The following is a 115,343-nucleotide window of genomic DNA, read 5'->3' on the forward strand; positions in this document are numbered from 1 at the left end:
GACTAACCCTCTTTCCTTTCGAGATGTTTTGTCCTTTAATATGGCCTCATCTGCAAGCTCGAAGTAAGCCTTTATCAGTTCTCGGATGAAGGCCTTCATGATCCGAGAGATTTCGTCTTCAATTTCCGCTAATGTCCTGACCTCGGAATCACCGAAGAATTCAAGCAACTCCTTGATGAAGTTTATTGCTATTTGTAGTAAAATATCCTTGTTCAAGTTGGGACCCTCCTTTATGAGTTTTTGTGTGCTACAAAGATTCTACCAAAAGGAGGGGTCCCTTTCTTTTTACCTCTGAAAATCTCCTACAAATATTTTACGCGATCGGTCGGATCTTTAATCTTGAATTTTTCGTTTCCACCCTGATACGTCGATGTTATTTTTGCGACTATATATCGGAAGCGTCAGGGTATTTTAAGAGCGTAAGTTCTGGAAATGATTCGATTATCGTATAGTTAGGATAAATGCGCATGAATAAGGTGACTTGCCGTGAGGTTTGCGTTATATTAAATTATGTTACGATAACAACAAGGCAGTGGATGATATGAAAGATACGATTATGGTCCATGAGGAAGAAAGGGCATGGCTTGAAGCACTAGCTCAAAGCTGGGGCGTGAAACTGGTTTTTAGAGAATATCTTGGCGCCGATATGTTCGCTCGGGTAACCATAACTTCCGATGGCGAAGCCTGGGTGGAGATGCTTCAAAGCTTCGATCCTGAAGATTACTACAGCCGTTGGGGAAACCGCGACATTGCGCCGGGCGAGCTTTTCAGGTTCCTCCTCCTTCATGAGATAGCTCATTTGAAGCTAGGACATGACAGAGAAAGTATCCCTAAGGACATACGAACCAAGGAAGATTGGCAAAGGACCATTCATGAGCGTGAGGCAAGAGCCGACCAGTGGGCAAAAAGGCGCCTCAGAGATCCCTGGCCTAAATAAATATTTTATAGGTTAAGCACCTTTACTTCGTCCTTTGGAATAACAAGATCTACCGATGTATCGTAATTTAAACTGCAGTCCAGGCTGTTATTTAAGACGTCTACGTCTAGAATGCAATCTTTAGATCTAACCCGAAAGCGCAGTATATTCCCTTTAAGAAAAACGCCGACGACTTTACCCTTAATTCGCCAGGAGCCATTATGGCCTTTTCCGTTTTCGCCATTCAAGGAAAGCTTGATCACCTCCGGCCTTATAGCTAAGCTCTTGCCGGAGAAAAGGGGTTCTCCCACGAGCCGTTCAAATTCCTCCCCTTTAAGGACGTTGAAGTTTCCTATGAACCTCGCCACGAACTCGCTTGCGGGCTGGCTGTATATTTCCAAAGGTTTGCCGGATTGCGCTACCCTGCCTTCGTTTATCACGAATATCCTGTCTGAAATCGTCAAAGCCTCTTCCTGGTCATGGGTGACGAAGATCATGGTCATACCGGACTTTTTCTGTATATTTTTAAGCTCCATCTGAAGCATCTTTCTTATCTTGGCGTCCAGTGCGTTGAAGGGCTCGTCAAGAAGCAGCACGTCAGGCTCCACGATCATTGACCTAGCGAGGGCTACCCTCTGTTGCTGGCCGCCGGAAAGCTCTCTTGGATAAGATTTTTCTTTGCCGGACAACCCCACGAGGTTGACCATATCCCTAACTCTTGCTGCAATATAGTTGCCTTTAAGGCCCTGCATTTTTAGCCCAAATGCTACATTTTCGTAGACGGTCATGTTCGGAAAAAGAGCGTAGGACTGAAATACCATTCCCACTCCTCTCTTTCTCGGTGCAAGGTTGGTGATATCCCTGTCGTTTAAAAGTATGCGACCGCCATCGACCTCATTTAACCCGGCGATGCAGCGAAGCAACGTGCTCTTTCCGCAGCCCGAAGGCCCCAGCAGTGTTACCAGCTCTCCTCTTTCGACGGCGAGGCTTATTTCATTCAATACCACCGTACCATCGAACTTCTTTGTAACTTTATCTATAATGAGGTAACTCATATTTCTTCCCCCTTAAGTTATCAAAATTGCCGTTTTTAAAGTTTTGGCCCAGCTTTAACGCGATCCATGAAAGGCAGAAGACGAAAAGGTAGTAACTTATCACGACGGCACTGGACAAATGGCCGCTTTCTCTCATTCGCCTCATTAGGTATATCTGAACGGTTTCGTAGTATCCGCCTACCAAGAGGTTTGTCAAAACGAACTCGCCGAAAAGCACGGAGAAAGAAAGCAGGGCTGATACCATAACCCCGGGAAGTATGTTCGGCAGTACAACTTTAAAGAAGGCTTTAGGCTTGGAAGCACCCAAAAGCTCGGCCGCGCTGACGAGTTGAGGAAGGTCTACCGTCCTCATGCTGTTTCGCGTTCCTTGATATGTATAGGGAAGTATGACGACGAAGTAGGCTCCTATCAATAACCAAACTGTCCCGGAAATTGCCAAAGGTCCGGAGGAATAGACCTTGATCAGCCCTATGGCACCAATCACTCCAGGTATGGCGTAGGGAAGCATGGCGAAAGCCTGAAGAAACCGCTCTAACTTTGGAATATACAGAGAGACGATGAAAAGCGATACCACCATCACGGCAATGTTTAAACCTACCGCGACGGAGCAGGCAAAAAGCGTTCGCCCCAAAGCCGCTACGAAACGTACATCCTGGAAAAGCTTCACATACCAAGAGAGAGTCAACCCCTTGGGCAGGACAGTATCGTACCAGTCGGTGGCAATCGAATATAGGAAGGTTGCTATCAAAGGCATGAACAAATAAAGAAACATCAAAGTTATGACGAAGCGATGAAGTGCCCTCTTTTCCTTCACTTTAAATCCCTCCTGATCCGCCTCATCATGTATTCGTTTGTAAGCATGGCCGCGATGAGGCTTAAGGCGAGAAGCATGGCCAGCGCGCTTGCAAGATGAGGGCGTGCGTACACATCTCCCGATATCAGCGCGCCAATCCTGACGGAAAGGAGGTTGTAATTGCTTCCGACCAAGGCGTAGGCCGTGGCATAGGCTCCCATGGCGTTGGCAAAGAGAATGCTAAAAGTCCCGACGAGCCCCGGCATAATGACGGGAAGGCCAACCTGAAGCCAGAACTGCATATCTGAAGCCCCAAGCAGATGTGCAGCCTCCCGCCACTGCTCTTTTATCTCAAAGTAGATCGGATAAAGCAAAAGTATGGCCAAGGGCAGCTGAAAATAAACGTAAACCAGGACCAAGCCACTCCAGCTGTAAAGATTGAATTCTGAAAATATATCCAACCCCCATCTTTGGAATAGGATCGTAAAAAGACCACTGTTGCCGAGCATGATTATGTAGGCAAAGGCAAGGGGGACGCCTGCGAAATTTGCCGTGAGGTTTACGTAAGTTAATACCGCCTCCTGGGATTTCGGCTTAAGACGCGTTATGAAATAAGCGACGAAGGCTGCCATGACTATTGCAATGCAACTTGAAAGAAGCGATATGAGCAGGCTGTTTTTGATGGCGACCAGATAGTATGGATTTTTTAAAGCGGTGATATATTGTCCCAAGGTCCAAACATTACTGTCGTCCGTCCTAAAGCTGTCAAGGAGCATCCCCATAATTGGCAGCAGCTCGAATCCGAAGATCATTACTGCCAATGGAAAAAGCGCGCCTGCAAGCCAGAGGTTTTTGCTGATATGCGCCCACTTTGCCCTCACGATAATCCCCCCGAGGATGCCGGCGATGTAATAGAGTTCATTGCCTCAGACGGATTTATCTCAAGCAGCCTACAGATTAAGGGCGCTATCCCAAGCTGCGAAGGAGGTTCGTAGCATACCGACGTGAATCGGTCTCCAACGAGAAACAGAGGCACGTCCCGCTCCTCGCTGCTTTCTCCTCCGTGGTTTCCGAAGTCGTCCATCCCGTGATCGGCCGTCACGATCACCTGATAGCAGTCGTCCAGCCACAGGGGGATGTACTTACTTAAAAGCCCATCCATTTCTGACGTCTTTTTGGCATACTCTCTTGATGAACCTCCGTAGAGATGACCGAAGTAATCGACCCCCATGGGATGTATCAGCAAAAAGTCGGGCTTATGCTTTCTTCGAAGTATTTCACCATCGACAAAGAGGTGAGAATCGGGATAGTCGTCCTCGAAGTAGAACCTCCCGAATTGAATTGGCATATCCTCCTTCTCCTGTTCGCGGTGAAGCGGCAGATCGAAGGGATAGCAGTTGTAAAGCTCGCTGATCCAGTAATAAGCAGCTGCTGCGTTGATGAACCCTTTTTCCCTGGTCAGATGAAATAGGCTTTTTTGACTCGACCTTCCTTTAAATTCGTTAGAGGTCACGCCGCTTATATAGGGAGGAATCCCCGTAAGCAGCGTCTCGTATAAGGGTTTGGAAAGGCTTGGCAGTTCAGCCTTTAGGGCAAATCTGGCTGCCAAGCCTTCCCCGGTCAAACGGACCATATAGCGCATTTCCTTAAAGGCCACATCGCACCTGAGTCCGTCTATTATTACGAGAATTACCTTATTCATGGCAACTATCTAAGATACACCAACACTTGTTCCTGCCAGATTTGAGGCAGCATTTTTGCAGTGTTTTCCCAGGCCTTGAAGTCTTTAATCGGCCTTGCATTTGCGTATTGTTCCATAGGAATCATCTTTTTTGCCACTTCCTCGGGAAGTTTTACGCTGCTTCTTATCGGACGTGCATAACCCTTTGCAAGGTTGATCTGCCCGGCATCGCTTAAGATGTATTCCCTGGTGAGCATGGCTGCATGAGGATGGGGGGCGTATTTGTTGATTATAGTGGCGTAACCGCTCACTACGCTTCCTTCTTTGGGGATGCTGACCTCAAACCGATCGGGGTCTATTTGGTCCCGATAACCCAAGGCGTTGAAATCCCACAGAAATCCCACGGGTATCTCTCCCTTTTCGAAATTGGCCGGCAATACATCGGTCAGCAATAACCGTCCCTGTTTGGCAAGCGCCGCAAAAAAGTCTATTGCAGGCTTAATATTGCTCTCGTCTCCGCCAAGAGCAATCGCTGTGGCAAGCACCGCCATCTGAGCCTGGGCAGCCTTAGTCACATCCCCGATGGCGACTTTGTAATCTCCATTTTTAATGTCCTCGAAAGACCTGGGCAGATTTTTAACCTGGGACTTGTCCGTTATAACGGCCATAGTGCCGAGATATCCTACTATCCAGTGCCCTTCTTTGTCTTTGGCCCAATCTGGTATTTCATCCCAGTAGGACGTCTTAAAGGGCTGTGTAACTTTCCGTTCGACTGCAACCGGCCCAAAGGCCATGCCCACGTCTCCTATGTCAGCTGTAGGGTTATTCTTTTCCGCCTCGAACTTGGCTATTTCCTCAGCGCTCGACATATCGGTGTCAATATGCTTCAGGCCGTATTTGACCTCCAGATCGCGCCACGTATCCTTCCAGTTAGCCCAAGCATCGGGCATGCCAACGCTTACGATCATGCCCTCCTGCCTTGCGCGCTCCTCTATTTCCTTCAGGCTAAGTTGCTGAGCATTTGAAGGTGTGGCAGGCATAACAAGAATGGCAAATATCATACAAACAATCATACTTAGTAAAATCCTTCTTGCCCTAACTGCTTTTTTCACCGAACCTACCTCCCCTGAAACCAAATTTGTGTTTCCGAAATAAGTATAAGATGCGCATGTTACGGCACTGTTTGTATTTGGTAACAAGGATGTAACTGTTTATCTTCGCAACGGCTGGTCTATGAATGCAAAGAATACTTTTAACATAAAGTATGGAATGCAACTTGAAGCGATTGTTGAAAGCATGTAATACTCCTCTATGATCGCCATATGCTATAATATTTATATATTCCTATGACAATACAATATATTAAAAAAAAGGGGGGATATCATATGAAATTCGGGATGAAGGCAGCCTATTTGCTTTTTGCAGCCTTTGTTGTTGTGCTGTTTGCAAATCCTGCCATCGCTGCCATGGGGGAAATACAAAGCTTTACCTTTAAGGGCACCGAAACGGACCTTCTTGGGATGAAAGAGACCCTTAAACCGGACGGCAAACCAGATGCTCATTTCGTCGTTTCCCTCAGAGGTGTTGGAGCTATCACGGGCGTAGAACTTAAGGCTCTGGGAACGGATAGGGCATGGGACACGATTCCCGGCAACGAAAAATGGGGAATGATCGTACGAGACGGCAACGGAGAGGATGTAACTACTGCCTCAGGATCATTTTCGACCAAACCTTTTTTCGCCTTTCTTACCCTTCATCTTTACGTTGCCGATGATGGCACTGCCTTTTCGGAAAAACGTGAATACGAAGTGTCTGTGTCGTTCATGGACGGCAGTGCTGTGACTGCTAAGACAACCGTTCCGGGAATGCCCGATATCTTTAAGCCTGAAGAGGTTGAAAAGGTCGAATTGCCCGAGTCCGAAGAACTATCGGCGGTCTTGTTGGGGATTGGAGACAAAGACGTCGTGGGTAAATCGGAGAAGATCAATCGAGACGGCGTAAGGGACGCTCACTTTAAGACCCGATTCAACACCGTATCCGTAGTTGAAGAGATTTCGATACGAAACGTGGACGGCACATCTTCGGCGTGGGATACCGTCCCCGGCAACGGAACATGGGCCATAGCGGTCTATACCGACGGCAAGTTGCGAAACAGGGAGGATGGAAGCGTAAAATTTGCCGTAGAGGGCGATACGACGTTAGACCTTTGGGTCGCTGACAACGGCTCCATTGCAGCAGGCGCTACGCGATATGAAGTGATCGTTAAGTTCAATGACGGCACGGTCTTGCGCAAGGTAGCCGAACGTCAGGAGGTTGCAAAAACGGCCGTCGACAAAGGCATCCTCTCTGCAGTTTTGATTGAGCCTACAAGAGGAGATCTCACCTCCAGAAGCGAGGCTTTGAGGGGAGACGGAAAACCCGACTGGAAGATCGCCCTTGAAATGATAGCCGAGGGAAGGATCATCAACTTCATAGTTCGTGGAAATGACGGAGCCTCGGAGTGGGATACGATATCAGGAAATGGAAAATGGCTGGTAGCGGTGACGGACTCTTTGGGAAACGTCTTAAACGAAAGCAACGGCTCAATTTCTTTGAATGTTTCCGGAAAAAAGGAATTTGATCTATGGCTAACGGATAATGGAACTATTACGGAAGGCGACGTTAAATACAAAGTCCTAGTGGTCATGAGCGACGGAAGCATCTTGGAAAAGGATGTAGTGCGCGCCAAAGAAGGCAAAGAGGTTTCAAAGGCCGGGATGCCTTCGGACAGAGCTCAAGTTTCTGACAAAATTCGCGCTACTTATCGCGGCAAGGGGCCTATGAACTACCTAAAGAAGGCAGAGGTTTCCTCTCTTCTTGCCTCGGCGGACGCGAATCCCGACGCTCACGTGCTACTCAAGCTCATTAATATTAAAGGAACCATAGAAAGCATTACCGTTAAGGCAAAAGATGGCAAAAGCGGAACATGGGACACCATTCCGGGAAACGGCGTATGGAATATAGTAGTCACCCGAGCGGCGTCAGGGGGAATACTGTCTAACACGGACGGGTCTTTCAATATGGAGGTCGAAGGAGACACGCAACTGCACCTCTGGCTGGCTGACAACGGTAATTTCGGCGTCGCACCGGAAAAGTTTGAGGTTTATGTAGCCTTTGAAGACGGGCGCTTGCTGAAGAATACGATAAGAAAATGATCTTACCAACTGCTGCAATCTGAACATTTATAGTGCGACGTTATAAATCATTGAAGTAAGATGGCCTGGCAACTAATTATTGCATAAGCTGTCAGGCCATTTTTGTCGTAGGGGCCAATGATCCACCCATGTCATAATTTAGAACACAGCACAAGTAGAATGCAATCTTTCGATCTAACCCGATAGCACAGTATATTCCCTTTGAGAAAGGCGCCGACGACCTTGTATGAACCACCATTTGTTGTTGGCTGCCGGAAAGTTTTTTCTGGGAATTATTTACATACATCGTCTCATGGCTGAATCTTTATGTCCTGTGTTATAATATTTAAATCAGAATCTATTACAAAACCTGTATTATAATTGCATATCTTAAAAACCAAAGCTGTTGCCTTGGTGTAAGTCAAGAATTGCAAGCAGATCGTATAGGTTTGCTGATTTCTGTTTTCGGCAAATTTATGTTGAGAAATCTTTGCTTTGGCCGTCGAGTTTGTAAAGTCGTTCGTCGGAAGGAACAATTAATATTTCATTAAAAGTTCACATATATATCGCTATTATTTCATATACATCTCTTTTAACGAATATATAGATTATCAAAAACAACACAAGCCATATTATATAGATTATATTAAGTTTTATATATTTTTTTCATTTACATATGGTAGACATACAAGGAGGTGTTTGTTGCATTTACAGAAGGCTTTTGTATGCATTTAATGGTGTGCTGCAACTAGAATATGAAAGAAAAAAACGTGAAGAAAGGGGTTTTAGGATGAGTTTATCGAAAAAAACATTGTATTTGATATTGGGGTTAGTTTTTGTTTTTACTGTCGCAGCAGCAGGAGCCGAGAAATGTTTTGCTCGAAACGGCAACGGAAAAATAACCTTTGCCGATTTCAGTTGGGAGAGCGTTCAAGTACACAATAGGATAGCCGGTTATCTGATTAGACATGGTTGGGGTCGTGAAGTCGAATACATGCTTGTCGAGGAAGTGCCAGGCTTTATGGGACTGGAGAGGGGCGATATTCAGATAGCAATGGAGGCCTGGGTTGACAACGCAGCTTCCTACTGGGAAGAGGCCAAAAAACGCGGGATGATCATAAGCCTTGGAAAGAACTACCCAGACGCGCCTCAAGGGTGGTATGTTCCAACTTACATCATCGAAGGAGATGAAGAGAGGGGCATCAAGCCCATGGCTTCGGATCTCAAATCCGTCTCAGATCTGCCCAAGTATTGGGAGCTTTTCAAAGATCCCGAGCTCAAAACAAAGGGACGCTTCAACAACGGCCCTTCGGGTTGGATAATAAGCGTCATAAATGAAAAACGCCTCAAAGCCTACGGACTGGATAAAACCTATCGAAACTTCTATACCGGCTCTGCAGCAGCCCTGGCTTCGGCTATTGCCGGAGCTTATGAACGAGGAAACCCTGTTCTGGCTTACTACTGGGAGCCTACCCCCCTTCTTGGAATGTACGACATGACGAGGCTCGAAGAACCGCCCTACGATGAAAAAGTATGGAACGATACAGGAGCATGCGAAATGCCCAAGTGCAGGGTGTTGAAAGTTGCCAATCGCGATTTTCTCGAAGAAAATCCCGAGATAGAGGAGATGCTCAAACGCTACAGAACTTCTCTGGAACTTACCAACGAAGTGCTGGCATATATGAAGAAAAACGCAGTCACTCCCAAAGATGCTGCCGAATGGTTTTTAAAAACCCATCCGAAACTGTGGAGATCCTGGATAGCAAATCCAAAGGTCCAAGAAAAAATCGCCAGATCTCTCGAGCAAATTTAAGGGAGGATCGAGGGAATTGATAACTAAATGTGAATCGGTCGTGATAGCACATTCACGGGAAATACCCATTTTATCCTTTTCTCCCCTGGAAAGGACTTGCAGTCGGCTCCTCGAATGGGCGCGCCCTCTGCTTTCTGCAGATCTTTACCGCGAAAGCATGCGGGCTGTCGAGGGTTTTTTGTCGTCCAGCGGAGAGGGACATCTCCTTCAGGGCGAACTTGACAGAATTTATCCTGAGCAAAGGGACGTTTTAAAGTGGATGCCCTACTGGGAAAATTGGTACCTCTCCAACAGACATCCCCTTCCCGCTAACTGCAATCCCTTCTATGTGCTGGAAATCGAAGGAGAAAAGCTTAAAATCGATAATGTTGAGCTTTCAGCGATGGCGGTGGAGGCTGCCCTTAAATTTCACCTGAAAATAAAAAAGGGAGACCTAAAACCCGACCGTTGGAATGGCCGCCTTCTTTCAATGGAACAATACGACTTAATCTTCGGCGTTACACGCATCCCCGGAAAGGATATGGATCGAAATCTGAAAAGCGATACCGACTATATAGCCGTCCTTTGTAACGGCCATATTTTCCTTCAAAAAGTCTTGGAGGGCGAAAATATCGTGCCGAGCGAAGGTCTTGCTCGCAATTTTCGAATCATTATGGAGCAATCCAGGCGACCTGCAAGAGTGCCTCTATCGGAGCTTACCTCCTTACCTCGATCGAAGTGGGCCGAAATCCGCGATAAACTTATACAATGCAAAGAGGTCGCAAGAGCTATCGAAGCAATAGAAAAAAGCCTTTTTGTGCTCTGCCTAGATGAACCGAGGGAAATGACGCTAGAAGAGCTATCTTTAAGCGTTCTTCTGGGGCCCCCTGAAAGCAGGTGGTTTGACAAGTCGTTGCAGGTGGTAGCCTTGGGCAAGGGCCGAATAGGCATAAACTTCGAGCACTCCCAGAGGGACGGCACGCCCATGGGTCGTTTCGTCAAATTCTTAAATGAAGAGATTGCGACCTTAAGGCTCAAAACAGGGGCCGCTCCTTCCCCGATAGAAGTGGACATACCGGAAAGGGATTATGTCAAAGATATATCGTTGAAAGCTCAAAAAGAAGCAGAAAAAGCATTTTCTAAGTTGAAATTGAGCGTAATTAACTTCAAAGATTTCGGGAAGGAAGAAATTAAAAGGCTTAAGTTGAGTCCCGACGGCTTTGTCCAAACTGCTCTTTTTCTTTCGCAAAAAAGAGCCTGGGGGCATGTAAAAACTACTTTTGAATCGGTTATGCTCAGGCAATTCTGGAAAGGACGAACGGAGGGAATGAGGCCATTTAATTCCTGGACTGGGGCTTTCCTTAGGCTTATCGACGATCCTTCTGCAAGCGACAGAGCGCGCAATGCAGCCATGCTAAAAGCCATAAAAGCTCACAGCTTTCGTGCCAGGCTGTGCATGGACGGCAAAGGCCTGGAGGGTCATCTGGGACTTCTTGAGGCTATCGCCGAGGGAAAGGTGGGTAAGAGAGCGTTAGTCGAAAAGCCAAAAATATACGAATGCCCTGCCTGGAAGGTGCTGCAGGATATCGGGATAACATCATCCACTACCTCGGGCGAAGGGTTGGTTTCTGCAGGCTACGGCCCGGCCCAGGAAGACGGCATTGCCGTAAGGTACATCAAAAGGCCTGACTGTTTAGTCTTTTGCGTTACGAGCCTCGATGATTTTGATGATTCTAGAAGGCGCTTCATCGAAAAACTTCCGAAGGCATTGAAGGATATGCGCCGCTGTGCTGGCCTGTCGACGGAACGTAAGTTTCTTTGACAAGCACGTAAAAATTTTGGTAATATAAAACTTACTATAGTGCTTGCTTCTGTAATTTTAGCCTTTCGATTTCCCAAAGTTCATAAAATTTTCGTAGTGCCCATTTCGCGATGCCCATTACGAGATCGCCGACCGATTTGCTTATATTTTCTTGCAAACCCGATGCATTAATCCGAGGCGCTAAATAGTAAATAAAATAATACAAAGGGAGGAATGCGTAAATGAGAAAACTTTTCGCACTTTTTTGCGCTGTTTCAATTGCGGTTTTTTGTATTGCAGGGTCAGCGCCGGCAAAGGATAAAACGGTTACCTTTGTAGATTTCAGCTGGAGCAGCGTACAGATGCACAACAGAATAGCTGGTTTTGTCCTGGAACACGGATACGGCTATAAGCCTAACTACATTTTCGCCGAATCCGTGCCAGGACTGACAGGACTGGCACGTGGGGATATCGACGTAGCCATGGAGATGTGGGTCGATAACGTCTTAGATTGGTACAATAAAGCTGTAGGAAAGGATAAAAAAGTCATCGACCTTGGTCCTGTTTTTCCTGACTCGCCTCAGGGTTGGTACGTGCCCACCTTCGTCATCGAAGGCGACGAAGAGAGGGGCATCGAACCTATGGCTCCGGATTTGAGGTCGGTCTACGACCTTCCCAAATACTGGGAACTTTTCAAAGACCCGGAAAAACCGAATAAGGGACGCTTCTACAACGCAATCCCGGGGTGGGTGGTTCATGATATTAACTTAAAGAAATTGGAAGCTTACGGGCTTACCGAAACCTTCGAGCCCTTTGGTCCGGGTTCGCAAACTTCCCTGGCTACGGCAATAGTAACGGCGTACAACAAAGGTCAACCTGTTCTCGCCTACTACTGGGAACCCGAATGGATTATGGGAATGTTAAATATGACTCGTCTTGAGGAACCGCCCTACGATCCAAAAAAGTGGAACGATGAGGCGGGCTATGCCTGCGAATTTCCGGCCGCCCGTGTCCACATCGGCATCAACGCCGATTTTCTCAAGAATAACACGGAGATACTGAGCTTTTTGGCAAATTACGAGACCACTCTGGAGCAAAACAACGCAGCCTTGGCGTACATGCAGCAGAATAATGCCAACGTCGAAACAACCGCAGTATGGTTTCTCAAGGAATACAAAGACCTATGGACGAAATGGATACCCGACGACGAAGTTAAAGAAAAAGTATTAAAGGCTCTGGAAAAAATAAAGATATAAAAAAGCTGCCCCCGATGGGACTTTGTCTATCGGGGGCGTTTTAACGTCAGATATTTAAATCTACAAGGCTTACCAATAATTTTACCGCGCCTTCTACGTCGCTTAGGCTCACCGTCTCACTCGGAGAGTGGACGTATCTGGTGGGTATTGAAAGCGTTGCGGAAGGGATACCTTCCTTCGTCCTTTGAAGTGCGGCAGCGTTAGTGCCGCCAAAGGTCAAAACTTCCTTTTGGTAAGGTACGCCTGCCTTTTGTGCTGCCTGCTCCAGCAGTTCGACGACCTTCCTGTGGCTTATGGACATCTTGTCCTTGATCTTTATGGCAGGGCCTTTTCCCAACGCCATGGCGTGCCTTTTAAGACCTTTGGGATGATCGGCCGAATCGGTGACATCAACGGCTATGCAAATTTGAGGTGAAAAACTGTATGCCGATACAAAGGCTCCGACGAGCCCAATTTCCTCCTGAACGGAAAAAGAGCCTATGACCGTGTGTCTGTGGTGTTTTAAATTCTTGAAGACCTCGACTAAAACGGCACAGCCCACCCTGTCGTCCATGGATTTCGATGTTAGGTAATTGCCGTTTTTGTAAAAATAGGAATCGTAGACGCCAAACGTACCGATTGAGACCAATTTTTCGGCTTCACTGCGGTCGCCGGCGCCGATGTCCACGAAGAGGTTGTCAAAGGTGAGGTTAGATAAATTTTTCTTTTGTTCCTCGGGCGTCTCGCCTTCGTAGTAAACCACTCCCGTGGCTTTGGGGAACTTTATTCTTTGGCCTACATAGTAATAGGGAGAAACTCCGCCAACGGGCTCCACCCTGAGGAATCCCTTGTCGTCTATATTCGTTACCACAAGCCCGATTTCGTCTATATGGGCGTCTAAAAGCACCTCTTTGTTGTCTCTTCCCCTTTTCCAGACGAGCAAATTGCCCAGGGAATCGAACTTGTGTCCGTCTATGTGGCCTTCAAGGTGTTTAAGGACGACTTTTTGGACCTCCTCTTCCCTACCGCTTGGGCCGTAACTTTCTGTCAGTTCTTTGATTAAATCTATCATCTTGCAAAACCCTCTCCTTCTTCTAAGATTTTGCTGACCAGTTTGACCGTGTTTTCAAAATCTCCCAGGTCGATCATGGACAAAGGGCTATGAATATATCGAGCAGGAACGGAGATTACCCCAGCCGGTACTCCTCCACCGGTTTTTGCCAAGCGCGCAGCGTCCGTTCCGCCCGCGGTCCTCCTTTTATATTGATGCTTGATGTCGTATTTTTGGGCGACCTGCAGTATGGATTTGTAGATCTTTTTATTTACCACGTAGCCTCTGTGCATGAAGGTAACGGCGGGGCCGTCTCCCAGGTGAGTTGCCCACTGATGTTCCGGAAGGCCGGGATCGTCTCCTGCCGTGGTTCCCTCGATCACCAAGGCTATATTGGGTTGAAGCTGTTCAAATAATACCGCGCTTCCCCGAAGGCCCGTCTCTTCCTGGACCAGGAAGGCAAGGTACAGGTCGTCCTCGTAACGTTGTTCCTGTTCTATTACCTCCATCAAGACGGCGCAACCTGCCCTGTCGTCGAAGGCCTTGCCCGTAGCCCTGGAATGTTCTTGCCTGAAATCCGTCGCAAATGAGATGTAGTCTCCTAATTCTATTTTACGTGAGGCTTCTTCCTTTGACCTTGCACCTATATGTATGCGAAGGTTTTCGAATTTGGGTGATGCCAGCAGCTCGTCTTTCTTTTGAAGGTGTATGGCCTTGTAACCGATAACTCCGGGCAGCTCTCCTTTGATCCTGACGTGTTTTCCAACGACGACCCGGGGATCGACGCCCCCTACGGGGGCAAAGGACAGCGTTCCGTCATCCTCAATGTTTGTCACCATGAAGCCGACCTCGTCCATGTGGGCAGCCAGGACGAACTTTCTGTTTGACCTGGTCCCCTTCTTGAAGGCGATCAAGTTGCCCATGACGTCGACTTTTAAGCTGTCCACCTTGTCTTTAATCTTTTCTTCTATAAACTTTCTGATGCGTCCTTCATCTCCAGAGACGCCGTCAAGTTCGGATAATTCCTTTAAGTACAACGCCTTCACCCCTTTCATTAAAGGTTTACGGTGCTTGCCAATGCCAGCAGGCGTGCCGTTTCTTCCACGTCGCTGGGGTCGACCAATTCTACGGGCGTGTGCATGTACATGAGCGGTATGGAGACCAGCGCCGTCTTTATGCCCGACCTCGTAAGCTGTACCTCGTCCGTGTCGGTATGAGATCTCCCGGGCGTGGGCTCGATCTGCGTCCTTACGCCGTGACGTTTTGCCACATCACATAAGGCCTTGTAAAACTCCCTGTTTATGACGGGCCCGACTGCCAATACGGGACCTTCCGAGATCTTAATCGGGGGCATCTGCGGGATACGCTCGTTGCCGTGGGTGACGTCTATCACTATGGCCTCGTCCAACCCAAGCTCGTACGCGACGGAGACCGCCCCCGGACCTGCGATCTCCTCCTGGCTTGAAAAGATGAAATAAACGTCAGCCCTGTTTTTTATCGTCTCAAGCTCGCGTGCAGCCAAGATTAGGGCAGCACAGCTTGCTCTGTTGTCCAATGCCTTACCGGAAAGTTTATCGCCTAAAGAGGCACACCTTCCTTCGATGACGCAAATGTCTCCTACGCTTACGGCTTCGCCTAAGGGGCCGCAGGATACATCGACGTAAATGTCGTTGTAATCGGGGACCTTATCTTTTTGATCATCTTTTTGGAGGTGAGGAGGAAGAAAGCCCACAACTCCTGTGACGACACCTTGCTTGGTGAATATCTTTATCCTTTGAGAGATGACTACCTTCGGATCTATGCCACCGATTGGTTCGACCCTCAAAAAACCTCTTTCTTCAAGCTTTGCGACGACGAACCCTATCTCATCAGCATGGGCAAATATCCCAAGTTTTTTGCCGTTTTGTCCCTTTTTAGCGGCTATAAGAGCGTTCATCCTGTGCTTTCTTACGGAATCGACGTAGGGTTTGATGTTTTCTTCGATGACCTTCAGGACTTCGTCCTCATAGCCCGAGGGACTGTCAGCGCTTGAAAGACATTTAAGCAAAGAAACCGTATCCAATGACATCACTCCTTTGGTCGTAGCTATACATAAAGCAGCTTGGGTTTAGGTTCAGGAATCTCCCTGCCAAGTTGCTTTGCAGTTTCTATCCATTCCTTGATCACAACAAAAGCTTTTACAGCCTCATCATATGTTTCGTCATCGGCCATGCAACCCGGCAATTCCGGCACTTATACTATAAAACAATTATCTTCTTTATTCCAATATTTACAGGAGGGTTAGCACTTCCAGAAAAAGGCAAGCCACAGGCAGGGCAGGGCGGTGCTTGTCGAAAGTACGCGGTGTTTGACGTGAGCAGGGATTAAAACCCATTCTCCCCTATTGAGCACTTTTGTGCTGCCGTTTTCCCACTGGATAACTCCCTGTCCTTCGAGGACGCACACCCATTCATTCTCTTTTTGGTCGTACCAAAACCCCTCGGGAGATGCCTGGCCTGTCGAAATGATGCGCTCTATGCGCACCCATTCGTCGCCATAAAGAATCTCAGTGACCTCTTCGCTAAGCGACGCTGATGATGGATCATAAAGATTCGCATTCTTTTTCATTAAAGGTACGCTCTCCATTTCTAAGATCGGGCGCAAATTTCTGTGCTTAGGCCTAATTTAACTTATGTAAATTCCCGCCTCTTTGTTACTATATTGTACATCATCGTTAGCTTGTCCACTTGCGGGGCTGGACTTAGGCCTTTTGAAGTATTCAGGATGTTGCTTTGCGAGATAGCTCTGATCAAACAGGACTCTAGTGAGATGTTTTTCCATTAAAGCCACAGACTTCTTTTTATCCCTGACTTTTATCGCTTCCAGGATCGCACTATGTTCGTCAACGGTCTTTCTCATGTCCATCTCAGCGAGGTTGAGGATACGGACTCTGTCAAAGTGAGTCATCATGCCCCTCAATGTATTGTAAACGCGCTCTTTATTGCAGGCCTTAAACAAGTATTTATGGAAGTCGTTATCATGCTCCAGCAATTGTTTATAATCTCCCCGACTGACGCAATATTCCTGTAATTCCAAATTGTGTTGAAGGAAGATGAAATCCCTCTCCGTTAACTTTTCGCAGGCGAGGTCCACGATCGCCTTCTCGAGAACACACCTCATAAAACGTGCCTCCTCGACCATCTCCATATCGATCAAGGATATGTACGTTCCCTTTTGGGGGTACACTTCCACGATCGATGCCTTGGCCAGCTCAAGGAAAGCTTCTCGCACAGGCGTCCTGCTTACGCCAAGCAATTCTGCAATTTCGTTTTCGCTTATTGCCTGCCCGGGCTTCAAGTTTAAGTTAACAATATTGTATTTTAAAACCCTGGTAACGTATTCTCTTGCAGTTTCTCTTTTATTCTTCGGCAATATTTCCAGCAATTTTTATACACCTACTTTTTCGCCAAGTTGTGATAACGTTTTCTATATAACAAGAAATAATCAACTATGATCCATAAATTAATCTTGGAAGTATTAGGACAATATCTGGCACTAAGGCAAATAATATAATTAATACCACAATTGCTACTAAAAATGGGATTGACTGTATCACGTATTTTTCAACCGAGACATCCAACAAAGAGCAAACAGTATAAACTACAGCTCCTACAGGGGGAGTCATCCCTCCAAGAGTAACAATTGTCATCATAATTATTCCAAAATGGACAGGATCGATTCCAATAGATCTGATGATGGGTAAAAATATAGGAGTTAAAAGCAAAGTATTAACTGTAGCCTCCATGAGCATCCCGGCAACAAATAAAAAGGCCATTATTATAAACAGCAACAAGGTCGGATTTGTCGTAACGGAAGTTATTAAAACAGCGACCTTTTGAGGGACTTGGTCAGTTATAATAGCGTACCCGAATATACCTGAACATGCAATGATCAAAAGTATAACTCCAATGTCCACTACGCTTTGACTTAAAGCAAGTTTAACCTTTTCCCATGAAAGTTCTTTATAAATAAACATACCAATAATTGCAGCGTATACAACAGCAAATGCTCCACCTTCCGTAGGTGTAAACAATCCAAACCTAATGCCACCTATAAGTAACAATGGAAAAATCAATGCCCAGATACTTTCTAAAAAGCTATCACGGAGTTCACTGAAAGTAAAGCGCCTTGGGCGCACCGGTGCATATCCTCTTTTTTTAGAAGTAATATAAGCAGTAACCATCAGCACAATAGCCATTAAGATTCCAGGAATTATGCCTGCGATGAATAATCTGCCTATTGAGACCTGTCCCACATATCCATATAATATAAACCCTATGCTAGGAGGAATTGTTGCAGTGATAAGAGAACTCATTGCAGTAACCGCAGCAGTATAAGCTCTATCGAATCCTTGTTTTATCATTGCTGGGCCTAATATTCGAGATTCCATCGCTGCATCTGCTACAGCAGAACCGGATAATCCACCCATTAAAGCGCTTAATACTATATTTACATGGGCAAGACCGCCAATAAGATGTCCAGTTAATATGGTAGAAAATTTTATGAGGCGATCTGTTATGCCTGTAGCGTTCATTAAATTACCTGCGAGGACAAAGAAGGGGACGGCAAGTAAAGGATAATTCTGAAGACTGCCTATCATACGTTGTGCTGCAATAGAAAAGGGTATATATGGATCAACGACGAAAAATAATGAAGCTGAGATTCCAATAGTAAATGCTAAAGGCATACCTATAAATAATAGTATTAGAAAAACTATTGATACAGTTAACATGCCCATGAAAACAACCCCTTTTTGCTTTTATTAGTGGTTTTCACTCAGTGCATTAACATCCATGGGGCAATCTGCATCCTTATTGATGTCATGAAAGGTTTCTGGAAGTGGTGATTTCATCAATTCAATTATCTTTTTTATTGTGGTTTGCAACATCAAGATGCACCCAATTGGAGCGCTTGCAGTAGCATATGCATAACTAACACGTAAAGAATCGAATGTCCTTTCGACATTTTGAAATGTCAATGATAATCCATACCAAGCTATTGCAATAAGAAAAACTGCAATTAACATCTGAATAAAAATAAGAACGATCCTTTTCAAACGGTTAGGGAGCATATTAACAATTAAATCAATACCTATATGGCGGTTGTGTCTCAAAGCAATATCTCCACCTAAAAATACAAGCCAAGTAAAAAGCAGTTTTGCAATATCGCTAGCCCAAACAAGGGGGAAGCCTGCATATCGCATTACAGCATCTGAAAATACGAATAAAACTATTAAAACCAAAATGATTTGTGCGATAATATATTCTACATATTCTAACTTGTGAGCTTTATTGTTAGTCATTTCTACTTCCCCCTTTAAAATACTTATATTGTTTTACTCTTGTAATACATATGCACGATACATATATTTAGATAAAGAGTGAAAGCTATTGATTAAGAAAGTCATTTATAATTTTTCTTTCCTCAGTATAACCAAGTTCTTCGTAAAGAGGAGCTGTGGCTTCACGAAAATGAGTTGTGTCCACTTCTAAGATCGTTACTCCTGAATTAACCATCTCTGATTTATAATCGTCTATTCTCTTGAGCGTTAATTGAGACGCGTAATCTCCTGCTTCTGCAGCTACTTCCATGAGGATATTTTGATAATCTTGAGGCAAACTGTTGAACCAATTAATTCCTACAACAAGAGGCGAGAGAAGATGGAAATGACCAGTTTCTGAAATATATTTAACAACTTCGTATAAGCGAGCCCCATAAATTGCCGGATACTGTGCTTCACAGCCATCTATAACCCCTTGCTGAAGCCCAGGGTACACCTCAGCCCATTCTAATGATACTGGAGATGCTCCCATAGCACGAACAGTTGCTTGCCAAACCCTTGAACCTGTTGTACGTATTTTTACGCCTTTTAAATCTGCAGGTATTTTAACCGGAATGTTTCGAGTTGCCACATGTCTTGCACCTTGATACCAATTAAAGGCAAGAACCTTGTACCCATGTTCCTCTAATTGTTTCGTCCATTCCTTAAAGAAATCTGACATTACGACTTTCCTCGCTTCTTCGTATGAGTTCGTCATATAAGGCATATCCAGCACTCCAATTGAACGAACAATTTCCGCTAATCTGGCAGCATCTGCAATTGATGCGACATTGGCGCCAACCCTTGCTTGTTCAAGCTGATCATCAGTACCGCCTAATTGACCATCAGGGTATACAGTTATTTGTAATCCCCCATTTGTAAGCTCCTCAACTCGTTTTTTCAACCATAGTGCGCCTTCATGCATAGGATCGCTGGTGCTAACCACATGAGCAATACGCAAAGCATATTTATCAGCGCATTCCGCAACTGTAGCGCTAGATATTAACCAGAAGCCTACAACGCACAGAAACAAACTTGCAATTACGAAAAATTTGCGGTTAAACATTTTGATCATTCCTCCTCTAATATTTTATATTTAATCTAAACAACATATTTTATTTAAATTACCCTTTTAAGATATGCTAAATTTTCGCAGAGCTATAATTGTGTCTAAAAATCGTAGATGTTTTATTTGTCATCTTATCTATCGCTTCCCACAGACCCTGCAGGTAAACTGCGCCCAAAGCCCTATCGTATAACCCGTAACCGGGGCGGCCTGTTTCTTTCCATATCATCCTACCGTGATCCGGCCTCATGTATCCGTCAAATTCCACATCGTAAAAGGCCTTTACGATCTCAAACATGTCAAGGGATCCGCATTTGGAGAGGTGTGCGCTTTCATAGAAATCCCTTTCGGAGGTGAATTTAAGGTTTCTGATGTGCGCAAAATGGATCCTGCCTTCCCTACCAAACTCCCTAATGATAGCAGGGATGTCGTTTTGCCTGTTAGCGCCAAGAGAACCGGTGCAAACGGTTATGCCGTTGTACCTGCTTTTGTTCAGGTCCAGAAATTTGCGTATATTCTCCCTTCCCGTTATGACCCTTGGCAAGCCAAAAACCGGCCAGGGCGGATCGTCGGGGTGTATGGCCATCTTTATGTCGCACTCCTCTGCGGAAGGTATTATGCTATCGAGGAAATATTTGATATTTTTCCAGTACTTGTCCTCTGTCATCTCTTTGTATCTTTCTATGGTCCTTGAGATTTCCTTAAGCCTTTCGGGCTCCCAACCGGGAAGTTCTGAATCCTTCGACTGTTCCATGAACTGTTCGGCAAAGTTTTCAGGATCTATCTTGGAGACGAAATCGTGCCTATATGCCATGGTCCTGGAGCCGTCGTCTAACCGCTGCTCTAACTCCGTCCTAAGCCAGTCGAAGGCGGGCATGAAGTTGTAGCAGATCACCTTCACGCCTATTTGGGAGAGGTTTTTTATGGTCTTTATGTATTTTTCTATGTACCTGTCCCGCGTTTCAAGCCCTAACTTAATATCCTCATGTACGTTTACGCTTTCTATCACTTCAAGCTTTAAGCCGTAGCTTTCGACTTCTTCCTTTAGGGCCTTGAGACGTTCTATTGGCCACACCTCACCAACTGGTATGTCGAGCAAGCTGGTTACAACTACTTCCATTCCGGGAATCTGCCTGATCTGTTCAAGCGTTATATGGTCATATTCCTTTCCAAACCAACGAAAACTCATCTTCACGACATATCTACCTCCATGTTTACGTACTTGTTAAGCGTCCTTCGCACAGCGCCGGGTGCTGTCAACATTTCCTCAAGCATTCCTTCGATTTTAGGCGCAAGGCCGTGCTCGCACAGATCGATCCCGAAAATTAATTTGTTGGATAAAATAGGCCTGAGTATATCGCCAAAGGGACCTTTGTCGCCGATAGATATGTGCTTCATTTTTTCGTGTAATTCGGGAACCATCGGATCGGGGCTGAGCTCGAATGCCTCTCCTTTATCATCTATTCCAATCAAATAGCGAAGCCATCCCGCAAAAAACAGAGGGATATAGGTCAAAGCAGTTATGTCGTGTCCTTTGGCGATGTGTGCCTTAAGCGTCTCTCCGAAGCGTATGGGAATCTTTTGAGAGGTATCGCAGGCTATCCTTTGCGGAGTATCGGGAACGAAGGGGTTGGGCAGGCGCTCTTCTATGACTTCGCGCATGAACTGCTCGGGGTCTATAATGCCCGGGTTTACTGCAACGGGCAACATTTCGTCGTATCCGGCCCTTTCGATCAGGGATTTTAAGTCGCTGTCGCGCATCTCTTCAAAGATAGCTTTATAACCCAATAGACATCCGAAGATCGCAAGCATCGAATGAAGGGGGTTTAAGCAGGTGCAGACTTTCATTCTTTCCACTTTGTCGACGGTGTCTCTGTCGGTAAATATGACCCCTGCCTTTTCAAGTGGAGGGCGAGAATTTGGGAAAGTATCTTCTATTACAAGATATTGGACATGCTCGGTATTTACGAAGGGCGCAATGTAAGTATTTTTGGATGTGCATATGATCTTCATATCTTTTAAACCGTCCGATTCCAGCAGGGCCTCTATCCTTTCAGAGGGTCTTGGCGTGATCTTGTCTATCATGCTCCAGGGGAAAGTCACAAGTTTCGGATCGTTGATGTAATCTACGAAGCCGGGGTCAACTAAGCCGTTTTTTGCCCAATTCGTCGCGAAAGTATTTATGGCTTCATATAGCTTGTCGCCGTTATGGAAGAAGTTATCCATGCTTACCAGAGCAATCGGCAGCCTTCCTGCTTGATATCTTTTGTAGCACAGCATGGCCACGAGGCCCATTATGGTCTTTGGTGCGCTTGGGAAATTTTCAAGTTCACGAAGGACTTGGGGAAAATATTCTCCGTTAGAATCAGCTAAAGAATAACCCTTTTCGGTGATCGTGAAACTTACCATTTGAAGTGATGGGGAGGTAAAAATCTTAGCAAGCTTATCGATGTTATCGCTTGCGGTTAAAGCATCAGCAATGCTTCCTATGACCTTCTTTTGCATGGTGCCGTCGGATTTTATGGAGACGACAACGCTTAAATTATCGTAGGGATCGTAAATCTTTCTGATTATCTCTTCGTCAAAGGCCTCGCAAACTGTTATTCCGCTGTTACAGAGGCCATTGTCAAGCAACGTCTGATGGAGTGCGGCCGGCAGAGCTCTAAATATGTTTCCGGCACCAAAATGAAGCCATATTGGATCCTGGGATGTCAATTTTTTCATTTCCCGCAGATCGAACTTGGGCAGTTCGTATCCTTTTTCTTGCCATTCATTGCCTTTCTTTAAATCCTGCACGCGAAGATTCACTCTACATCACCTGCGTTTTGAATGGTTTAAAAAGGAACCTCATACTCCAGCTGCTTGCATACTACCATACTTGTATGTAAGTTGTCAATACAAACTAGCTGTATTTTAACGCCCTATTTATATATCTACGATAAATTGCTATATTTGCACTACGAAAGATAATGTGGGGACGACAGATAGGGGGAGTTGTATAATTGCTGTTGTTTGTGTTGTTTAATCGATCTGGGATGCGGATTTTTTCAGGGATTTTAATGAAAGGAAGATATTTTTTGCCTGTTGAGATCGCAAGTTTCTGTGGGATAAAGATATACGCGCATCTGTCAAACAGAGTGACCTTTTTCAACAGCCCCTACCCTGCGCACTTCGAACACAAAGCTGTCGACATTTACCCTTTCTCTCATGACGCACCCTCTCCCGTAGAGGGAAAGGTTATGTATATTTATGAATTTACAGCCCCAAGGACGAAGCAATTTCAAATACCCACAAAGGAATACTTGATCGCCATCCAAACGCCGGTGACCTCGGAGTATCTCGTTCGCATCCTCCATGTAAAACCAATCGTCAAGGTGGGCGACTGCGTAAAGGTTGGCCAGACTCTGGGGGAGATGGTAAAAAACGGCCACTTCGACTCCTGGACCGATCGTCATATGCACGTCGAAATCAGGCCACGCGACAATCTGATCAGGGCAAGGGGAGGCATGCCGATTTACGCTTCCTTGAAATGGGAAAAGTTTTACGGCGCGCTTCCTGCCTCAAGCTTTCAGGGCAAAGTCGTCGTCCAAAGGCCGAATTACATGCTCCTTAAAGGCCCTACTGCCCGGATGGGCTTATTTTCCGGCCTGCCTGTTACAGTTGGCAAGGGCATTGGGATTTTAGACGGAGGTTTGCCGCATTACGGCTTTGGAGGCGTGCTGGCACGCGAAAGGGCAGAGATCGGCGATCCCGTTTATATCGAAGACATAAGGATAGGTCACGTAACAAAAATTTACTCCGACGGTTTTGCCAGGTTTGAAGTGGAACCTTTTTCAGTAAAGTTGGACAACTTTAGCATGAAGGGCATTTCGTGTTATATGGGTTTGTCCGGTGATTTTATGTGGAAGTTGATCCCTCGAGACGGAAAAAGGATGAGTTTGAAGGATAAAGCCTCTGTTATCATCAGCTCGTAAGTTCAAGTTCTTCTTTAGTGCTACAATAAACGACAGAAATATAATTTAGGGGGTCGATGCGATGGAACGAAAGAAAGAAGCCGATGCTGCAAGAATAGTTGTTATTCTCGACGACTATGCGGGACAAAATACTTCTTTTTTGGCTCAACATGGTATTTCACTGCTCATCGAAGTCAAATCGGGACAAGAGTATCGCAGAATCCTCATGGACACGGGCCAATCCGGGCTTCCTGTTTTATATAATATGGAGCTTCTTGGCATCCAGCCCTCTTCCATCGATGCCATTGTTCTATCTCACTGCCACTACGATCATACTAAGGGCTTAGTGGAAACACTTAAAGCCATCGGGAAAAAAGATATCCCAGTGATCGCTCATCCGGATATTTTCCGGCCTAATTACTCTTTCGATTCCTTCATCCACAATATCGGGATTACGCGAGAAAACGGAAAAGAGGCCATAGAGGCAGCCGGAGGCGTGCTTATGCTTACCAAGGAACCTTTCGCAATAATGCCCGGCGTTACGACCACTGGTGAAGTTCCCAGGAAACGGGATTTCGAAAATCAGGGCATAGGAACTTACAATATCGAGGAAGGCAAAATAGTGCCTGACGAAATACGTGATGATCTTTCGCTCATCATAAAGGTAGCCGGGAAGGGCATTGCTGTAGTTTCGGGCTGTAGTCACGCTGGGATCGTAAATATAATCGACCGTTCGAAAGAGATAACCAAGGAGGACCGTGTAGATGTAGTTATCGGCGGCTTTCATCTAATTAAAGCCTCCAGAGAGCGCATCGAGAAAACCGCTGCCGCCTTTGTGGATCTTGACATACATGAGATAATCGCCGGACATTGCACAGGCATGGCCGCACTATGCGAATTTTCGAAAACGCTCGGTGACCGCTTTAAGCAGCTTCATGTAGGAACAATAGTTGATCTATAGGTCGCATTGCATGGCACGACTATGATCAGGTGCATAGGAAGCGATGTCTTAAGAAGAACATATCTCCCTTTTCATGATGGATAACGTTTTTCAAAAAAGCCCGTCACGCCTTCCCTTGTATCTTCAGTAGTGCGATGCCCAGCAAATACTTAATTTACGCAAGCAAACCACTTTTCGTAGTCCATTTAGCCAAGCTCTTTCTTGATGGATTCTATCTCCTCTTTTGTGGGCTTTCGAGGGAAGTTATACATAGGGCCCAAGGGCGATTCGTTATAAAAGGGCCTGTTGCAATTAGGGCATCCTGACGTCATGAAGGGGATGCCGCTGTCCGCGGCAAGCTCAAGCGTAGCGCCGTCAACGCCAAAATCATTTAAGCATCCGCCTTGAAATTTCATGTTATCTGCTCTTGTAATGCCGCTTGCTATGAGGTGGCGTGCCATCTGGATTTTTCTGTAGCTAGAAACTTTAGGCCTCGGCCATTTTTCAAGTGGGGTTCCCTTGACGGGCGTAAAGGCAAAAAGCCCTACCGTTATACCACGGTCGTAAAGCATCTGAATTGTCCTTATCATCTCTTCTTCACTTTCTCCCAAGCCGACTACGAGGTGGGTTGTCGCCCTGCCGATAAGCTTTTTCGTCTCCTCAAGGGCCTTTAAGTGAGTCTCCCAGCGGTAGGGAGATTTTGCTCCTTTGCCCTTTATTTTCTCGAAAAGTTCGGGTGTAGCGGCGTCTAAGGCGATCCCTATGCGCTCTGCTCCTGCATCTGTCAGCCTTTTTACGTCCTTTGGCGAGATCGGATGGCACGCGACGGAAAGGGGAAGATCGCAGGCTTTCTTTATCGTCGAAACTATTTCGATAAGGTCATCTGCGACACTGGGGTAATTTACGGACTGAAGACATACCCTTTTGAAAGCATGGGTTGATTTCTGCAGCGCTTCGATGACGTTGTCCAGCGAAAACCTTGGCCACTCCACTCTGGAAAGCATCTCGCCGTCGGCGAGGCTTTCTCTTGCCTGAGGGCAAAACATGCAGTTGGCAAGACACTTGCTTTCACTGTAAACCAGCAGATGGGCCGTGGTGGGGACAACTTCAATTTTAACCTTGCAAAAGCCTAAAATAGCAGCGGTGCCCAGTGCAACCCTTACATATTTGACCAACTTTTACCCTCCTATCTCCATTGGGACGGCACAGCAGAGGTCTATTTTTTGAAGTTTTAAACCCATATTTCGAGCCGCTTCCAAAGTTTCTTTTTTCGGCACCACGATCCCGTTTACGCCCTCCTTGAGGGCCCGAAGCTCGTATTCTGTTTGCCGGGGCCTCATGCAGCCGAGAAAAATGTTTGTCTCTTTCATTTTGCTACGGGCGTAGGATATTACGTCTTCGACTTCATCGGCCGACGGAGGGTTTACTGCCTCGAAGGCCGTACCGCCTGTGGGTATCAACACCAAAAAAACAAGGGTGCTTACTTTCCTTGAGCATGCTATTTCAACGGCCCTTTTTTCACCTTTGAGGCGCCCCCCGTGGAGGCCAATCGTTATATGGGGCACCACGCAGGAGACATTTTCAAGCAAATAGTCCAAGGTGCTAACGTAATCATCGACAGATTTGTCAAGACCTATGACTTCCCTTATCGTTTCGTCATCGCCTATCAAGTCAAAGGAAACGACGTCGACGCCGGCTCGACCAAGGCTTTGGGCAAGACCTTCGGGAACGAGCCCGCAGTGGACGTTTATCGCCAGCTTTGTATCGCCCTTGATGCGTGCCAATGTGTCGACGAAGCCCTCCAAAGGCACCCACCCCTTTTCGTTGTAACCGCCGCTTACAAGCACTCCCTTGTATCCTTTTTTGTCGAATTCGTGGCACTTTCGGTAAAAGGTTGCGGGATCACTACAGGGGATCATATGTTCGAGGTAGTGACGATTGCAGTGTTTGCAGTGCATGGCGCAAGCTTTTCCTGTTATCGAAAGGGAGGGAAATAATGGTTTTGGGTAGAAGGCATAAAAATTATTTTTATTGTCGGCTGTCGTTTCGTATTCTTTCATTCCGCCTGCACCTTTACCGCTTCATGAGCCATTCTTTTGAGGCGTATTTTGCCTTTAGCTCTTCCGCTAAGTTTATTTCCTCAGACGTCAAGTCGCCTTCCTCGAAAGATGCGCCCAAGGAATCGGCAAAGCCTGCGCACATTGCATCTTTTACCTCCTCAAAGCTCGGGCGCTTTTTTAGATCTCGTGCAAGTGACGTTACCCGCTCGTAAACGGATGCGATGAACTTGTCCGAGATCTTCTCCGGGCTTACCTTTAACAACTCGAACATCAATCGGATGTCAGGGTCAACAAGTATCGTGCCGTGCTGCAGGACGCTTCCCCACTTTCTTGTCTGTGCGCTGCCTGAGATTTTTTTGCCGCCCACCTCGACGTCGTTTAACGGAGCAAAGCGAGCTTCAAGGCCCAAGCGTTCAAAGCCCTTGATCAGCCCACCACAGATCACCCTGAAGGACTCCATGATGTCGCGGGGCAAATCCTCCTGCCTGCAGACGACGCTGTAGGTAAGCTCGCCGTCGTGATCGTGAAACACGGCACCCCCGCCGCTTAAACGCCTAACGACGGCTACGCCGTATTTGGCTGCGGCCTGCAGGTCGACCTCGCGCTCCAGGCTTTGGAAATACCCGAGCGAAACGGTCGAGGGCTGCCACCTCCAAAATCGCAAAGTATTAGGAGACCTCCCTTCTGAGTTAAGTTTTAAAATGGCCTCGTCAATGGCCATGCTGTAGAAGGGATCGTCTACCCTTAAAGGAATAACCCTCCAGCCCTCCATGATTTACCTCCTAACGGCCCTCATTATGGCCTCGACGAAGCAGTCGGGCGTAAGCATTGGCGCTTGGATCTGCCTTTGTTCGTAAAACTCCCTTATAAGCTTGGATAACTCTTCCCTCTCTGCCTTGGCGCCGATCAACAGCTGCTCAAGGTCGTCAAGCGCTTCTTCAGGATACATGAAGAAATCACCGCTTATGTTGATATCCGATATGACGGTCCCGTCAAGCTCGAGCGAAACCTTTATAATTCCCTTTGGCGCCTTGAACTCTCCATAGGGCATCTGCGCACCCTCTCATAAATATTTTTAATTGCCATAGACGATGTTTATTATAACATTCATCTTGAAACAGACATCCTGGGGTCGGATACAATACCTGGTAGGGTTGACAAATATACCCTATAGGCTATATAATTCACATTAAGTTGTGGCAGATTTAACAAAGTTTTTTCGAAGGGCTTGGGGTAATGAACGCATTCTTATATTGCCGAACCGGCAAAACCTTTAGGACATTGGCTAAGCATCATGACGTTTAGGGAGGGTAACTTTGTATGAAGAAGGTTGAATATGTCGTCGGATTTTTGGCAGCCTTATGCATTGTAGTCGGAGGCAAGATGTTTTTAAGCAGTAATGACCTTTATTTCAGACTGTTGATAGGGATGGGGTTGGGATACACATTATCGAGGGCGTATACAGGCTTTGCCGGCAGCGTATACAGGGCGTATAAAACCGGGTCTACCAAGCTGATGAGAACGATGACGTTCATGTTTTTTATTACGGGCTTGTTGATGGCAGCCTTTTTGTACGGATCGGATCCTGCTTCTTACAATCTTTGGATTAATCCTATAAATATGGGGTTAATTATTGGCGCCTTTCTCTTCGGATTTGGAATGTCCTTTTCCGAATGCTGTGCAACAGGAGTACTTACAATATTTCCCTCTGCTCTTCCAAAGGCCATCATTACGCTCTTCTTCTTCGGCGTAGGTGTTTTCCTCGGTTTTCCCATACAAAGAACCGCAAGCTGGGTCAATGATTCCTGGTTTTCGACGGAGGTTGGCAGTAAGCTTGCGGGGGGAGTTTTTCTACCCGATCTTTTCAAGGGCGACGGTTTCGGGGGTTATTTGGGAGCTATTTTGCTAATGGCCTTATTCAGCGGGATTGTGGTATATCTTTGTTATTTGTACGAAAAGCAAAGGATTGAAACCAATACATACACAGGCGTTCCTCTTGAAATCATGCAGGACCAACTTAAACCGATGGACGTAAAGACTTTCAAGCTTTTTAGCGCCCAGACATACGAGCATCTCTTCGTAAAACCCTGGACGTTAAGGGAAGGCGCTGTCGTGCTGGCCCTGCTTTTTATGCTCCTGATGGGCGTGACCAAGGCCGGTTGGGGTGCATCTACTCCTTACGGAATATGGGTAGGTAAATTGTTCATGTTATTTGGCATGTCGCCCGAGTCTATCGCCAATTTCACCCATATGTCCGCCGATACCTTCACTTTGCCCTTCTTTAAGCACGGCGCTTCGGTACAGAACTTCGGGATTATCGTAGGAGCCTTGATATATTTGCTAACAGCGGGGCAATTCGCGCAAGCGTTTAAGTCAGGATTGCGCATGAAAAAGAAAGAGGCTGCAGTATTTGCGCTAGGCGGTATTTGCATGGGATTTGGTACTCGCCTTGCTAATGGATGTAACGTAGGGGCGTTGTATAGCCCTATTGCCAATCTTTCGCTATCGGGATGGATATTTCTGGTTTTCATGGTAATAGGAGGCATCTTGAGCTGTAAGATCAGGAGCAAGATATTGGGGTAACTAACGCCTACGAGCAGGAATTTAAAATATTTTAAACTACTGGGAGGTAAGTATTAATGGAAAAAAAGATTTTAATAATCGGCGGAGTGGCCGGCGGGGCTTCCGCTGCGGCAAGAATAAGGAGATTAGACGAGTTTGCCAGGATCGTTATTTTTGAGAAGGGACCACATGTTTCATTCTCAAACTGCAGTCTGCCCTATCGCCTCAGCGATACCGTTAAAAAAACCGAAGATCTCATTTTAATGTCTCCGGAAAAGTTTTTAAAGCAATATAACATCGAAGCAAGGGTTAACAGTGAAGTAATAAAAATCAAAAGAAACGAGAAAAAGATCTTGGTAAAGGATCACGCCAGCGGTAGAGAATACGAAGAAAGTTACGATAAATTGATCCTCTCTCCCGGCGCACATCCCATCTTGCCGAAAAGCATCGAAGGAGTTGATAAAGAACACGTATTTACAGCTAGGAACGTGGTAGATATCGATCGGCTCTATACGTATCTCAAAAAGAACAACATCGAAGACGTCGCCGTAGTAGGCGGTGGTTATATAGGGCTGGAAATAGCGGACAACTTGCATAGGGCAGGCAAAAAAGTCTCCATAATAGAAGCCACCGAACAAGTAATGGCACCTTTCGATAACGACATGGCTCAGATACTTCATAAAGAAATATACGACAAAGGCGTCAATCTCATCTTAAACGATGCCGTAGTGAAGATAGACAACGATCACCTAGTCCTGAAATCCGGGAGAAAAGTCAACGCCAAGGCCGTGGTCATGGCTGTCGGCGTCGCACCCGATATAGCTCTCGCCAAGGACGCAGGGCTTGAAATTGGCACTACAGGCGCGATCAAGGTCGACCATAACTATTTGACAAGCGATAAAGATATATACGCCATAGGCGACGCCATTGAAGTATACTCCCGCTTAGAACACAAGTACTTCAGATGCGCTCTGGCCGGACCGGCACAAAGGCAGGCAAGGGCTGCAGCCGATCACATTTACGGCATCCCCCACAGAAATAACGGACATATATGCACCTCTGTCGTCAAGCTTTTCGATCTGAACGCCGCATTGACGGGATTGAACGAAAAGCGGGCGAAGGCTGCCGGGATTTCCTACGATTTCGTTTACATTATCCCCTTTGATAAGGTAAGTCTTATGCCTGACTGCAATATAATGCATTTTAAGTTAATATACGAGTACCCAACGGGAAGAATACTGGGTGCCCAGGCCATAGGTAAGGGAAACGTGGATAAGAGGATAGATATAATTGCCACGTTGATATTGATGAACGGCACCTTGGAGGACCTAAAGGAGTTAGAACTGTCCTACGCCCCTCCTTTTAGCACTCCAAAAGACGTGGTCAATCACGCCGCACTGGTCGGCTTAAACCTCTTAAACGGCAGGTACAAGCAAGTTCCCGTCACGAAGGTAAGGGAATTGGTGGAAAACAATGCCTTTATCGTCGACGTCCGCGAGAAGGAGGAATACAATAAAGGACACCTCATAAATGCCATCAACATTCCTTTAAGCGAGCTGAGATCAAGGGTAAATGAAATACCCAAAGACAGGCCCGTTTATTTGCACTGCCGTTCTGGCCAGAGAAGCTATTACGCCGTGATGGCCCTGCAGGGTATGGGATATACAAACGTCTATAATATCTCCGGTTCGTTCCTCGGCATTTGCTGCTACGAGTACTATCAAGATCAAGTGACGGGAAGAAAGAAGATCGTTACAGAATATAACTTTAATTAGACTGCATATAGATTATAAAGGGAGGGCAAAACGCTCTCCCTTTTTTTCATCTTATTATTAACCACGACTTTAAAACTCTACACCCCGGCTGCGCCTGAAGTTGTCTATGAGCTTTCGGGCTATGCTTACTCCCGGCGGAAGATCGGGCATTTCGTCGGGAGAAAACCAGCCCGCATCCAATATCTCCCGGCCGTCCGGCTTGAGTTCGCCCGATGCCCATTTGGCCGTAAACCCCACCATTATCGAGTGAGGAAAGGGCCAGGGCTGGCTTCCGAAATATTTGATGTCCTTTACCTCTATGGAGACTTCCTCCCTGACTTCGCGCCTGACGGCGTCCTCGAAGCTCTCGCCGGGCTCCACGAAACCTGCAATGACGCTGTATCGCTTTGGAGGAAAGCTGGCGTTTCTGGCAAGCAGTATTTTGCCCTCCCTTTCCACCGCTACTATCACTGCAGGGCTTACGGGAGGATAGAAAACGGAACCGCAGGTTGGGCAAATTTTACTGTTGTCCACCGATGAGGGTTCCAATGTATCGCCGCAGGACATGCAAAAGCGGTATCGCCCCACCCAGTTCATAAGCTGAAATGCCCTTGCCGCTGCGTAAAAGGCCTCCTCCCCCAGGATGCTGCCGACGTCCCGAAGCCCTAAAGCGACCATGCCTTCGGGAATTGAAGCTTCCGGCGACATCTCAGCCCAATATTGCCTCGGGTTTTCGTCTCTGCCTGCGTCTCCTATGGCGATGACTCCTTTACTAACGATCTTGTCGGCCAGGCATTCTACATCACGCGAAGTCGGCAACCTCATCTTGGAGGCATGACACAACAGCAACTTGTGGTCCTTAAATAGGTACCAGATTTCTTCCAACGCATTTCCACCTGCTTTTTAAAATTATCCAAACTGCCTTATTTATTTTATACCAAAATTATGAAATTTTATGCTCTCTGCGGGCTTATAGGCTTTCAAGCACCTTTTCGTGAATTTTGAGATCTCTGTCGCTGTGAAGGACAAACCTGATTTTATGGACGTGCTTGAGCGAGGGGATGGTCTCTTTGACGGTCCTTAGCGCCACTTCCGCAGCCTCTTGGACGGGATAGCCGAAAACGCCTGTGGATATAGCCGGAAAGGCGATGGAGTCTATTTCGTGTTCATCTGCAAGCTTGAGGGCATTTCGATAGCAATCTGAAAGCAGCCTGTCTTCGGGTTTATCTACGCCGTAGCGAGGTCCCAGACAGTGGATAACGTATTTGTTGGGAAGATTATGCCCGCCTGTGATGACGGCCTGGCCCGGCTTTATGGGCGCCAGAGGTCGACACTCCTTATCGAGCTCAGGCCCTGCAGCGCGATGTATCGCTCCTGCCACTCCCCCGCCGGGCTTAAGCCAAGCATTGGCAGCGTTTACAACCGCTGTCACATCGGGCTGTCTTGTTATATCTCCCTGTACACACTCTATGGTCACTCCTGAAATCTTCTTTTCCATGCCGTCTCCTCCTTTCCTAAAAGATTACTGCTAACCTATATTAAAATAGCTTATTTTTGCTCCTTCAGGCAACCTCCTGATAACTTTAGCCATTGCCAAGCCCCCTTTGCCCTTTATCTTTCTTGGAAGGTCAAACCCTCTACGTCTCCGGTCAATGACGCCGGTCGGTAATGACCAGCGTCATTGTATTATTTATTTAAAATCCGAAGTAATTTCTAAACGTCCGCTTCATCAACTCTACGTCGGAATCTACTCCGAACCACAGCTTAAAGGCAGCAGCCGCCTGGTATACGAGCATGCCGTCTCCGCTTAAGGTCTTGCAGCCTGCCTTTTTGGCATCAGCCAGCAGCTTAGTCTCGGGCGGGTTGTAGACGACGTCGCAGACGAACTGCCCCGGGCGGAAGCTGTCGGGCAATACCAGCGACTGACCCTCCGCTTCGCCTTTCATGCCAACCTTCGTGGCGTTGATGACAATATCTGCCTCGGCGATGCCCTCAGGCGGCACCGGCTTATTGTTAAGGGGCCTCCACTCGCATTTTCCGGGAAAGAACTTCTCTACTCTTTCCACCAGCGACATGGCCCTGGTTTGGCTGTTGTTGTAGACGATCACCTTTGAAATCCCTGCGTTTAGGAAGGCGAATACCACGGCCTTGGCAGCTCCTCCGGCACCTATCAAAAGAAGGGTCTTTCCTTCGGGGCTTACGTTAAACTCCTCGATGAAGGAATTGAGAAACCCCATGCCGTCGGTGTTGTAGCCGATCAATCCCTTTGCGGTAGTAACGACGGTGTTGACCGCCCCGCACTGCTCGGCGCTTTTGTCCAAGCCATCCAGAAGCTCTATGACCTTTTCCTTGTATGGCATGGTGACGTTTGCGCCTATTACGTTAAATATGTGCATTGTCTTTAATGCCTTGGACAGATCCTCAAAGCACTGTATCTCAAGTGGGTAATACAAGTTGTTCATCTTTTTTGACTCAAATACCGTATTGTGAAGCAGGGGCGACAAAGTCTGCTTTAGCGGATTGCCGTAAAGCGCTATAAACCTTGTGTCTGCATTTGGACAAAACATCTTTACCCCTCCCATTTAATTTAAGTCCGATTACTACTTTTTCAGTTCAGGATCGTAAAATTCGCCAAAAAGCTCCTCATCCGACGGGCGATCCTTGGGGATGGAAAAACCGGCTATGTTTGCCAGTTTTTGAGGAGGAATGTTAAAGGTCACGTCTCTGTACTACGATCTGCTCGGCCATCTCGCCCGCAGAGGCCGAAGATGTGTTCGACGCCCTTTTTCTCAAGGAAATTCACTATCTGATAAGCCACAAGGTCCTTCATTGCTTTACCTCCTTGAAATAACTTGAAATAAAAACCCAATTACGGTAAATTTTGTCTAATTCGCCCTATGTTTATATTCTTGTTCTTTACTCATTCAGGTAAAGGGAATAAAGCAGCTTGTAAACTTCCCTTAACTCGCCTGCCGGTATCTGTCCCGGGGCAGATGAGGCTACACCTACCGCAAAGGTCAGATCCGAACCGAAGAGCCAGCCTGCGATCCTCGTGATGGAACCAAGTGCCCCCATGGACATGGTTATCAAGGGAATATCGGGAAACTCACGCCTGGCCATCAGCGTCGCTGACATAAGGATCAGCACGTCTTCCATGGACTGGGGCATTACGGCGACCTTGGCGACGTCTCCGCCAAAGGCGATCTCCTTGGCTATGGTCGCAAAGATGACTTCTTTGGGAGGGGTTTTCTTGAAATCGTGAAAGGAGACAATTACATAAACGTCACGGGGTGAGGCAATTTGCTTTAAATTCTTGATTTCTTCGTAGCCGCTTATAAGCTCGATGTCAACGAGGTCAACCAGTTTCTCTTCTATCGCACCTTTATAGAGGGCGTTTCTCGATTCCGCCGATACTTCCTGAAATCCGCCCTCAAGGTGGCTCCTGCACGTCAAAAGCAAGGGTATATCGGTCAATTTTCGTATATCGCCAAGGACTTTCATGGAAGTTTGTTTGTCTGTTATGAAGTTCCAGGCGTCAACCCTAAGCTCGATTACGTCCGGAGAGCCTGAAATCGCCTTCTTGGCCTCCTCTAAAGCTGCCTCGGGTGTTTTCCCCACCAGGGGAAAGCAAATCAGTGGCTTGTCTCCTCCAAGTTTCTTTCCCCTAACGACGATCGGCTTAGCTGCCTTCAGTCTCACGGATTTGTCCTCCTTTTTCGTATTTAGACATATTTGCATCAAATTTTTGCCTTTTCGATACCCTAATCTTTGCCTCCCGACATTGCGGCTTCCAGGTCTTTTGAATAACCCAATTGATAGGAAATTTCGCTTGCTGCGTTCATAATCGCCTCTATCACCTGGGGAGTTATTTCAAAACGAGAGACGGGACCGCTGGCGCTTAAGGAGGCAAGTATCTTTCCTTCTTCGTCGAAGACTGGCGCAGCAACTGCTACAACCTCGATATCTCTCTCGCCGAAACTTACTGCATATCCCTGCCTTCTAATTTTGGCAAGTTCCTCTTTAAAGAGAGTGACATCAGAGATTGTGTTTTTGGTCAAAGGTTTAAGTCGCGTATGGGAGATCAGCCTATCAACGAAATCCTCAGGTTGCCAGGCGACCAACACCTTCCCGGCAGCTCCGCAATATGAAGGGATCTTCTGGCCAAGGCGGACCACCTGTCTTACCAGGTGAATGCCTTCCGCCTGCTCAATACAGACGCGATCAAAACCGTCTAAAACGTAAAGGTTTACGGTCTCCTCCGTAAGATCGCGGAGCCGCTCCATTATGGGAGGGGCAACGTAATTAATGTTCATCGTGTTAGCCGCTATCGCTCCAAGGTGAAAGAGCTTCACGCTGAGACGATATTTGCCGCTCTTCGGGTCCTGGCAGACATAACCTTCATCCTGGAGGACTTGAAGCAGCCAGTGGACCGAGCTTCTCGGTAGCCCTAGCTTCTTTGCGATTTCGCTCACTCCAAGAAAGGACTCCTCCAAAGAAAAGGCAGAAAGCACCTTTAAAGCTCGTCGAATTGATGTGCCCTTTTCCCTTTCAGCCATCTGCAATGCACTCCCTTAAATGAGTTAGCTTTAGTGAAGCTCCTTCTTTGCCTTTTCCAAACCGTCACGGCCCTGATACCTCAGCGCAATCTCTTCTTCAGTGAGATAGCGCGACTCCAAGTGTGTTCAGTAATATTGAACAATGTTTTACATTGTTGTAACCTAATTGTATTCTATCAAAATATTTTTCTCTGTCAAGCATCTTTTTCAAAACATGTCACTTGCCTATCAAAATAAAGCGATATGAGGTATATCGACGGTATTTTTATAGGAGATACAAAAAAGACGGAGACCTAGTTAGCGGTCAGGTCAACTTTTTTTTCGGGATGACCGACCGGGAAACCGTGTCTCCGTCTTTTTGCTTAAACGCCGAGACTTTAACGGCAGTTATTTAACTGCAAACCAATTTTTTACTTTCTTAATGTGATCTTAAAACCGCCCTCGGGCATCTCGTCGTATTGGGCGGTCCAGCCCTGGCTTTTTGCGTAGCGGGTGACGTTCATCACGGAAGTCATCGTGTCGACCAACACATAAATTTCACTGCATGCTGATCTTTCGATGGCCTTTTTCGTCTCGACTACCGGCTGAGGGCAGGAAAGCCCTCTAGCATCTACAGTTATGGATTCAGCCATAATTTTCACCTCTTTAGTCTTTATATCTTTTCTCGCATCAGAAAGCCGACGCTAAGGCAAAACATTATTCCTATTATCGTCGCTGCCGGTCCGAATGCGCCCGGGCCCGTGCCTGAGCTGGCAAGGCTAAAGTTATGCGCTGTGGCAGCGCCAAAAAGCATTCCCAGTATGAAGACGGCAGCGTCTCCGTCCCCTTCTCCGCTCATGATAAACTGTCTTCCCGGGCATCCACCCGCAAGGGTGAAGGCAAGGCCCGACAGCACCATCCCTAAGGCGTTCCACAGTACGTTCGTGTGGGCAATGGGCTGCCCTTCAAAGCCGAGCTTGAATTGACCGAGAAGCAGATTGGTGACGAAAGCAGCGATGACAAAAGCTATTATCCCGTTGAAGAGGTGAAAATCCTTGAACATTATGAGGTCGCGCAAGGCCCCGACGGTGCAAAAACGGCTTCGTTGGGCCAACCACCCGATCAAAAGCCCCGCGGCAAGCGACAAAGCGACGGGTGCTGCCATGGAGCCGGGGCCTTTTTCGGAAAAAAATATAGCAGACGAGCCCTCGGGACCGAAGCTTGGACGCAAGAGGACAAAGGCGATGAGCGTTATCGCCGCAAGGGGCATGATATAACCCAGGGGTTTTTTCGCCGGATAATTCCTGCCCAGGCTAAAACCTCGCCACAGAAAGGCGATCCCTATGGCCACGCCAACTGTCAGTCCAAGGATGCCGGGGATGGCGTTTAAATCTCCGGCGCTCAAACGAATGTAAGCCCGCCACGGACACCCCAGAAAAACCAAGGCCCCGATCATGGCGAAAAAGCCGAGGAAAAAGCGAACGATCGGGGAAGAACCAGTCCTGGGCTTATATTCCCTGAAAATTAAGGAAGAAATGAAGGAGCCCAATATGAAGCCGGCAAGCTCTGGCCGAATATATTGCACAACGGCTCCCCTGTGAAGCCCCAAAGCTCCGGCGATATCCCTAGTGAAACAGGCTACGCAAATCCCCATATTGCCGGGATTGCCCCAAAAGGTAAGGAGAGGTGCCAAAATTCCGACGGCGATTCCCGTCAGAATCGGGCCTTTGCGAGACATAAGTGCACGATTTAATGCTTGAAACATCTTTCAAACCACCTTTCCGGAAGCTTAAATTTTCTAGTAGAAAGCAAAGCACATCTCCACCGTCAATGCACCCCTTATGCGTGCTTAGAGGCGCTTCAAAACTTCCGAAAAAAGGCGGGCAAAATAATCGAGGAAGATCCGGAACGAGTCAAAACTTTAGAGGGTTGGGCCACGTTCGCCCCTCGATCGACCGAAAATCATTGCCCCGGGAGCCAAAATTGAAGCGCCAAAGCAAAAAAGCCTTCGGGTGCATGAATGCGGAACCCGCATCCTTCCCGGGCCTCATCGGCGATCGATGACAGACAACATGGACAAACCCTCCTTTCGCACAAATTTTTGGTAAAATTCCAAGAGCATAATATCACAAAAAAGGGAGTTTAAGTCAATTTCATAAATTGTCTAAATATATCGAGATTATCTAAATTATCCGACGTATCAAAGGTTGGGATCCGCACAAAACCAAAATACTCCTCTTTGCCCTTGCAAAAATACAGAACAGGGTTTTATATTGTTTGGGTAACCTAATTAGGAGGTGTTGTCCATGAAATTAATTGCCGTAAACGGAAGCCCAAGGAAAAAGTGGAACACCGCAACTTTGCTCGAGCACGCCCTAAAAGGAGCAGAATCGGCAGGAGCCGAGACGAAGCTGGTGCATCTTTACGATCTCGATTACAAGGGCTGCATAAGCTGCTTTGCCTGTAAGTTAAAAGGCGGGAAAAGCTTTGGAAAGTGTGCCGTAAATGACGATTTGGCTCCCCTTCTAGAGGAGATACGAACTGTTGATGTCATGATCTTGGGATCTCCCATTTACTTTGGAGACGTCACGGGAGAGATGAGGTCTTTCCTGGAAAGGCTCTTTTTCCAATTTCCCATCTACGAGCCCGACGCTGTGGTCCGGCAGCCTAAAAAGGTCCGCACTGCATGGGTCTATACGATGAACGTGACGGAAGAGCTCGCAAAACAGATGGGTTACGACCGAATGTTTCGTAACAACGCAGCACTTCTTGAAAGGTTTTTCGGCCCCTGCGAGTCGCTTATATGCTACGACACGCTGCAGTTCGACGACTACTCCAAGTACGCTGCCAGGCGCTTTGACCCCGTTGCCAAAAAGAGGCGCCACGAAGAGGTATTCCCCAAAGACTGCAAGCGTGCTTACGAGCTGGGCGTGAGGCTGGTAAAGTAATTTTTAGAGGTCTATCCAGAGCCGTTTAACTCTGAGAGAAGCATTTTCGTAGAACTTTCATTTGTTTTCAGTGTATAGCTGTCAAGGGACAGGGAAAATGTCATCCCTCCTTTGCTGCCGTTGTAACTGGGTGAATTTGTTCCCTGGGGTTTGGCTTGTTGCCGTACCACCTCCTCCGAGGAGCAGCGAAACCGCTTCCGTAGCCTCGGCTGCGACCTGATGCGGGTATGGGAAGGCTCCACCACCAAAGACCGTGACAGAAAGGAACTGCTCCGTACTCTGTTGGAGGAAGTCAACATCACCTTAGGCAAGGGCAACTCCCAGGTGCATCTCATTATGCGCTGGCGAGGAAGAGCCGTCTCGGAGCTTGACCTCCCCATCAAGCGGCACCACCAGGCATCGATTTGCACTGACGAAATACTGTCGAGCTTGTCCGTCGTCTGGATGTTCATTACCCCAATGGCGTCATCGCAGGCAAATGGCAAAAAACAAATCGAAAAACAACGCCCCGGGAAACTTTTTTCATCTTTTTTGGTTTTCAAAGAAATCTAGGCTACCAGCTTTGCCACACTATGTCGAATATCCGGTTAGGCGCGTAATACGATGCATCCTCAGCTGCAGCCCCCTTAAGGTTATCCTCCGATAAGGCGTGAGATGTAAGCATCAATGCGGGGATTTTACTCTTTTTGGCGATTTCTAAGAGGTCAAATCCCTTAACTTCCATAATATCCAGAATCGCGACATCGCAATCATTGTCTTCGAGCAAAATCTTGGCTGTATCGAAGGAAACTCATATGCCTTTGCTCTAATAAGGGAACCTCTTCAAAAAAACGCGAGGCACGGAAAATTTCCAGTGCCCCGCCCATTATAGATCTTAGCTTCCTTTTTTCCAGACTTGGTCGATAAGTTGTTCTAACCCAAGTTTTTTCATCGTGCTGCTTAGCGGTTTCCCGGTATGTCTATCCCAGCCCATAGCTTGATAAAAGTCTCGCACCCAGCCTTCGATATAAGGGGCAACGCTCAGGCCGGCTGCGTCCTTAGCATCGGGAGGAGCAGGATCTGTAAGCCGTGGTGAAACCTTGTAGTCATCTTCGGCGGTCAACCCGCGGCTCATGTTGAAAATCCTCTCAAGGGCCATAATCCTGTCGCCGCATAGCCTGGCGTCCTCTTCTGTAAAATCATCCCATCCTACTACGCTGGCGACTGCTTCCGAGGTAATTTTCATAATGCCAGGAATGCCCCAAGTTGCGAACCAGCAAGTCCCATGAGAATCATTCCACATTTTGATCCCAGCCGTTGCGGCGACCTCCTTGCCTTTCCCATACCGGCCTAACGGATTCGCCTTCTCAGGGTAGCCTGCGTCAGCTTCAGCCGTCCAGCAGTCAGCTCCCGGCGAAGGCCATCCCGCACCTCCACCAACCACTTGCCCCAAAAGTACGCCCCACGCTCTTCTCCAGTCATGAAGGTTCATGCCCGCTCCCTTGATGTCAACGGAAGCATGGGGCAATCCAACACGCTGGGCGGCAGCTTTCGGTCCGTCGGCCAGCATATTGGCGAATGCTCCTTCCCTGTGAGCAATCCTATTGAGAAGTGTCTTAATTGCCTCGAGATTCCCCCATGTCAATTCAAGCCCTTCTGTTTCCTTTGTGGTAAGTAGGCCTTTTTCATAGGCCTCGAAGGCGACCGCCATCGCACAACCGGCTGTACTCGTTTCTAACCCAAGGCGATCGTACATGTCCGTTAGATAGAAAGCCTCGCCGGGATCATTTGCGCCAGCCCCAACAATCGAAGCGGCGCCTTCCATGTTTTCGCCACCACCAGAAAGAGATGCAACATAACCTTTAAAAGGCCCTTCTATTACCTCTACGTCATAACTGCAACCAATCGGGCATCGGAAACAAGGCTTAGGGGTGATCTTTTGCTTGCCCATCCGATCGCCAAAGCCCGGTAAATCGTTTGCCGTCCAGTTGTTAACGGAAAGACCGACGAGGCCTTTGACGCCCACATATTCATCTCTGGGAACACCAGCTTGTCCTACGATGGGTGCAACACCCAGTTTTGTAGCCATCTTACCCCACTCGCCAACGAGTTTCTTAAGGTTTTCCGGATTGGCTACTTGGACTTCTCCTGTCCCATGCACAGCTATGGCCTTCAACTTTTTCGCTCCCATTACCGTGCCGCCACCTGAGTGGGCAAAGGAGTGGTTCTTGTCATGTTCAATCAGAGCGCCGGCACACAGATTCTCCCCTGCCGGGCCGATAGCATTCACACTAACCCCTTTTCCAGGTTCCAAAGAAAAGCCAAGGTCTGTCTTTATCAAGTCCTCGGTTTCATGCGTGTCTTTGCCCAGGTATTTGCCTGCATCCCTCAGTTCGACTTGGCCGTCATTTATCCAGAGGTAAACCCACTTTTCTGATGCTCCGGTGATAATGATGCCGTCATACCCTGCCATTTTCAAGTATGGTCCAAACCACCCATGGCCATGAGACCGGCCAGCCGTAAATCCGGTATCTGCATTCAACAAGGTTAGAGTGCAGTTTGTACCTGATATAACTCTTGTGCCCGTTAGCGGGCCCGTCATAAAAATAAGTGGATTCTCGGGATCCAAGGGACCGGCTCCCGCGGGCAGCTCTTTCATGAGATACCACAGGCCTAAACCGAAGCCGCCAATGTACTTCCTCATAACGCTTTCATCCGGCAGAGGCTCAGTTTTAATAGAGCCAGTTGTCAGATCCACCCTCAATACCTTTCCTATATATCCGCCTTTTATCATTTTTGTTTTACCTCCTGTTTCTTTTTCGTTTTCTGATCATTATAAAGTTTACTTTTGGCCCTGTTTCGTTGACTCCGTCGACCTTGGGGAAATGGTATAATTCCATTTCGGATTTAGATCGTGATATTGTATACTGAGCTCTTCCTCCAAACCTTTTATCATTTTATCGTTTTAGCATTTCCTCCTTTTATCATCTCATTATATGCCCCACCCCGATTCTTATCAAGCAAAAAAAACTTAAAAATTTCAACGGACAGGGAAATGTCATGGGTAAAGGGCCTATATGGGACAGTGAAAATGTCATCCCTCCTTCGCTGCCGTTGTAACTGGGTGAATCTGTTCCCTTGGGTTTGGCTTGTTGCCGTACCACCTCCTCCATGGATGGTCAGGAGCGGGTATTACAGGGGTTTTCTCCTTCGCGTCCTTTTCAGTCTTCTTTGCGGTATCCTTCAAGGAGTCCTTCCTGTCATCGGTTCCACGGCGAAGCGTGCATTGTGCTTGTCAGGATATGTGGCAAGGAAGGCATTGGCCTCCTCGATGGTGGTGATGCCTGCCAGTCGCATGACGACGACGAGCCGGTGCTGAAGGGTACTCCAGAGGCGTTCCACCTCCCCTTTCGCCTGTGCTGAAGAGGCCTTCAGCGGCTGGGTGTTCAGGATATCCAGGGCTTTCCCGAATTGTGTGAGAGCGACAGTGTAGCCCTTGAGTTCCTCTTTGGCGGAAAGCTTTCCTGATTTGGGAGAGAAGAAGATCGTATGCGCATCGGAGTATAAAATCCCCGAGAAGTTCTGGGGTCGGATCTTTAATCTTGAATTTTAATTTAACAGGTTAACATAAAAAGCTATTTTAGGTTTCACAAATGCCACCGAGATCAGTGCCTGTTAAGGGCGGGCTCAGTAGTATTTGTATGTTTATCAAATATATGACGCATATAATAGGGGTTAATTAATAACAGTGGGGTTTAATATTTTAAATTAATCATTCTAGGATTCTAGGATTTGGCGCTAAGGAAGGCTTCGACTGCGGCATCAAGTTTAGATTCGTCGGTGACGGAGCAGATCATCTTTTCGCCAGAAAATGGCAAGCCGAATTTGCGGCGCAACAATCTTATAAGCACATCTTGCTTGCCCTTTATTCGTCATTCAAGATCCGTCCCCTCGAACTAAAAATGCCAATATTGTAAAAGAGTGGAATAAAATTCTTCAATGTCCTTTAAGTTATTTACGAGTATGGATTTTAAGATATTTAAGTCGAGCGCTTGGTAATTATGAACCGCTATATTTCGAAACCCTGTCATTTTGAGCATTTTTGAGGCAAGCTCTGCGCCTATTACTCCCCTTTCCTTTAAGATGACGAAGTTATCTCTGACGCTTTCGGGAAGGCCTAAATGTTCTGATGCCACAGCGTAGGCCGCCAGGTCTATGCAGGCTTGAATTGCGCGCTGCAGGTTAAGGACGAATATATCCTGCTTGTCAATATCTTCAAGGCTTTCGGGATCAAGACCCGTAACGTCACGGATTCTGTCAAGACACCTTTGTATAGTAGCAACCTTCGCCAAAACTATGTCCTTATCAGGCATAAAGCCGCCTCCTTAGGATGTTTTCTTCAATTTCCCTGCGGCAATATTTTAAGTCGTCATACTCATTTACCGTAGAAACAAAAAACTGCTCGTAAGCTCCTTTTTCAGCATGCAATAAGATGCCCGTTTTTAACGCCTGCATCTTCATCACCGGACCGACGCTATCGAGGACTACAAGGTCTACGTCTACTCCAACTAACTCAGTGAGCTGTTCTTTCAAGTCTAAGACTTGCTTGACATTAAAGCGCCTTCCGAAAAGCACGGCAATATCCACGTCGCTATCTGGCCTAGCTGTCCCCATGGCGTAAGAGCCAATCAGAAAGGCCAGTTTTATGTCTTGCATGGCAAAAAAGTCGCGTAGTTTCGCTTCCATTTCCTTTTTGTTTTCTTTTTTCATAATAACCGCCTTCCTTTTCCGACACGAAAAGGACATTGTAAATTAAAGTCTTGCTCGTGTTTGCAACAACATTATAACAGCTCAAGCAGCTTTAAAACCTCATAAATGCCTTGGGGGCTAGCTTAAAACGATTGTTAGAAGCTGCTCATATATCTAAAAACGAGCCTATCCCCCTCCGGCCTGTTTTCCGCATCGTCTTCGAAGTAGTAATTCACGATGTAGGTGCTCGACCTGCCTCCATACATGATACCTGGGCCAATGCCGAAGACTTTCTCACGCGAATCTGGTACGCCTACTCCATCAATTCAAGATTAAAGATCCGACCCCAGAACCCGCTTTCCTTCTACCACGCTTCTGGATAACGTAAAGACGAATGATTTCATTCTGTGTCATGCAGTATCTCATCCCCTTATTGTAACCAGTCTCTTTTTACCAGGGGGGTGAACGATTCACTGGTTAGTTATAGGGATGAAATTATCATTTGTTGACAATACACTCCCCCACTATGTTTGACATCCCTGTGTCGGAGGAGTATACTAAAGTGGTACTCTTTTAGGAAATTATGTTTCCATATAGGAAACATAATTGCAAGGGGGCGACAGAATTGAAAAGCGCCGAAAAAGCTTTATCACTTCTAAAACGCCTTGGAGACCCACCTTACGAGCTCGGCCTAAAGGAACTCGCAGAAGAGGTAGGCATAGGGAAAAGCGGCACATATAAGCTGCTGGAATCACTGCGACGTCAGGGCTTCGTAATTCAGGACGCATCAAGGAAAACCTACCACCTTGGCCCCCTAGTGCTGAGACTCGGTAACGTATACAGCCAGTACAAGGGAATAGGCGATATTGCCCTTCCGGTTATGGAATCCATTATGGAAAGAACAGACCAATCGATTACCCTGTCCATTTGGGAAGGCGAACGGGCATTCGCCGCATACAAGCGGACCCGCCCTGGCAAGGTCTACGATGCCATCGACTTTATAGGTAAAAGCCTGCCGATAAATGCGGGTGCTTCGGCTATGGCGCTCGCCGCCTTCCAGGATCCAGATCGAATAAGACTGATTCTCGAAAAGGTCGCCCTTGAAAAAAGAACCCCTTACACCATAACCGACAAAGAAAGGCTACTCGAAGAGTACGAGAAGATCCGTAATCGCGGGTACTCCATCGAGGATGAGGTCTTCAACCTTGGAGACTTTTCAGTGGGCGTACCTATCTTCGACAGGAACAATGCCGTATGGGCGAGCATGGCGCTGACTGCACCCAAGGCCGAAGCCAGTCCTTCGAACATCGAGATGTGGATTCAAATACTCAAAAACGGAGCCGAGGAAATTTCAGACAAGCTGAAGTTCCGCCACTAGACTGGCCCATTACGGCAGGTACCATAGCCTGAAAATAAAGAGGGGGGATTTTTACGGGGAACTCATAATTGAACCATAATTTCTCAAAATAATAAAGAAAAGGAGATGATTGATCATGAAACGGAAATATGTGTTGCTAGCAATTCTGGCCCTCTTCATCTTCAGCATCACAGCCATCGCGGGAACGGCAACGTCTAGCTACGCCGCCGACATTGTCAAACTGAAGGTAGCGGGAATTTCCGCCCCCGAATACCGCGGAACAAAATCACTTTACGCTATCAAGGAAGAGATCGAGAAAAAAACCGACGGTCGCATCGTACTCGACATCTTCCCGGCAAACCAGCTCGGCGACTATACCCAGGTCTTCGAGGAAATCCGGCGGGGAACCATTGAAATGGGACTCATTTTCCTGCCCAGCCAGTTTGACGTCATGCTGGAAATAGGTTCGCTCCCCTACCTGGCCCAGACGGGCGAAGGCATGCAAAAACAGCTCTCTCCAGGTTCATACATTTACGATATCATTGATAATTCTCTCGACAGGCTAGGCGTTAAACTTTTACGTATCTACGGCGATGGATTCATCGGTGTCGGAACCGCCAAAAAACCTGCCAACCCCACCAAACCCGGGGTCGACAAGGACACGCTGATCAGAATCGCTCCGGTTGCCGTGTACAGAGAAACAGCCACCGACCTTGGCTACCGAACCACCACGATACCTTATGCCGACACGTACAGCGCCATCCAGACCGGAGTATGTGACGGCTGGATCGGCGGTTCCTCCCAGATCAACTACCTGAGCTTCCGCGACGTTATCAAATATTACATCCCCTATAACTGCCTCTTCGACCAGACGGCCTACATTATCAACCAGAAACTCTGGGATTCCTTCAGCGAGGAAGAAAAGCAGATCATCCAGGAAGCGGTTAACAAGCAAGCCGACAAGAGTTTTGCCGACAGCGAGGCCGAAGACCTGGAGTACCAGGCAAAACTCCAGGAAGCAGGCGTCGAGATCATCAAGATCAGCGATCAGGAGCGTCAGGAATTGGCCGAATACATCCAAAAAAACACCTGGCCTAAGCTTGCCGAAATCTATGGCGAGGAAACCATCGAAAAAATCAGGGAATCAATGTAAAGAAATACTTGCAAAGGGGCAGGATCATCCCCGCCCCTTTGCTTTTAGGGAGGGATATCGTTGAACATTATTGCGACTTTCAAGAACTCCGCCGTATGGAAATTTCTCGTCAAGATCCAGGAATGGATTCTGACTTTGGCAAGCATCTTCGTCGTTCTGATAATGTGCGTCGAGGTCTTTCTCCGATACGTTGTAAAATCCGATCTCTTTGGTCTCGAGGAAATCGTTGTTATAGCGGCGTTCTGGCTTTATTTTATGGGAAGCTCCTATGGCGTTTACGAAAAAAGCCATGTCAAGGCCGACATAATACCCCAGATGCTCAAACCCGGACAGAGGGCTTTCTTGAGCGTCTTGATACATTTCACCATGGCCGCCTTGTGCATACTCTACTCCGCCTGGGCCGTGGAAATGGTTCATTACAGCATTGTATGGATGCCAAGGACGACGGGACTGCGTATTCCCATTTTCATTTCCCAAACATCAATTCTTGCAGGTTACGTACTTATGTCCCTTTACTCCATTGTGTACTTTTTCGAAGAGCTTTTTCATTTACTCGATACGGGTGATGGCAAGAACTCTCAGGAATCAGCGGGGGTGAAAACCAATGAATCCGGCAGGTAAGAAGATCGACTTTTTCCCACTCATTCCGGCCAGGAGGGAAAATAAATGGCTATAACCATAGCTCTTATTCTGATCATCGTCACGCTCCTTCTCGGGCTGCCGGTCCCTTTCTGCTTCATGCTATCCACCACTTTCATGGTTGTCGCTCATGGGTACGATCCGTCATTTTTACTCCCCTACGGCTTCAGTCAGATGAGCTCAATCGTCCTTTTGGCCATCCCGCTTTTTATCATGGTAGGAGGAATGATGGACAAAGGGGGCATAGGCACGTCCCTGGTGAATTTCGTTGACGTCATCATAGGTAGGGTCAAGGGAGGTCTGGGCGTCGTCGCGGTGGTCTCCTGCGCCGTTTTCGGATCCATATCCGGCAGTTGCGCCGCTACCCTTTCCTGCATCGGCTCGATCATGTTTCCCAGACTCCGGGAAAACGGTTACCCCATGGGGCACAGCGCCGCCCTTGTTTCGTGCGCCGCTCCTCTGGGACTACTCATACCCCCAAGCTCCCAAATGATCCTTTACGCCTGGGTAGGTCAGCAATCTGTACTGGCCTGTTTCCTTGCCACCGTCGGGCCGGGAATTGTCCTGACAGTCCTTTTGAGCGCGCTTAATCTCATAATGCTTCGAAACGACACAAACATCCATGTTGTTCCCCCCATGACTTTAAAAGAAAAATTCAGCCTTTTGGGAAAACGAGGTAAGAAGGCGGCACCGGCTCTTTTTATGCCGGTCATCGTCCTTGGCGGCATCTACGGTGGCATCATGACTCCGACCGAGTCCGCCGCCGTAGCGGTTCTGTACTCCATTCCTGTGGGCTTTTTCGTTTATCGTGGGCTTAACAGGAAAAATTTCGTTCAGGTGGTGGTCGAAACGGCGACAACCACCGGCGTGGTGATGCTCATGATGTACTGCATCATGATGCTCAGCCGCATCTATGTGCAGGAACGGCTCCCCGACCTCATAATGAATGTTTTGACTAGCGTTTCCACGAACAAGTACATCATCCTGCTCATGCTTAACATCTTCATGATAATCATAGGTATGATTATGGACGACGTCAGTGCCATGCTGCTTTGCACTCCGATCCTGCTGCCTGTCGTGACACAATTGGGAGTCAGTCCTATCCACTTTGCAGCTATCATCGGCACCAATCTTGGGCTCGGAAACGTCACACCGCCGACGGCGCCCACATTGTACTTCGGAGGTAGAATGGCAAAGACACCGGTGTCGCAGATGATGAAGCCCGCCATGATCTTCATCATCTTCGCGTGGCTTCCGACGCTTTTGGCGGTCACCTACATTCCGGAACTTGCCCTTTGGCTACCTAGGCTCGTACTCGGGGGCCGATTCTGAAAGCCTGGTTACAAGGCTCTATGATGGTGTACAATGCCGGTGGGGTCTTTCCGGCATCGCCGGGATGACTCCGCTTTCGCACAAGCAGACTAAAAGCCGTAGAAGCCAAAAAGGAGTGATACCCTTGATAAGCACCCAAAAAGACCATCTTTACAGACTCATACTGGACCTTGTCGGCATTCCCAGCATCTCTCCGTCCCGGGAGGGAGAAAACAGGATAGCCAGATTTATTTTCGATTCTCTTCGCGAAATCCCCTATTTCAGGGCAAACCCCTCCGACGTCCGGCTTATACCGATGGAAGGCGACCGTTACAAAAGGCATATCGTCTTCGCCCTCGTCAGGTCTAAAAAAGAAACTCCCGACACTGTCCTGCTCACTGGTCACATGGATGTGGTCGACACCAACGTCTGTGGTATTCTGAAGGAAACGGCCTTCGACGCCGAGGAATACACCCGCAAGATAGCCTCGCTTGAACTTTCCCCCGAAGCAAAAAAGGACCTGGCCTCCGGTGAATGGCTCTTCGGGCGCGGCGTGGCCGACATGAAAACAGGCGTTGCGACGGGACTTTCCATCCTCGCCGAAGCAGCCAGGGGAGAATTTGACCCGGGCGCCAACCTAGCCGTCCTCTATGTAGGCGACGAAGAAAACAACTCGGGCGGCATGCTGGCAGCCGTTCCCGTTCTGGTTTCATTGCAGGAAGAAGAGGGCCTGCGGTTTCTTTCCTGCATTAACACGGAACCGACTTTCGCTGGCGGGTCAAAGGCGGGTCCCTCTGTTTATCTCGGAAGCATAGGCAAGATAAATCCCTTCTTCTATTTCGCCGGCAAGGAGACCCACGTTGGGGAATACTACGAGGGCCTTTGCGCGGCGCCCATCGTCTCCCACCTGGACATCATGCTCGACGGAAACCCAGAATACGCCGACACCCTCGATGGACGAGCATACCCACCCTATGGCTGCATGCGTCAGCATGACCTGCGCAAGGAATACTCGGCAACGATAATGACCAAGGCGGCAGCCTTTTACAGCTACCTCACCGCCCAAAAGATGCCCGGCGACATCCTGGCAGAACTGAAACACCTGGCCATGGAGGCTCAGAAACGAGCCATCGAACAATATGAGAGATTCGCAGAGGGTTACGAGGAAAGAAATGGCTCCGGCGCGGTGTTGTCATCCTGGAGTCCAAAGGTCCTTACCTTCGGGGAATTGCGCAAACGTGCCGAAACACTTCTGGGTGACAAGCTTCACGACGTCCTGGAAGAAGCCGAGGCATCCTGCACCCCGGGTGCCGATGAAAGAGAACTTGCTTTCGCTACGGTGGAACATCTTGCAGAGGCTTGTGCGCTAAAGCCGCCTTACGGGATCGTTGGGTTTCTGCCGCCCTGGTATCCGCACCGCACAAACCGTGGTAAAAGTTGCGGTGAAATGGCGATGCGACACGTGGCCGAAAAGCTCCGAGAGAAAGCGAAAACCGCTTACGGTGTCGAACTTGAGATCCGATCCCTATTCGAAGGCGTCTCTGACCTCAGTTACTGCGGCTTCGAAGGGGGAGCCGAAGAAATACGGACCGTCGGTGAAAACCTGCCGGGATGGGGAAAACTTTACCGTTTTCCCGAAGAGGAGCTGCTTGAACTGGATATACCCATACTCAACCTTGGTCCCTTCGGGAAAGACTCGCACAAGAACACGGAACGGATCCACCTTCCCTACTCGCTGGAGGTCTACCCGCGTCTTTTGAAAGAAGCCATCAGGCTTGTGGCCGGAGAGGGTGAGAGCTTGCATGGCGGAGAAGATAACGCTCGCTGAAATAAGCTTAAATAATTGGAAAGATCCTTAAATGGCGGCCTACCAGGCGTTTTTTGAGAGAATGGGCACTGATTCACAACGGAGCTTTCATTGTTGTGGCGGGGATCATTTATTTTCTGGTCCCGAATAACCTTGCCACAGGAGAGGTAAGCGGCCTGGCCAGTGCCAATATTGTAAAAGAGTGGAATAAAATTCTTCAATATTTATAATAACCGCCTTCCTTTTCCGACACGAAAAGGACATTATAAATTAAAGTCTTGCTCGTGTTTGTAACAACATTATAACAGTTCAAGTAGCTTTAAAACCTCGTAAATGCCTTGGGGGTTAGCTTAAATAATGCCAAAAACGATTGTTAAAAGCTGCTCATATATCTAAAAACGAGCCTATCCCCCTCCAGCCCGTTTTCCGCATCGTCTTCGAAGTAGTAATTCACGATGTAGGTGCTCGACCTGTCTCCATACATGATACCGGGGCCAATGCCAAAGACTTTCTCACGCGAATCTGGTACGCCTACTCCATCAATTCAAGATTAAAGATCCGACCCCAGAAACCGCGGGTTACATATTATTGCCTATCTTAGGGCTTCGTAAAATACCGAGGCGCAATTTAACAACCGAGAATAAAATGAAATCATGTTAGAGATAGAGATCCAAGACAAAGTACAGGAGGCGATAGATATGAAACGTTCAACAATAGCTGTTCTGGCATTGGTAGCTCTTATTGCCGTGGCGGGCTCCGCTTTGGCACATGGCAGTTATGGATTTGGACCGCACCATATGTGGGGCGGAGGTTACGGCCGCGGAGGCATGATGGGAGGCTGGGGGTCAGGCGCGATGATGTGGGGATACGGCCCACAGAGGAGCGATTTTGACTCGAGGTCGCGATTGAACAACACTCCCTATGGCACAGAAATTCCACCCAAGATTGCCGAAAATATGCGCCAGCTCGAAAGAATTCATTTAGAGCTTCGGTCTCTGGCGTATGAAGGCCGCATAGACAGGGCTAAGGCATCTCAACTGCACGAAAGGATGCTTTCTCTTCAAAATGAAATAGCGCGATGGCAGTTCGAACAGTGGCTCAATTTCTCCGAAAATCGACAATAATAGGTGAAATAGCCTAATATCCATAGATAAGAAACCACACACTGCGAGGGGGCAAATGTTCCCCCTCGCAGTGTGTGGTATTGAACGATAATGGCTACTCCGCCCGCCGATCAGCTCTATAAAAAACTTTGGGGTCAAGTCTTTAGTTTTGAATTTTATGTTCACAGCATGCCATTTTAACGATATGCTATAATATACTTTACTGCTATATTAATATAGGGAATGTGTTTCCTTGGTTTCGAGTTATAATAAAATAAAAGAAGCAACCTGCTTAAATCTCATATGGGATTTGGCACGTGCAACTAAAACAAACAGAGGGATTATACTTCGTAGAAGAATTAAGACTGGGCATCCGTTAAAAGCAAATAAGGAAGCCTTAACTTTTTGGGAGGGCGTTAAAAATAATGAGGAAATTAAACTATGATGAGTATATAGAAAAAATGCGAAAGCAGTCCCTGCACTTGCATGTAGCAAGCGATGCCCACAGAGGCAAGCCGCTACGCTTAGGCAAGGCACGTGATCCGGAAGAAAACGTAGTTTTATTTTTGTTGGACTATAACCGTTGGCAGAAGGCTTTAGCCAGCGGGGAGATCGAAAAGCTTGGCCCGCGGAGGTATCGCATGAAATGGACGAAGGAATAAAGAATATCTTTAATGCAAATACCCGAGGGTCAGGTCTTTAGTTTTGAATTTCAATATAGTTGTTTAATTAAATAGAACGATCACCTTACATTCTATGGGCGTTATTCTATTTAAATACCAAAACGAAATGTGCATAGAAAGTTTATTGAACGCGTACTGAAGGCAAAAGCCACAGAGTCATTAAACTCTATTAATTTACGTTCTCTTGAAAAACGCATTTTAAGATATATGGCATTTTTCGTTTTGCAAAAGAACGAATATATGATAAAATCGTTCTACGGCAGAACGAAAAGGAGAATATCATGACCTTGCAAGATTTACTATCAAAACTGCAAGAAATACAGGCCCGCCTCGTTTTAAACTTGCCGAAGCGTTTGCGACCATATTTCGACGCCCTTGACCTGTCGGCCAGAGGGTTGCTTGTGCTGGGCCCCAGGGGCGTGGGAAAGACGACGTTAGCGCTGTCAAGGTCGAAGGGAATGCTTTACATCCCAGCGGACAATCCCTTGGTGGCGCCCTTTAAGCTGTGGGATATATGCGAGGCGGCCTTCAGAGCCGGCTACGACGGTGTTATCGTAGACGAGGTGCATTACGCTCGCGAATGGGCCGTGCACCTAAAGGCGCTTTACGACGCCTTCCCCGGCAAAAGGATCTGGGCCACCGACAGCAGCAGTGCATCGCTTGAAAGTGGCGTTTCCGACCTATCGCGCAGGTTCGTTCAAATCAGGGTTCCTCTTCTTTCGTTCAGGGAATTCATCGCCCTAAAACTCGATCACCTCTTTCCCGTGATCGACCCCTTCAACCCAGACATATCCTCGATCCAGAATGTAATAAATGCCATAAACCCGCTGGCGGCCTTTGGGGAATATTTGCGCCAGGGGCTTCGGCCTTTTTTCCTCGAGGGACATTACGCGGAGAGGTTGAAAAACGTGCTGGACAAAATGGTGTTCTCGGATGTGCCCTTTTGGACGCCGCAAATCGCGGAAAATCACCTTCGGCTTATGCAGGCAATAGTTGGCCATCTTGCCATGTCGCCAATTCCTGTAATTAGCGTGGAGTCGCTAACGCGCGAGTGGGGTGTCGGTAAGGTAAAGCTATACGATCTCATTGAAGTAATGATGCGTATATGCCTTATTCGCGTCATCAAAAGAAAAGGCGCGGCTTCCAAGCTTCACCTTCGAGGAGCGAAACTCTTTTTCTACGACCCGTCGACTTACTACGTCTTAAACGGAAACACGGCAAACGTGCGGGAGGCATTCGTCGCCTGCTCGCTCGAAGAAGCAGGTAGAAGCGTCTTTGCAACAGATGATGAAAGGATTTGCGACTTTGTCGTCGACGGCGTAACTTTGGAAGTAGGCGGCAAGAGCAAATCGGGCAAAGCCGCAGATTTCGTCGTAAGAGAGGGCCTTGACGTGCCTCTGCCCGGCGTGATTCCTATGTGGCTGTTTGGGATGATGTATTAAGCGAAACGGTGAAAACAAAGCCTTGAGTTTGCAAACCAAACCGGGGTTTTATTTAAAGCTTACTGCCCAAGCACCAAGGAAAGATCCGCAAAAATTCCTAGAGTGGTTTAATTTCATTTAAAAACTTACTGCCCAAGCACCCTCAAGACTTTCCCCTTTGAAACAAAATTAACCTACTAAATTAAAATTCAAGATTAAAGATCCGACCCCAAAACCCGTATTGCATTAAAGACGGCTATAAGCGTGACGCCTACGTCGGCAAAGACTGCTGCCCACATGGTGGCTATCCCTAAGGCACCTAGACCCAAGACTGCACCTTTGACGCCCAGGGCGATGGCGATGTTTTGCCTGGCAATGGCAAGCGTTCGCTTCGCTATTTTAATAGCTGCCGGGACTTTCGATGGTTCGTCCGTCATTATGACCACGTCGGCTGCCTCGATGGCGGCGTCCGACCCCAGTCCTCCCATGGCGATGCCAACGTCTGCCCGCGCAAGCACGGGAGCGTCATTTATGCCGTCTCCGACGAAGATGAGCTTCCCCTTTGGGGATTTGCTCGCCATGAGATCTTCCACCTTTTGCACCTTATCCGCAGGAAGCAGCCCGCCGTAGGCCTCGTCGATGCCAAGATGAGAGGCCACGCTTTCAGCTACGGACTTTGCGTCGCCCGTAAGCATTACGACCCTTTTTACCTTTTGGGCCTTAAGCTCGCTGACGGCTTTTGCTGCGTCTTCCTTGATAACGTCTCCTATTACGATATAGCCTTTGTATTCGCCGTCGACCGCGACGTGAACGACCGTTGCAGCGTCGACAAGGTCTTCGGCTGATATGTCAAGCATCTGCATCATCTTGGCGTTTCCCGCCGCGACGAAGCGGCCCTCGACGGTGGCGGTGACGCCCTGCCCAGGGATTTCTTTGACCTTTGAAATGAGTGCGGCATCGATTTCTTTGCCATAGGCCCGCCTGATCGAAAGGGAAATGGGATGATTTGAAAAGCTTTCGGCGCAGGCGGCGAATTTTAAAATTTCTTCATTATTATATATGTCTTTTGAGACGACTTCTTGTACCTTGAAAGTCCCTTTGGTGAGCGTGCCGGTTTTGTCAAAGACGGCAACTTCCGCATCGGCCAAAGCCTCCAAGTAGTTGCTTCCCTTTACGAGGATGCCCTTTCTTGCAACAGCGCCAAGTCCGCCAAAGAAGCTCAAGGGTATGGAGATAACCAGCGCGCAGGGGCATGAAATTACGAGAAAGACAAGCGCTCTGTAGATCCAGTCGCCAAATACCGCGCCTCCAAGCACCAGAGGCGGGACGATGGCTATGAACGCCGCTCCGCCCACCACGGCAGGCGTATAACAGCGGGCAAACTTGGTGATGAAGTTCTCAGATTTTGACTTCTTGGCGGCGGCATTTTCTACTAAGTCCAGGATTTTTGATGCCGTCGATTCGCTGACATTTTTTTTGACCCGTGCGATGAGCAGGCCGTTTAAATTGACGGACCCACTTAGCAGCTCGTCGCCTTCGCGTACAGCTTTGGGCATCGATTCACCCGTCAGAGGCGAGGTATCAAGGCTTGAGCTGCCCTCCATAACCACGCAGTCTAAGGGCACTTTCTCGCCTGGTTTTATGACGATGACGTTGCCAATGTTTACTTCGTCGGGATCGACACGATCTATAACGTCGCCTCTTTTAACGTTTGCATAATCGGGGCGTATGTTCATGAGCTCGGCGATGGACTTTCTGGACTTTTCCACTGCCCTGCCTTGAAATAGCATGCCGATCTTGTAAAAAAGCATCACGGCGACAGCTTCGCTGTACTGTCCGATGCAAAAGGCCCCTATCGTGGCAACGCTCATAAGGAAGTTTTCGTCGAAGATCTGCCTGCGCGAGATGTTTCTTGCTGCCCGTAAAATCACGTCGCCGCCGGTTACCGCGTAGGCAGCCAAAAAAACCAACAGTCGGGCTTCGTTTTCAGCCTCCAGTATTAGGGCAAAAAGGAAAAGCCCCAAACCTATAGCTATCTCGGCGATCCTCTTTTGGTGCGGCGCAATATGCATCGTTAAGCCTTCTTTACCACCACGTCCGGCTCGTATCTTGCAACAATCCCCTGTGCTGCTTTGACGATGTCGTCAAATCTTGAATCGTCACCGTCGATGACCATCTTAGCAGTCATGAAATTTACGGACGCGAAGTTGACGCCCTCCAAAGCCTTGATCTCCCTTTCTATCTTTTCCGCACAGTTTGCGCAGTTTAGTCCCTCGAGCTTGAATGCCCTTTTCATGCCGACGCCTCCTTTTTAGGCTAAACTTTTTTTAGCTTTACAATTGAACGTCTCTTCAACTGTCAAGGTCATTATAGTTGAGTATATGTTCAACAGTCAAGGTCGTAAGGCCTTTTTTAAGAAAATATCGGCGGAAACGCGAAAAGAAATGTCGAAGCATCGCGAAAATATCCGCTTTTTCAACGTTCGGGTTAATGATAGAATACAATCGACCGATACTTGCTGGGCATTACATCTTTTTGAAGGCGTTAGAAGCTAAATTTTGGTCAAACGGAGGCATGGCATGAAAAAGGACGAAATGGTCTGCGACTGCGACGTCATCCACGAGGAGGTGGTCGACGCAGTCAGAAAAAAACTGCCCGACGAAAGGGAGCTTTACGATTTATCGGATTTCTTTAAGGTCCTGGGCGACAGCACGAGGGCTAAGATCATGTGGGCCCTCGATAAAAGCGAGATGTGCGTCTGCGACCTGGCCGTGCTTTTGGGCATGACGAAGTCTGCCGTCTCCCACCAGCTGCGCTCGCTTCGGGAGGCAAACCTCGTAAAAAACAGGCGCGAGGGGAAAAACGTGTTCTACTCCCTCGCCGACGACCACGTCAAACAAATATTCGAGAAGGGCCTCGAACACATCCGCGAGAAAAAAGACTAAAAATTTCTGGGGTCGGATCTTTAATCTTGAATTTTTCAGGGGGCGTTCCCGGGGTTGAATATGACCCCGGTATAAGGTCCGGGGTCGGATCTTTAATCTTGAATTTTTTCAGGGGGCGTTCCCGGGGTCGGATATGACCCCGGTGCTTTTATACGTCCGGTGCCTGCGGCGTAGATTTGTTTAGGATTCCCTTCGCCCTGACCTTGCATCCAATCGCCTCTAGATGGCATGAAAGCAGGTCCAAAGCTTTTTCTACTTCCGGTGCGTCGGATTCCTGGGCTGCATCGACGAAAAAGAGCGCCTCTTTTGTATCGGTCGTAACGGCGCATAACCTGCTGTCGCGGTGATTCCATAGCCAACAGCAAATCTTTTCCTCGTCGGCATAGACGATGTGGGTGTCTTTTACGGTAATTTCATCACCTGAACCGAGGGGGGTAAATATCTCGCCTGTTTTGCCGTACCTCAGCGTTAGGTCACCTCTAAGTTTATGTACATCATAAGCTCCCATGGGAAGCAGCGTCATGACGGAGACACAGTTGTAGCAATCGACCACGCTTGAAACGTTCCAAAGACTTTCGCTTTTGATGACGCGCCTCAAAAGCGCCTCAAAAGAGCAACGGCAGCTGCTTGGTTTAACGCCCATGTCACTGTAGATCTTCCGCCAGTTTGCGATCCTCGGATGTTTTGACAGCTCCTCTGTTTTAAATAAGCCGTATTCCTGCACGATCCGCGGCAGCGTTGACTTTAACGCTTCCACGTAGTCATTTTTCTCTTCTACTACCACGTGAGCATAAAGCCAACCAACATGGGTGCCGGGATAATTTTCCAATATCTCCGGAGCTATTGTGATCTTCATAATTTCCTCCTATTAGGAGTCCGCGGATGAAAGCGGGAATCCTCTTTTAACGGAATCGCTAAGTTTTGCACCATATACTGTTTCCCCTTGACCATCAAAAGTAATATGGCTACAATGTTATCACAAACAGGAGGTGTTTGAATTGAGGCGCGTTTGCGATTCGTCAATTCGGGTAAGAATAGACAGCGACACAAAAGAGCGAGCATCAAAAGCACTGGACAGGATGGGCCTAACGGTCTCTGATGCCGTTCGGTTGCTATTGGTTCGAATAGCCGAAGACGGTCGATTCCCCTTCGATCTAGAGGTGCCAAACGCCAGGACGAAAAAGGCAATGGTCGAGCTTGAACAAGGGGGCGGAATATCCAAAGGTTCCATCGAAGATGCGTTTGCAGATTTAGGGCTCTAAATGTTAGATATTCGATACTCTTCGCAGTTCAAAAAGGACATTCGTCGTATAAAACGGCAGGGCAAAGATTTGGAGAAGTTGCGAGAGGCGATTTCGCTCCTTGCCCAAGGAGTAGCTATACCAGCACATTATTTAGATCACTCTTTACGTGGGCAGTGGAATGAGTATCGAGAAATTCATATTGATAACGATTGGCTTCTTATATACAGAAAAACAGCAAAAGAGCTGCTTTTAGTTTCAACCGGTTCACATTCTGAACTTTTTGATCGATAGGAATAAGATCTTTTTTCCTCATTCAGGCGTATCGGAACAAACAGAACTACCCTGTTAAACTAAAATTCAAGATTAAAGACCCGACCCCTAAATCCCGACATGAAATGACAATAAAATAATAACCTTAAAGTTTTAAGAATTCATCAAGAGAAATGCCGACCTGGCGCAAAATGTTCTTCAAAGTCCCTCGCTTCAGCTCTTTATGATCCGGTATAGTTACGGTCATTTTAAAGGGCTTCTCTCTGCGCAATATCATATGACTTCCTGATTGCCTAACGAAGACAAAACCAATCTTCTCCAACTTTTTCGCTACATCTTTTCCGGAGAGATTAGGCAGTTTGCTCATCAGAAAGAGATATCTCTACAACATCGACAATAACATCGCTTTGCGGGATTTCATCGCCAAATTGCTCGGAAACTTCTATCCACCCTTTGATGGCCTCCTTCACATTCGCAAGCGCTTCTTCGTAGGTATCACCTTCGCTAATACACCCAGGAAGCGAGGGGACATACACAGTATAACCACCCTCTTCCGCAAGCTCGAAGATAACTTTATAAGCTCGAGTTTTACCCATCGTCTCAATACCTCTCTTCAATAGTACCTAACTGGGGTCACATCTTTAGTTTTGAATTTTGGCATTTTCAGAAACCTCCGTTACACTTTTAAAGGTATTCGGCCGGAAAATTCAAGATTAAAGACGTGACCCCAATACAATTTACTGCCCAAGCAGCTTTAAAACTTCGTCTTTCGATTTGGCGTCAAATATGGCTTCGGCCGCGGCGTCGAGTTTAACTTCGTCGGTGACGGAGCGGATCGTCATTTCGTCAGAAGACGACAGGCTGAATTTTCGGCGCAACAGTTTTATAAGCAGATCTTGTTTTCCTTTGATTGTACCTATGATTGTACCTTTAATCTCGCCTCTTTTTTCGCCCTCTATTTTGCCTCTTTCTTCCCCTTGTTTTATCAGCTTTTCTGCAAAAGACGGCATAACTTTTTCACCTCCAAGTTCTTTTACTATCCGTTGCATGGTGCCTTGGTCTACGTCCAAAGTGTAAAATAAATATAGGATCAGTATTATCCTTTCTTCTTCAGACAGCTTTATTATAACAGCTATCCTTATGATTCCCTCTATATCATGTAAGGCTACAAGCTTCATCAAGAGTAAACTTGCCATCAAAAAGGGGGTTTCTTCTGCTTTTTGTTCTATCTCGTCGTTAGGAATTTGAGTTAAGTCTACTAGTACATAATTGAATTCAGGGATGTAAGGTTTTATGGATTCGTTTAAGCTGTCAAACTGTCCTTGAAAATGAGTAGTTATGTTCCAGCTTGAAGAGCCGTGATAGATGACTACGGGGATTACAGGTGTAAGTGGTACGTTTTTCTTTCTCTGTTCATCCCACGTTACGGTCATATAGCTTAGTATTTGAAGTAAAACTCCGGGATCAGGATATGACTTATGCTCAAATACAAAGTAAAGCTGTCCTTTTGTATCTGATATATAGCATTCTACAGCTATGTCCATGTAGTACTTGTTGTAGCCTTTGATCTTTTCTGTGGGGATTAGCTTCATTTCCTTTAAATCTATCTGGCTTGAAATGTCTTTTGGGAGAAACTCCTTTATAAATTGTCTTACGTTTGCTTCATCTGACATTACCCTTTTAAAAAGCCTATCGTGGGGGTCTTTGGGCGTTAGGTCATCTTTGGGCGTTAGGTCATCTTTGGGCAAAGGTGAAACCTCCTTTGGTTGAAAGTAAATGACGTGGTTTATTGTACATGAAAAAGCATAACCTTAAAACTAATTAACCTAAATTCCACGCTTTTTGCTCACCAAAGGACTTCCACCGGATATTGAGAGATTTGAGAGTCAACCGTCAGAATGGGCAGCCCTTCTAATTGAGCTTGTGAAATTATCAAGCGATCAAAAGGGTCCCGATGATAGTCCGGAAGGGTATAGACATGCAAGACATGGCTTAAAACAATGGGCAGGTTTTCAATGGCGTTAAGGGCCACTTGTTCAGGGATAAAATGCTCAAGATTATCAGAAACCTTTAGCTTGCCAAGTTTAGCTTTTATTGCAATTTCCCAACCGCTGGCAGCGCTCAAGAATAATTGGTTTTTGCCATCACCCATAATTTCGCGAGCCTTTTCGGACAACCTTGGGTCATCTGTGATCCACCACAAAAACGCGTGGGTATCTAACAGCAGTCGCATTTTTCAAATTCATTAAGGATATCTTCGGGAAGTGGCGCATCAAAGTCGTCAGCGATGACTAGCTTCCGCTTTGCGCTTCCTGGAATGCGCTGTGCTGTCTGTCTTTCTATCGGCACCAGTCGGGCGACAGGTTTGCCTGCCCTTGCAATGATGACTTCTTTGCCTTCTTCCACTTGGGCTAAGAGCTTGGAAAGGTTGGTTTTGGCTTCATGAACATTTACCTTGAGCAACATCAAGACTCACTCCTTTTTTAAAAGTATAGACTAAGTCATGGACTAAGTCAACTTGGCCTAACTGGGGTCACATCTTTAGTTTTGAATTTTGGCATTCTCGGACACCTCCGTTAACCTTTAAAGGTATTCAACCGGAAAATTCAAGATTAAAAACGTGAGCCCCATTCATTACCAGGAATACAACTTTATTCTATAATTATCAATGAGGTGAAGATAAATGTCCATATTGACTGCCTTCGTGGAAACAGCCATGCATGAGGCAAGGTACAAAATGCTCGAGGATGGCACGTTTTTTGGGGAAATTCCTTCTTGCCCCGGCGTGTGGGCAAACGAAAAGACCTTAGAAGTGTGCCGCGACGTGCTGAGGGAGGTCCTTGAAGAATGGCTGATCTTAAAGCTTCGAGACGGAGATTTTATCCCTACAATCGGCGGAATCGACCTTAACACAATAGCGGCTGAAGCATAAACCCTAAAAGCCGGCGTGAACTGATCAAACGTTTGAAAACATTAGGTTTTAGCGGTCCATATTCCGGTGGACGTCATTCGTTTAAGGCGCGGTACTTTGAAATTTAGGGTACTAAATCCTCATGTGGGGGATATCAGCATTCCACTGCTTAAAGAAATTTTAAGACAGGCGGGCATTTTTTGAAGATGAGTGGAATAATACAAAATAAGATCAACCTGCCAGATTAAATTTAAAGATTAAAGATCCGATCCTTGTGCCGACCGAACATTTAACACCAAAAATTCAAGATTAAAGACCCGACCCCATTTCGAATGACTAGGAAGGCGGATTATCTGACGCAAACATAAAAATAAGTTCTGTTGACCTTCAGCATAAAGCTTTAGATTGGAGATAGGATCTTTGACGATGCTTATCAATGTGTTGCTGCTAAATATTATAAATTGAAAATAATTACCATGGACAAAGATTTCAAAAGGGCAAAAGACATTGATTTTCTGTTTTTATAACATGTACCGAGGTAAAGCCCACGCAAATATTCGTTTTACTAAAAAACCTATTTTAAGATATTTGCCATTCGGAGAGATCCCCTAGGCCGGCTACTTATATATAACCCGAACAAAAATCGACCAAACCAGTCATCACTGGTTAACCCTGCATCTGTGCCAAGTTCGTTTCGTTTATTTACTGCCCAAGCAACTTCAAAACTTCGTCTTTGGATTTGGCGTCAAGGATGGCTTCCGCCGCAGCGTCGAGTTTAACTTCGTCGGTGACGGAGCGAATTATCTTTTCGTTAGAAGACGACAGGCCAAATTTTCGGCGCAACAGTTTTATAAGCAGATCTTGTTTGCCCTTGATTGTACCTCTAATCTCGCCTCTTTCTTCCCCTTGTTTAATCAGCTTTTCAGCAAAAGACGACATAATTTCTTCACCTCGAAGTTTTTTACTTTCCGCTGCATAATGGTTTGGGTATGTCAAAATTCAAGATTAAAGACCCGACCCCAGTGCCGACACCAAAAATTCAAGATTAAAGACCTGACCCCGGGGTTACTGGCCCATGCCGAAGTACTTGAAGCCGCGGGATTCCATGTCTTTTTTCTTGTAGATGTTGCGCAGGTCGAAAAAGTAGGGCTGGCGCAGCAGTTCCTTTACCCTGTTTAAATCAAGGCTTCTGAACTGGTTCCATTCCGTGATGATTACCAGGGCGTCACTTCCTTCCATGGTCTCATATTCGTTTTGACAGTAAATGATCCTGTCTTCGATGTTTTTGAGCCTCCATTTGGCTTCCCTATGGGCTGCCGGGTCGTAGACCTTAAAGGTGACGCCTTTTTGAGCGAGCTCGTTTAGTATGGTTATGGAGGGTGCCTCGCGCATGTCGTCGGTGTTTGGCTTAAAGGCAAGCCCAAGCACTGCCAATTGCTTTCCCGATAAGTCCCCCAAGACGCGCTCTATCTTTTGTGCGGCCAAAAGCTTTTGGCGTTCGTTTGCCTCGACGGTCTGCTCGACCAAGCTTAAAGACACGCCGAATTTGCGCGCCATCTCGGCAAAGGCCCTGGTGTCTTTGGGAAAGCAGCTTCCGCCGTAGCCCGGCCCGGGGTGCAGGAACTTGGGCCCGATGCGGCCGTCCATGCCCATGGCCCTGGCGACGTCCTGCACGTTTGCCCCCACGTGCTCGCAAAGATTTGCTACCTCGTTTATGAAGGTTACCTTCATCGCCAAAAAGGCGTTTGAGGCGTACTTTATCATCTCGGCCGTCTCTATGTTCGTCTCGACGAAGGGCGTCTCGTTTAAGTACAATACCCTGTAAACCTGCTTCATCACCTCAAGCGCCCGCTTTGAGTCCGTGCCGATGACCACCCTGTCGGGGTGGGTGAAGTCGTGCACGGCCGAGCCTTCCCGCAGGAATTCGGGGTTTGATACGACGTCAAACTCAAAGCTTGCCCCTCTTTTTGCCATCTCCTCGTTTATCCATTCTTTGACCTTTTTGCCCGTCCCGATGGGCACGGTGCTTTTGTTCACGATGACCGTGTAGCCGTTCATGTAGCGGGCGATGTCGCGGGCAACCTGCTCGACATACGTAAGGTCTGCGCTTCCGTCATCTGCGGGAGGCGTTCCCACGGCGATAAATATCACGTCGCAGCTTTCGACGGCCTGCCTTAAGTCGGTGGTAAACTCAAGCCTCTTGTAGTAGACGTTTCTTTCGACTATCGGCTGTAAGCCTGGCTCAAAGATGGGGATCACGCCGCACTTCAGGCCTTTGATCTTTTCTTCGTCTTTGTCCACGCATATCACGTTTAATCCGAAATCAGACAAACAGCTTCCCGAAACAAGCCCAACGTAACCCGTCCCAACGACGGCTATCCTGTTCATGAACGTCCACTCCTTGCCCTTTAAACTTTATAATATTTCCTGTACCACTCCACGAACTTTGCCAAGCCCTCCTCTATTGGCGTCTCGGGCTTGAAACCGATGGCTTTTTCAAGGTCCGCCACGTCGGCGTAAGTCATTATAACGTCGCCAGGCTGCATGTCCAAGTATACTTTTTGGGCCTTTTTGCCGAGGCAATTTTCAAGTACTGCAATGAACCTCGAAAGCTCAACGGGGCTGTTGTTGCCCAGGTTATAGATCTTGTAGGGCGCAAAGCTTTCGCTTATCGGGCCTGCCTTTTCGTTCCAGTCGGGGTTTGGTTTTGGCGTGAGGTCAATAAGGCGGTAAAGGGCTTTTACCACGTCGTCAATGTAGGTAAAGTCGCGGCTCATCCTGCCGTGGTTGAAGACTTTGATGGGCACCCCTGCCAAGATGTCGCGGGTGAAGGAAAAGTAAGCCATGTCAGGCCTTCCCCAGGGGCCGTAGACGGTAAAAAGGCGCACCCCCGTCGAGGGGATGCCGTAAAGGTGGGCATAGGTGTGGGCCATCAATTCGTTTGCCTTTTTCGTGGCAGCATACAAGCTCACGGGGTGGTCCGTGTTGTGCTCCGTCGAAAAGGGGACGGTCTTATTGCCGCCGTAAACGGAGCTTGACGAGGCAAAAAGCAGGTGTTTAACGGGATAACTTCGGCAGGCTTCAAGGACATTTACGAACCCCACCAGGTTTGAATCCACGTAGGCGTAGGGGTTATCGAGGGAATAGCGCACCCCCGCCTGGGCCGCCAGGTTCACCACATATTCGGGCCTGCAAGCGGCAAAAATTTCGTCCACGACAGGTTTTTTCTTTAAGTCCGCGCGGTAAAAGACGAAGTTGCCATAGGCGCGCAGTATATCCAGGCGGTCTTCCTTGAGCTTGGGGTCGTAGTAGTTGTTTAGGTTGTCCAAGCCAACGACGAAATACCTTCGCTCAAGCATGAACTTAGCGAGATGAAAGCCGATAAATCCGGCAGCGCCGGTGATCAGGATTTTAGCCTGTATAGGCAAGGTGTCGGTCATTTGATGGTCTCCTTTGGTTAAATCTAAATCAGGCCTTTATGGGGAGCAAAGATTGCAAAATGGGTATTGTTATAATGTTAAGACAAAATACGGCTGCGAAGGGAAATTAGCCATCTTTGCCGGCTTCGTTAACTTTTTAAATTAAGATTCAAGATTCAAGATGCGACCCCGGTGCTTTTTCTTGATAAATAAAGGTCATATATATCGGACATCTCGGCCAGGACATTTTCCAAAGAATAATCGCATATCTTTTTTTGCCCCGCAATGCCCATAGAAATTCGCAGTTGGCGATCCAAAATAAGTTTTTCAAATGCCTGGATTAATCCAGAAATGTCTTCAAGTTCTACCAAAAACCCTGTACGCCCATGTTCTACCAGGTCGCGGTTCCCGCGAACATTGCTTGCTACGACAGGCTTGCCTGCAGCCATGGCTTCCATCACGCATTTTGGCAGGCCTTCTCGCTTGGAAACAAGTGTAGCGACGTCGGCTTCCCTAAGAATTTGCGGAACATCGCGACGGTAACCCAAGAAATAAACTCGCTGGAGATGTTCTTGTAAAACTTTTTTCTGCAAAGTTGCCATTTTTTCTCCAGTGCCTACAAATAACAAATGAATGTTATTATGCCGTCTTGTCAGCTCACCCCAGGCATCTAATAAAAAATCTTGATTCTTATTTTCGTTTAGTTCTCCGACACAGGCAATCACTACATCCTCCTGACCAATTCCTAATGACGCGCGAATGTTATTCTTGCATACAGATGGGTTTGTATATTCGGATAAATCGACACCCACTCCATGTACGTAAAACAAATTTTCTCCGGCTTTGAAGCCAAGCTTTTGGGCATTTTCAAAATCCTCACTGTTCATAACAATTAACCCGTCCGTCCAGCGGGAGGCAATTCGCTCTGCAGTATAATATATAAGCCAGTCTCGCCTCGGAGCTTCCTTGTAGAAGTGAAAACCGTGTGCAGTGTATAAAACCGGCCCCTGATGTGTTGATTTAGCTAAAAACCTTCCCAAAAAGGCAGCTACCGGCGTGTGAACATGGATGAGATCAAAATGATGGTTCTTTAATAAAGACCTTAACTCAAGGAAAGCCTTAAGGTTAGCAGGGTTATAAGGAGAACGCTTGAAAGGAATTTCCCAACATATCACACCGGCATTTTCAACGTCATCCCTGCGTCCTGTCACAGAAGAAGCCGCGGCATGAACCTCGTAGCCTTTTTCCTGCAGCATCTTCATAAATGGGATGTGAAAAGCTGCAAAGTGACTATGGACGGTGGCGATGAAAAGGACTTTGCCTGTGATCTTTGTATTTAGATCTAAAGATTCTATTTTCCCTTTCGAAACGCGATTCATTTATCCAAACCATCCTTTTTAATATCTATCACTTCGGGAATCAGCTGCCGAGAAAAGCATCTAAGCCCCTTTTCAATGAGCGTCAGTTTCATTTGAGACTAAATAAAAATGTTCAACCATTTTTATTATATGGCTTTCTCTTTTGCTCCACAGCATAGTCCCTGAATTCACGCCAAAACCCTGTTCTTCTTTTATCTAGGATTGTTTTTGAATATTCGCCAGCCCTTTTAAAGTTCCTCATTGCCAATTCTTTCTGTTTAGAGGGGTTGCTAAGAACCCAAACGATTTTTTTGCCCAATGAGTTTATGTCCCCAGGCTTAATTATGCATTCTTCATCAAGCAATTCAGGAATACCACCAACAGATGAGCCTATAGCAGGTAGACCTCTACTAAGTGCTTCAATCAGCGCCCTAGGTAAACCTTCTTGTTTACTGGGTTGAATATATAAATCTAACTGATCAAGCCAATCAAAGACTGGTTTTCCGCTAGGCAAAGTGCCATCAAACTTAACCTCCTCTTTAAGTCCCTTTTGAACTGCTAATTTATAAAAATATCTTTTATCTCCTCCGCCTAATACATGGAATTCAAAAGGAGGTAATTGGCTTCTAGCGATAGATAACGCCTTAATTGCATCATCTATTCCTTTGAGTTTGCTGGACATAGCGCCTATCAAACCAATTTTTATTGGATATGTTTTACTATCTATCTTTGTCAACCTTTTTTCTAAAACTTCTTCATCAAATATTGGGAGTTCTACATTAGAACATGCAATTGATTTTCCACGAGTAGGGTAATGCATTTGCAAAAAATTATTAGTGACATATAAGACATATGGTGCTTTTTTAACCATAGTTTTTGTCAGAAATGTCAAGATAGGCGCACTTATTTTACCTTTTAAACTACCATGATACCATAGTGCATCCCAAGCATGACCTACAACTTCTACAGCCCACGGTTTATGTAATTTTAGAGCATAATAACATGCAATAATGCCCAAAACACTTGGCAATCTTGCGATAACGCAATCAGTGGCCATAACTGCTTTCTTAACCCAAGGAAAAATTTGCTTATAATTGAAACTATCAACTACATTAATTAGATTTAGAATGGGAAGAGTAACCTTGTTATTCTCGATAATTTTATCATTATACTTATCGTTACCTATTATTTCACACCGAGCAAGAACTTCTACTTCCTCAAACACAGCAAAATACCTCTCAAACAAAGTATTATTTAAAGTGCCGCTTGTATAATACTCGTTATCCTTTAAAAAGAACCTATGACTATGCACAAATAAAGCTTTCATCTTTTTTACCACCTTTTATACGCATTATTTCCTTAATTAGTTCTTCTCTTTTGTGAACAGCTTTTGCTTTATATAAATGTATATTATCTAAAACATTTTGCCGGTTTTCTATAAGCTCTTCAAATCTAGATCTTAAAATCTCAAATGATAAATCTGAGATAGGTATGGCATATTTGGATAAATTCATATCTCTCATTATGCCATCACCTTTATTGCCGCCATAAGTGATTGCGATTCCGGGAACACCTTCCGACATTGCAAATATAATAGAATGAAAACGGGTTCCTACAATATAATCGAATTGAGAGTAAATTGCCTTAAGTTGCCTACAATCCAGAGTATCGTCGTCAATTATCGAGAACTGACACTCAGTTGCTATCTTCTTTGCAATTTCGCTAATACACGTTTTATCACTTTCGTGTTGACGAATCGCTCTGGTGTGGACAACAAGTACGGGATAAAAGTCATTTCCATCTAACCATTTAATAAATGATATCAATGCATTCTTATAATCTCGATAGGCCTGAAATGGATTATTATGCCCCGGGAAGCGATAGGGACGCGCTGTTATGGCAACACATGGTTTTTCTTTAAAAGGAATATTATCAAGAACATGCTTAATATTACATAAATCCGCTTTTTCGAGATAAAATGCTAAATCGGGAAATACATCTATTTTTTTACTCAATAGGTAAGATAATTGTTTAGCTGATATGCTCTCTCTTGAAGTAACTAACTTGCATTTTGACATAACTTTCTTAACAATATTTGCAACAAAAGGACCTTTAAAGGGGCCAAAAGAATTAGGCATAACATATACCGATTTACCAAGAGACTGCGCAAGAATTATGTGATATAATGAAAAATAAATATAATATAAAGATGTTAAACCACCATAACTATGAATAAATCCCCCTCCTTTTACAAAAACCCCATCTGCTTTTCTGAAAATGTCAACAGACCTCTTGCTTTTTTTGGGCATTAACATTAAACCAAGCTTTCTTGTTACCCCTATTAACAACAATAAAGAAACAAAAAAATCCCAAATAGCAACAATACCCCATTTAATTTTTAGCGTTAAACTATATTTCACATTCTTAGTTGTGCTAAAAAACCTTGATGGATGCTTCAAAATAGGAGATACTATTTTTAAACCTTCTTGAACTGATTGAGATACCTCTACGCTATCAGCAACCATATAATAATCTCCGCTAAATCCTGCCTCTTCTGCAATGCGCTTAGTCTCCCAAACAAGAGCTTGATCACCTCTGTTAAGATCAGAACAGTTTGGTATTATTATGTTTATAGAAATGATATGCCACCTTCTTTCCCAAATATAAGTACTATAAAATTTCTCAAGATGTACATTAAGCTCGTTAATATTTTTTATTTTTATAAAACAATAGGATCTCTCATTTTGCTCTCATCGTATTAGCGTAAATACATGAAAGTTTTTGCACAGCACTATCAGTGGAATAACCATGTTCCCTTATTTTTTTATGTGCCTCATCTTTGCTGGGTCTTCGAATTAATAATAACCGCTTTAGCTGTTTAACCCATAAGGATATATCATCTTTTAAAGAAAGCGAATAAATTAACCCCAAACCCATGTCTACCTCCTTTTTATTTATAGCTTCTGGGACAAGACATGGCAAACAGGCTGCTTGAGCCTCAACTAATACTAATGGTATTCCTTCGTACAAAGATGGAAACAAAAAGATATCTCCTGCAGACAAAATCTCTGGAATATCTGATCTCACACCCAGAAAGTGTATATTTGATTCAATACCCTTTTCCACTGCCAAATGAACAATCTCATCCTTTAGAGGCCCATCTCCTACTAAAACTAGATGTGCGTTTGAACATTCCTTTAAAAACTCACTAAAAACTTCTATTAAAAACACGTGATTTTTTTGTTTTGAAAATCTTCCTACATGTATTATCAACGGAACATCTTTGGGTAGGTCTATTTCTTCTCGTAAAGAATTTTTATCGTTGTATACCTTTTCGAATACTGATAAATCAATCCCATTCGCAACAACCTGCGTTCGCACATCATTCCAACAATTTGGTCCATACAATGCCTCACATGCTTCTTTCGAACAACCCACAAGATGAGTTGCGTTATATAAGATGGATTTTCTCATGATCCATCTATATAAAATTCGCTTCCATGAATTTAATTTACCATCACTTGTATTATGACTATGAGCAATTCTAATTGGTACTTTATTAATTCGCCCTATAAGTAATGTCACTCCACTGAAATAATAAATATGACTATGGATAACATCGTATTTATTTGATCTTAATAGTTGATTTAGGTTGTTATAATATATTCTAACATCCCGCCCTCCTTTTTCTGATAAATGATATATACTACCCATTAAAGAAAGAATTTCATCATCATAATCACACTTTTTCATTGTACTAACAGCAAAGTCAAAATGAAATTTTTCTCTATCAATATTACGGTATACATTCATAATAAGAGTCTCAGCCCCGCCTCTGTTCATGCCTCCAAATATATGCAAAACTTTAATTGGATTGTAAGACATTTTACTCCTCCCATTTTTACATTTTACTGAAGCTTTTTAACCATCACTGACTTTAACGCTGACTGTTATATTAAATACCCGGTAAGGGTTTACTCTTTCGCTCCTCGTTGACCGTTAGGTTGCTTTACAACCGCAATGTCTCCAAAGGTAGCGTATCTTTTAGATTCTTTGAAGACAACTCGAAAAACTTTATCGCATAGAACCATCAATAACAAAGGAAACAAGCTGTACCAAAAAAGCTGACGTACCACAGACATCGATTCACCTCGGGCGATCCAAATAAACAACGAAAAGAAAGAAGCAACCATCCCTACTTTAGCTGGATGAAAGCGCAACGACTCCCAACGTAGTAATTTTGAAATTAGAAAACCCATTATAAACATTGGCAAAATACTACCAAGCCAACCAAAATTAAGATACCCCTCTGCAAAAATGGAATAACCATAACCACCGCCCATGGCGGCAAATGTAGGATTTACAGTTTGGACCAACCAGTCTGCCGCTTTGGCAGATAATGCCGGATGAACATCCCAAAAAAAATTCGGTATCAGAGTGGTCATTGCCCAAAAATATGTTCCACCATATGCAAAGGGTCGTGCTGTAGGAACTAGCTCCAATGTATATACCAATGTCTGAAGTGAACCGCCCATTTCTTTAATGGAAGCAACAAGGGGATTATCAACGTAACCTAAAGCTGTAATCCAAATACCAAAATTTAGTCTTTCGGCCCCTGAAATGTTACGCAAAGCGAATATCAGAGGAAATATTGTTAATGCACATACACCAAGAATAAAAACTAAACCAACAGGAATCTTCTTTATGGACCGATGCCATACCCACAATGTTACTATTGTATCCATCGCAAAATAACCTCTTCGCCCAATGAACAAATTGGCTAAAATTTCACTTAATAGGATAACAATTGCCAGCCATCGCAATACCCTGCTGTCGCGACTTGTTGCCAATAAGAACAAAGCGGCCGGAACTAAAAAGGCACCTAGTACTCTATCAACTGCGGCAAAGCCCGTCGGTTTATCAACTTGATAAATTGCGAAATAGCCACCACGGATGATAATTTGCAATATGTGATAATACTTATAGAACCAAAATGGGAGGGCTAAAGCTATCAGCAAGATACTTACAAATCTTACACTTGAGTATGTTAAATGTATGTAGCCAATACGTTCTCGTTTTCGCGGAGAATTAACATAACCGACTAATGCACCTAAATGTAGCCATGAAAACGAAACCAGAACAAAATAAAGACTTTGAATGATGCTAACATCGGAAAAACGATTATCAAGGATGCCTTCATCCAGTAAGCCAAAAAGATGTAACACACAATGCGAAGCATTAAAGGTAAAGCAAGCAAGAATAAATATTATATACAAGTTCAAGTAATCTTGTTGAGAACACCATCTCCACGATAGTATGATCCATACAAATTGAAATATTAAGAGACTAGAAATAACAACATTGCCGTTAGCAAATGAGCTTACCCAAGATTTATCCATTACGTAAAAAAGGCCCAAGGATAACATAGTAACTTGAGTTAATTGAAGACATATAATAATAAATTTAAAAAAGGATTCTCTTGAAAACATGGGCTTAGGGTTATCCTGTACCATTGCTTATGTCTCCTTAGCAGATATAGATTTACAATAATAATCCTCTAACTATATAACCTAGCATACCCATTTTACTCAACAGTTATATTATTTTTTTAAACTTCGTACAGCCAAACCAACAATATACATACTACCTATTAGCTGGGCGAAGTTGCTTAAGATAACTGCTAACGCAGCTCCTATAAGTCCAAGTTTTGGGATTAACAATGCCGCAGCTATTGTTGTAATAATGGTTACTATAACAAATAACGGCAACTGTGATCTAAAATACCTGGCTGCGGTCATGCCATAACCCGCAAATGATGCCATATAACTTAAAGCCGCTGCTACCATTAATAATACAAAAACATTTGTCTCTTGGGCATACTCTGGAGTATAAATCAAAGAAAGCAACATTTCCCCGCCCAAAACAGCAACCAATATACCGATAACGCCAATGATGGCTCCAATTCCAAGCAGCTTGTAAAAAAGCTTGTTATATGAAACGCTATCTTGAGATGCATAATATTTTGCCAACCTTGGACTCGCCGACTGCCCTAAAGCTCCAATAACTGTTCTTCCTGCTACCATCAAATAAGCCATAGCAGAATAAATTCCTAGCCAATATTCACCCTTATAATGCTGTATAAAATAACGGGGTATATTGGCATTGAGTGAAATAAGCATCATCACCACTCCAAGAGGTAAAGCTAACCAGGCAAGACGGTAAAGAGTTTTTATATCCCATCTCGGCCTTATTTTTATTAAACTTTGCAACCACATTCCGCATTTTTCTTTTTCGCCTAAAACCATCGCTCCATTATGGATATCATAACTTAAAAGGACAATAGCCCAAGCAGCCCCAAGCGCAAGAGCACCCCAAAATACACTGCCAGTTAAATATACTGCCACACCCAAACTAACTAATGAGAGAGGTCCCTTAATCATCATTGATATAGCTATACGATCCATGCGCTCATGTTGTTGCAATAACCCATAGAAAACATCACTGATGGATTCAAAACATTTCGCTAATCCAACCGCAGCTACCACCATTGCTGTGCTTAATTTGTATTTAGACATGGCGATAATAAAAATTATAATAATAAATGCTAACATGGTGGTAGTTAACCTTAATGCTAAATAATCGCAAAATTGATATTCACGTTTTGCATCAGTTGCCTGAACACCCCTTAGCTGTAAATTGGTTAACATAATCACGGGGGCCGTTATCGCTAACCCTAAGGAAAATTCGCCTACCATGTAAGGATTGCCAACTTTTGCCACGATTATTAACATACACCATTGACAACCCGAATAAACTACATTGCCGATAAAGGTCCAGATAAAATTATCGCGAAGCGACAAAGACTTAATCATGGTAGTTTGTTGCGATTTTGCATCCACAATTTAGAGCCTCCAAAATAATATTTTATTCCAATTCATCTTGAATACGCTCTCTCATATATCTCTCTTTTTGCATTTTTTATTTAATTACTCTCACCCCACTCTGAAAAATTTAGGGTGAGATCACATCTTTGATCTTGAATCACTCACCCCACCCTCACTCACCCCTGCCGCTGCTCCACAGCTCTATTGCCTCTTCAAGCTTAAGGGTGGCTTTGTACTTTTCAAGCTCGTCTTCGCTTAAAGACAGGCAGCGTATTTTTCGGTGAAGCATGGGTTCGACCTTGTCTATTAAATTTTGCAGGTAAGCTTTGTCGACTTTGCCTACTAAGACGAGGTCAATTATACCCGAATCCATCCCCCTTGCGTAGTCGCCCACGATGTAGGCCGAATGTATGTCGCCAAGCTTTGACAATACTTGGGGGATGAGCTGGTCAATCCCTGTGAATTTACGCACCATGCTGTGTATCTCGGGAAAAAGGGGGTGGTTGGTGTTTGCCCGATAAACTTTTGTCCTGCCTTCGTCGAAGGAATTTAAAAGCCCTGCTTCAGTGAGCCTATTTAGCTCTACCCGCACGGAATTGGTCGATTCGCCGAACTCCTCTGCAAGCTCTCGAAGGTACGATTTACTTTCTGGGTTTAAGAAAAACCTTAAAAGCAGCTTTACCCTCGTTTGAGAGGTTATTAAAGAATCAAGCTTTATGGCCAATGAATTCACCTGCACACATAGTTATTTATGAGTAAAAATACTACTCGGAAATTAGCCTGTCAAGTGGTGATCTTTAAATTCCCTCCCTTGGCACTTTTTTTCTTTTTTTGTTTTTTACGCTAATGGTCGAATATTAATAAGACTTATTATTTATGTAATAACTAAATATTCCTGGAAGGAATTATGTAATTTATATTTCAATTTGGGGTTGCATTTTTGTCCAGCCTGTGGTAAATATTTTTCTTGTGCGCACTAGCACAATTAAAAGTCCAATCAGGAGGACAAAATAATTGGAAAGGAGGTGGGCTCATGGAGTTTGAATTTTTGAGCGAGGTCATCGGTGATTTGGTGAGGCGAAGGCGAAAGGAGCTTAACCTTGCCCAGGCCGATGTATGTCGCTATGCTCATATTTCTCAGGGCCAGCTTTCCCGTATCGAAAACGGGCTTCGCATTCCTTCTCTTTCTCTTATGTTTAGGTTGTGCCGCGTGTTGAACTGTGACATAAGCATCAGCGACATATTCGATAAGTTTTCATCCAAAGATAAGAACTCAAAAAATAAGAAGAAGGGGGATGACGAAAAGAAGAAAGGCAAGGAGGGCGATAAGTCCTAAAGAATGATCCGGGCTTGGCCCGGCGGTTTTAGGTAGCGTGAGGTACATCTCACGCTACCTTTTTTTAACTATTTACACGTTAAAACACATTATAGGGAGGTTTTACAAATGAGCTCATCTAAAAATGGTGCTTTTGTGATGGTAGACTTCTGTGTAATCACCGATAAAAATCTAGACGTCTTTGACAAGATGACATACGTGGCGCTTTGCAAATTCGCCGACAGAGAGGGAAAGTGCTTCCCCAGCCAAAACACCCTCGCCGCCCTGGTGGGATGCGGCCGCTCCCGCCTTCGCAAATCGCTGGACAACCTAAAAGGGTTAAATTACCTGAGGGTGGACAGCAGGGTGCTCGACGGCAAACAGCGAAGCAATCTATACACCCTCCTGCCGCGAGAAAACCGCACCCGGGTTTCCTCAAGCGCAGAGGGGGGTCTCCAAAAAACCCACCCCGGGTCGCAGGACGGCCACATAACTATATCCAATATAACTAGATCTAAAGAACAAGATTCAGGGGAACTTCCGCAGTGCGATGCAGTCGCAGAAAAACCCCAGGACTCCCGGAAACCTGCCCTTTATCCGGGAAGAGCCAGCGAACCCCCTTCACCTTCTTTTTATAAAAATCAAAATACGCCCCCCTTAGAGCGGGAGATGAAGCATCCTCCCTATGAAGAAGTGGTCGAGTCCTTTAAGCGGCACTTTCCCGACCAAAATCCTCCCACACTAGACGAAGCAAACTGTATGTGGATGAGGGTTGCCGCCTTAGTGCACGACGAGCTTTATACCGCCCAGGGGTGGGACGACTACTTCGACGGCATCGCCAAAAGCCCCTTTTTGTCGGGGGATAACGACGTCAACTGGAGGCCGGGCGTCTTCTGGATATTGCTTACAAAAAACATCCGAAAGGTAAAGGAAGGCTTCTTTGAAAGGGGCGGAACCTGGGAACAGATCGTGGAACAAAGAATGAAGATCGCAGACTTGACGGAGGAAGATCAGAAATACGTTCGTGATCTGATTTTCAATATAAAATCGAGGGAGGCGGCCTAGCCATGGAAAGCAGGGATTTCGAGGGCTTTTTCAGCTTACTTAAGGAGGTTGCCGAGCTTTACGGGACCAGGTTGTCAAAAAATCGGGCGGAGCTTTTCTTCGAGGCCTGCAGGGAATTATCCCTTGAAAGCTTTGCCGAGGGCGTCAGAAGGCACATTCGCTGGGGGAGCTTTTTCCCCGCTCCTGCCGAGGTGTTCAAGGCCCTCTACGGCACGGATGAAGATCAGGCGACGATGGCCTGGTGCGACGTTTTGGAGGCCATCCGAAGGACGGGCGCCGAGGGACCTGTTAAATTCGCCGACTACCGCATCCACTACGCCATCGAGCGGATGGGCGGATGGGCGCACGTCGCCTGGGCCGTCGGAGAAAAGAAGAGATGGCCGATGAAGGATTTTATCTTTTGGTATGTCTTTGCCCTCAAGATAAACGTCGACGCCTGCGACGTAAAGCCCTATTTAATGGGAAACAGAGGGCTGCCCTACAAGGCCGGGCCCGAGGACATAGCAAGGATGACGCTCGAGGTGCCGGCAGGGCAGGCGCGGGGGCTTCGCAGGGTCCTTTAGGTTTCGCCTGTACGTCGGCGGGTCGAATATGTTGTGTGGCTTTTGACTGCTCCGTTGGAGCGATGTGTTTGATCTTGCAGGAAGGCTTTACTGTTTTCAGGCGTTCAGGCGCTTCGGCGACTTAGATGGCCTAAAAAATTTATAATATTCCTTTAGCTATGCGTATTGTGAAATTGTAGGGCCTACTTTATAGTAGATACATCACGAAAAGAAAGGAGGAAAAGATATGGCAGCTTATCAACCGATAGCAAGCCGTCTGACCCTGAGGCTTCAGGTAGGAGCAGACGAATGGGGAAAGCCCAAGCTAAAGAGCAAATCCATCGCAGGCGTTGATTACTCCGCCGACGCTACCGACGTGTTGACGGTGGCGCAGGCGATCGCCGGGCTTTTGCCCTACAATCTGGTCGAAGCGCAGAAGGTAGATACCGATAGGGTCGGTTAGGCAATTTAACAAATTATGACGAAAAGGAGGTGATACATGTTGGAGCCGAAAATGACCAGAAGGCTTAGGATGACCTTTGAGACGGAAGATGGCCCGTGGACTTTGTCTTTGTCCGACGTAAAAGAAGGACTGCTTCCTGAGGAAGTGGAAACGGTCATGCAGACAATAGTTGACAACAGCATATTCGGCATTCCCCCAACGGGGATCGTCAAGGCCGAGCTCGTAGAGACCGACACCACTCAGCTGGTGTAAATATAGATGTCTAAAGGCTGCCCCTTGAGGCGGCCTTTAGACGGAAAGATTAGGGGGCTTTTTAGGCTGACTTTTAAGGTATAAGTCAAAGCCCCAGGGGTTTGCCGGCAAAGTGCGCTGCGTTGCAGTTTGCGGGCGGGTCTTTGCGGGCGTGCAGCTTGTGAGGCAGACATGGAAAAAGTCAAAAGGGTTGCTTTAAAGATACCCGAAGGGGCTTTAGCTTTTTTAATTTAAGCGAAGGGAGGGAAATTTTTGGAGGAATTTCTGACGTCCACTCTTCAGACGACCTTTTCCATCGCGGTGGCAGCATACCTGCTGATCCGCATGGAAAAGCGACTCGACGAGCTGGCAATAGCGATAAACAACCTCGAAAAGGGCGTGGCAAAATACTTCGGCGAGGTGTAATTGCAGGGCTAATTTGAAATTTTGCAGACTTTCAAGGCTTTTGCAAGGTTTTTGACCGTAACTAAAAATACGCAAGCGCTGATCACGGCGCATAAATATAGATTAATATAACGAAAGGAGATCTCATGAGAGAAAAGGTTGCAGATTATATTTTGAAGGTAGAAGGAGGGTTCGTAGACAACCCGAAAGACCCCGGCGGTAGGACAAACTTCGGCATCACTGCCGCCACCCTGACCTCGGCACGAGCGAGGTTAAAAGACGCCAGGCTTCCCGAGGACGTAATAAACCTTACAAAAGAACAAGCGCTTGAGATATACGAAAAATTTTACTGGAAACCCGCAGGATGCGACCACATCCCCCGCCCCGTCGATCTAGCCGTATTTGACGGGTGCGTCAACTGCGGAGTCAGGCAGGGCGTGAAGTTCCTGCAGGAGGCTCTTAATATGCTGGGCGAAAACCTGGCCGTCGACGGCATCTTTGGTCAAAAGACCATGCAGGCTGCCTGGGAGCATGCGCTGCCTAAGACCAAAATTTTATCCGCCCTGCTTTGGCGACGCACGAAATACTACAACGACATCGTCGCCCGAAACCCCGACAGGCGGGTCTTCCTGCACGGCTGGCTCAACCGCCTAGCCCGGCTTTGGAGCTGCGCTGTGGGATGATATATATAATATATATAAGGAAGAAATTTATTTAGCCGCACCTGTTGGCTTTGGGGCCTGCCGTTTATATGATCAATATATAAGCGGTAGGCCCCGCTTTGAGCGGATCGGATCGTCGCTGGTCCTAAAATATGTTTTGGAAAACCGGTTATAGAGGGCACTAGAATCCCGATTCATCTGGTTTTGGAACTTTTGGGCGATGGAGTTACACCAGATGAAATTATAAAAAATTATTATCCCTGTTTGACCAAGGAGGACATCCTAGCCTGTATCCGTTTTGCTAACTCCTTTATAATGATAGACCCTTGCTAAACTAATAATTGCAGGCTGAGGCCTGTGCGAGTAAGGTTTTCTCCCCCGGCGGATGTTGAGGAAAGCCCTCAACGTTAAATCCAAAGGGGGTTATTTTTTGTCCGCTCAATTTTATGTAAAAATATTTGGGGTGGGATCTTTAATCTTGAAATATGCTTTAGTAATCCAACACACGATATCTCAGGATGCGATGATCTCAAGGATGAATTTTTGGCTAGCTGACACCGATGGGTTTATATAATAAGACGGAGGCGGCATTTTGAGGTCGGGTCAATTCCTTTTACAGAATGACCGACCATGAGCCACACCTCCGTCTGCTATTATTTTAACCTAATTACCTGGAGCTGTCACCCTATTATTAAATGTGAATATTCAATCTAACCAAATAACTTTTGTTGCCAATATCAGCGCCTATTGCAGGAAGCTTCATGGGGCGCTTAGAAATTTAAAGGCAACGGCACGGTTACACATCAGTAGACCTTAATATTTTAAATACCTCGTCTTTGGACGTAGCGTCAAACACGGCTTCGGCCGCGGCATCGAGTTTGGATTCGCCTCCGACGGAGCGGATCATCTTTTCGTGAGAAAATGACAAGCCGTATTTTCGGCGCAACAGTTTTATAAGCAGATCTTGTTTTCCTTTGATTGTACCTTTAGTTTCGCCTCTTTTTTTCGCCTTCTATTTTGCCCCTTTCTGCCCCTCTTTTTTTCCTTGTTTTATCAGCTTCTCTGCCAGAGACGGCATGATTTTTTCGCCTCCAAGTTCTTTTGGTATCCACTACTGCATAGCATCTTGGTCATCGTCGAGAGTGTAGAACAGGCATGAGATCAGACAGAGCCTTATTGTGTTCGCATCTTTAATTTTGAATATTGGTACTTTAAAGAACCTGTATCTTGCATTTTAAAACATTAGCTTAAAATTCAAGATTAAAGACCCGACCCTCGAGGCTCCTCGAGGATTCCCTCCCGAGATGTGTTTCGACAAACAAAGCTATAGTAAAGGGTTACTATCCTTTAGCCCTTGACAGGCAATACAGTATCTAACCCTCGGGTATTTGCTTATAAGATTACGAAGCTTCAGTGAGCATTATAGATCCTTCAAATGATGTTGTTTCATAATTCATAGGTATCCCATTAACCATACTTTCAGGGCCTCCTGAAAGTGACTTATCATATATTAAATTCCCAAATATTTTTTGAAATGTTTTTGAAAACCTTAACCCGATCGCAATAGACCAATTAAATAGCTTTGTAACTTGAATATTTTTACCATGTGCCAAGTTAATAAGTCTGGCTAGCTCAGTAATATTAACATAATCCCTATTTTGAGGAAATAGTATTCCATTCAAACGATTATCCACAACTATGCGCAGAAATTCAGATAAATTATTTATGAATAACATACTCCTCATGCTTTCAACATCAGGGAAAATAGGCAATTTATTAACTAAAATGGATAATCGTGGATAATTCCCTTTACATCCCTTTCCGTAAACAATTGGTGGTCTTAATATGGCTATTTTAAAGTCATCATCTTCTATATCAAGTAACAATTTTTCTGCTTCATATTTTGATTTCGCATAAGGGGTTTTAGGTATTGGAGGAGTTTTTGAAGTAATATATCCAGTTTCACAACCATAGACTGCCATAGTACTTAAAAATATAAATTGTTTGACTCCTTCACTCTTTGCCTTCTCTGCAATCTTCACAGATAAATCTCTATTTACTTCAAAATACTTATCAACAGCTTTTTGTTTTACATGAACAATCGCAGCAAGATGTAATACGGCATCATATCCCATGAAACACTTTTCTTTCCAAGAATCATCTCTAACGCTTATAGATTCCACTAAATAATCATTTGGAAATTGTTTTAACCATTCCTTAAAAGAATTCCCAATATAACTATTTGCCCCGGTTATTAATATCTTTTTCATTAGAATAACTCCTTTTCACATTATTGTAATAAGAGTTATTTGATAATGTTTTAGTCCCTCCCTCAACAACCCCTTCTCCTTTTATGACCGATACAACTGTCTTTAACAAACATTTTAAGTCGAACATGAAACTCATTTTTTGCACATATTCGCCATCATATCTGGCTTTTACTTCAATTGGTAGTTCATCTCTGCCGTTAACCTGTGCCCATCCAGTAAGACCAGGCCTAACGTCATTAGCTCCATATTTATCCCTTTCAGCTATCAGATCATACTGATTCCACAATGCGGGCCTAGGCCCTATAATGCTCATCTCACCTTTTATAATGTTGAATAGCTGTGGTAATTCATCTAAACTAGTTTTCCTTAAAATTTTACCCATCCTTGTGATCCATTGATCCGGATTTTCCAATAAATGTGTCGGCACGTCCTTTGGGGAATCTATCCTCATCGTTCTGAATTTAAGCATATAGAAATGAGTTTTGTGCATACCTATTCGTTTTTGCTTGAATAAAACAGGACCCTCAGAATCAAGTTTTATTAAAATGGCTATTAATAATAAAAACGGCGAAAAGATGACTATTGCAATGAATGAAAGTATAAAGTCAATGATTCTTTTAATATATTTTCTATACATGGTTTATCCACCCAACGTTTTGTATATTGTCAACTATATTGCTCTGCGCACTCATCTTCTTCCTTCCTTAATATAGGGTACACCAAGATATTCGGGAACCCTGAATTCCTTTCTCGATATCGTCGCTAATATAGTTAGGATGTATGGTATGGCGATTATAAATTCGTTTGGGATGGCTTTGAAGCCCCATGTCTGTATTACGATAGAAAAAGCGTCGGCTAAGCTGAAGATCAGCCCGCCGATGGCATCGCCTATCGGGTTCCAGTTTCCAAGGAAACATATCGCAAAGGCGATCCATCCCCTACCGCCAATTATATCCCCAGTAAATAATCCTAAAAACCCTATCGAGTAAAATGCGCCAGCCAAGCCACATAGAATGCTGGAACACAACACTGCCTTAAACCTAACGGAATCAACGTTTATGCCAGCTGCGTCCACAGCCTCGGGATTAGCGCCCGTCGAGCGAATCACCAACCCTGTTTTGGTTTTAAATAAAAGCCAATATATTGCGGGGTCGGATCTTTAATCTTGAATTTTAGTTTAACAGCTTAACGATGCTGCCAAAATGCTTAACTGTTTTTGTATGTAAATGCTAATGACCTAATTTAGACTGAAGATTAAGTTACCTTTATTTATTCTACACCCCTTTGTCCATGTTTATTTTGCCATAAACAATTTTGCTATAAACATCTTTGCCTTCCTTTTCAATCAATAATTAATATCCTCTCTTTTAACCAGGCTTTCCATGAAGGCAATAAAGACACTTGATGTGGGAAAAGCAGAGGATCGGACTATTGTTTCCGTCCAGTTTGAGTATACTATGAATGTAAGGAAAGTAAGGATTTCATTAATCAGAAGAGAGGGATAAGATATGGAGATCGCAAAGATCACCTCAAAGGGGCAGATTACCATTCCTATCGATATACGCCGCAAATTGGGGGTCAAGGAGGGCGACAAGATCTTATTTGTCGAGGAAGCAGGAAAGGTATACATTCTTAATGCATCGATGGAGGCCCTAAGGAAGACACAGGCTGCTTTTGCCGGTGAGGCTCAACGCGTTGGATTAAATGACGAAAGCGACGTAGTCGCCATGATAAAAGAACTTCGCCGCGAAAGAAAGGAAAAATAGCATGAGAATTATGTTGGATACAAAAGTGCCTGTATCGTTGCTTTTGTTTCCTAATCCGCAAATAAATGAAATGATGGAGAATATATTCGCAGATCACAAGTTAGTGTTATCGTCTTAAGGTCTGGGGTACTATCCACTCTCAGCTGGAGGTGTTTTGTAAAGGCAGGATCTGAAAGATGCCCTATGTCAGATAAAATGCATAGCCTAAAAATATGGCTATGCCTGACTATCTGTTATTTGGTATCATTAAAATGGTCCGGAGTTGGAGGAGCATCACATCATATGCGTGGAAGAGCTTTCAAGAAACCAGAGCGTCAGAAACATCGCTTCCACCTTTGACGTGGACGAAAGCACCTTGAGATACAGGCTCGGAAGGAAGCGGACCGACGTGTAAACGCTAACATAAAACTGGACCAAAGGTGGCTCACTTTTACGTGAGCACTATTGCCATTTTAGCATAGCCAAAAAAGATCACTTCAAGCTTAATCACTTTATTGTGCTTGCTGCTGCTTCTTTCAGTAGGCTTTGCTCAGAGGTTCCTTAGAAGCTTAGAAGAGTGGTAGTAAAAAAACGGAGGGAGGTAAAGCGATGTCACCGTGTTTGTTTTCAACATATTCACAAAACGAGAATAGGGTAACATCAACATTCCTTGCGGTGTTAAGTTCTTTATCTTTGAATTTGATGCAACAAATAATTGGGGCAATGATTGGCGATGAGGTGGAATTGATTAGATTCACCAACCAGCCTGCTAGCAAGAGACAACAGAACCACTCAGTACCAGATGCAATGATATCTGGGGATTTTAAGATACTAATCGAGACGAAACTACAACAAAATGCCGTGGATGAAGATCAAATCAGGAAGCATCAAAAACAACTAGAAGATAGAAAAAATGCATACCTAGTTATATTAACTCCAGACCCAACGTGTCCTGGTGTTGTGGAAAATATATCGAAAGAAGACCCTAGAGTAGTGTGGTGTTCGTTTAACCAGATAAATCATATTATCGATAACTTCTTTGAAAACGGTTCTGAGGTAATTTCTGAAAAGGACGCCTTTTTGCTGAAAAATTTCCAAATGTTCCTAGATCATGAGAATCTTTTAAGTCAGCCCAAGGTTTTGATCGTTCCCATAAGTCAGCTCAAGGTTTTGATCGTTCCTGCGAGGTTTGCCTGGTCTCATTATTTAAAGACTTCGTCTTACGTCTGTCAGCCAAATCGGACTTTTCAAAAAACAACATACATCGCGTTTTACAACAGGGGCAAAATTATGCGAAAGGTTCCCAAAATTCTGAAAGCAGTAAATGAAGTGGTATTTTGGGAAGAAGGCAATTTCGAAGTATTGTCCAATGATTGGAGTCAGAGTGACGAAGAAAAATTCGGCGAAAAAATGAAAGAAGTTGTTAAAAAGTCAATTGGTTCGAGCTTGTATAATGTAGGAGAAAGTCACAAAGTATTATTATTAACAGGTCCCGAAGAAGAAGAAACAATTTGTATTAATAAAGAAATCCCGAATGATAGTGTAGACAAAAACGGTGCACCGACTGCGTTTGTACAAAGGCAAAGGTACACATCGGTGGAAAAGCTATTGAGAGCTGAAAAAACAAGTGATTTGTAAAAATATTTGGTGTCTACCATTATAAAACCACTAAATGAACGGTAGGCCCCGCAATCGAAAGGATCAGCCTTTCTGTTCCTCCAACTTATTTAGAAAGGCCATTACATACGAAAGAAATTTGCTGAAATCGTCCAATTCATAGTGGATTGTACGGTAAACTAGCTTGCTATCAACTTCCCAATATACATGGACGATGATGTTGCGCATTGCGCATATACGAGCCAGTTTGTCGGCAAAACCTTTAGGGATGACATTTAGCGAGGCAAGTGTTTTGAAGATATCTGCATAGGTCTTTGGCGCCTTAAAATTGCCCTTAAACTGATGCAATGAAAGCAAACGATTGCCTATGTTTATACACGTCTCGATTGCGATTTGTAAGTAACGTTCCGTCGCTGCCTGTAAAGTTTCATCTTTTAGATATTCCTCTATAGGCTTTTGTCGAATCTTTTCAAGGCGACTTATGTATTCCTGTAACAATTCAATTTGGTTCATTAATTTAATATCCATTGAAGGCTCCTCCGAATCACCTATGAGTCTCTTGTAATACTCCCGCAGAATCGGATAAAAGTCTAGGTAAGCGCCCAAAACCTTAGCCTGAAAATCTACCAAGGCTTGAGGATCGTAAAGGACCAGGATGACTTTATCTTCTATTGCGCTAAATTGCAGGGTTAACGGTGCAACACTTAGATTTACTAAGTCAAAGTCATCCGTGTGCATCAGCCGAGAGAGATCGAGGTAAAGATTTGAATGAATCTTAAACATTTCCCATTCGCTTAAACCTTCACGGTACAAAACTGCCAGGTCGATATCGCTCAAAGGCGTGACCTCATCTCGACTCGCAGAGCCGAACAAAAGCAGGGCTGCAACCTCTTTCCTGTAGGGCATTAGCGCATCCGGGGCCCTTTGAAGCTGTTTTAATATGAAATCAAAATCAAGCGGTCTTTCGCTCAAGCGCATTTGTTTAACTCCTTTTTTAAATTATGATCGCCGAGCAACCTTCGTGATGGTGTCTTGGTCTACGTCGATAGTATAAGACAGGCATGAGATCCGACGGAGCCTTATTGTGTCCACACCTTTAATCTTGAATATTGGTACTCTAAAGAACCTATATCTTGCATTTCAAAACATTAGCTAAAAAATTCAAGATTAAAGACCTGACCCTCGAGGTTTGATATTAGCTAAAAAATTCAAGATTAAAGATCTGACCCTCGAGGTTTGATGATTTGTCCTATCTGGTTTAATGTCTTGTATTTTAGCATATCGCAATGCTCACTGGAAATGTAGGATTCACAGCGCACTACCAACACGGGCTGCGTGTTTGAGGCGCGCACCAAGACCCAACCGTCGTTCAAGTGAGCTCGAACGCCGTCGATGGTTATGACCTCCTGCACGTCGGGCCAGGCGGATATGGCCTCTCGAACTTGGCTAACTACGCCTTCCTTTTCGTCGTCAGGACAGGCTATGCGAATTTCGGGGGTCGCAAAAGTCGCAGGAAGATCAGCAAATAATCTCGAAAAGGTGACGCTTGGGTCGCCAAGCTTTGCATAGGCAAAGCATTCAACCAACCTACAGGCGGCGTATATGGCGTCATCATAGCCGAAGTAACGGTCTGCAAAGAACATGTGTCCGCTCATCTCCCCGGCAAGGAGCGCACCGGTTTCTTTCATCTTCGCCTTTATGAGGGAATGGCCCGTCTTCCACATCAAAGGTTTCCCTCCGGCCCTTTCTATGGCCTCAAACACTGCCTTGGAGCATTTGACCTCTCCTATGATGACGGCGCCCGGGTTTTGCTCAAGTATCTTTTTTGCGTAAAGGTAAAGCAATTTATCGCCTCGAACGACGTTGCCCTTTTCGTCGACTACGCCTATCCTGTCGCCGTCGCCGTCGAAGGCAATGCCGAAATCTGCCTTCCTGCTTACGACTTCATTCTTTAGGTCCTTCAAGGTATCTTCGACTGTGGGGTCAGGGTGATGGTTGGGAAAGCTGCCATCAGGCTTTATATATAATCCAAGGACTTCACAGCCCAGCGATTCGAGCACATCTTTCGCGATAGGCCCGGCTGTGCCGTTTCCTCCGTCGATGACGACCTTTGGCGTCGCCCGTGCTATTACCTTCCCATCTGTACGCGACAGAAGTTCCTTTTTATATGACGTTACTATGTCTTCTTCTGATATTTCAGGCGCCAGTCCCGGAGCGGCCTTTTCGTATCGCAGGGCAAGCTCGCCAAGTTTTTTAAGTTCCTCGCCATAAAGGGTGTCGCTTCCCAGACATATCTTAAAGCCGTCGTATTCCGGCGGGTTATGGCTTCCCGTCACGGCTATGCCGCCGGCCACATCTAAAGCACAAGTTGCGTAATATACGATAGGGGTGGTCACCATGCCCAAGTACAAAGGATGAAGCCCTCCATCCGAAAGGCCATGGCATAAAGCTTTTGCCAGGCTAAATGAGGCCGTGCGGCAGTCGTGGCCCACGGCCACAGTGGTTTCGTCGTATATACGGTGACATTTTAATCTTGCGTAATCCGCGTAGGCCCTGCCGAGGTAGTAAGAAAGCTTTGGGGTTAGCTCCTCACCTACAATCCCCCTGATGTCGTATTCCCGTATTACTGCAGATAGCACTTGGGATAGGTCTTTAGTCATCAGCGTCACTCCGTCCTTTTGTAGTCGTCTTCTATCCTAATTATGTCGTCCTCACCGACGTATTCGCCATTTTGGACCTCGATTATTTCAAGTGGGATCTTGCCGGGGTTTACCAGGCGATGGGGCGTGCTTTTGGGTATAAAGGTACTTTCTCCTTCGTGTACGTAAATTTCTTTGCCTCCAACGACAGCTAGGGCTGTGCCCCGCACCACTACCCAGTGCTCGGTCCTGTGATGGTGATACTGCAGGCTGAGCCTGGAGCCCGGATTTATGACGATGTGTTTTATCTTAAACCTGTCTCCCTGGTGCAGTATCTGATACGTCCCCCAGGGTCGGGCGTTTATTGGTGCCTCGGTGGTCTCGCGGCGGCCCTGATCTTTCAGGTAATTTACGACGTCACGGACGGCCTGAGAAGAGCCTCTTTTTGCGACGAGCAAGGCATCCGGAGTATCCGCTATGATCAAGTCATTTACGTCAAGGCCTACGACCAGACGGCCGTTTGCGTATATCAAGTTGTTTTTGCCGCCTATGGTGTGAACGTCTCCTTTTTTGACGTTTCCGCCTTCATCTTTTTCCATGGTCTCATACAAGGCGTCCCAGGAGCCAATATCAGACCAGCCGCAATCTAAGGGCACTACTGCAACGTCTTTTTCCTTTTCCATGACGGCGTAGTCTATGGAAATTGAAGGCAGGTCTTCAAAGCTTGAAATTAAGCTTTTGTAACCTTCAGAGGCAGGCTCGCCTATTTGTGGGATGTCGCTTTTTAAGGCTTCCATCATCCTTTTTGCCTTAAACAGAAAAAACCCACCGTTCCAGAGGTAATTTCCTCTTTCAAGGTATGTTTTAGCTTTTTCCTCGTCGGGCTTTTCGACGAACCTGGAAACGATCTTATAAGGTAGCCCCTTGGACCTTTCTTCGTCTATCTCTATGTAGCCAAAGCCCGTATCGGCCCTGGTGGGCTTAACGCCAAATACAACTATATGACCCTCACTGGCTGCCTGGCGTCCCGAATTTATGGCCTCCTTAAAGGCCTCGTCGTCTTTTACTATGTGGTCGCTCGGCGATACGAAGATCAGGTCTTCAGGGTCTGCGCCACTTTTTAGCAAATATGCCAGCCCAAGAGCAATGGCAGGGCAGGTATTTTTTGCCATTGGTTCTGCTATTATGGGATCGTGGTCGAACTTTACGACCGTCTTCATCTGATGGCGTAAAAGTGCGCTGCACTGGTCAGAAGCGACGATATAAAGGTTGGAAGGCTGCGCTATCTTTGTCATTCTTCTCACCGTTTGCTGAAACAGGCTTTCTTCGCCTGCCAGGGACAAAAACTGCTTGGGCAGCTCCTCCCGCGACCAAGGCCACAGGCGAGTGCCGCTTCCGCCGGCGAGGATCAAGATATAAAGATTATTCATTTGTTGTGACCACCTCCAAAGCTAGTAGGCGCCCTTGCCAAAAAGGGCTACCGGAACGGTGCGGGCAAGGATGTAAAGATCAAGCCATACGGACCAGTTGCGGACGTAGTACGCGTCCAATGCGACACGCTCTTCATAAGAGACATCGTTGCGTCCCGACACTTGCCACAATCCAGTTATTCCAGGCTTAACTTTAGTATAAAGGGAATAGTATTTTCCGTATTTTTCTATCTCATTTTGAACGATTGGCCTTGGGCCCACTACGCTCATCTCTCCTTTGATGACGTTAAAGATCTGAGGCAATTCGTCAAGGCTTGTCTTTCTTAAGAACTTGCCGACGCGGGTCACTCGTGGGTCGTCTCGCAATTTTTGGTCTCTGTCCCACTCTTCCTTAAGCTCCGGATGCCTTGCTAAATATTCTTTTAAAACGACATCGGCATTTTCGACCATGGTCCTGAACTTCCATGCTTTGAAGGGCTTGCCGTCTTTGCCGTATCTCGTTTGCCTGTAAAACACGGGGCCCTTTGAATCGAGCTTTATAAACAGTGCAATAAAAGGTATAAGAAGTGCAGAAACCACAAGGGCAACTGCCGCTACGATCGCATCCACAATGGCCTTGGCAATTTTTGGGCCTAAACGCAAAAGCTGCTGGCGCACCTCCAAGCCCAATATGCCTCCAAAGTCCCTCGGCAAGACGCCAAGGCTTGCAAAGCCAAAAAGGTCGGGGATGTAGATGACATGGTGAAAATACGAGGCGTTTTCTTCCCAAACTTGAAGCAACCTTTCCCTGTCTAAACCCGGCATGGCCATTATCGCCCATCTTATATTGCACTGTTTGGCAAGATGGGGGGCAAGCTCCAAGCTTCCCATCACTGTCACGCCTTCAATATATTTGCCGTGTTTTTCGACGTCGTCATCTAAGATTGCCATGGGCTTTATGCCCAGTGCTTTCGTATTTTTTAATATCTTAACGATTTCAGCTCCGGTCTTGGCGGCACCCATAACGACAGCAGAAACTCCCCACCAGCTTTTATCGCCAAAAAGATATCGAACAACTGCTCGTGCTAAGGGCACAAATAAAAGGGCCAGAACCCAAGCGATGAAAAATATGGCACGGGAATAGATGAAACCAACACGCGAAAGAAATATCCAAACGGAAAGTATGGTAAAAACCATAGATGTCGCGATACATGTCCGGCGCAGCTCCTCGACGGCCGTAATGCCAACGCCGGGATAAAGCCCTGAGACTAGATATGCCAGTGCAAACAAAAAAATTGCCGGCCACAGCTCGATGTAAGCTCTAGTCACAAGTGCGCTTGGCGGAAGTATGAATTCTGGTGCCCATTTTCTCAAAAAATATGCAAGCAACACGGCAAAAAATATCGCCGCAAGGTCGCTTAAGCAGTAAAACCCGGACATGATCCAGGATTCAGCCAAAGACATTTTGTCGCTTATTTTATAATCAGCTATTGCTTCGATATCGACATCTTGCAACATCACAGCCCCCTTTTTCATAATCATTGGGACTTAAACTTCTTCCAGGCATCGTTAACAAAGCTCATAAACTCCCTTTTAAAGCGATCCTTTGAAAAACGCAGGGACTTTTCTCGTATCTTTGCAGGAATAAAGCTATCCTTCATATCTTCAAACCTATGTACCGCTTCGATGATGCTTGGTGTGGTTTGAGCGTCAAAAAATAGGCCTGTCTCGCCTTCGGTTACACTCTCAAGCGCACCGCCTTTGCCGTAAGCTATAACGGGTGTGCCGCAGGCTTGTGCTTCTATGGGCACGATGCCGAAGTCCTCCTCGGCTGCAAAGACAAAGGCTTTGGCTCGCTGCATGTAATCTCTAAGCACCTCAAAGGGTTGATATCCCAAAAGTTCGACGTTTGCCCCCGATTTAGATTTTACCTTATCGAAATCCGGGCCGTCACCTATGATGTAAAGGCGTTTATCAGGCATGAGAGAAAATGCGTTAGCTATCAGGTCAATCTTCTTGTAGGGAACCATGCGAGAAGCAGTTAGGAAAAAGTCCTCTTTTTGTTCGCAGAGCGTGAAGGAATCTATATCAACAGGAGGATATATTACCGTCGCTTCCCTGCGGTATACCTTCCAAATCCTTCTAGCGATGAAGCGGGAATTGGCGAGAAAATGATCGACTCCATTGGCAGTCCTCAAATCCCACATCCGAAGCTTATGAAGCTCTCTTTTTGCAAGCCAACCCTTCAAGCCGCGATCAAGGCCTGTCTCTTTTAAATACTGATGCTGAAGATCCCAGGCATACCGCATTGGAGAGTGGACATAACTTATATGAAGCTGATCGGGCCCGGTTATGGCGCCCTTTGCCACGGCATGTGAGCTTGAGATGACTATATTGTAGCCTGAAAGGTCAAACTGCTCCACCGCCAAAGGCATAAAGGGCAGGTAAGCCCTGTATTTCTTTTTGGCAAGGGGAAGCTTTTGTATAAAAGATGTCTTCACAGCCTTATCCTTTAAAAAGCCTCGTTCATTCTGTGGAACAAAGTCCACAATGGCGAAAAGATCCGCCTCGGGAAAGCAATTTATGATCTCTTCTAGCAACCGTTCTGCTCCTGCATACGTGACAAGCCAATCATGAACAATGGCAACTTTAATCAATGTGTATGTTCCCTCCAAACTGACCATCACAAGTTGCAGCTTCCTTGAGCACACTCCATGTAACTTCTGCAGTTCTATCCCAACTAAATAGCTTAGCACGAGCAAGGCCCTTTTGCGACAGCTCTTTTCGCAAATTGTTATCTTCCACCAGACGCTTAATGCCTTCAGCTATTGCATCTATATCATAGGGATCAACAGTTAGTGCAGCATCACCGACTACCTCCGGAATAGATGTCACGTTAGATGTCAACACCGGCGTACCACAGGCCATTGCCTCAAGAGGGGGAAGGCCAAAGCCTTCATACAAAGATACGTATACTAATGCAATAGCACCAGAATATAATGTAGGAAGATATTCGTCTGGAACATATCCGGGCATGCACACTTTTGGAGGTAGTTTATCAAGCGAAGTGTTTTTAAAAATTATATCCTTTCCTTTAGCTCCGGCCACCACTAACCAAACGTCTCGAGGCAAACGCGAGCATATAGTGCTCCATGCTTCAAGTAACCTCTGCAGGTTTTTTCGAGGCTCAATGGTCGCCACTGTAAGAATATATCTAAAATCTGCAATTCCGAGTGCATCCTTAACTTGGTCTATTTCCTCAAAAGATTTAGGTCGAAAACGTTCATCTATGCCATTGTAAATGACAATAACTTTATTAGGTTTCAATGATGCAACATCACAAATCCTACTTTTTGTAAACTCAGATACAGCAATGACCTTTTGCGCCTTATGAACCAAACGAGGGATCAAAAATTGATACCATCTTGCAAACATAGGATTCAGCCACTCGGGGTGATCTAACGGTGTAATATCGTGAATTGTTACAACTTGTCTCTCCACTATTAGTGGTCCTGTATTGGATGGACTAAAAAGCAAATTCCCCTTTAATCTTGTAGGTAAGACAAACTGTTCCCAAATATGGCCAGCAATTCCGTGCAAGGGTTTCTTAGGTGCAATAGGTTGTAATTCGCTTTGCAGTCTATCCAGTAATTCTAGAGTATATCTTTGAACCCCTGACAAAGACGAGGAAAGTACCCGAGTATTTATACAAATCTTGTTCAAAAAAGTCATCACCTCAAAATTTTATTTATTGTGTTATGATAATAACATTTGTCGATTGTTACATAAGTAATTATAGATGTCCACAAGGGAGGAAAACTAATGTCAGGGATTGAGATACAATGAGCTATTAACAAAGTCAAGAGAGACCAATAAGTATATTTACATATATTACTATATTTATCACAATGTATCTTTATTATTCCTCTGATAACGCTATATATTAGCATAATGAATGATGTAACACCTATGATTCCGATTGTGCTTAAAAGTGTAGTTATTAAACTAGAAGAACGATTCGACCCCAAACCAGCTCCTAGGCCATAAGTAGATACGAAAATTTTTATGGCATAGATATCGGCAGCAGTTCTATGGACAAAAGAATCAGATTCTGTATCTTTAATTAAAGCTGAAGAAAACAGTTTGCCAATAACAGAAAAAATACCTTCATTTAGTGTATAGCCAGTATGGATATCGTCAACATTAATATTTGAATGTTTATAGGAAATTGTAATGCAAAGAATACTTATAAATATAATAATAATAACACCAATGAAGTAATTATGCCATTTTTTAGTGTATATGCTCTTTCGACTTCTATGGAAAGGTTTATATTTGAATAGCAATATAATATTTCCAATCAGTAAGCTTAAATAACCCGTCGTAGAAAATGTCCATATTAATAAATAAAATATTACAAGCGGTAATATAAGTAAGAAAATTTGCTTATTTATACTTAACGAATTTATCAAATACACTGACAACAAACCTACTTCAATTGATGCCAAATAAGCTCCAGCAAATGATGGTTCTGAAAAAGAACTTACAAGCCGCCGAATGGGCCCAATGTACTGATTATATCCCTGATAATAAGAAATATTATTATTAAATATATTATATGGAAATTGGAGAATCAAATATGAGGATAATACTTGCCATATGCCCAAAAAGCACACTATTATGATGGCTATTTTTATACCAATTGTAACATAGTAAAGAGAACGGTTTTCATCAATAAGAAAAGCATATATTATAACAGCCATGTTTAAGGTTAAGTAAATTGCTTGCGCTAAATTACTAAAAGTCCACTCAAGGGTTGCATGATGTTTATATTGTAAATCAAGTCCCAATCTAGGATTATATACTTCCACCCCTTGGAACAAATATGGTAACAAAAAAGCAGATATCACAGACCACATCCAAAATACTAAAAGTATATATGTAAAATATTTCATATTGGAATTGATAACCAGTAAATTACGGTGACTAAGTAATATATTTAATAATCTTAACAATATACATATAGCTATGAAGTAATATGGAGATAAGCCATATTGAAAATTATTGATAGATCCATTCAACACAGAAGATGCATGTAACACTGATACTGATATTAACAGAGTAATCAAATACTGGGGCTTGAATATCAATACAATAAAGGCTAGTGGAATAATCAAGTATCCAATATAGGTAATATTAATAGATATATTCATTATATTAACACCTCACAAAACAAATACAATATATCAAAATAGATCATGTAAACTTCCAATTAGCAAATAGACATATTTTCTTAAACGCGGTTGTAATAATACATAAAATATCCAATATAAGCAAGATATAGTAGCTATAGAAATAAAATGAACAATATGCGAAAGTCCAATAAGCTTTTGACTAATAAATATATATGTTACAATGTAGAATAGGGAACCTACCGTTAGTGATAAAAAAGTGTCCTTTAACTCTTTATATAAGTTTAAAGCATATGTTGTAAATAACCATAAAACTATAAAATTTACACTAAGGCCCAATCCCAAAACCACAGGACCAAAGTTTTTATATAATAATAGCTTTATTCCTACATCAACCAATATTGAAATGCTAGTATATATTAGCACTTCTGTATTTCGCAACTGTGAATTCAACACTCTTATAAAATAATACGATAACACTTGAGCCCACATGCCTATCGAAAAGCCTAGCAATATCTCTGAAGTTACTTCTACTGATTCTTGATCAAATGCTCCTCTAGCGTATAGGATATGAACAATATCAACATTGTTGCATGCTATGAAAAGGGAAATCGGAATCATAAAAATCAAAACGATATTAGCTATCTGTCCCACCTTTTGGCGAACTAAATCTGGGTCCAAACCACTTAAAGCAGATAGTCCCACCATGCCCAAAGGCGCAGCAACTAAAATCACTCCAGTTTCCGTGACAAATTTTGCGTAATCAACGGCAGCGATAGCCGTACTCCCAATTAAGGATGCAACGATCCTTTCAATTGCTATATTCCCCTGAATCAAAAGGGGAACGATAAGGACAGGTCGTACACTCTTCCAAAAGGCCCTAAAAGTTTCTATTGCCAAGTGTCGTGACAAGGTTGCTTTAAAATGCAACAAACCAAGATTATATAAACTAGATAAAAGCCACAGTAAATAAAATAAGTATGCAAAAACAAACCCCCAGGCTAAAAATAAGGGATTTTTAAAGTAAATCGCAAGTAGTGAACCAGAAATTAATCCAACGCTTTGTATGGTAGAACGTAAAGAAGCAGTCAAATACCTATCATGGGCCATTTCCAGATAGGCCATAAGCATTCCCAGTATATATAAAGGAACAGCCAATGCCATGACGTGAAGCATGGAAGCCGTTAAGGCTTTGCTTGTATCATCCATACCTGGAGCCAGTGTCTTAACCCACCAAGAAGATCCCAAGTAAAGAAACAAAAAAATGATCCCTGCAAGCAACAGAAAGAGCATCACAGTAACGGTTAAAAAAGCCCTAGCCTTTTTTGGATCTTCTTTAGCATACCTGACATATAGCGGGACAAAACCGGCTTCCAAGCTATTCGTCAAAAAAAATTCTATCGGCATGAGCATAGCGGTTTGTGCAACGCGATAGGCTGCCACATAAGTTCCCGTGCCAAAAAGTGCTGCCATTAGAATTTCTCTTAAAAAACCAATGAATTTACCAATAACACTACCAGAAGAAAGCACTAAAAATGCCCTAAACAAAAACGCAACCTCCTATAGCGACGGGACATGGGTTTTAATAAAATCAAACATATGAACCCTTTACCGTGCTTTCGTATACTTTATAAGTTTGCAGAGCTGTATTACTCCACGTAAACTTTGCTGCTTGTGTTAAACCCGCGGATCTCAAACTTAATGCCAAATGTTCGTCAATTAATATTTGGTATATAGCATCAGCAATTTCCTCAGCAGAGTTTGGGTCTACTAAAATAGCAGCATCTCCTACGACCTCAGGTAAAGAAGAAACGTTGGATGTCACAACAGGTGTGCCACAGGCCATAGCCTCAAGGGGAGGCAAACCGAATCCCTCCCATAGAGAAGGAAAGACAAAAACGTCAGCTCCCGAATACAGGAAGGGCAATTCTTCTTGAGGCAAATATCCCAGAAAGCGGATCTTGTTTCTGATGGGTTTGTCGAGATTTTGATATTTCACTTCAAAGGCTTTATTTTTCCATCCCCTTCCTCCCCCAAAGATCAAATCCGGTGCCTGTTCCACTCCCATCTTTTTACACAAGATCGAGTAAGCATCGAGCAATCTAGCCGTGTTTTTTCTCGGCTCCAACGTTCCCAAGAATAAGATATATCGTCCTAATGAATGTTTTTGCTTGAAAGCATTTAACGAATGTATATCTGCTATAGGTCTATAAATATCATGATTCACGCCGAGGGGTATAACTACTATTTTTTTTTCAGGATACTTATAAAAATCAACAATATCTTTTTTAGTGCTAAATGACGGAACGATAATCCGATCTGCAATATCCAAAGAAAATCGCAGACAAGCTTTTAATGTGATATAGCTTTTGAGTTCTATTGTTCTTGGGAATCGAAGAAAGGCTAGATCGTGAACGGTCGAAACTGTTTTGGCTCCTCTAATTGGAAAGGCTGTAAAATTGGTAAAATGAGCCACATCTACCGCGGCCATCAGTGGTCGAGAAACTTTCTCACCAAAGCACTTAGATAAGAGCAAGAGAGAAACCTTAGGCAAAGGAGCATAAAAATGATAATGCGTTTTTGGCCTTTCTTTCCACCCAAGCGGTAGATCGGGCTTCCTAGATTTTAGACTAAAAGAAAACAATGAAAACTCATCTTCTGGGATATTAATAAACTCTTCCAACAAATGATAACAATACCATCCAATGCCTGTTTTTTTCTTTAGCAGCGGAGAGCAGTCAAAGGCGATCTTCACGACAACACCTCACCAATCTTCAATTTATTAGGGTCATTTGTAACTTGACCTCGAACACTAATAAATATAATATATTTGGCAGTTTTATACACCAATACAACGTAAAAGACACGACACGCTTTAATTCTCAATTGTTCTTATTACTAAATTGGGGTGAAAAAATATTAAAGGTTTTTTTTGGACTGTCATTACCTTTTTTATCCTAGTTCAACTTTTTTTTCAACAGCAAATTTACGCTATGTCTCCGTCCAATGGAGGCATTACGGGTCTTTGGGAGTACCCGACCGCCGAAATCTTGGATGACGGGCAAGGAAGGTTCGGCTACACCGATGCAAACCCTTACATCACATATTACCTCGCATTGGGTTACCTTCCGAACGTTGAGCTCAACTTTCGAATCACTCACGTCAGTAATGTCCCCCTGAACTTGGAAAAGTATCCTCGATTTGGCAGTTATAAGGACCATGAGTTTGACGTCAAATACCTTCTTTTGCCTCAGGAAGGCATCAGGCCGGCCATAGCAGCGGGCATCATGGACATTAGCACGACAGAGCACTTCAAGTCATATTATGTAGTTGGTACTTACAGGGTAGGCCAATTTGCTCTCACTGGGGGTTGGGGCTCCGATCGCATGGGAGGCGTCTTTGGGGGGATATCTTGGCAGCCCTATGATTGGCTCGAACTAAAGGGCGAATACGGATCTATGGACTACAGTGACGACATATTTAGCGGGAAACGCCCCATAATAGAAGTCGAAGCCGATTACAACTACGGAGCTATCATTAAAACCTCTTGGGCCGATGTAAGCGTGAGCTATCAAAGGGGTGACGAGTTATGCATTGCTATTTATCGTCCCTTTGATTTGCATGACCGCCCGATCTTCGGCAATAAGAAACGACCCTATCGAGATGCTCCTTTAGATAATCTAAAATCATGGACAGAAGTCGATACACTAGATCTAGTAAGCGAGCTTTCCGTGGCCATTCCAAACCGTTTAGGCGTTAGGAATGTAGAGATAAAAGCCGACAAAGCAAATAAAAATTTATTAATAAGCTATGAAAATGTTGGATACAGCTCGGAAGCCGAAGCTATGGCAAGGGTCTTGTATCTGGCCTCACACATGATACCCTGGGATACCAATACTTTGGTGCTAAGAGCCTGCGTTCGGGGAAAACCCGTGACCAACGTCGAAATTCCAGGTGAACACTGCGCGCTCTTGAGGTTAAACGCGCTTAGAAAGGAATATTCTCAAGAGGCGTTGGCTTACTGGGCAAACCCGTCCTCGAAAGAAGGCAATGACGAAACTTGGAATTACACCTCTGACCCGACTGCCCAGGATAAAGACGAACATACCTACAAAGCTTACGTTGCATACGAACCCAGGATTTTACGGTCAGACTACGAAGATTACGATGCTCGCTGGAGCGTCGACGTGGCTTATGAATGGAACTCCACCCATGGCCAGGGAGGTGTCTTTGACGTTCGCATCCCCGTAAAAAGACATGGCAAGGAAGAAGACTTCGCATATGAACCATGGACCAACGAAAAGACAAGAATATGGCAGGCAGTGTTTAGCAACATGGAGCGTATTGATAAGAACACTTTCGAGCTTTACGAAGCCGGATGGCTTGACGCCCTTTGGTTTGGCGGAAATTATTGGAGGCGGACTTATTTCGATAATGGTCGTTATTTCACAGGGATAAGGCTTGGATTAGTCCACGAACGAGACCCCGAGGACTTTGCATCCTTTGCAGATGACCCTATCTGTCTGTATCATGACGGATGTGAGAACATCGACTTGGAAAACGATGGCTGGATGGGAGCTGCTTTGTTTCAGGTTGGATATCACGAACCTCGCTACGATTTGGATCTTATGGCCGAAGTGGGAAAGTTTGTCGACGATGACGATACAGGCTTTAAATTGTCGATGATGAGACATTGGGACGATGTTGGAGTTGGTTTTTACGTAACACGAGCCGACACATTGAGAGCAGGCAAGGATTATTCTTTCGTCGGAGTTGAACTAGAAATACCAACAAACATATTTTTTGGATCCGACACGAATTATATATGGAATCAGGATATAATAATGACAGGCGGCTGGCCTTACTATACTGGCAGAGTGCCATGGCATTGGAAAGATCCCGATTTAATGTGGGGACAGTTGAATCCCGATAAATTGATTAAAAATTTATACGAACGACTAGAGCAAGGCCAAAGCATGGCCAAAGAGATGAAATACTCGATGCAAGAGGGAGGAAATACGTATGTACCATAGGATGTGGAAGTTTGCATTTATCTGGTCTTTAGTTTTTATTACACTTATGTGTCTTTCGCCGCTGACCTTCGAGGCACAGGCCCAAGAAGGTTCCGTAAGCGCACCGGGGGGATCTATCCAAGCGCCTGGCAGTGCGCCTGCGCAAGGATCTCCCGGATTGCCATCTAACCTGCAAAACATTCAAAACATCCTGCAGAACGTTGCACCCGCGCAGGAAGCTCCAGCGGCCCAGCCTGGCCAGATCTCGGCTCCCCAGGAAGAAACTCCAGCTGAAGCGCCTACGTATGCGCCTGTTGAAGTTGGAGAACAAATGACACCTGAGGCTTTCAGCGCGCTTTCAGATGCTCAGTTGGATCAGCTTTTTCTTAACACACCTGCATCACAGGTAATGCGAATGCTACCCCGTTTTGGCACCGAGTTTTTCAGGCAAGCCCCATCTACGTATGCGCCGGTGATGGCGGTGCCCGTGGGGCCGGATTACGTAGTCGGACCGGGTGACGAAATTCGCATCTCCATATGGGGTATGATAGAAGATCAGTGGAGCGTAACGGTGGATCGCGACGGCAACTTAAGCCTTCCCGGTGCGGGCGTAATTGGTGCTGCTGGAATGACCTTTTCTCAGCTACAACAGGCGATCAAAAAAGAATACTCCCGCTACTATACGAACTTCGATCTAAACGTCACCATGGGTCGTCTTCGCACAATATTAGTGTATGTAGTGGGCAACGCCAGAAGGCCCGGAGCCTATACGGTATCCTCCCTTGCTACGCTGGTAAATGCACTCCTCGCCTCAGGCGGTCCGAGCCAAACCGGCTCCATGCGCAACATACAGGTCAGAAGAAACGGCAAAGTTGTTACTAATTTCGATATGTATGACATGCTCCTTAAGGGAGACACATTAAACGATATACGCCTGATGCCCGGCGACGTGATTTTTATTGGCGAGGTTGGACAATTAGTCGGTATTGTTGGAAACGTAAAAAGGCCAGGATTATATGAACTAAAAGAAAGAGTTAGGCTCGGTGACCTCATAGATATGGCAGGTGGCCTTACAGGGCAGTCCTTCAAGGGTCGGGTTCAAATCATGCGCGTAGAAGACAGGCGTTATCTAACTTTGGTGGAAGGGGATCTAGATACCCTTGGCAAAGATTTCATGCAGAGATTTGCAGTGCAGGACGGCGATATCGTGAGGCTTTTCCCCGTCGCTCGGAGCACAAGTACGGTTCGCATAACGGGACCGGTAGCAACACCAGGCGAGTACGCCATAGAACCGGGCATAACAAAGCTTTCTGAAGTTATAAACAGAGCCGGCGGGCTTAGCTACATGGCCTCAAATCAGGCAGAAATAACAAGGGTGACCGTGACACAACTAGGTCCCGTAACTCAACATCTGCTGATAAACCTGGAAAAAGCAATGAGGGGAGATCCTAAAAACGACATTCCTCTCGAGATGAACGATTATATATTCGTAAGGGCAGTACCGGAATGGGATTTGTACGCCACTGTAACTATTTCAGGAGAAGTTAAATACCCTGGAGTTTACACAATCAAAAAAGGTGAGACTTTATCCGACCTAATCGAACGTGCCGGAGGATATACGGATCGAGCTTTCTTGCCGGGGGCCATATTTACGAGGGAATCGGTACGCGAGTCTCAACGGCGAAGCATCGACGAGATGGTCCAGCGCCTGGAGCGTGAACTTTACACGGCAAGCGCCGCAGGCACTGCTTCTTCTTTGACTTCCGAGGATGCAAAGCTTGTAGAAATGGAAACCCAGCAAAAGCGAAGAATGCTTGACGTGTTAAGGCAGACTAGGGCAACGGGCCGTGTGGTCATTAGGCTTGAAGATCCGCCAACTTTACTTAAAAAGACTCCCTACGACCTCCTTCTCGAGGAAGGAGACCACCTTCACATACCACGCGAGGCCCAGACAATCAACGTGGCAGGGAACGTGTTAAATCCCTCCTCCTTCATATTCGAGCCCTACTCCACCTATAACAACTACATAGAAAAAGCCGGGGGATACGGCAGAAACGCTGACAGAAGCAGGGTATATTTACTAAAAGCCGATGGCAGTGCCGTTCGCGTAGGCCACTTGAAGAAACCACCATATATCGAACGAGGCGATACCATAATAGTGCCCGAAAAAATCCAGGTCGTCTCAGACCTCAGGAGGACAAGCGATATAGTAGACATAGTTTATAAGACAGCTATTAGTGCTGCCGTGGTCATCGATGCCCTCGATGATTAGCTTCCTTTAAAGGAGTGAATATTTTTGGTTGATGAATATAATCAAAATAAAAAGGATCAACTGTCTGAACCGGGAGAACATGGACCTGTTGAGGTCCCTCCATCCAACGCTTATGAGGAGGATGAAATCGATCTGCTCGATTTGGCATTAGTCTTGGCCAAGCATAAAAGGTTGATCATAGGTATCGCCTTTGTTGCCTGTCTTGTCGCTTTAATATTGGGATTTATAATGACGCCTATTTATAGGGCGGAAACTCACCTTGTACCGCCACAATCGCTTGCCGGGAAACTTCCTTCTAGCATATTGACTATGATTCCCCCGGAGTTTCGAACATTGGCCATTCAGTCCGGTGCCATAAAGACGACGGCTGACTTGATTGCTGGCATTGCAAAAAGTCGCACCTTGGTCGATAATATAATTGATAAATTTAACCTATTGGATTACTATCATGTTGAAACAAGAGATGCTGCACGTTCTGCCCTCTCCGGAGCAATAAGCGCTAAGGTCGATGAGAAGACAAGTCTCATAACGATTGCTGTAGAGGATAAAGATCCAGTCATGGCTGCAGATATGACTAACGCTATTGTCGATGAGCTTCAAAACTTGCTTCAAGGCCTGGCGTTAACTCAAGTATCTCAGCAACGCCTTTTCCTGGAAAACCAACTTAAGCAAGCCCATCACAACTTGATGCAGGCAGAAGAGGAGTTTCAAAAATATCAAGCACTATCAGGATTACTGAACGTGGACGTTCAGATGCAGGCATTGATGGATTCCATCGCAAACATCCAAGCCCAAATTGCCGTAAAAGAAGTCCAACTAAAAGCTGCCAGGACATTTGCCACGGCTCAAAACCCGGAAATTAAACGCCTTCAAGCAGAGTTGGCCGGGCTTAAAAAAGAACTTAAAAACTTGGAGGCCAAGGCCGGTAGAGATAACCCAAACCTCATCCCGGCCTTCGAAGAAATACCTAAGGCAGGGATGGAATATGCAAGACGTTTACGCGACCTCAAATTTCAAGAGACTTTATACGAAACGCTGCTGCAGCAATACCAAGCTGCCGTCATGGCTGAAGCAAGCGAAGGTTTGGTTTTGCAGGTGATAGATCCAGCCATACCCCCTGAGCTTAAAATAAAGCCAAGACGGAAGCTCATGTTAATCGTTGCCGGATTCCTTGGATTATTTGTCGGTATATTTGCCGCCTTCATCAAGGAATTTATAGACAACTCTTCAAAGAATCCAGAAAGCGCTGATAAGATGGCGCTGCTTAAGTCTTACCTTCGAAGGATTTAATTTTAAACCTAATATACCTCCAGCCTTGTTTGTAATGAGGCTGGAGGTATATTGTTAGATATTATTTATAGTGATCCTGTCTGCCGGAGTAACTTTTTCATTATCAACCCTAAAATTGGGAACGATCGATTTTATCGTGGCTATAATCTCTTCAACATCCCCTTCATGAGCTACCTTAAGTAAATAATTGAGCTTCTCGCAAAAGCTTTCGTCAATGCCGTTTTGATTGGCAATAAAGATCTTCTCATGGGGCGATTCTACGGTGCCCTCCTCTGCCATCAAAAGCTCCTCGAAAAGCTTCTCCCCTGGCCTTAATCCCGTGTAAACTATATCGATGTCTTCGTAGGGCGTAAATCCAGATAGTTTAATGAGGTCTTCCGCCAAGTTTTTTATCATAACCGGCTCGCCCATGTCGAGGACGTAAACTTTGCCGTTATAGGGCAATGCTGCAGCCTGCAGGACAAGCTGCGCGGCCTCTGGGATCGTCATGAAGTAGCGCTTCATCTCGGGGTGTGTCACGGTTACTGGCCCACCTGCTGCTATCTGGCGCTTAAATATGGGAATTACGCTGCCCCTACTTCCCAAGACGTTTCCAAATCGAACGGACACGAAAGATTGCCAAGGAGCGGCCTTCGATGCAATGCTTCGCACTATCATTTCGGCAATGCGCTTTGAAGCTCCCATGATCGACGTGGGGTTAACGGCCTTATCTGTGGATATATTAATGAAATGCTCCACACTCCACTCAAGGGCCAGTTCTGCTACGTTGCGGGTGCCGCCTACGTTGTTTATTATGGCCTGGTCGGGGTTTGCCTCCATCATGGGGACGTGTTTATGTGCTGCAGCGTGGAACACTACTTGAGGTCGAAATTTCTTGAAGATCCGCTCAAGTTTCTGACGATTTTGGACGTCGGCAATGACAAGCTCATATTTCAAGCCCGGAAATGAAGTTTTAATCTCAAACTCAAGCTCAAATAAGCTGTTTTCGCCCCTTCCAAGAAGAACCATAAATTCAGGACTGAAACGCGCAACCTGTCTGACGATCTCAGATCCTATGGATCCTCCCGCCCCCGTCACAAGGATGCGTTTGTCCCTTAGATATTTCGATATGGCGTCAATATCGAGCTCAACCGGTTCCCTGCCAAGTAAATCTTCTATGTCCACTTTACGAATTTGCGAAATGGAGACGGCTCCGGAAAGAACTTGGTAAATCCCAGGTATAATTCTATAGGAAACCCCTGCTTTTTGAGACAAATCCACAATTCGCCGTACAAGGCGGCCATCACCGGAGGGAATTGCGATTAAAACCTCCTCTATGTCGTGCTTTTTTACCTCCTCTGGTAAGGAGTCAATTGGGCCAAGCACGGGAAGGCCTAATATCTTAATGCCCTTCTTTGTCGGGTCGTCATCCAAAAAACCAACTGGCCTCAAGCCTGCTTCCGAATGCCGAAGCATTTCGCGGGCAATCATGGTTCCGGCCTCGCCTGCGCCGGCTATCAGGATATTTTTGGCATCGCTATATCGCCCTGAAATTTTACAGCCGTGACGTTCATAGTAACACCTGAAAAGCATCCGCGACCCGCCCAAGGCTAGCATCGATAGAAAGGCATGTATAATGGGAATGCTGCGAGGCACCCGAAAAGCCGTGCCCCCTATGAAGCATAACCCAGAAACGGATAAACCAAAAAATATCATGGTTTTCAATAACGTCACCAAATCCGGGATTCCCGTGCTTCGCCAAGAACGCAGAGGAAGTCGCCAGATAAATTCAGCTACGAATAAAGCTGCAGTAGACACGAATATGTAAGGAAGTATTAATTGCACATAAGCGAATACGCTGCCTTCCAACCGCAAATAAAAAGCCAACAAAACACATAAAACACAAGAGAGAAACCAATCAATAGATAACTTCAAAACACAACTTTTCCGAAAGGCCTTCATAATGAACCTCCAATGCTTGCTACTTAATTTAAAGCAACGTGAGATTAAATAATAAAATCACACGTTAATAGAATCACCAAAAAATACCATTCTCCCATTAACATTTTACCTTACTTTGTGTATTTTTGGCAAATATAATTAGATTTGGCTTCGAGGAAGGCGTCTCGATCGCAGCCAGTTTTAACGTAGGTACATAAATGTGGATAACAATATCTTTGAAAGCTTCAAAGTGGCTTTGTAGCTTTCAAGTTCGTCTTCGCCAAACATTAAGAAGCGTATTTTTCAATGAAGGATGGCCTCTACAACGAGTTTTAAAGACATAATCTGTCCACCATGATAAATCCATTATACCCAAGTCTATTTCACTTGCGCAGTCGTCTAAATGGGCCAAATATCAAAATTTTACCATCACAACTCCTTTCAAGCCTTACCTTTGCCCCTTTCCGGCAGTGCTGCAGCGATGCCATACAAGGCCCAGAAAAGAAAGCCGATCTTTTGTCTGGCGGCAAAGACGCTTCCTCCCATGCTATAGACCAAGATAGCCAATATTGTGGCAAGGACTGCAGCGTAAAGATACTTATTTTCGCCTTTGCAGCTTTTAAATTTCATCCAGGCAAGCCATGCACCGCGAAGCATCAACCCCACGACGATGATAAGAAGCGGAAAACCTCCATAAGTCAGCAGCTGAATGTACATGTTGTGAGGCTCTACGGGAATGCCTACTCCTGGTATCGCTTCAAAATTACTCATCAAAAACAAGGTCTTGTATCTAATCCATCCCCATCCCGTAATGGGCTTTTGGGAGATCAAGTGCGCCGTTTTTTCCCATATGCGCGTGCGATTGGTGGTAAATTTCGAGAAATCCCCCGAGAAAGAAGTCAATTGAGATATCTCTCGTTTAAAGAGGTCAAGGTAGGTAGGTTGAATTAAAGCAAACGCAAATCCCAGAATGGCCGTAATTAAAAGGGGAATTAATAACCCCTTAAACAAACCGTATTTCCCAGGGCGGGCTATTATCAAGAAAAGCAAGATCTCTATCCCGCCTACCAGCCAGGGACCGGAGCTAAAACTTAGAAAAAGCGCTATTAAATTAAGGACAACCGTCAAAGAAGAAATGACGTATAGCAGCCTGCTGTCGTATCTTCGAACTGCAAAGTTAAGTGACATAGGAAGGGTCACGACGGCATACAAACCAAGGGTGTTGTGATGAGAAAAGACGCTAAACTTAAGCACGTTCACTGCCTGCAAAATACACGCTACAAATATCAGGACGCTGGAAGCCCACCACACCTTTTGAAAACGCCCTGTACCTTCTTTAGACACGACGAACGCCGTCAGCCATATGCCAAAGACGGCCTCCAAAGGGTTTGATACCCCCTTACCAAAATGGTACCATCCGTAAAAATTAAGCAGCGTGGTAAAAACAGACCATATTATCATTATATATATAATGATTTTAACCGCAGGGTCCAAAACTGGCTTTCGAAGCTTCGAGCCTTGAAGGATAAACAGACCAACTATCCCGATGATCGATAAAAGCCAACCAAAATACCTGGGAATGGGACCCCAGGGATCGCAAAAGAGGGAAAAGTAAAACCCAAAAGCAATTAAAGACATCGGCCACGAAGGGGTTTTAGCAAGGGGTTCATTCATCGTTTCATCCTCCATTATATCAAATAATTAGAATCACTTACACACATAAAGAAACAGGGCATAAAAGGCCAAGATATTTTATCATATATTACAAGAGAAAAAGACATAGCGCCTATAGGAAATTTGAGCGACACGCCTTTATTTAAACCCTGTATAATAAAAGAGTAACCCAAAGATCGGGAGGTTGTTACTGTGAGTGAAGACATAAAAAAGCAGATACGACATTTTTATGGGAAGTTAGCCAATAACGCAAAAGAGGGAAATTCCTGCTGCTGCAGCGGCTCATGCTGCGGGCCCATCGCAAATGCACCGCTCATTTACGGCGAAGAGTTTCTGGAGGGTCTGCCCGAGGAGGCATTGGCGGCCTCTCAGGGGTGTGCCAATCCGTTGGTATTTGCCGATCTAAAGGAAGGCAACGTGGTGCTAGATTTGGGAAGCGGCGGCGGCATCGACGCATTTTTGGCAGCAAAGATCGTCGGAGACAGGGGAAAGGTTTACGGCCTTGACATGACGGACGACATGCTTGCCCTCGCCGAGGAAAACAGAAAAAAGGCGGGCCTTACGAACGTGAAGTTCATTAAAGGCTACATCGAAGATATCCCCCTGCCCGATGAATCCGTCGACGTGGTCATTTCAAACTGTGTCGTGAACCTGTCGGAGGACAAGGAGAAGGTCTTCAGGGAAATTTACAGGGTCATAAAGAAGGGCGGCCACCTGTCCATAGCAGACATAGTTACTTTAAAGGAGGTGCCCGACAGCGTCAGACAAATTACGGATCTTTGGGTGTCATGCATAGCCGGCTCCATGCCCGTCGACGAATTGAACAAAACGCTTGCCCACGTCGGCTTTATGGACGTCACGATTTCCCTGGAGCACGTGTATACCAAAGACGTGATAAAATCCATGCTCGGAGACGAGGCAAAGATCGATTCTGCCGATCTCGACCTGCTCGATGGGGCCTTCGGCAGTGCCGTGATAAAGGCCGTTAAATAAGCAGGACTTGGCATAAGGGGAGATCGGGATGTATCTCCCCGTTTTTTACCCCAGCCCCACATCCAAAACCATCATTAGGGCAAGGACAAGCATGATAGCCTGGTGGTGATGTTGGTTTTACTGCTGCGCCGTGCTTTGAGGATGACCTACTCGACTGCCACATGCATGTATAATAAAAACATGGAATTACAAGATCAAAAGGAGAGAAAAGCAAATAAGGAGAGAAAAGCAAATTGAGAAGCATGGTTCGCATTGACGAAGATCGCATAAAAGAAGCCGTCGGTTCGGCATTAATGGACATGAAAGAAATTGCCGGAGTTTACCTCTTTGGATCTGCCCTTGGGTTGTGCCGACCCGACAGCGATATAGATATCGGCCTGGTCATAAAACCGCTTTACGGCAAGCCGGACAAATATTATTTAGACATAGCCCTTGCCGCGGAGACACGCCTTGACCCCATCGATGGGCACCCCTTCCAGGTTGTCCCCTTAAACATAACGGACTGCATCTTCGCCTTTAACGTCATAAGAAAGGGGCGGTTAATTCACGAGCCTGATCATGAGGCGGTGACCGATTTCACGGAGATGATAAGCCGTCGTTACGGGGAAAATTACCCGCGTTACATCAAATATCTAAAGGAAATAGTGGGGGCATAATGATGACTCTCGATACGGAACGGGTCAGAAGAAAGATAGCCTATTACTAGCAAACCCCTTGAGCCTACCGCTTATTTAGTGGTTTTTGTAATGGTAGACCCTCAATCATATGAGTAATTAAAATATGCATAATTAAAAGAAAAACTATAATACAGTCAAATCATAGTAATATAATCATAAAGAGCTGGCACTCTATCTTTGAATACTGGAACTTTAGTCCTTGCTTCAAGAACTTTGTCTGGATCAATGTCGACGAAATACAAACCTTCTTTGCTCCCGGCATCTAACAAAACCTCACCCCACGGATCAACGACCAGTGACCTCCCATCAAAGGTATTTTCCGTCGTGACTCCACACCTATTACACGATATAACGAATACTTGATTTTCTATGGCCCTCGCTTTAAGCAGTATTTCCCAATGCTTGGCCCGTGCAGATGGCCATTCGGCACCTATGAAAAGGGGTTTCACCCCTTTTAAGGCATAGCATCTCATCCATTCGCAGAAACGCAGGTCGTAGCATATTACACATCCTGCACTTACGCCTTCCCAGTCGAATATGCAATCCCTATCTCCCGCCACAAGATATTTGTCTTCTTCCATCAATGGGAACAAATGCACTTTATCATAAAAGGCGATCAGCTTGCCTTGCGGATCTATTACCTGAGCTCTGTTCGTAACACCTCTTTCTGTTTTGGCCAAGGTGGAACCACCAATGAACCAAACGCCGTATTTCCTTGCTAATTCTCCCAAAAAAGAGGCGGTCTCGTTTCCTTCAACTGAGGCAAGCATGTTAGCTTTTTCCAAAGTATAACCGGTATCCCAAAGTTCTGGAAGTACGATCGCTGTCGGCAATTTAGATGGAACCCATGACCTTTCTACCCATTCTTTTACGCGTATGAAGTTTGCTTCTCTATTGCCCACTTGAACGTCAAGTTGTAATACTCCTACTCGAAGCATCATTTCCCCCTCGCTTTTATCTGGCAAAATTTGGACTTCGTAATGCTTTACTTAACCTATAGCATTTACCGTAAATAAAATTTTATTTTAACGTCTACCCCAGCGCCACGTCCAAAATCATCATTATGGTAAAGCCAAGCATGGCAGCCATAGTGGTGATGTTGGTTTCACCGCTGCGCTGTGCTTCGGGGATGACCTCTTCGACCACCACGAATATCATCGCTCCTGCCGCAAAGGCAAGCGCGTAGGGAAGTATGGGCTGGGCGATCATGACGGCCCAGGCGCCTATGACGCCTGCGATGGGTTCGACCACCGCCGACATTTGACCCATCATAAAGCATTTTCCGGGGGAAATACCCTCGCGGCGCAAGGGCATGGATACGGCAAATCCTTCAGGGAAATTCTGAAGGCCGATGCCCAATGCCAAAGATACGGCTCCGGCCAGCGATGCCGTTGGCAACTCGTAGGCGAGCGCTCCAAAGGCGACGCCAACGGCCAGGCCTTCGGGGATGTTATGAAGAGTTACGGCAAGCACCAGCAAGGTGCTGCGCCGCCACGATGTCGGGATTCCCTCGGCGTCGGTCCTTTCCAACCCTATGTGAAGGTGGGGAAGGACCATATCGATGGCCCGCATAAATACTCCACCGACCAGAAACCCGATGGCAGCCGGAATCCACGAGGGAATGGGCTTTCCTTCGGACATCTCGATGGCAGGAGCAAGCAGGGACCAGTAGCTTGCCGCTATCATGACGCCCCCGGCAAAGGCAAGCATGCTGTCAAGCAGCTTTTTGCTCACCTCTTTGGTCAAAAAGACCGCCGAAGCGCCAAGGGCCGTCACACCCCAAGTAAAAAGCGTGGCCAATAACGCCTGCATAATAGGGTTTAAGTTAACAAAAGTCTCAACCAGGTTCACGGGTATCCTCCCCCATTCTCGCAGAGTTTGTTTCGTTTGACGTTACAAATATACCATGCCTGGTCAATTTAAAAAAGATTTAGTTAAAGCAGTCCTTGGGGTCAGGTCTTTAATCTTGAATTTTTATTAGCCCATCGGGTAACAATCAGGGTCAGATCTTTAATCTTGAAAATATAATTTAACGGACTAATATTTATCGCAGCTATGTGTTGGCATCATGGTGATAATTACAAGGAGTAATTGTAACCAGCGCGGTCATTTTTATTGTATGGACTAAAAATTTTCAAACATACAACATATCTCATAGGTTTACCTTGAGAAATACATTTGCTCCCTTATGCGAGCATACAATATCGACAACGAAAACTATATCAAATATGACCGTTGCATATTCAAGCTTTATGTGCTTAAAATCCGTATTTGTTAAATCAAAGGAATAGCGAACAATGAGAAAAATCAAAAATAAAGACCTGACCCCACAGATTGTCATGATTGTTAATATAATTGCTATAATGTCTTTAAAGAAAGAAGCTTAAGGGAGACATCAAAATGGATACAGATGCATTTACTGCAGGTTGGACTGAGAGGCTCGAGATCGAAAGAAAAAGCAGATGCAAACGAATGCGTGAAGCCTATATTGCTGCGCGCAAATGTGCGCACATACTTTACGACAAATACAGGGTCCGCAGAGTCTATCTGATCGGCTCTCTTGCCAATCCTGAGGATTTTCACGAAAGATCTGATATTGACCTCGCAGTCGAAGGGCTTCCGTCGCACCTCTATTTTAAGGCTCTTGCTGAACTTTGGCGTGAACTGCCCGCCGGCTTGGAGTTGGATTTGATTCCCTTAGAAGATGTCGATCCTGATTTTTTGAGTCGAATATTAAAAGAAGGTGTAATTATTGATGACTAGATTTGCTGCGCTAAAAGCGGATATCGACCATGAATTACGCAACCTCAAAAGATTAGCCAAAGAATTAGACGACATACTTACAGCAACAAAAGAGGGGTCAATCGCAAGAACGCGTGCGGTCGGCAGCTTGCTTCACGACTTCTATACTGGAGTTGAAAAAATATTTAGCCAAATTGCAATAAAGATAGACCAAGACTTACCTGCAGGCGAAGGTTGGCATATTCAACTGCTCAAAAGGATGACAATTCCAATAGAAGGGATCCGACCTCAAGTAATTGACGAAAAATTAGAAAATGATCTCGAAGAATACCTTCGTTTTCGCCATCTTTTTCTGAATATATACGGTTTTGAGCTAAAATGGGATAAATGCCAGCCTTTAGTTGAAAGATTGGATGATATTATTTGCGAATTGGAAGAACAGATAGCTAAATTTGAATCTTTTTTGGATTCAATTACATAAAGACCCCCTTTAAAGTAGACCCCGCTGGGTTAGGATTCGAATATTGTCTGTTCGGATATATCTGCCTGCAAAGCCTTTAAAGCCCGAAGCACGAGTTTTCTTCTCGTCTTTTTGTCCTCCTCGGGGCCTGCCTCGGGGTTGCCCACGGGATGAGGTATGGCAACGCCCGGCACGATCCGATTGGCCCCCACGGTAAGCATTATGGGCACTATCGTCGCTATCTGGGCAACGGGGATTTGTGCCACCCTTTCTATTTCCCGCGTCATCGATGCGCCGCATCGTGTGCACGTCCCTCAGGTGGAGGTCAAAATTACGCCGTCCACACCCGCTTCTTTCAGTTCGCGGCCTATCTCTTGGCCAAATCGCTCGGCGTTTGCGACGGACGTCCCCGTTCCCGTGGTCGTGTATAAATAAAGATGAAGTTTTCCAAACACCCCTTCCCCTTCAAGCTCCCTCATAACGTCTAAGGGCACTACCACGTCGGGGTCTAAGTTTGCCCACATCCGGTCGTATCCTCCATGGATCGACTCAAATTCGTCGGGAGTCAAGTCATCCAGCCCCGAGATGTCGTATTTGGCATAACTTTCGGCCGAGGAAACGCGAAGCCTGTCGGGGTTGCCCCTAGGCACGATCCCGCCCGATGTGACCAAGGCTATGGTTGCATGTTTAATGTCCTTGATCGGAGGCGCTGGAGGGATCTTTTTAAAGGCGGGCATCTCATATTCCGTGCGAAATTCTTGCCCTGCGATTTTTTGAAGCAGCATGTCGATGGCCCGAAGCGATCCTCTTTTTTCCTTGAAGAAGTTCTTGCGTATGCCGCGGTGGATGTAGCCTTCTTCGTATGCAGGGCCGAGTGGCTCGCCTTTTAACAGCTTAAGGCCGAGGCGCGCCATGCTCGTCAACGCCTGCTTCATGTCCCTAGCGCTGCCCTCGGTTTGAACGATGAACGTTTGGGCACGGTACAGCTCAACGCCCGGGTTTTCGGGAAACATGCCCGTTAGGGAAGGTATACCTAAGCTTTTCGTTACGGCGGCACATATGTCGCCACAGGCCACACCGTAGCGACCGGCGTTGAAGGCAGGGCCCGCTATAAAAAGGTCTGGTTTTAGCTCTTCGACGATCTTCAAACACTCGACACGGGCTTTTTCGATGTGTTCGGCGTAGTAGCCGTCGCCGCAGATGACGGTGCCTATTACCCTTGCTTCGTCGCCAAATAACCTTTGAAGCTCAAGCCCCGGCCCCACGGGACCTTCGACGAGCTCGGGCTTGAAATCGGCAACTTCCTCTCCTCCCTTTCCTCCGTAAAATTGGTTTATGTAGCAAACCACGCGGTAAGACATCGCACTTCCCCCTTTATACCCACTCGCAGCCTACACGGCTGTAGCCAATTTCCACCGTTGAGCCGATGACAGACTGAAGCTCAACGTACATGGAGCCGTCTTCCCGCAAGGATTCGGCGGAACCGCCCGAAAGCAGGGCTATTGCTTTAGGGTCGCCGATCACCTTTTGCATCGGCGGAACGACGATCATCTCGTTGACGTTTCCCGTCGACACAAAGGCATTCATCTCGGGCGTCGCGTCCGCCAAGCTCTGGCTTTTGCCGTCCGTGCCTGCTGCTTCGTCTGAGATGACGACCGTCCTGATGCCGGCTTCCTCGAAATATTTGGCCGTAAGGCAAAGGTCGGTATCGGGGTTGCCGTAACCTTCTTCGGTAATGACTACACCGTTGGCGCCAAGATCTGCTCCTATCGCGGCGCTCATCCTGGCGTTTCTTTCCTTTCCCGCCAAAACGGTGCTTTCCGGCGAGATCACCACGCCAAGGAAGTTAAGGTCCTTGCCGTGGCGCTCGTACAGGTCGCGCACGACGGGGTTATTTACGTGGTGATAGGTCGTGTTTTTGTCGCAGGCAGAGACGCAGTTTCCCGACACAACGGCGCCGTCTAAGACTTCGTTTGGGTGAAGCAAGAAGGGAAAGCTCATCTTTACGTCCGTGCCGTAGACGTAGGTATCGTGAAGCAGCCCTTGGGCTATGGACATGCATACGTAAAGAATCTTTGGAAGGCCCGGGAATTTAGCGCTTTCTTCAGCGATCGAACCCTTTTCGAAGGTCTCTATTTCATCGGCCCTTGAGTCCATGCAACATTTGGCTAAATAGACAGCCAGCTTTAACCCTGCTGTTCGCAGGGCGGCTTCGTATTTGTGCTTATCCAGGCCGTCGGTCGGCTCTACGACGAGGACTATGTTGTTGGTCTCAGAAAAAGGCGTGTAGCGTGCTCCTTGGCCGCTCATGTCGATGAAGCCCTCCTGGAAGGCCACGATAGACCCGCAGGTCACGACCGCAGCGCCGTCAAGCACAAGTGTTGCCCCGTCTCCTGCCCTTTGTAAGGGGGCACAAAAGCCGGGGAAGTATTCCTTTCCGCCCGACAACTTCACCCTCGGTTGGATGCAGTCCTTGACAGGGATTATCCTTATGCTTTCGCCAGGCCTTGCAAGCTCAAGGTCGACCTTGGCGAAGGCGTCGTCTATTACCGCCTCTAAAGCGGATGCCTTATCTACGTACAAGACTCCTTCTTGGACCTTGGTGACGTCGCCCCAACGGACGTCGCGTACCTTTACCTTATGCAACTTTAGCTGCACGACAAGCCCTCCTCGCGCGTAATGACTTAAAGATATTGTAAAATAGCGATGCTCAAAAAACATTGGGTGATGGCATAAATATATATGCTATAATTATTTTTATATAAGGCGGATGCATAATGCATTTGCCAGATCTCTGAGATAGAGGTGTGTTAAATGTTAAATCAGGTGGCACAGGATATTGCCGTCACGGTAAGCGACATCATCGGCCACGGAGTCCTGGTGACCGATGACAAGGGGGTCATAATCGGGTGCGACGATGTGTCTCGAATCGGAGTTTGCCACACACCGTCGCTTGAGGTCATGAAATCAAGGAAGTCCCTCGTGACCACCGAAGCCGAGGCCTCAAAGATGTCCGGAGTAAAACCTGGCTTCACGCTGCCGATCTTACTGGTTGAAGAAGTTGTCGGGTCCATCGCCATAGCAGGCGACCCCGATGAGGTCAAAAAGTTCGGGTTGCTCGTGCAAAAGCAGGCTGAAATAATGTTACGGCAACAGGCCCTCATGCAGCAGAACATGCTTCGGGAAAAGGCGCTCTCCGATTTGGCCGAAAGCATAGCGTCCTTCAATCCTGCGTACGGAAACGAGACGCTTATTTTGCTGCAGGGCGAAGAGCTCGGCTACGACCTTAAACTGTGCCGCATAGCTATGATCGTAGAGCTTGAATCCTACGTGGGCGAACAAGTGGGATCCACGATGCGCCGTGTGCTGGACCGCTTAAAAGAGGCCTTTCACCATCCCAAAAACGTCTTCTGCCCCTTAAACAGCTTCTCTGCATGCGCATTCCTCGTAAACAACCGCAAACTTGACGACGACAAATTTGAACGTTACGTCTTCAAGCTGTGCCGCTCATGCATGAGCTTGCTTTCCAAAGAAGGCATTGCCATCTCGATCAGCATCGGGCAACCAGCTAAAGACATCGGAGAGCTTGCCGAATCCTACAGAAGGGCTAAAGAGGCCTTGACCCTGGGCAAAAAGATTTGCCAAAAAGGTGAGAACTGCTTTTCTGCAAGCGACATCATCATGGAATGCGCCCTAGCGTCCATCCCTTTAAAGAAACAAAATGACTTTGTCGAGCAAATCCTCGGCAAACTAACAGCCCATCCCGATTCTAATCAGCTCATCGAGACCTTTTGCGCCTGGTGCGACCATTCATTCAAGACGAACGAAGCCGCAAAAAGCCTGTCACTGCACCGAAACACCCTTCTTTATCGCCTCAAAAAGTTAGAGTCCATCACCGGCCTTTCCCCCTGGAACTTCAAGGACTGCATGAAGCTTGCCACGGCAATCTTCCTCAAATCCTTGGGGTCAGGTCTTTAATCTTGAATTTTTATTAGCCCATCGGGTAACAATCAGGGTCAGATCTTTAATCTTGAAAATATAATTTAACGGACTAATATCTATTGCAGCTATGTATTAGCACCGTAGTGATAATTACAAGGAGTAATTGTAACCAGCGCGGTCATTTTTATTGTATGGACTGAAAATTTTCAAACATACAACATATTCCACAGACTTACCTTAGGAAATACATTTGCCCCCGGGGTAGGCATACAATATCGTTAATGAAAACTATATCAAATATGACCGCTACATATTCAAGCTTTATGTGCTTAAAATTAGTATTTGTTAAATCAAAGGAATAGCGAGCAACGAAGAAAATCAAAAATAAAGACCTGACCCCCACGGGCAGGCTCAAGTTTAGGAATTGCTGTCCTTTTGTTTTAAGATTACACTAACGGTGGAATAATGAAGGCCTAAAAACCTTGCAACTTCGGTTTGCGTGTAACCGTGTACGCGGACTGCCTCGTAAATTTTGCCGTTTCGCTCACGCTTATCATCAATCTTAATATTGGCAAACAGCTCCTTCAAAGTTGGACGTGTTGCCTTTCTTTGATAGATTGGATACTCGTTATCCTGTTGGTAGTTGTCTAACAAAGGCTTCACAACATCAAGAAAATTTTCGCTGCCAAGCACTACCCCGCCTTTGAGTTCTTCCCACGGGCCTGTTTTGCCTTCATTCGCCACGAAATCCCGATATAGCTGTCTTGCCCGCTCGCTGTTTTTGTCAAATTGATCGAGCAACCAGCTAGTATGCAAAAAGGGTGGAGCGCCTTCAATCCCCGCTGTCGCCCTGTAGCTGCTCCACGGCCAATCCTCTGGTCGCTTTACGAATCCCGCCCTCACAGGATTCAGCACAATATACCGAGTCAATTCAAGCAAATGACTGTCACGCTCTACCAGTATAGACTTATACCTGCCCTGCAGTACATGACCAACTCGATTGTGATTACGATTGAAATATATCGTATACACACAATTGAGGTAATGCATCCCCTTTGAAATATTAGCGTCCGGTGTTTCAACTAAAAGGTGGTAATGGTTATCCATTAAACAGTAAGCATGACATAGCCAATTGTATCGCTCGATGGTCTTACCAAGCATACCCAAAAACATCGTGCGATCCTTAGCGTCGAGGAAAACGTCGTTTCTCGCGTTTCCGCGACAGGTAATGTGATATATTGCCCCCTCGAATTGAACCCTCAATGGTCGTGCCATATATCAAATATACTACATATTTTACTTTTGCACATACATGAACATTACGAAAGTTGATCATTGTGTTTTACTAATTTATTCTGGCGCTGAGTAAAAGAAATATTCAAAACTAAAGACCTGACCCCAAAAGTATTAGAAACTGTCGCAGCAGCTGAGGTAGCTCGCCTAGGGCGTAATCGCGCTCAAGCCTTTCAAGCCACGTATGGGCTCCCCTTCCCAGCGGCCCCAGGTTTATTATGGGCATGTTAAGCTTTTCCATCAGATCAAAGGGAAGGTCGTATATAATGCCCCAACCGGGGGTGTTTTCCTTCAAGGTCTGCCTTTCGCCTTTGTCTATCTCGCAACCTATGTAGCTTAAATCACACAAACCTCCAAAGGCGGGACACTCCATCAAAGGCCTGCCAAAGACGTTTTCGGCGTAAGATACCGTAGCCTTCACCGCACGGCCGAAACGCAATTCTGCTTTTGTCCGGCCGTAACTTGACCGATGGGGCATAAACGGCGGCAGAAACCCTATTATGACGGCAGGCTCTTTTTCGTCGCGCCAGGACATCTCCCACTCAACTAAGGCAATGCCTTGTTCCCTTAAGTCCTTACCTGACGATTTGAGCTTTAAGGCCATCTCGCGTTCTGCCCTTTCAAAGTCGCCGGGGTAGTTGCGGGCCGCCTGACGGCGAAGCTCCGCAAAGTCAATTATCGAAACGTGGCCTCTTTCTTTAGCCGCTCCAGCGTAGCCAAAATTCTTCATTTCCTTATAGGTAGCATCGATGTAGTCTAAGGCCCTTTTTGCTCCCCTGGCGGCAGCCTCCTTAAATAGCCCAAGCACGTCGCCGGGCGTTCGAGCAACAGTAAAGACGTTGAAGTAAGCCATGCTCAGGTGAGGAATGGAAACCGAGTACATTTCCTTTTGCCTGCATTGTCGGTTGAGCACAAAGGGCGGCAACGTGACGCTTGCACCAAGGACGTCTCGAAGCTCGGGACGCGCTTCAATCTCCAGGTCGATGAAGTCCTGCAAAAGCGACGCGCTAAGGCCGCCAAAATAGCTGCCCCCGTGCGCTTCTTTTCCTATGACGTAGGTCATTACCAGGGTCTTTCCCATGGTGCTTAAAAAATATCCCGGCCCTGAGGCACCCGGAAGGCCTGCATCCGTCGGCTCGGTGTTTATGGCGCTGATAAAGCTCAAGCCTTCCCGCTCGGCCAAATCAACTAAAAAAGGCAAGGCCGATATCATACCCTGGCTTGATCCCTCCTCGTCAAAAACCAAAGCAACGACGACGTTTACGCCAAAAAGCGAAGGATCACGGGCAAATTCTTTGAGCAAATCAAGTTCCAGGGCCACGCCGCATTTCATGTCCATGACGCCCCGTCCAAAGATCCAGTTGCCGCTTTCAAGGTCTGCCCTTGCCTGCCCGTCCATGGGTCGGCTCGCCATAACCTGCATCAAAGCTTCAGGGTCAAAGGCCTTGTCCGCCAAATCTCCGTACACCTCAGCTCCTACCACGTCTAAATGTCCGATAAAAAGGACGGTATCGGGCACATTCAATGAAGAGCGAACCAAGGCAACAACTGAACGGCGATGGCCGTCAGGGCCGGGCACCATATCTAAGTGGCCTGGATGTTCCAT

The 115,343-nt window shown here is 45.8% G+C and carries 113 protein-coding genes and 1 pseudogene (1 of these 114 running past the window's edge); 43 read left to right on the forward strand and 71 right to left on the reverse strand.

Features of this window, described 5'->3' with window-relative positions; genetic code table 11:
* Nucleotides 1-216, reverse strand: a pseudogene (locus tag BLU12_RS04880) (ISLre2 family transposase); the annotation flags it as partial.
* Nucleotides 217-541: 325 nt separating this feature from the next.
* Here BLU12_RS04880 and BLU12_RS04885 point away from each other — a divergent pair.
* Nucleotides 542-937: an ImmA/IrrE family metallo-endopeptidase gene (locus BLU12_RS04885; protein ID WP_091461216.1), complete on the forward strand. Its 396-nt coding sequence runs from the start codon at nucleotides 542-544 to the stop codon at nucleotides 935-937.
* 5 nt (nucleotides 938-942) lie between these two features.
* On the opposite strand, the gene BLU12_RS04890 is transcribed toward BLU12_RS04885, so the two are convergent.
* The 5 genes from BLU12_RS04890 to BLU12_RS04910 are packed head-to-tail and all read right to left on the reverse strand — an operon-like array spanning nucleotide 943 to nucleotide 5,557.
* The gene (locus BLU12_RS04890) at nucleotides 943-1,971 is read right to left on the reverse strand and encodes an ABC transporter ATP-binding protein (protein ID WP_091460985.1); all 1,029 of its coding nucleotides are present in this window, start codon (nucleotides 1,969-1,971) and stop codon (nucleotides 943-945) included.
* Nucleotides 1,949-2,785, reverse strand: a complete 837-nt coding sequence (locus tag BLU12_RS04895; RefSeq protein WP_091460987.1) for an ABC transporter permease — start codon at nucleotides 2,783-2,785, stop codon at nucleotides 1,949-1,951. Before BLU12_RS04895 ends, BLU12_RS04890 begins: the two co-directional genes overlap by 23 nt.
* Nucleotides 2,782-3,645, reverse strand: coding sequence for an ABC transporter permease (locus tag BLU12_RS04900; protein ID WP_091460988.1), 864 nt, complete (start codon nucleotides 3,643-3,645; stop codon nucleotides 2,782-2,784). Before BLU12_RS04900 ends, BLU12_RS04895 begins: the two co-directional genes overlap by 4 nt.
* Nucleotides 3,642-4,466: an alkaline phosphatase family protein gene (locus BLU12_RS04905; RefSeq protein ID WP_091460990.1), complete on the reverse strand. Its 825-nt coding sequence runs from the start codon at nucleotides 4,464-4,466 to the stop codon at nucleotides 3,642-3,644. The genes BLU12_RS04900 and BLU12_RS04905 overlap by 4 nt, the downstream gene beginning before the upstream one ends.
* A 5-nt stretch (nucleotides 4,467-4,471) precedes the next feature.
* Nucleotides 4,472-5,557, reverse strand: a complete 1,086-nt coding sequence (locus BLU12_RS04910) for an ABC transporter substrate-binding protein (protein ID WP_234945470.1) — start codon at nucleotides 5,555-5,557, stop codon at nucleotides 4,472-4,474.
* 273 nt (nucleotides 5,558-5,830) lie between these two features.
* On the opposite strand from BLU12_RS04910, the gene BLU12_RS04915 reads away from it, so the two are divergent.
* From BLU12_RS04915 to BLU12_RS04930, 4 genes are all read left to right on the forward strand, one after another.
* Nucleotides 5,831-7,639, forward strand: coding sequence for a hypothetical protein (locus BLU12_RS04915; protein WP_091460992.1), 1,809 nt, complete (start codon nucleotides 5,831-5,833; stop codon nucleotides 7,637-7,639).
* 769 nt (nucleotides 7,640-8,408) lie between these two features.
* Nucleotides 8,409-9,431 (forward strand): ABC transporter substrate-binding protein, encoded by a 1,023-nt coding sequence (locus BLU12_RS04920; protein ID WP_091461220.1) that lies wholly within the window; start codon nucleotides 8,409-8,411, stop codon nucleotides 9,429-9,431.
* 16 nt (nucleotides 9,432-9,447) lie between these two features.
* Entirely contained in the window at nucleotides 9,448-11,232 is a 1,785-nt protein-coding gene (locus tag BLU12_RS04925) for a choline/carnitine O-acyltransferase (RefSeq protein ID WP_159428504.1), read from the forward strand.
* 221 nt (nucleotides 11,233-11,453) lie between these two features.
* Nucleotides 11,454-12,467, forward strand: coding sequence for an ABC transporter substrate-binding protein (locus BLU12_RS04930; protein WP_091460995.1), 1,014 nt, complete (start codon nucleotides 11,454-11,456; stop codon nucleotides 12,465-12,467).
* 46 nt (nucleotides 12,468-12,513) lie between these two features.
* On the opposite strand, the gene BLU12_RS04935 is transcribed toward BLU12_RS04930, so the two are convergent.
* The 11 genes from BLU12_RS04935 to BLU12_RS04980 all read right to left on the reverse strand — a co-directional run bounded on the left by BLU12_RS04935 (nucleotide 12,514) and on the right by BLU12_RS04980 (nucleotide 22,730).
* On the reverse strand, nucleotides 12,514-13,518 hold the full coding sequence (locus BLU12_RS04935) for a M42 family metallopeptidase (RefSeq protein WP_091460997.1): 1,005 nt from the start codon (nucleotides 13,516-13,518) through the stop codon (nucleotides 12,514-12,516).
* Nucleotides 13,515-14,543, reverse strand: a complete 1,029-nt coding sequence (locus BLU12_RS04940; RefSeq protein WP_234945471.1) for a M42 family metallopeptidase — start codon at nucleotides 14,541-14,543, stop codon at nucleotides 13,515-13,517. Before BLU12_RS04940 ends, BLU12_RS04935 begins: the two co-directional genes overlap by 4 nt.
* 8 nt (nucleotides 14,544-14,551) lie before the next feature.
* A complete protein-coding gene (locus BLU12_RS04945) occupies nucleotides 14,552-15,565 on the reverse strand; it encodes a M20/M25/M40 family metallo-hydrolase (RefSeq protein ID WP_091461000.1) in 1,014 nt (337 codons plus the stop codon).
* Between the two features lie 17 nt (nucleotides 15,566-15,582).
* Entirely contained in the window at nucleotides 15,583-15,708 is a 126-nt protein-coding gene (locus tag BLU12_RS10175; protein WP_268753505.1) for a hypothetical protein, read from the reverse strand.
* A gap of 69 nt (nucleotides 15,709-15,777) precedes the next feature.
* A complete protein-coding gene (locus BLU12_RS04950) occupies nucleotides 15,778-16,104 on the reverse strand; it encodes a cupin domain-containing protein (protein WP_091461001.1) in 327 nt (108 codons plus the stop codon).
* 57 nt (nucleotides 16,105-16,161) lie between these two features.
* A complete protein-coding gene (locus BLU12_RS04955; protein ID WP_091461003.1) occupies nucleotides 16,162-16,920 on the reverse strand; it encodes a GntR family transcriptional regulator in 759 nt (252 codons plus the stop codon).
* A 64-nt stretch (nucleotides 16,921-16,984) separates the two neighbouring features.
* On the reverse strand, nucleotides 16,985-18,274 hold the full coding sequence (locus BLU12_RS04960) for a TRAP transporter large permease (RefSeq protein ID WP_234945472.1): 1,290 nt from the start codon (nucleotides 18,272-18,274) through the stop codon (nucleotides 16,985-16,987).
* A 24-nt stretch (nucleotides 18,275-18,298) separates the two neighbouring features.
* The gene (locus BLU12_RS04965) at nucleotides 18,299-18,838 is read right to left on the reverse strand and encodes a TRAP transporter small permease (RefSeq protein ID WP_091461005.1); all 540 of its coding nucleotides are present in this window, start codon (nucleotides 18,836-18,838) and stop codon (nucleotides 18,299-18,301) included.
* Nucleotides 18,839-18,923: 85 nt separating this feature from the next.
* Nucleotides 18,924-19,931 carry a C4-dicarboxylate TRAP transporter substrate-binding protein gene (locus tag BLU12_RS04970; RefSeq protein WP_091461007.1) on the reverse strand — a complete coding sequence of 336 codons (1,008 nt, stop codon included), beginning with the start codon at nucleotides 19,929-19,931 and terminating at the stop codon, nucleotides 18,924-18,926.
* Nucleotides 19,932-19,998: 67 nt separating this feature from the next.
* Nucleotides 19,999-21,111, reverse strand: a complete 1,113-nt coding sequence (uxuA, locus tag BLU12_RS04975) for a mannonate dehydratase (protein ID WP_234945487.1) — start codon at nucleotides 21,109-21,111, stop codon at nucleotides 19,999-20,001.
* A gap of 2 nt (nucleotides 21,112-21,113) precedes the next feature.
* Nucleotides 21,114-22,730 (reverse strand): mannitol dehydrogenase family protein, encoded by a 1,617-nt coding sequence (locus tag BLU12_RS04980; protein WP_091461010.1) that lies wholly within the window; start codon nucleotides 22,728-22,730, stop codon nucleotides 21,114-21,116.
* A 269-nt stretch (nucleotides 22,731-22,999) separates the two neighbouring features.
* Here BLU12_RS04980 and BLU12_RS04985 point away from each other — a divergent pair, with 269 nt between their 5' ends.
* Both BLU12_RS04985 and BLU12_RS04990 read left to right on the forward strand, forming a co-directional pair.
* Nucleotides 23,000-23,896 (forward strand): peptidoglycan DD-metalloendopeptidase family protein, encoded by an 897-nt coding sequence (locus BLU12_RS04985; RefSeq protein WP_091461224.1) that lies wholly within the window; start codon nucleotides 23,000-23,002, stop codon nucleotides 23,894-23,896.
* A 61-nt stretch (nucleotides 23,897-23,957) separates the two neighbouring features.
* Nucleotides 23,958-24,836 (forward strand): MBL fold metallo-hydrolase, encoded by an 879-nt coding sequence (locus tag BLU12_RS04990; protein WP_091461012.1) that lies wholly within the window; start codon nucleotides 23,958-23,960, stop codon nucleotides 24,834-24,836.
* Between the two features lie 185 nt (nucleotides 24,837-25,021).
* On the opposite strand, the gene BLU12_RS04995 is transcribed toward BLU12_RS04990, so the two are convergent.
* From BLU12_RS04995 to BLU12_RS05010, 4 genes are read right to left on the reverse strand one after another with little or no spacing between them, the layout of a single operon-like run.
* Nucleotides 25,022-25,990, reverse strand: a complete 969-nt coding sequence (locus BLU12_RS04995; protein ID WP_091461014.1) for a radical SAM protein — start codon at nucleotides 25,988-25,990, stop codon at nucleotides 25,022-25,024.
* A gap of 3 nt (nucleotides 25,991-25,993) precedes the next feature.
* Nucleotides 25,994-26,875, reverse strand: a complete 882-nt coding sequence (locus BLU12_RS05000; RefSeq protein ID WP_091461016.1) for a radical SAM protein — start codon at nucleotides 26,873-26,875, stop codon at nucleotides 25,994-25,996.
* A 13-nt stretch (nucleotides 26,876-26,888) separates the two neighbouring features.
* The gene (locus BLU12_RS05005; RefSeq protein WP_091461018.1) at nucleotides 26,889-27,647 is read right to left on the reverse strand and encodes a lipoate--protein ligase family protein; all 759 of its coding nucleotides are present in this window, start codon (nucleotides 27,645-27,647) and stop codon (nucleotides 26,889-26,891) included.
* Between the two features lie 3 nt (nucleotides 27,648-27,650).
* Nucleotides 27,651-27,926, reverse strand: a complete 276-nt coding sequence (locus tag BLU12_RS05010) for a lipoate protein ligase C-terminal domain-containing protein (RefSeq protein ID WP_091461020.1) — start codon at nucleotides 27,924-27,926, stop codon at nucleotides 27,651-27,653.
* A gap of 269 nt (nucleotides 27,927-28,195) precedes the next feature.
* On the opposite strand from BLU12_RS05010, the gene BLU12_RS05015 reads away from it, so the two are divergent.
* Together BLU12_RS05015 and BLU12_RS05020 are read left to right on the forward strand one after the other, a co-directional pair.
* On the forward strand, nucleotides 28,196-29,458 hold the full coding sequence (locus BLU12_RS05015) for a YeeE/YedE family protein (RefSeq protein WP_091461022.1): 1,263 nt from the start codon (nucleotides 28,196-28,198) through the stop codon (nucleotides 29,456-29,458).
* 56 nt (nucleotides 29,459-29,514) lie between these two features.
* Nucleotides 29,515-31,212, forward strand: coding sequence for an FAD-dependent oxidoreductase (locus BLU12_RS05020; RefSeq protein WP_091461024.1), 1,698 nt, complete (start codon nucleotides 29,515-29,517; stop codon nucleotides 31,210-31,212).
* A gap of 69 nt (nucleotides 31,213-31,281) precedes the next feature.
* Here BLU12_RS05020 and nudC read toward each other — a convergent pair whose 3' ends face one another.
* From nudC to yedE, 7 genes are all read right to left on the reverse strand, one after another.
* Nucleotides 31,282-32,076, reverse strand: a complete 795-nt coding sequence (gene nudC, locus BLU12_RS05025) for an NAD(+) diphosphatase (protein WP_234945473.1) — start codon at nucleotides 32,074-32,076, stop codon at nucleotides 31,282-31,284.
* Between the two features lie 85 nt (nucleotides 32,077-32,161).
* Nucleotides 32,162-32,689 (reverse strand): macro domain-containing protein, encoded by a 528-nt coding sequence (locus BLU12_RS05030; protein WP_091461025.1) that lies wholly within the window; start codon nucleotides 32,687-32,689, stop codon nucleotides 32,162-32,164.
* Between the two features lie 196 nt (nucleotides 32,690-32,885).
* A complete protein-coding gene (gene aroE / locus BLU12_RS05035) occupies nucleotides 32,886-33,758 on the reverse strand; it encodes a shikimate dehydrogenase (RefSeq protein ID WP_091461027.1) in 873 nt (290 codons plus the stop codon).
* A 349-nt stretch (nucleotides 33,759-34,107) separates the two neighbouring features.
* A complete protein-coding gene (aroD, locus tag BLU12_RS05040) occupies nucleotides 34,108-34,890 on the reverse strand; it encodes a type I 3-dehydroquinate dehydratase (protein ID WP_091461029.1) in 783 nt (260 codons plus the stop codon).
* Nucleotides 34,891-34,952: 62 nt separating this feature from the next.
* Nucleotides 34,953-35,747, reverse strand: coding sequence for an IclR family transcriptional regulator (locus tag BLU12_RS05045; RefSeq protein WP_091461030.1), 795 nt, complete (start codon nucleotides 35,745-35,747; stop codon nucleotides 34,953-34,955).
* 410 nt (nucleotides 35,748-36,157) lie between these two features.
* A complete protein-coding gene (locus BLU12_RS05050; protein ID WP_091461032.1) occupies nucleotides 36,158-36,379 on the reverse strand; it encodes a sulfurtransferase TusA family protein in 222 nt (73 codons plus the stop codon).
* A gap of 20 nt (nucleotides 36,380-36,399) precedes the next feature.
* Nucleotides 36,400-37,491 (reverse strand): YedE family putative selenium transporter, encoded by a 1,092-nt coding sequence (gene yedE, locus BLU12_RS05055; protein WP_091461034.1) that lies wholly within the window; start codon nucleotides 37,489-37,491, stop codon nucleotides 36,400-36,402.
* A gap of 541 nt (nucleotides 37,492-38,032) precedes the next feature.
* Here yedE and BLU12_RS05060 point away from each other — a divergent pair.
* Complete coding sequence (locus BLU12_RS05060; protein WP_091461036.1) at nucleotides 38,033-38,674, forward strand: flavodoxin family protein; 642 nt, start codon at nucleotides 38,033-38,035, stop codon at nucleotides 38,672-38,674.
* Between the two features lie 219 nt (nucleotides 38,675-38,893).
* Nucleotides 38,894-39,226, forward strand: coding sequence for a hypothetical protein (locus BLU12_RS05065; RefSeq protein WP_091461038.1), 333 nt, complete (start codon nucleotides 38,894-38,896; stop codon nucleotides 39,224-39,226).
* Nucleotides 39,227-39,548: 322 nt separating this feature from the next.
* Here BLU12_RS05065 and BLU12_RS05075 read toward each other — a convergent pair whose 3' ends face one another.
* Entirely contained in the window at nucleotides 39,549-41,447 is a 1,899-nt protein-coding gene (locus BLU12_RS05075; RefSeq protein ID WP_091461041.1) for an aldehyde ferredoxin oxidoreductase family protein, read from the reverse strand.
* 297 nt (nucleotides 41,448-41,744) lie between these two features.
* Between BLU12_RS05075 and BLU12_RS09845 the strand changes: the two genes are divergently transcribed.
* Nucleotides 41,745-42,032: a hypothetical protein gene (locus tag BLU12_RS09845; RefSeq protein WP_159428505.1), complete on the forward strand. Its 288-nt coding sequence runs from the start codon at nucleotides 41,745-41,747 to the stop codon at nucleotides 42,030-42,032.
* Between the two features lie 406 nt (nucleotides 42,033-42,438).
* Here the strand turns inward: BLU12_RS09845 and BLU12_RS10180 are convergent, their stop codons facing one another.
* From BLU12_RS10180 to mntA, 3 genes are read right to left on the reverse strand one after another with little or no spacing between them, the layout of a single operon-like run.
* A complete protein-coding gene (locus BLU12_RS10180; protein ID WP_268753506.1) occupies nucleotides 42,439-42,564 on the reverse strand; it encodes a hypothetical protein in 126 nt (41 codons plus the stop codon).
* A 45-nt stretch (nucleotides 42,565-42,609) separates the two neighbouring features.
* Nucleotides 42,610-43,026, reverse strand: coding sequence for a type VII toxin-antitoxin system HepT family RNase toxin (hepT, locus tag BLU12_RS05080; RefSeq protein WP_091461043.1), 417 nt, complete (start codon nucleotides 43,024-43,026; stop codon nucleotides 42,610-42,612).
* Nucleotides 43,019-43,423 carry a type VII toxin-antitoxin system MntA family adenylyltransferase antitoxin gene (gene mntA, locus BLU12_RS05085; protein WP_091461045.1) on the reverse strand — a complete coding sequence of 135 codons (405 nt, stop codon included), beginning with the start codon at nucleotides 43,421-43,423 and terminating at the stop codon, nucleotides 43,019-43,021. Before mntA ends, hepT (BLU12_RS05080) begins: the two co-directional genes overlap by 8 nt.
* 131 nt (nucleotides 43,424-43,554) lie before the next feature.
* Between mntA and BLU12_RS10265 the strand changes: the two genes are divergently transcribed.
* From BLU12_RS10265 to BLU12_RS05115, 6 genes are all read left to right on the forward strand, one after another.
* On the forward strand, nucleotides 43,555-43,785 hold the full coding sequence (locus BLU12_RS10265; RefSeq protein ID WP_234945474.1) for a hypothetical protein: 231 nt from the start codon (nucleotides 43,555-43,557) through the stop codon (nucleotides 43,783-43,785).
* A gap of 242 nt (nucleotides 43,786-44,027) precedes the next feature.
* Nucleotides 44,028-44,780 (forward strand): IclR family transcriptional regulator, encoded by a 753-nt coding sequence (locus BLU12_RS05095; protein ID WP_091461048.1) that lies wholly within the window; start codon nucleotides 44,028-44,030, stop codon nucleotides 44,778-44,780.
* A 115-nt stretch (nucleotides 44,781-44,895) separates the two neighbouring features.
* Nucleotides 44,896-45,912: a TRAP transporter substrate-binding protein DctP gene (dctP, locus tag BLU12_RS05100; RefSeq protein WP_091461050.1), complete on the forward strand. Its 1,017-nt coding sequence runs from the start codon at nucleotides 44,896-44,898 to the stop codon at nucleotides 45,910-45,912.
* 60 nt (nucleotides 45,913-45,972) lie between these two features.
* A complete protein-coding gene (locus tag BLU12_RS05105; RefSeq protein WP_091461052.1) occupies nucleotides 45,973-46,533 on the forward strand; it encodes a TRAP transporter small permease in 561 nt (186 codons plus the stop codon).
* A gap of 45 nt (nucleotides 46,534-46,578) precedes the next feature.
* Nucleotides 46,579-47,883 (forward strand): TRAP transporter large permease, encoded by a 1,305-nt coding sequence (locus tag BLU12_RS05110; protein WP_091461053.1) that lies wholly within the window; start codon nucleotides 46,579-46,581, stop codon nucleotides 47,881-47,883.
* Between the two features lie 124 nt (nucleotides 47,884-48,007).
* Nucleotides 48,008-49,690: a M20/M25/M40 family metallo-hydrolase gene (locus BLU12_RS05115; protein WP_159428506.1), complete on the forward strand. Its 1,683-nt coding sequence runs from the start codon at nucleotides 48,008-48,010 to the stop codon at nucleotides 49,688-49,690.
* A 352-nt stretch (nucleotides 49,691-50,042) separates the two neighbouring features.
* On the opposite strand, the gene BLU12_RS10240 is transcribed toward BLU12_RS05115, so the two are convergent.
* Nucleotides 50,043-50,213, reverse strand: a complete 171-nt coding sequence (locus tag BLU12_RS10240) for a transporter (RefSeq protein ID WP_143270380.1) — start codon at nucleotides 50,211-50,213, stop codon at nucleotides 50,043-50,045.
* A gap of 154 nt (nucleotides 50,214-50,367) precedes the next feature.
* On the opposite strand from BLU12_RS10240, the gene BLU12_RS05120 reads away from it, so the two are divergent.
* The 3 genes from BLU12_RS05120 to BLU12_RS05135 all read left to right on the forward strand — a co-directional run bounded on the left by BLU12_RS05120 (nucleotide 50,368) and on the right by BLU12_RS05135 (nucleotide 52,897).
* Complete coding sequence (locus tag BLU12_RS05120; protein ID WP_091461057.1) at nucleotides 50,368-50,793, forward strand: hypothetical protein; 426 nt, start codon at nucleotides 50,368-50,370, stop codon at nucleotides 50,791-50,793.
* A gap of 404 nt (nucleotides 50,794-51,197) precedes the next feature.
* Complete coding sequence (locus tag BLU12_RS05130) at nucleotides 51,198-51,434, forward strand: hypothetical protein (RefSeq protein WP_091461061.1); 237 nt, start codon at nucleotides 51,198-51,200, stop codon at nucleotides 51,432-51,434.
* Nucleotides 51,435-51,736: 302 nt separating this feature from the next.
* A complete protein-coding gene (locus BLU12_RS05135) occupies nucleotides 51,737-52,897 on the forward strand; it encodes an ATP-binding protein (protein WP_091461063.1) in 1,161 nt (386 codons plus the stop codon).
* Nucleotides 52,898-53,091: 194 nt separating this feature from the next.
* On the opposite strand, the gene BLU12_RS05140 is transcribed toward BLU12_RS05135, so the two are convergent.
* Nucleotides 53,092-54,948: a heavy metal translocating P-type ATPase gene (locus tag BLU12_RS05140; protein WP_200778715.1), complete on the reverse strand. Its 1,857-nt coding sequence runs from the start codon at nucleotides 54,946-54,948 to the stop codon at nucleotides 53,092-53,094.
* 2 nt (nucleotides 54,949-54,950) lie between these two features.
* Nucleotides 54,951-55,172 (reverse strand): heavy-metal-associated domain-containing protein, encoded by a 222-nt coding sequence (locus tag BLU12_RS05145; protein WP_091461064.1) that lies wholly within the window; start codon nucleotides 55,170-55,172, stop codon nucleotides 54,951-54,953.
* A 262-nt stretch (nucleotides 55,173-55,434) separates the two neighbouring features.
* On the opposite strand from BLU12_RS05145, the gene BLU12_RS05150 reads away from it, so the two are divergent.
* Nucleotides 55,435-55,821 (forward strand): ArsR/SmtB family transcription factor, encoded by a 387-nt coding sequence (locus BLU12_RS05150; protein WP_456049089.1) that lies wholly within the window; start codon nucleotides 55,435-55,437, stop codon nucleotides 55,819-55,821.
* 148 nt (nucleotides 55,822-55,969) lie between these two features.
* Here the strand turns inward: BLU12_RS05150 and BLU12_RS05155 are convergent, their stop codons facing one another.
* Nucleotides 55,970-56,677 carry a B3/B4 domain-containing protein gene (locus tag BLU12_RS05155; RefSeq protein WP_091461067.1) on the reverse strand — a complete coding sequence of 236 codons (708 nt, stop codon included), beginning with the start codon at nucleotides 56,675-56,677 and terminating at the stop codon, nucleotides 55,970-55,972.
* A gap of 133 nt (nucleotides 56,678-56,810) precedes the next feature.
* On the opposite strand from BLU12_RS05155, the gene BLU12_RS05160 reads away from it, so the two are divergent.
* Together BLU12_RS05160 and BLU12_RS05165 are read left to right on the forward strand one after the other, a co-directional pair.
* Complete coding sequence (locus BLU12_RS05160) at nucleotides 56,811-57,083, forward strand: type II toxin-antitoxin system RelB/DinJ family antitoxin (RefSeq protein WP_234945475.1); 273 nt, start codon at nucleotides 56,811-56,813, stop codon at nucleotides 57,081-57,083.
* Nucleotides 57,084-57,356: a type II toxin-antitoxin system YafQ family toxin gene (locus tag BLU12_RS05165; protein WP_091461070.1), complete on the forward strand. Its 273-nt coding sequence runs from the start codon at nucleotides 57,084-57,086 to the stop codon at nucleotides 57,354-57,356.
* Nucleotides 57,357-57,480: 124 nt separating this feature from the next.
* Here BLU12_RS05165 and BLU12_RS05170 read toward each other — a convergent pair whose 3' ends face one another.
* The 5 genes from BLU12_RS05170 to BLU12_RS05190 all read right to left on the reverse strand — a co-directional run bounded on the left by BLU12_RS05170 (nucleotide 57,481) and on the right by BLU12_RS05190 (nucleotide 59,801).
* Nucleotides 57,481-57,702, reverse strand: coding sequence for a type II toxin-antitoxin system HicA family toxin (locus tag BLU12_RS05170; protein ID WP_091461072.1), 222 nt, complete (start codon nucleotides 57,700-57,702; stop codon nucleotides 57,481-57,483).
* A complete protein-coding gene (locus BLU12_RS05175) occupies nucleotides 57,686-57,931 on the reverse strand; it encodes a type II toxin-antitoxin system HicB family antitoxin (RefSeq protein ID WP_091461073.1) in 246 nt (81 codons plus the stop codon). Before BLU12_RS05175 ends, BLU12_RS05170 begins: the two co-directional genes overlap by 17 nt.
* 141 nt (nucleotides 57,932-58,072) lie before the next feature.
* The gene (locus BLU12_RS05180) at nucleotides 58,073-59,083 is read right to left on the reverse strand and encodes an Rpn family recombination-promoting nuclease/putative transposase (RefSeq protein ID WP_234945476.1); all 1,011 of its coding nucleotides are present in this window, start codon (nucleotides 59,081-59,083) and stop codon (nucleotides 58,073-58,075) included.
* Between the two features lie 98 nt (nucleotides 59,084-59,181).
* Entirely contained in the window at nucleotides 59,182-59,511 is a 330-nt protein-coding gene (locus BLU12_RS05185; protein WP_234945477.1) for a type II toxin-antitoxin system VapC family toxin, read from the reverse strand.
* A gap of 41 nt (nucleotides 59,512-59,552) precedes the next feature.
* Nucleotides 59,553-59,801 carry a type II toxin-antitoxin system Phd/YefM family antitoxin gene (locus tag BLU12_RS05190; RefSeq protein ID WP_091461076.1) on the reverse strand — a complete coding sequence of 83 codons (249 nt, stop codon included), beginning with the start codon at nucleotides 59,799-59,801 and terminating at the stop codon, nucleotides 59,553-59,555.
* A gap of 217 nt (nucleotides 59,802-60,018) precedes the next feature.
* Between BLU12_RS05190 and BLU12_RS05195 the strand changes: the two genes are divergently transcribed.
* Nucleotides 60,019-60,267, forward strand: a complete 249-nt coding sequence (locus BLU12_RS05195) for a type II toxin-antitoxin system HicB family antitoxin (protein WP_200778716.1) — start codon at nucleotides 60,019-60,021, stop codon at nucleotides 60,265-60,267.
* Between the two features lie 681 nt (nucleotides 60,268-60,948).
* Here the strand turns inward: BLU12_RS05195 and BLU12_RS05205 are convergent.
* From BLU12_RS05205 to BLU12_RS05250, 10 genes are all read right to left on the reverse strand, one after another.
* Nucleotides 60,949-61,185, reverse strand: a complete 237-nt coding sequence (locus BLU12_RS05205; RefSeq protein WP_091461078.1) for a DUF4351 domain-containing protein — start codon at nucleotides 61,183-61,185, stop codon at nucleotides 60,949-60,951.
* Nucleotides 61,186-61,311: 126 nt separating this feature from the next.
* The gene (locus tag BLU12_RS05210) at nucleotides 61,312-62,634 is read right to left on the reverse strand and encodes a UDP-glucose dehydrogenase family protein (RefSeq protein WP_091461079.1); all 1,323 of its coding nucleotides are present in this window, start codon (nucleotides 62,632-62,634) and stop codon (nucleotides 61,312-61,314) included.
* A 20-nt stretch (nucleotides 62,635-62,654) separates the two neighbouring features.
* Complete coding sequence (locus BLU12_RS05215) at nucleotides 62,655-63,686, reverse strand: NAD-dependent epimerase (RefSeq protein ID WP_234945478.1); 1,032 nt, start codon at nucleotides 63,684-63,686, stop codon at nucleotides 62,655-62,657.
* A gap of 155 nt (nucleotides 63,687-63,841) precedes the next feature.
* A complete protein-coding gene (locus BLU12_RS05220; protein WP_091461081.1) occupies nucleotides 63,842-65,044 on the reverse strand; it encodes a glycosyltransferase family 4 protein in 1,203 nt (400 codons plus the stop codon).
* Nucleotides 65,045-65,156: 112 nt separating this feature from the next.
* The gene (locus tag BLU12_RS05225) at nucleotides 65,157-66,350 is read right to left on the reverse strand and encodes a glycosyltransferase (RefSeq protein ID WP_091461083.1); all 1,194 of its coding nucleotides are present in this window, start codon (nucleotides 66,348-66,350) and stop codon (nucleotides 65,157-65,159) included.
* The gene (locus BLU12_RS05230) at nucleotides 66,328-67,746 is read right to left on the reverse strand and encodes a polysaccharide pyruvyl transferase family protein (protein ID WP_091461084.1); all 1,419 of its coding nucleotides are present in this window, start codon (nucleotides 67,744-67,746) and stop codon (nucleotides 66,328-66,330) included. Before BLU12_RS05230 ends, BLU12_RS05225 begins: the two co-directional genes overlap by 23 nt.
* Before the next feature lie 16 nt (nucleotides 67,747-67,762).
* Nucleotides 67,763-68,908: a glycosyltransferase family 1 protein gene (locus BLU12_RS05235; protein ID WP_091461086.1), complete on the reverse strand. Its 1,146-nt coding sequence runs from the start codon at nucleotides 68,906-68,908 to the stop codon at nucleotides 67,763-67,765.
* Between the two features lie 89 nt (nucleotides 68,909-68,997).
* Entirely contained in the window at nucleotides 68,998-70,536 is a 1,539-nt protein-coding gene (locus BLU12_RS05240) for an O-antigen polysaccharide polymerase Wzy family protein (protein ID WP_091461087.1), read from the reverse strand.
* Nucleotides 70,537-70,623: 87 nt separating this feature from the next.
* Nucleotides 70,624-71,922, reverse strand: coding sequence for an oligosaccharide flippase family protein (locus tag BLU12_RS05245; protein WP_200778717.1), 1,299 nt, complete (start codon nucleotides 71,920-71,922; stop codon nucleotides 70,624-70,626).
* A 157-nt stretch (nucleotides 71,923-72,079) separates the two neighbouring features.
* On the reverse strand, nucleotides 72,080-72,640 hold the full coding sequence (locus BLU12_RS05250) for a winged helix-turn-helix domain-containing protein (protein ID WP_234945479.1): 561 nt from the start codon (nucleotides 72,638-72,640) through the stop codon (nucleotides 72,080-72,082).
* 300 nt (nucleotides 72,641-72,940) lie between these two features.
* On the opposite strand from BLU12_RS05250, the gene BLU12_RS05255 reads away from it, so the two are divergent.
* From BLU12_RS05255 to BLU12_RS05290, 8 genes are all read left to right on the forward strand, one after another.
* Nucleotides 72,941-73,243: a helix-turn-helix domain-containing protein gene (locus BLU12_RS05255; RefSeq protein WP_091461090.1), complete on the forward strand. Its 303-nt coding sequence runs from the start codon at nucleotides 72,941-72,943 to the stop codon at nucleotides 73,241-73,243.
* Between the two features lie 108 nt (nucleotides 73,244-73,351).
* Nucleotides 73,352-74,287 (forward strand): helix-turn-helix domain-containing protein, encoded by a 936-nt coding sequence (locus BLU12_RS05260; protein ID WP_091461092.1) that lies wholly within the window; start codon nucleotides 73,352-73,354, stop codon nucleotides 74,285-74,287.
* A gap of 2 nt (nucleotides 74,288-74,289) precedes the next feature.
* Entirely contained in the window at nucleotides 74,290-74,850 is a 561-nt protein-coding gene (locus BLU12_RS05265) for a hypothetical protein (protein ID WP_091461093.1), read from the forward strand.
* 226 nt (nucleotides 74,851-75,076) lie between these two features.
* Nucleotides 75,077-75,292, forward strand: a complete 216-nt coding sequence (locus tag BLU12_RS05270; protein WP_057940619.1) for a DUF1659 domain-containing protein — start codon at nucleotides 75,077-75,079, stop codon at nucleotides 75,290-75,292.
* A 36-nt stretch (nucleotides 75,293-75,328) separates the two neighbouring features.
* On the forward strand, nucleotides 75,329-75,544 hold the full coding sequence (locus BLU12_RS05275; protein ID WP_091461095.1) for a DUF2922 domain-containing protein: 216 nt from the start codon (nucleotides 75,329-75,331) through the stop codon (nucleotides 75,542-75,544).
* Nucleotides 75,545-75,796: 252 nt separating this feature from the next.
* The gene (locus tag BLU12_RS05280; protein WP_234945480.1) at nucleotides 75,797-75,949 is read left to right on the forward strand and encodes a YvrJ family protein; all 153 of its coding nucleotides are present in this window, start codon (nucleotides 75,797-75,799) and stop codon (nucleotides 75,947-75,949) included.
* Between the two features lie 125 nt (nucleotides 75,950-76,074).
* Nucleotides 76,075-76,611 carry a glycoside hydrolase family 108 protein gene (locus BLU12_RS05285; RefSeq protein WP_091461096.1) on the forward strand — a complete coding sequence of 179 codons (537 nt, stop codon included), beginning with the start codon at nucleotides 76,075-76,077 and terminating at the stop codon, nucleotides 76,609-76,611.
* Nucleotides 76,612-76,722: 111 nt separating this feature from the next.
* On the forward strand, nucleotides 76,723-76,923 hold the full coding sequence (locus tag BLU12_RS05290; protein WP_091461098.1) for a DUF433 domain-containing protein: 201 nt from the start codon (nucleotides 76,723-76,725) through the stop codon (nucleotides 76,921-76,923).
* A gap of 1,067 nt (nucleotides 76,924-77,990) precedes the next feature.
* Here BLU12_RS05290 and BLU12_RS05300 read toward each other — a convergent pair.
* From BLU12_RS05300 to BLU12_RS05310, 3 genes are read right to left on the reverse strand one after another with little or no spacing between them, the layout of a single operon-like run.
* On the reverse strand, nucleotides 77,991-78,860 hold the full coding sequence (locus tag BLU12_RS05300; protein WP_091461100.1) for an NAD-dependent epimerase/dehydratase family protein: 870 nt from the start codon (nucleotides 78,858-78,860) through the stop codon (nucleotides 77,991-77,993).
* Nucleotides 78,829-79,497 (reverse strand): sugar transferase, encoded by a 669-nt coding sequence (locus tag BLU12_RS05305; protein WP_091461102.1) that lies wholly within the window; start codon nucleotides 79,495-79,497, stop codon nucleotides 78,829-78,831. The genes BLU12_RS05300 and BLU12_RS05305 overlap by 32 nt, the downstream gene beginning before the upstream one ends.
* 51 nt (nucleotides 79,498-79,548) lie before the next feature.
* Complete coding sequence (locus BLU12_RS05310; RefSeq protein ID WP_091461103.1) at nucleotides 79,549-80,004, reverse strand: ABC transporter permease; 456 nt, start codon at nucleotides 80,002-80,004, stop codon at nucleotides 79,549-79,551.
* A gap of 364 nt (nucleotides 80,005-80,368) precedes the next feature.
* On the opposite strand from BLU12_RS05310, the gene BLU12_RS05315 reads away from it, so the two are divergent.
* Both BLU12_RS05315 and BLU12_RS05320 read left to right on the forward strand, forming a co-directional pair.
* Nucleotides 80,369-80,626, forward strand: coding sequence for an AbrB/MazE/SpoVT family DNA-binding domain-containing protein (locus BLU12_RS05315; protein WP_091461105.1), 258 nt, complete (start codon nucleotides 80,369-80,371; stop codon nucleotides 80,624-80,626).
* Between the two features lie 588 nt (nucleotides 80,627-81,214).
* Nucleotides 81,215-82,243 carry a hypothetical protein gene (locus tag BLU12_RS05320; protein ID WP_091461107.1) on the forward strand — a complete coding sequence of 343 codons (1,029 nt, stop codon included), beginning with the start codon at nucleotides 81,215-81,217 and terminating at the stop codon, nucleotides 82,241-82,243.
* A gap of 63 nt (nucleotides 82,244-82,306) precedes the next feature.
* Here BLU12_RS05320 and hepT (BLU12_RS05325) read toward each other — a convergent pair whose 3' ends face one another.
* The 9 genes from hepT (BLU12_RS05325) to BLU12_RS05365 form a co-directional block, all read right to left on the reverse strand.
* Entirely contained in the window at nucleotides 82,307-83,200 is an 894-nt protein-coding gene (gene hepT, locus BLU12_RS05325) for a type VII toxin-antitoxin system HepT family RNase toxin (RefSeq protein WP_091461108.1), read from the reverse strand.
* 236 nt (nucleotides 83,201-83,436) lie between these two features.
* Nucleotides 83,437-84,882 carry a phosphomannomutase/phosphoglucomutase gene (locus BLU12_RS05330; protein WP_091461109.1) on the reverse strand — a complete coding sequence of 482 codons (1,446 nt, stop codon included), beginning with the start codon at nucleotides 84,880-84,882 and terminating at the stop codon, nucleotides 83,437-83,439.
* 5 nt (nucleotides 84,883-84,887) lie between these two features.
* A complete protein-coding gene (locus BLU12_RS05335) occupies nucleotides 84,888-86,291 on the reverse strand; it encodes a mannose-1-phosphate guanylyltransferase/mannose-6-phosphate isomerase (RefSeq protein ID WP_091461111.1) in 1,404 nt (467 codons plus the stop codon).
* Nucleotides 86,292-86,312: 21 nt separating this feature from the next.
* Nucleotides 86,313-87,785 carry an undecaprenyl-phosphate galactose phosphotransferase WbaP gene (wbaP, locus tag BLU12_RS05340; protein WP_234945482.1) on the reverse strand — a complete coding sequence of 491 codons (1,473 nt, stop codon included), beginning with the start codon at nucleotides 87,783-87,785 and terminating at the stop codon, nucleotides 86,313-86,315.
* A gap of 23 nt (nucleotides 87,786-87,808) precedes the next feature.
* Complete coding sequence (locus BLU12_RS05345; protein ID WP_234945490.1) at nucleotides 87,809-88,954, reverse strand: glycosyltransferase family 4 protein; 1,146 nt, start codon at nucleotides 88,952-88,954, stop codon at nucleotides 87,809-87,811.
* The gene (locus tag BLU12_RS05350; protein WP_200778719.1) at nucleotides 88,920-89,993 is read right to left on the reverse strand and encodes a glycosyltransferase family 4 protein; all 1,074 of its coding nucleotides are present in this window, start codon (nucleotides 89,991-89,993) and stop codon (nucleotides 88,920-88,922) included. Before BLU12_RS05350 ends, BLU12_RS05345 begins: the two co-directional genes overlap by 35 nt.
* An 8-nt stretch (nucleotides 89,994-90,001) precedes the next feature.
* Nucleotides 90,002-91,180 (reverse strand): hypothetical protein, encoded by a 1,179-nt coding sequence (locus BLU12_RS05355; RefSeq protein WP_159428507.1) that lies wholly within the window; start codon nucleotides 91,178-91,180, stop codon nucleotides 90,002-90,004.
* A 336-nt stretch (nucleotides 91,181-91,516) separates the two neighbouring features.
* Nucleotides 91,517-93,010: a murein biosynthesis integral membrane protein MurJ gene (gene murJ / locus BLU12_RS05360; protein WP_091461116.1), complete on the reverse strand. Its 1,494-nt coding sequence runs from the start codon at nucleotides 93,008-93,010 to the stop codon at nucleotides 91,517-91,519.
* Between the two features lie 43 nt (nucleotides 93,011-93,053).
* On the reverse strand, nucleotides 93,054-94,217 hold the full coding sequence (locus tag BLU12_RS05365) for a glycosyltransferase family 4 protein (protein ID WP_091461118.1): 1,164 nt from the start codon (nucleotides 94,215-94,217) through the stop codon (nucleotides 93,054-93,056).
* Nucleotides 94,218-94,455: 238 nt separating this feature from the next.
* On the opposite strand from BLU12_RS05365, the gene BLU12_RS05370 reads away from it, so the two are divergent.
* The 3 genes from BLU12_RS05370 to BLU12_RS05380 are packed head-to-tail and all read left to right on the forward strand — an operon-like array spanning nucleotide 94,456 to nucleotide 100,036.
* Nucleotides 94,456-96,495, forward strand: a complete 2,040-nt coding sequence (locus tag BLU12_RS05370) for a YjbH domain-containing protein (RefSeq protein ID WP_091461119.1) — start codon at nucleotides 94,456-94,458, stop codon at nucleotides 96,493-96,495.
* The gene (locus BLU12_RS05375) at nucleotides 96,485-98,746 is read left to right on the forward strand and encodes an SLBB domain-containing protein (RefSeq protein ID WP_091461121.1); all 2,262 of its coding nucleotides are present in this window, start codon (nucleotides 96,485-96,487) and stop codon (nucleotides 98,744-98,746) included. Before BLU12_RS05370 ends, BLU12_RS05375 begins: the two co-directional genes overlap by 11 nt.
* Nucleotides 98,747-98,770: 24 nt before the next feature.
* Complete coding sequence (locus BLU12_RS05380; protein ID WP_091461122.1) at nucleotides 98,771-100,036, forward strand: GumC family protein; 1,266 nt, start codon at nucleotides 98,771-98,773, stop codon at nucleotides 100,034-100,036.
* Nucleotides 100,037-100,090: 54 nt separating this feature from the next.
* Here the strand turns inward: BLU12_RS05380 and BLU12_RS05385 are convergent, their stop codons facing one another.
* Entirely contained in the window at nucleotides 100,091-101,977 is a 1,887-nt protein-coding gene (locus BLU12_RS05385) for a polysaccharide biosynthesis protein (protein WP_091461124.1), read from the reverse strand.
* Between the two features lie 420 nt (nucleotides 101,978-102,397).
* Nucleotides 102,398-103,630: an O-antigen ligase family protein gene (locus BLU12_RS05390; protein WP_091461125.1), complete on the reverse strand. Its 1,233-nt coding sequence runs from the start codon at nucleotides 103,628-103,630 to the stop codon at nucleotides 102,398-102,400.
* Between the two features lie 192 nt (nucleotides 103,631-103,822).
* On the opposite strand from BLU12_RS05390, the gene arsM reads away from it, so the two are divergent.
* Nucleotides 103,823-104,623 carry an arsenite methyltransferase gene (gene arsM / locus BLU12_RS05395; protein ID WP_091461127.1) on the forward strand — a complete coding sequence of 267 codons (801 nt, stop codon included), beginning with the start codon at nucleotides 103,823-103,825 and terminating at the stop codon, nucleotides 104,621-104,623.
* Nucleotides 104,624-104,865: 242 nt separating this feature from the next.
* The gene (locus BLU12_RS05400; RefSeq protein WP_234945491.1) at nucleotides 104,866-105,279 is read left to right on the forward strand and encodes a nucleotidyltransferase domain-containing protein; all 414 of its coding nucleotides are present in this window, start codon (nucleotides 104,866-104,868) and stop codon (nucleotides 105,277-105,279) included.
* A 155-nt stretch (nucleotides 105,280-105,434) separates the two neighbouring features.
* Here the strand turns inward: BLU12_RS05400 and BLU12_RS05405 are convergent, their stop codons facing one another.
* Together BLU12_RS05405 and BLU12_RS05410 are read right to left on the reverse strand one after the other, a co-directional pair.
* Nucleotides 105,435-106,238 (reverse strand): carbon-nitrogen family hydrolase, encoded by an 804-nt coding sequence (locus BLU12_RS05405; protein ID WP_091461130.1) that lies wholly within the window; start codon nucleotides 106,236-106,238, stop codon nucleotides 105,435-105,437.
* A 94-nt stretch (nucleotides 106,239-106,332) separates the two neighbouring features.
* A complete protein-coding gene (locus BLU12_RS05410; RefSeq protein WP_234945483.1) occupies nucleotides 106,333-107,151 on the reverse strand; it encodes a ZIP family metal transporter in 819 nt (272 codons plus the stop codon).
* A gap of 549 nt (nucleotides 107,152-107,700) precedes the next feature.
* Between BLU12_RS05410 and BLU12_RS05415 the strand changes: the two genes are divergently transcribed.
* Nucleotides 107,701-108,063, forward strand: coding sequence for a nucleotidyltransferase family protein (locus tag BLU12_RS05415; protein WP_091461131.1), 363 nt, complete (start codon nucleotides 107,701-107,703; stop codon nucleotides 108,061-108,063).
* Entirely contained in the window at nucleotides 108,056-108,523 is a 468-nt protein-coding gene (locus BLU12_RS05420) for a ribonuclease toxin HepT-like protein (protein WP_091461133.1), read from the forward strand. The genes BLU12_RS05415 and BLU12_RS05420 overlap by 8 nt, the downstream gene beginning before the upstream one ends.
* A 29-nt stretch (nucleotides 108,524-108,552) precedes the next feature.
* Here the strand turns inward: BLU12_RS05420 and BLU12_RS05425 are convergent, their stop codons facing one another.
* Nucleotides 108,553-109,863 (reverse strand): glycine/betaine/sarcosine/D-proline family reductase selenoprotein B, encoded by a 1,311-nt coding sequence (locus BLU12_RS05425; RefSeq protein WP_091461135.1) that lies wholly within the window; start codon nucleotides 109,861-109,863, stop codon nucleotides 108,553-108,555.
* Between the two features lie 13 nt (nucleotides 109,864-109,876).
* Complete coding sequence (locus BLU12_RS05430) at nucleotides 109,877-111,160, reverse strand: glycine/sarcosine/betaine reductase component B subunit (protein ID WP_091461136.1); 1,284 nt, start codon at nucleotides 111,158-111,160, stop codon at nucleotides 109,877-109,879.
* Between the two features lie 156 nt (nucleotides 111,161-111,316).
* Here BLU12_RS05430 and BLU12_RS05435 point away from each other — a divergent pair, with 156 nt between their 5' ends.
* Nucleotides 111,317-112,480 (forward strand): CdaR family transcriptional regulator, encoded by a 1,164-nt coding sequence (locus BLU12_RS05435; protein WP_091461138.1) that lies wholly within the window; start codon nucleotides 111,317-111,319, stop codon nucleotides 112,478-112,480.
* 381 nt (nucleotides 112,481-112,861) lie between these two features.
* On the opposite strand, the gene BLU12_RS10185 is transcribed toward BLU12_RS05435, so the two are convergent.
* Together BLU12_RS10185 and BLU12_RS05445 are read right to left on the reverse strand one after the other, a co-directional pair.
* The gene (locus BLU12_RS10185; RefSeq protein ID WP_091461140.1) at nucleotides 112,862-113,719 is read right to left on the reverse strand and encodes an REP-associated tyrosine transposase; all 858 of its coding nucleotides are present in this window, start codon (nucleotides 113,717-113,719) and stop codon (nucleotides 112,862-112,864) included.
* Between the two features lie 109 nt (nucleotides 113,720-113,828).
* On the reverse strand, nucleotides 113,829-115,343 hold the 3' portion of the coding sequence (locus tag BLU12_RS05445) for a M20/M25/M40 family metallo-hydrolase (protein WP_091461142.1). The gene runs 129 nt beyond the window's last position; 1,515 of the gene's 1,644 nt are visible here — the last part of the coding sequence; its start codon lies off the right edge, out of view — the gene reads right to left on this strand; the stop codon is at nucleotides 113,829-113,831.

It is taken from the genome of Acetomicrobium thermoterrenum DSM 13490 (assembly GCF_900107215.1).
In the GTDB taxonomy this organism is placed as follows: domain Bacteria; phylum Synergistota; class Synergistia; order Synergistales; family Acetomicrobiaceae; genus Acetomicrobium; species Acetomicrobium thermoterrenum.

Coding starts and splice junctions, on each gene's coding strand:
- BLU12_RS04885 (WP_091461216.1), top strand. CDS start 542: ATGAAAGATACGATTATGGTCCATGAGGAAGAAAGGGCATGGCTTGAA.
- BLU12_RS04890 (WP_091460985.1), bottom strand. CDS start 1,971: ATGAGTTACCTCATTATAGATAAAGTTACAAAGAAGTTCGATGGTACG.
- BLU12_RS04905 (WP_091460990.1), bottom strand. CDS start 4,466: ATGAATAAGGTAATTCTCGTAATAATAGACGGACTCAGGTGCGATGTG.
- BLU12_RS04915 (WP_091460992.1), top strand. CDS start 5,831: ATGAAATTCGGGATGAAGGCAGCCTATTTGCTTTTTGCAGCCTTTGTT.
- BLU12_RS04920 (WP_091461220.1), top strand. CDS start 8,409: ATGAGTTTATCGAAAAAAACATTGTATTTGATATTGGGGTTAGTTTTT.
- BLU12_RS04930 (WP_091460995.1), top strand. CDS start 11,454: ATGAGAAAACTTTTCGCACTTTTTTGCGCTGTTTCAATTGCGGTTTTT.
- BLU12_RS04935 (WP_091460997.1), bottom strand. CDS start 13,518: ATGATAGATTTAATCAAAGAACTGACAGAAAGTTACGGCCCAAGCGGT.
- BLU12_RS04945 (WP_091461000.1), bottom strand. CDS start 15,565: ATGTCATTGGATACGGTTTCTTTGCTTAAATGTCTTTCAAGCGCTGAC.
- BLU12_RS10175 (WP_268753505.1), bottom strand. CDS start 15,708: ATGGCCGATGACGAAACATATGATGAGGCTGTAAAAGCTTTTGTTGTG.
- BLU12_RS04950 (WP_091461001.1), bottom strand. CDS start 16,104: ATGAAAAAGAATGCGAATCTTTATGATCCATCATCAGCGTCGCTTAGC.
- BLU12_RS04960 (WP_234945472.1), bottom strand. CDS start 18,274: ATGGGCATGTTAACTGTATCAATAGTTTTTCTAATACTATTATTTATA.
- BLU12_RS04965 (WP_091461005.1), bottom strand. CDS start 18,838: ATGACTAACAATAAAGCTCACAAGTTAGAATATGTAGAATATATTATC.
- BLU12_RS04970 (WP_091461007.1), bottom strand. CDS start 19,931: ATGATCAAAATGTTTAACCGCAAATTTTTCGTAATTGCAAGTTTGTTT.
- uxuA (WP_234945487.1), bottom strand. CDS start 21,111: ATGAGTTTTCGTTGGTTTGGAAAGGAATATGACCATATAACGCTTGAA.
- BLU12_RS04990 (WP_091461012.1), top strand. CDS start 23,958: ATGGAACGAAAGAAAGAAGCCGATGCTGCAAGAATAGTTGTTATTCTC.
- BLU12_RS05000 (WP_091461016.1), bottom strand. CDS start 26,875: ATGAAAGAATACGAAACGACAGCCGACAATAAAAATAATTTTTATGCC.
- BLU12_RS05005 (WP_091461018.1), bottom strand. CDS start 27,647: ATGGAGGGCTGGAGGGTTATTCCTTTAAGGGTAGACGATCCCTTCTAC.
- BLU12_RS05010 (WP_091461020.1), bottom strand. CDS start 27,926: ATGCCCTATGGAGAGTTCAAGGCGCCAAAGGGAATTATAAAGGTTTCG.
- BLU12_RS05015 (WP_091461022.1), top strand. CDS start 28,196: ATGAAGAAGGTTGAATATGTCGTCGGATTTTTGGCAGCCTTATGCATT.
- BLU12_RS05020 (WP_091461024.1), top strand. CDS start 29,515: ATGGAAAAAAAGATTTTAATAATCGGCGGAGTGGCCGGCGGGGCTTCC.
- BLU12_RS05030 (WP_091461025.1), bottom strand. CDS start 32,689: ATGGAAAAGAAGATTTCAGGAGTGACCATAGAGTGTGTACAGGGAGAT.
- aroE (WP_091461027.1), bottom strand. CDS start 33,758: ATGTTTTGTCCAAATGCAGACACAAGGTTTATAGCGCTTTACGGCAAT.
- BLU12_RS05045 (WP_091461030.1), bottom strand. CDS start 35,747: ATGGCTGAAAGGGAAAAGGGCACATCAATTCGACGAGCTTTAAAGGTG.
- BLU12_RS05050 (WP_091461032.1), bottom strand. CDS start 36,379: ATGGCTGAATCCATAACTGTAGATGCTAGAGGGCTTTCCTGCCCTCAG.
- yedE (WP_091461034.1), bottom strand. CDS start 37,491: ATGTTTCAAGCATTAAATCGTGCACTTATGTCTCGCAAAGGCCCGATT.
- BLU12_RS05060 (WP_091461036.1), top strand. CDS start 38,033: ATGAAATTAATTGCCGTAAACGGAAGCCCAAGGAAAAAGTGGAACACC.
- BLU12_RS05065 (WP_091461038.1), top strand. CDS start 38,894: ATGCGGGTATGGGAAGGCTCCACCACCAAAGACCGTGACAGAAAGGAA.
- BLU12_RS05075 (WP_091461041.1), bottom strand. CDS start 41,447: ATGATAAAAGGCGGATATATAGGAAAGGTATTGAGGGTGGATCTGACA.
- BLU12_RS09845 (WP_159428505.1), top strand. CDS start 41,745: ATGTCATCCCTCCTTCGCTGCCGTTGTAACTGGGTGAATCTGTTCCCT.
- hepT (WP_091461043.1), bottom strand. CDS start 43,026: ATGCCTGATAAGGACATAGTTTTGGCGAAGGTTGCTACTATACAAAGG.
- mntA (WP_091461045.1), bottom strand. CDS start 43,423: ATGAAAAAAGAAAACAAAAAGGAAATGGAAGCGAAACTACGCGACTTT.
- dctP (WP_091461050.1), top strand. CDS start 44,896: ATGAAACGGAAATATGTGTTGCTAGCAATTCTGGCCCTCTTCATCTTC.
- BLU12_RS05110 (WP_091461053.1), top strand. CDS start 46,579: ATGGCTATAACCATAGCTCTTATTCTGATCATCGTCACGCTCCTTCTC.
- BLU12_RS05120 (WP_091461057.1), top strand. CDS start 50,368: ATGAAACGTTCAACAATAGCTGTTCTGGCATTGGTAGCTCTTATTGCC.
- BLU12_RS05130 (WP_091461061.1), top strand. CDS start 51,198: ATGAGGAAATTAAACTATGATGAGTATATAGAAAAAATGCGAAAGCAG.
- BLU12_RS05135 (WP_091461063.1), top strand. CDS start 51,737: ATGACCTTGCAAGATTTACTATCAAAACTGCAAGAAATACAGGCCCGC.
- BLU12_RS05140 (WP_200778715.1), bottom strand. CDS start 54,948: ATGCATATTGCGCCGCACCAAAAGAGGATCGCCGAGATAGCTATAGGT.
- BLU12_RS05145 (WP_091461064.1), bottom strand. CDS start 55,172: ATGAAAAGGGCATTCAAGCTCGAGGGACTAAACTGCGCAAACTGTGCG.
- BLU12_RS05155 (WP_091461067.1), bottom strand. CDS start 56,677: ATGAAGATCACAATAGCTCCGGAGATATTGGAAAATTATCCCGGCACC.
- BLU12_RS05165 (WP_091461070.1), top strand. CDS start 57,084: ATGTTAGATATTCGATACTCTTCGCAGTTCAAAAAGGACATTCGTCGT.
- BLU12_RS05170 (WP_091461072.1), bottom strand. CDS start 57,702: ATGAGCAAACTGCCTAATCTCTCCGGAAAAGATGTAGCGAAAAAGTTG.
- BLU12_RS05175 (WP_091461073.1), bottom strand. CDS start 57,931: ATGGGTAAAACTCGAGCTTATAAAGTTATCTTCGAGCTTGCGGAAGAG.
- BLU12_RS05190 (WP_091461076.1), bottom strand. CDS start 59,801: ATGTTGCTCAAGGTAAATGTTCATGAAGCCAAAACCAACCTTTCCAAG.
- BLU12_RS05195 (WP_200778716.1), top strand. CDS start 60,019: ATGTCCATATTGACTGCCTTCGTGGAAACAGCCATGCATGAGGCAAGG.
- BLU12_RS05205 (WP_091461078.1), bottom strand. CDS start 61,185: ATGTCGTCTTTTGCTGAAAAGCTGATTAAACAAGGGGAAGAAAGAGGC.
- BLU12_RS05210 (WP_091461079.1), bottom strand. CDS start 62,634: ATGAACAGGATAGCCGTCGTTGGGACGGGTTACGTTGGGCTTGTTTCG.
- BLU12_RS05215 (WP_234945478.1), bottom strand. CDS start 63,686: ATGACCGACACCTTGCCTATACAGGCTAAAATCCTGATCACCGGCGCT.
- BLU12_RS05220 (WP_091461081.1), bottom strand. CDS start 65,044: ATGAATCGCGTTTCGAAAGGGAAAATAGAATCTTTAGATCTAAATACA.
- BLU12_RS05225 (WP_091461083.1), bottom strand. CDS start 66,350: ATGAAAGCTTTATTTGTGCATAGTCATAGGTTCTTTTTAAAGGATAAC.
- BLU12_RS05235 (WP_091461086.1), bottom strand. CDS start 68,908: ATGTCTTACAATCCAATTAAAGTTTTGCATATATTTGGAGGCATGAAC.
- BLU12_RS05240 (WP_091461087.1), bottom strand. CDS start 70,536: ATGGTACAGGATAACCCTAAGCCCATGTTTTCAAGAGAATCCTTTTTT.
- BLU12_RS05255 (WP_091461090.1), top strand. CDS start 72,941: ATGGAGTTTGAATTTTTGAGCGAGGTCATCGGTGATTTGGTGAGGCGA.
- BLU12_RS05260 (WP_091461092.1), top strand. CDS start 73,352: ATGAGCTCATCTAAAAATGGTGCTTTTGTGATGGTAGACTTCTGTGTA.
- BLU12_RS05265 (WP_091461093.1), top strand. CDS start 74,290: ATGGAAAGCAGGGATTTCGAGGGCTTTTTCAGCTTACTTAAGGAGGTT.
- BLU12_RS05270 (WP_057940619.1), top strand. CDS start 75,077: ATGGCAGCTTATCAACCGATAGCAAGCCGTCTGACCCTGAGGCTTCAG.
- BLU12_RS05275 (WP_091461095.1), top strand. CDS start 75,329: ATGTTGGAGCCGAAAATGACCAGAAGGCTTAGGATGACCTTTGAGACG.
- BLU12_RS05285 (WP_091461096.1), top strand. CDS start 76,075: ATGAGAGAAAAGGTTGCAGATTATATTTTGAAGGTAGAAGGAGGGTTC.
- BLU12_RS05300 (WP_091461100.1), bottom strand. CDS start 78,860: ATGAAAAAGATATTAATAACCGGGGCAAATAGTTATATTGGGAATTCT.
- BLU12_RS05305 (WP_091461102.1), bottom strand. CDS start 79,497: ATGTATAGAAAATATATTAAAAGAATCATTGACTTTATACTTTCATTC.
- BLU12_RS05315 (WP_091461105.1), top strand. CDS start 80,369: ATGGAGATCGCAAAGATCACCTCAAAGGGGCAGATTACCATTCCTATC.
- BLU12_RS05320 (WP_091461107.1), top strand. CDS start 81,215: ATGTCACCGTGTTTGTTTTCAACATATTCACAAAACGAGAATAGGGTA.
- hepT (WP_091461108.1), bottom strand. CDS start 83,200: ATGCGCTTGAGCGAAAGACCGCTTGATTTTGATTTCATATTAAAACAG.
- BLU12_RS05330 (WP_091461109.1), bottom strand. CDS start 84,882: ATGACTAAAGACCTATCCCAAGTGCTATCTGCAGTAATACGGGAATAC.
- BLU12_RS05335 (WP_091461111.1), bottom strand. CDS start 86,291: ATGAATAATCTTTATATCTTGATCCTCGCCGGCGGAAGCGGCACTCGC.
- BLU12_RS05345 (WP_234945490.1), bottom strand. CDS start 88,954: ATGGTCAGTTTGGAGGGAACATACACATTGATTAAAGTTGCCATTGTT.
- BLU12_RS05370 (WP_091461119.1), top strand. CDS start 94,456: ATGTCTCCGTCCAATGGAGGCATTACGGGTCTTTGGGAGTACCCGACC.
- BLU12_RS05375 (WP_091461121.1), top strand. CDS start 96,485: ATGTACCATAGGATGTGGAAGTTTGCATTTATCTGGTCTTTAGTTTTT.
- BLU12_RS05385 (WP_091461124.1), bottom strand. CDS start 101,977: ATGAAGGCCTTTCGGAAAAGTTGTGTTTTGAAGTTATCTATTGATTGG.
- BLU12_RS05390 (WP_091461125.1), bottom strand. CDS start 103,630: ATGAATGAACCCCTTGCTAAAACCCCTTCGTGGCCGATGTCTTTAATT.
- BLU12_RS05400 (WP_234945491.1), top strand. CDS start 104,866: ATGGTTCGCATTGACGAAGATCGCATAAAAGAAGCCGTCGGTTCGGCA.
- BLU12_RS05405 (WP_091461130.1), bottom strand. CDS start 106,238: ATGCTTCGAGTAGGAGTATTACAACTTGACGTTCAAGTGGGCAATAGA.
- BLU12_RS05415 (WP_091461131.1), top strand. CDS start 107,701: ATGGATACAGATGCATTTACTGCAGGTTGGACTGAGAGGCTCGAGATC.
- BLU12_RS05420 (WP_091461133.1), top strand. CDS start 108,056: ATGACTAGATTTGCTGCGCTAAAAGCGGATATCGACCATGAATTACGC.
- BLU12_RS05435 (WP_091461138.1), top strand. CDS start 111,317: ATGTTAAATCAGGTGGCACAGGATATTGCCGTCACGGTAAGCGACATC.
- BLU12_RS10185 (WP_091461140.1), bottom strand. CDS start 113,719: ATGGCACGACCATTGAGGGTTCAATTCGAGGGGGCAATATATCACATT.